The sequence below is a fragment of the Arthrobacter sp. AL12 genome, assembly GCF_029960645.1.
GTDB lineage: Bacteria > Actinomycetota > Actinomycetes > Actinomycetales > Micrococcaceae > Arthrobacter.
The window spans coordinates 245,597-359,648 of the sequence record NZ_JASBQY010000001.1 but is presented as its reverse complement, the minus strand read 5'-3'; the positions used below and the strand labels follow the sequence as shown (position 1 = coordinate 359,648).

At 68.9% G+C, this 114,052-nt stretch carries 104 protein-coding genes, 1 tRNA gene and 1 pseudogene (2 of these 106 cut by a window edge); 61 read left to right on the top strand and 45 right to left on the bottom strand.

Translation table 11 applies throughout. From position 1 onward, the window contains the following. The 3 genes in view from pstC to pstB are tightly spaced (at most 56 nt apart) and all read left to right on the top strand, a layout consistent with a single transcriptional unit that may run on beyond the window. Window positions 1-545, top strand: partial view of a phosphate ABC transporter permease subunit PstC gene (gene pstC / locus QK291_RS01710; protein ID WP_282378506.1) — the 3' portion only. Its footprint begins 388 nt before the window's first position; only the last 545 of its 933 coding nucleotides appear in the window; the start codon falls outside the window, past its left edge; the stop codon is at window positions 543-545. Continuing rightward, window positions 546-1,655, top strand: a complete 1,110-nt coding sequence (gene pstA / locus QK291_RS01705; RefSeq protein ID WP_282378504.1) for a phosphate ABC transporter permease PstA — start codon at window positions 546-548, stop codon at window positions 1,653-1,655. A gap of 56 nt (window positions 1,656-1,711) precedes the next feature. Then, window positions 1,712-2,491 (top strand): phosphate ABC transporter ATP-binding protein PstB, encoded by a 780-nt coding sequence (pstB, locus tag QK291_RS01700; protein WP_282378503.1) that lies wholly within the window; start codon window positions 1,712-1,714, stop codon window positions 2,489-2,491. A 71-nt stretch (window positions 2,492-2,562) separates the two neighbouring features. Here the strand turns inward: pstB and QK291_RS01695 are convergent, their stop codons facing one another. The 3 genes from QK291_RS01695 to QK291_RS01685 all read right to left on the bottom strand — a co-directional run bounded on the left by QK291_RS01695 (window position 2,563) and on the right by QK291_RS01685 (window position 5,041). Beyond that, on the bottom strand, window positions 2,563-3,579 hold the full coding sequence (locus QK291_RS01695) for an inorganic phosphate transporter (RefSeq protein ID WP_282378502.1): 1,017 nt from the start codon (window positions 3,577-3,579) through the stop codon (window positions 2,563-2,565). A gap of 1 nt (window position 3,580) precedes the next feature. Then, window positions 3,581-4,198: a nuclease PIN gene (locus QK291_RS01690; protein WP_282378501.1), complete on the bottom strand. Its 618-nt coding sequence runs from the start codon at window positions 4,196-4,198 to the stop codon at window positions 3,581-3,583. A gap of 102 nt (window positions 4,199-4,300) precedes the next feature. Then, a complete protein-coding gene (locus QK291_RS01685; protein ID WP_282378499.1) occupies window positions 4,301-5,041 on the bottom strand; it encodes an MIP/aquaporin family protein in 741 nt (246 codons plus the stop codon). Window positions 5,042-5,086: 45 nt separating this feature from the next. Between QK291_RS01685 and QK291_RS01680 the strand changes: the two genes are divergently transcribed. The 3 genes from QK291_RS01680 to QK291_RS01670 are packed head-to-tail and all read left to right on the top strand — an operon-like array spanning window position 5,087 to window position 6,648. Further along, entirely contained in the window at window positions 5,087-5,761 is a 675-nt protein-coding gene (locus QK291_RS01680) for a helix-turn-helix domain-containing protein (protein ID WP_282378497.1), read from the top strand. 54 nt (window positions 5,762-5,815) lie between these two features. Beyond that, a complete protein-coding gene (locus QK291_RS01675) occupies window positions 5,816-6,235 on the top strand; it encodes an arsenate reductase ArsC (RefSeq protein ID WP_282378495.1) in 420 nt (139 codons plus the stop codon). Beyond that, window positions 6,232-6,648, top strand: a complete 417-nt coding sequence (locus QK291_RS01670) for a low molecular weight phosphatase family protein (protein WP_282378493.1) — start codon at window positions 6,232-6,234, stop codon at window positions 6,646-6,648. The genes QK291_RS01675 and QK291_RS01670 overlap by 4 nt, the downstream gene beginning before the upstream one ends. A 190-nt stretch (window positions 6,649-6,838) precedes the next feature. Here the strand turns inward: QK291_RS01670 and QK291_RS01665 are convergent, their stop codons facing one another. Next, entirely contained in the window at window positions 6,839-7,495 is a 657-nt protein-coding gene (locus QK291_RS01665) for a hypothetical protein (protein ID WP_282378491.1), read from the bottom strand. Between the two features lie 228 nt (window positions 7,496-7,723). Between QK291_RS01665 and QK291_RS01660 the strand changes: the two genes are divergently transcribed. Further along, a tRNA-Lys gene (locus QK291_RS01660) sits at window positions 7,724-7,796 on the top strand. 64 nt (window positions 7,797-7,860) lie between these two features. Here QK291_RS01660 and QK291_RS01655 read toward each other — a convergent pair. The 3 genes from QK291_RS01655 to QK291_RS01645 are packed head-to-tail and all read right to left on the bottom strand — an operon-like array spanning window position 7,861 to window position 14,637. Beyond that, window positions 7,861-10,998 carry an efflux RND transporter permease subunit gene (locus QK291_RS01655; protein WP_282378490.1) on the bottom strand — a complete coding sequence of 1,046 codons (3,138 nt, stop codon included), beginning with the start codon at window positions 10,996-10,998 and terminating at the stop codon, window positions 7,861-7,863. 1 nt (window position 10,999) lies between these two features. Beyond that, window positions 11,000-11,455: a hypothetical protein gene (locus tag QK291_RS01650; protein WP_282378488.1), complete on the bottom strand. Its 456-nt coding sequence runs from the start codon at window positions 11,453-11,455 to the stop codon at window positions 11,000-11,002. Beyond that, the gene (locus QK291_RS01645; RefSeq protein WP_282378486.1) at window positions 11,452-14,637 is read right to left on the bottom strand and encodes an efflux RND transporter permease subunit; all 3,186 of its coding nucleotides are present in this window, start codon (window positions 14,635-14,637) and stop codon (window positions 11,452-11,454) included. The genes QK291_RS01650 and QK291_RS01645 overlap by 4 nt, the downstream gene beginning before the upstream one ends. Window positions 14,638-15,008: 371 nt before the next feature. On the opposite strand from QK291_RS01645, the gene QK291_RS01640 reads away from it, so the two are divergent. Next, the gene (locus QK291_RS01640) at window positions 15,009-15,515 is read left to right on the top strand and encodes a MarR family transcriptional regulator (protein ID WP_282378484.1); all 507 of its coding nucleotides are present in this window, start codon (window positions 15,009-15,011) and stop codon (window positions 15,513-15,515) included. A 362-nt stretch (window positions 15,516-15,877) separates the two neighbouring features. Next, on the top strand, window positions 15,878-16,900 hold the full coding sequence (locus QK291_RS01635) for a PHP domain-containing protein (protein WP_282378483.1): 1,023 nt from the start codon (window positions 15,878-15,880) through the stop codon (window positions 16,898-16,900). Between the two features lie 166 nt (window positions 16,901-17,066). Here the strand turns inward: QK291_RS01635 and QK291_RS01630 are convergent, their stop codons facing one another. Together QK291_RS01630 and QK291_RS01625 are read right to left on the bottom strand one after the other, a co-directional pair. Next, complete coding sequence (locus QK291_RS01630) at window positions 17,067-20,084, bottom strand: alpha-amylase family glycosyl hydrolase (RefSeq protein ID WP_282378936.1); 3,018 nt, start codon at window positions 20,082-20,084, stop codon at window positions 17,067-17,069. A gap of 394 nt (window positions 20,085-20,478) precedes the next feature. After that, window positions 20,479-21,582 (bottom strand): beta-propeller fold lactonase family protein, encoded by a 1,104-nt coding sequence (locus QK291_RS01625; protein ID WP_282378482.1) that lies wholly within the window; start codon window positions 21,580-21,582, stop codon window positions 20,479-20,481. Window positions 21,583-21,642: 60 nt separating this feature from the next. Here QK291_RS01625 and QK291_RS01620 point away from each other — a divergent pair, with 60 nt between their 5' ends. Further along, window positions 21,643-22,503: a putative protein N(5)-glutamine methyltransferase gene (locus QK291_RS01620; RefSeq protein WP_282378480.1), complete on the top strand. Its 861-nt coding sequence runs from the start codon at window positions 21,643-21,645 to the stop codon at window positions 22,501-22,503. Here the strand turns inward: QK291_RS01620 and QK291_RS01615 are convergent, their stop codons facing one another. The 5 genes from QK291_RS01615 to QK291_RS01595 all read right to left on the bottom strand — a co-directional run bounded on the left by QK291_RS01615 (window position 22,504) and on the right by QK291_RS01595 (window position 25,169). Continuing rightward, on the bottom strand, window positions 22,504-23,007 hold the full coding sequence (locus QK291_RS01615; RefSeq protein WP_282378478.1) for a hypothetical protein: 504 nt from the start codon (window positions 23,005-23,007) through the stop codon (window positions 22,504-22,506). Window positions 23,008-23,129: 122 nt separating this feature from the next. Continuing rightward, on the bottom strand, window positions 23,130-23,393 hold the full coding sequence (locus QK291_RS01610; RefSeq protein WP_282378475.1) for a GlsB/YeaQ/YmgE family stress response membrane protein: 264 nt from the start codon (window positions 23,391-23,393) through the stop codon (window positions 23,130-23,132). A 184-nt stretch (window positions 23,394-23,577) separates the two neighbouring features. After that, window positions 23,578-23,928: an aldo/keto reductase gene (locus QK291_RS01605; RefSeq protein WP_282378473.1), complete on the bottom strand. Its 351-nt coding sequence runs from the start codon at window positions 23,926-23,928 to the stop codon at window positions 23,578-23,580. Window positions 23,929-24,119: 191 nt separating this feature from the next. Then, window positions 24,120-24,329 (bottom strand): dodecin, encoded by a 210-nt coding sequence (locus tag QK291_RS01600; protein ID WP_056428140.1) that lies wholly within the window; start codon window positions 24,327-24,329, stop codon window positions 24,120-24,122. 96 nt (window positions 24,330-24,425) lie between these two features. After that, complete coding sequence (locus tag QK291_RS01595; RefSeq protein WP_282378933.1) at window positions 24,426-25,169, bottom strand: SGNH/GDSL hydrolase family protein; 744 nt, start codon at window positions 25,167-25,169, stop codon at window positions 24,426-24,428. Window positions 25,170-25,450: 281 nt separating this feature from the next. Between QK291_RS01595 and QK291_RS01590 the strand changes: the two genes are divergently transcribed. After that, window positions 25,451-25,708, top strand: coding sequence for a metal-sensitive transcriptional regulator (locus tag QK291_RS01590; RefSeq protein WP_018774886.1), 258 nt, complete (start codon window positions 25,451-25,453; stop codon window positions 25,706-25,708). Between the two features lie 77 nt (window positions 25,709-25,785). Here QK291_RS01590 and QK291_RS01585 read toward each other — a convergent pair whose 3' ends face one another. Further along, entirely contained in the window at window positions 25,786-26,496 is a 711-nt protein-coding gene (locus QK291_RS01585) for a FadR/GntR family transcriptional regulator (RefSeq protein WP_282378458.1), read from the bottom strand. 150 nt (window positions 26,497-26,646) lie between these two features. Here QK291_RS01585 and QK291_RS01580 point away from each other — a divergent pair, with 150 nt between their 5' ends. From QK291_RS01580 to QK291_RS01545, 8 genes are all read left to right on the top strand, one after another. Further along, entirely contained in the window at window positions 26,647-28,185 is a 1,539-nt protein-coding gene (locus tag QK291_RS01580) for a four-carbon acid sugar kinase family protein (RefSeq protein ID WP_282378455.1), read from the top strand. 30 nt (window positions 28,186-28,215) lie between these two features. Further along, entirely contained in the window at window positions 28,216-29,109 is an 894-nt protein-coding gene (locus QK291_RS01575) for an NAD(P)-dependent oxidoreductase (RefSeq protein ID WP_282378452.1), read from the top strand. Window positions 29,110-29,222: 113 nt separating this feature from the next. Next, window positions 29,223-30,689, top strand: coding sequence for a GntP family transporter (locus QK291_RS01570; protein ID WP_282378449.1), 1,467 nt, complete (start codon window positions 29,223-29,225; stop codon window positions 30,687-30,689). Then, window positions 30,689-31,576 (top strand): class II fructose-bisphosphate aldolase, encoded by an 888-nt coding sequence (locus QK291_RS01565; protein WP_282378446.1) that lies wholly within the window; start codon window positions 30,689-30,691, stop codon window positions 31,574-31,576. The genes QK291_RS01570 and QK291_RS01565 overlap by 1 nt, the downstream gene beginning before the upstream one ends. A 209-nt stretch (window positions 31,577-31,785) precedes the next feature. Beyond that, window positions 31,786-33,123 (top strand): acyltransferase, encoded by a 1,338-nt coding sequence (locus tag QK291_RS01560; RefSeq protein ID WP_282378443.1) that lies wholly within the window; start codon window positions 31,786-31,788, stop codon window positions 33,121-33,123. After that, a complete protein-coding gene (locus QK291_RS01555) occupies window positions 33,120-33,464 on the top strand; it encodes a GNAT family N-acetyltransferase (RefSeq protein WP_282378441.1) in 345 nt (114 codons plus the stop codon). Before QK291_RS01560 ends, QK291_RS01555 begins: the two co-directional genes overlap by 4 nt. A 115-nt stretch (window positions 33,465-33,579) precedes the next feature. Continuing rightward, window positions 33,580-34,227, top strand: coding sequence for a hypothetical protein (locus QK291_RS01550; protein WP_282378439.1), 648 nt, complete (start codon window positions 33,580-33,582; stop codon window positions 34,225-34,227). Window positions 34,228-34,256: 29 nt separating this feature from the next. After that, window positions 34,257-35,039 carry an SDR family oxidoreductase gene (locus tag QK291_RS01545; protein WP_282378438.1) on the top strand — a complete coding sequence of 261 codons (783 nt, stop codon included), beginning with the start codon at window positions 34,257-34,259 and terminating at the stop codon, window positions 35,037-35,039. Window positions 35,040-35,062: 23 nt separating this feature from the next. Here the strand turns inward: QK291_RS01545 and QK291_RS01540 are convergent. Together QK291_RS01540 and QK291_RS01535 are read right to left on the bottom strand one after the other, a co-directional pair. Next, window positions 35,063-35,972 (bottom strand): annotated as a pseudogene (locus QK291_RS01540) (FUSC family protein); the annotation flags it as partial. Window positions 35,973-36,108: 136 nt separating this feature from the next. After that, complete coding sequence (locus tag QK291_RS01535) at window positions 36,109-37,722, bottom strand: MFS transporter (protein ID WP_282378436.1); 1,614 nt, start codon at window positions 37,720-37,722, stop codon at window positions 36,109-36,111. Between the two features lie 399 nt (window positions 37,723-38,121). Here QK291_RS01535 and QK291_RS01530 point away from each other — a divergent pair, with 399 nt between their 5' ends. Both QK291_RS01530 and QK291_RS01525 read left to right on the top strand, forming a co-directional pair. Beyond that, window positions 38,122-38,349, top strand: coding sequence for a hypothetical protein (locus tag QK291_RS01530; protein ID WP_282378432.1), 228 nt, complete (start codon window positions 38,122-38,124; stop codon window positions 38,347-38,349). 108 nt (window positions 38,350-38,457) lie between these two features. After that, window positions 38,458-38,715 (top strand): hypothetical protein, encoded by a 258-nt coding sequence (locus QK291_RS01525; protein WP_282378430.1) that lies wholly within the window; start codon window positions 38,458-38,460, stop codon window positions 38,713-38,715. A gap of 79 nt (window positions 38,716-38,794) precedes the next feature. On the opposite strand, the gene QK291_RS01520 is transcribed toward QK291_RS01525, so the two are convergent. Further along, window positions 38,795-41,368, bottom strand: coding sequence for an ATP-dependent DNA ligase (locus QK291_RS01520; protein WP_282378429.1), 2,574 nt, complete (start codon window positions 41,366-41,368; stop codon window positions 38,795-38,797). Window positions 41,369-41,408: 40 nt separating this feature from the next. On the opposite strand from QK291_RS01520, the gene QK291_RS01515 reads away from it, so the two are divergent. Continuing rightward, a complete protein-coding gene (locus tag QK291_RS01515) occupies window positions 41,409-42,380 on the top strand; it encodes a Ku protein (protein ID WP_282378427.1) in 972 nt (323 codons plus the stop codon). 32 nt (window positions 42,381-42,412) lie between these two features. Here QK291_RS01515 and QK291_RS01510 read toward each other — a convergent pair whose 3' ends face one another. From QK291_RS01510 to QK291_RS01485, 6 genes are all read right to left on the bottom strand, one after another. Then, window positions 42,413-42,700 (bottom strand): Rho termination factor N-terminal domain-containing protein, encoded by a 288-nt coding sequence (locus QK291_RS01510; protein ID WP_282378425.1) that lies wholly within the window; start codon window positions 42,698-42,700, stop codon window positions 42,413-42,415. Window positions 42,701-42,918: 218 nt separating this feature from the next. Further along, on the bottom strand, window positions 42,919-43,197 hold the full coding sequence (locus tag QK291_RS01505) for an HPr family phosphocarrier protein (RefSeq protein WP_056428072.1): 279 nt from the start codon (window positions 43,195-43,197) through the stop codon (window positions 42,919-42,921). 60 nt (window positions 43,198-43,257) lie between these two features. Continuing rightward, a complete protein-coding gene (locus QK291_RS01500; protein ID WP_282378413.1) occupies window positions 43,258-45,303 on the bottom strand; it encodes a fructose-specific PTS transporter subunit EIIC in 2,046 nt (681 codons plus the stop codon). Beyond that, window positions 45,300-46,292 carry a hexose kinase gene (locus tag QK291_RS01495; protein WP_282378411.1) on the bottom strand — a complete coding sequence of 331 codons (993 nt, stop codon included), beginning with the start codon at window positions 46,290-46,292 and terminating at the stop codon, window positions 45,300-45,302. The genes QK291_RS01500 and QK291_RS01495 overlap by 4 nt, the downstream gene beginning before the upstream one ends. Further along, a complete protein-coding gene (locus QK291_RS01490; protein ID WP_282378407.1) occupies window positions 46,289-47,092 on the bottom strand; it encodes a DeoR/GlpR family DNA-binding transcription regulator in 804 nt (267 codons plus the stop codon). The genes QK291_RS01495 and QK291_RS01490 overlap by 4 nt, the downstream gene beginning before the upstream one ends. A gap of 707 nt (window positions 47,093-47,799) precedes the next feature. Beyond that, complete coding sequence (locus tag QK291_RS01485) at window positions 47,800-48,063, bottom strand: DUF6458 family protein (RefSeq protein ID WP_024366023.1); 264 nt, start codon at window positions 48,061-48,063, stop codon at window positions 47,800-47,802. Window positions 48,064-48,431: 368 nt separating this feature from the next. Here QK291_RS01485 and QK291_RS01480 point away from each other — a divergent pair, with 368 nt between their 5' ends. The 4 genes from QK291_RS01480 to QK291_RS01465 all read left to right on the top strand — a co-directional run bounded on the left by QK291_RS01480 (window position 48,432) and on the right by QK291_RS01465 (window position 54,023). Then, the gene (locus QK291_RS01480; RefSeq protein WP_282378405.1) at window positions 48,432-49,652 is read left to right on the top strand and encodes a beta-ketoacyl-[acyl-carrier-protein] synthase family protein; all 1,221 of its coding nucleotides are present in this window, start codon (window positions 48,432-48,434) and stop codon (window positions 49,650-49,652) included. Window positions 49,653-49,661: 9 nt separating this feature from the next. Further along, window positions 49,662-50,306, top strand: a complete 645-nt coding sequence (locus QK291_RS01475) for a dienelactone hydrolase family protein (RefSeq protein ID WP_282378402.1) — start codon at window positions 49,662-49,664, stop codon at window positions 50,304-50,306. A 541-nt stretch (window positions 50,307-50,847) separates the two neighbouring features. Further along, complete coding sequence (locus tag QK291_RS01470) at window positions 50,848-51,585, top strand: HAD-IA family hydrolase (protein WP_282378400.1); 738 nt, start codon at window positions 50,848-50,850, stop codon at window positions 51,583-51,585. A 107-nt stretch (window positions 51,586-51,692) separates the two neighbouring features. Further along, entirely contained in the window at window positions 51,693-54,023 is a 2,331-nt protein-coding gene (locus tag QK291_RS01465; RefSeq protein ID WP_282378398.1) for a glycosyl hydrolase family 65 protein, read from the top strand. 57 nt (window positions 54,024-54,080) lie between these two features. On the opposite strand, the gene QK291_RS01460 is transcribed toward QK291_RS01465, so the two are convergent. Beyond that, entirely contained in the window at window positions 54,081-55,517 is a 1,437-nt protein-coding gene (locus QK291_RS01460) for an MFS transporter (RefSeq protein ID WP_282378396.1), read from the bottom strand. A 236-nt stretch (window positions 55,518-55,753) separates the two neighbouring features. Between QK291_RS01460 and QK291_RS01455 the strand changes: the two genes are divergently transcribed. The 9 genes from QK291_RS01455 (at window position 55,754) to QK291_RS01415 (ending at window position 68,190) form a co-directional block, all read left to right on the top strand. Beyond that, a complete protein-coding gene (locus QK291_RS01455) occupies window positions 55,754-57,127 on the top strand; it encodes an NAD-dependent succinate-semialdehyde dehydrogenase (protein WP_282378394.1) in 1,374 nt (457 codons plus the stop codon). Window positions 57,128-57,285: 158 nt separating this feature from the next. Further along, a complete protein-coding gene (locus QK291_RS01450) occupies window positions 57,286-58,209 on the top strand; it encodes a hypothetical protein (RefSeq protein WP_282378392.1) in 924 nt (307 codons plus the stop codon). Further along, window positions 58,200-58,949 (top strand): 5-oxoprolinase subunit PxpA, encoded by a 750-nt coding sequence (locus tag QK291_RS01445; protein WP_282378391.1) that lies wholly within the window; start codon window positions 58,200-58,202, stop codon window positions 58,947-58,949. Before QK291_RS01450 ends, QK291_RS01445 begins: the two co-directional genes overlap by 10 nt. A 296-nt stretch (window positions 58,950-59,245) precedes the next feature. After that, on the top strand, window positions 59,246-59,947 hold the full coding sequence (locus tag QK291_RS01440; RefSeq protein WP_282378390.1) for a hypothetical protein: 702 nt from the start codon (window positions 59,246-59,248) through the stop codon (window positions 59,945-59,947). Window positions 59,948-60,016: 69 nt separating this feature from the next. Continuing rightward, window positions 60,017-63,727 carry a nitrate reductase subunit alpha gene (locus tag QK291_RS01435; RefSeq protein WP_282378388.1) on the top strand — a complete coding sequence of 1,237 codons (3,711 nt, stop codon included), beginning with the start codon at window positions 60,017-60,019 and terminating at the stop codon, window positions 63,725-63,727. Further along, the gene (gene narH, locus QK291_RS01430) at window positions 63,727-65,463 is read left to right on the top strand and encodes a nitrate reductase subunit beta (RefSeq protein ID WP_282378386.1); all 1,737 of its coding nucleotides are present in this window, start codon (window positions 63,727-63,729) and stop codon (window positions 65,461-65,463) included. The genes QK291_RS01435 and narH overlap by 1 nt, the downstream gene beginning before the upstream one ends. Continuing rightward, window positions 65,460-66,080 (top strand): nitrate reductase molybdenum cofactor assembly chaperone, encoded by a 621-nt coding sequence (gene narJ / locus QK291_RS01425; RefSeq protein ID WP_282378384.1) that lies wholly within the window; start codon window positions 65,460-65,462, stop codon window positions 66,078-66,080. Before narH ends, narJ begins: the two co-directional genes overlap by 4 nt. Before the next feature lie 2 nt (window positions 66,081-66,082). Further along, window positions 66,083-66,919, top strand: coding sequence for a respiratory nitrate reductase subunit gamma (gene narI / locus QK291_RS01420; protein WP_282378383.1), 837 nt, complete (start codon window positions 66,083-66,085; stop codon window positions 66,917-66,919). Between the two features lie 50 nt (window positions 66,920-66,969). After that, window positions 66,970-68,190 (top strand): MFS transporter, encoded by a 1,221-nt coding sequence (locus QK291_RS01415; RefSeq protein ID WP_282378382.1) that lies wholly within the window; start codon window positions 66,970-66,972, stop codon window positions 68,188-68,190. 17 nt (window positions 68,191-68,207) lie between these two features. Here the strand turns inward: QK291_RS01415 and QK291_RS01410 are convergent, their stop codons facing one another. Further along, window positions 68,208-69,545, bottom strand: a complete 1,338-nt coding sequence (locus QK291_RS01410) for a DUF445 domain-containing protein (RefSeq protein WP_282378380.1) — start codon at window positions 69,543-69,545, stop codon at window positions 68,208-68,210. A 50-nt stretch (window positions 69,546-69,595) separates the two neighbouring features. Here QK291_RS01410 and QK291_RS01405 point away from each other — a divergent pair, with 50 nt between their 5' ends. Then, window positions 69,596-70,495 (top strand): glycerophosphodiester phosphodiesterase family protein, encoded by a 900-nt coding sequence (locus QK291_RS01405; protein ID WP_282378378.1) that lies wholly within the window; start codon window positions 69,596-69,598, stop codon window positions 70,493-70,495. A 32-nt stretch (window positions 70,496-70,527) separates the two neighbouring features. Here the strand turns inward: QK291_RS01405 and QK291_RS01400 are convergent, their stop codons facing one another. Both QK291_RS01400 and QK291_RS01395 read right to left on the bottom strand, forming a co-directional pair. Beyond that, window positions 70,528-72,120, bottom strand: a complete 1,593-nt coding sequence (locus QK291_RS01400) for an ABC transporter permease (RefSeq protein ID WP_282378376.1) — start codon at window positions 72,118-72,120, stop codon at window positions 70,528-70,530. Further along, complete coding sequence (locus tag QK291_RS01395; RefSeq protein WP_282378374.1) at window positions 72,113-73,084, bottom strand: ABC transporter ATP-binding protein; 972 nt, start codon at window positions 73,082-73,084, stop codon at window positions 72,113-72,115. Before QK291_RS01395 ends, QK291_RS01400 begins: the two co-directional genes overlap by 8 nt. A gap of 110 nt (window positions 73,085-73,194) precedes the next feature. Here QK291_RS01395 and QK291_RS01390 point away from each other — a divergent pair, with 110 nt between their 5' ends. From QK291_RS01390 to QK291_RS01370, 5 genes are all read left to right on the top strand, one after another. Continuing rightward, window positions 73,195-73,329 (top strand): hypothetical protein, encoded by a 135-nt coding sequence (locus QK291_RS01390; RefSeq protein WP_282378371.1) that lies wholly within the window; start codon window positions 73,195-73,197, stop codon window positions 73,327-73,329. Beyond that, window positions 73,326-74,072: an AzlC family ABC transporter permease gene (locus QK291_RS01385; protein ID WP_282378369.1), complete on the top strand. Its 747-nt coding sequence runs from the start codon at window positions 73,326-73,328 to the stop codon at window positions 74,070-74,072. The genes QK291_RS01390 and QK291_RS01385 overlap by 4 nt, the downstream gene beginning before the upstream one ends. After that, window positions 74,069-74,380 (top strand): AzlD domain-containing protein, encoded by a 312-nt coding sequence (locus QK291_RS01380; RefSeq protein WP_282378367.1) that lies wholly within the window; start codon window positions 74,069-74,071, stop codon window positions 74,378-74,380. The genes QK291_RS01385 and QK291_RS01380 overlap by 4 nt, the downstream gene beginning before the upstream one ends. An 83-nt stretch (window positions 74,381-74,463) precedes the next feature. Next, window positions 74,464-74,655 (top strand): hypothetical protein, encoded by a 192-nt coding sequence (locus QK291_RS01375; RefSeq protein ID WP_282378365.1) that lies wholly within the window; start codon window positions 74,464-74,466, stop codon window positions 74,653-74,655. Beyond that, window positions 74,655-75,380, top strand: a complete 726-nt coding sequence (locus QK291_RS01370) for a GAF and ANTAR domain-containing protein (RefSeq protein WP_282378363.1) — start codon at window positions 74,655-74,657, stop codon at window positions 75,378-75,380. The genes QK291_RS01375 and QK291_RS01370 overlap by 1 nt, the downstream gene beginning before the upstream one ends. Before the next feature lie 16 nt (window positions 75,381-75,396). Here QK291_RS01370 and QK291_RS01365 read toward each other — a convergent pair whose 3' ends face one another. Next, window positions 75,397-75,813, bottom strand: a complete 417-nt coding sequence (locus QK291_RS01365; RefSeq protein ID WP_282378361.1) for a YkvA family protein — start codon at window positions 75,811-75,813, stop codon at window positions 75,397-75,399. A gap of 5 nt (window positions 75,814-75,818) precedes the next feature. Continuing rightward, a complete protein-coding gene (locus QK291_RS01360; RefSeq protein WP_282378358.1) occupies window positions 75,819-76,451 on the bottom strand; it encodes a TetR/AcrR family transcriptional regulator in 633 nt (210 codons plus the stop codon). Between the two features lie 166 nt (window positions 76,452-76,617). On the opposite strand from QK291_RS01360, the gene QK291_RS01355 reads away from it, so the two are divergent. The 5 genes from QK291_RS01355 (at window position 76,618) to QK291_RS01335 (ending at window position 81,265) form a co-directional block, all read left to right on the top strand. Next, complete coding sequence (locus tag QK291_RS01355; RefSeq protein ID WP_282378356.1) at window positions 76,618-76,977, top strand: thiamine-binding protein; 360 nt, start codon at window positions 76,618-76,620, stop codon at window positions 76,975-76,977. 126 nt (window positions 76,978-77,103) lie between these two features. Then, window positions 77,104-77,781, top strand: coding sequence for an O-methyltransferase (locus QK291_RS01350; RefSeq protein ID WP_282378354.1), 678 nt, complete (start codon window positions 77,104-77,106; stop codon window positions 77,779-77,781). Window positions 77,782-77,943: 162 nt separating this feature from the next. Beyond that, the gene (locus tag QK291_RS01345) at window positions 77,944-79,050 is read left to right on the top strand and encodes an acyl-CoA dehydrogenase family protein (RefSeq protein WP_282378352.1); all 1,107 of its coding nucleotides are present in this window, start codon (window positions 77,944-77,946) and stop codon (window positions 79,048-79,050) included. Continuing rightward, complete coding sequence (locus tag QK291_RS01340) at window positions 79,044-80,465, top strand: bifunctional PIG-L family deacetylase/class I SAM-dependent methyltransferase (RefSeq protein WP_282378350.1); 1,422 nt, start codon at window positions 79,044-79,046, stop codon at window positions 80,463-80,465. The genes QK291_RS01345 and QK291_RS01340 overlap by 7 nt, the downstream gene beginning before the upstream one ends. A gap of 5 nt (window positions 80,466-80,470) precedes the next feature. Continuing rightward, a complete protein-coding gene (locus QK291_RS01335; protein ID WP_282378348.1) occupies window positions 80,471-81,265 on the top strand; it encodes a glycosyltransferase in 795 nt (264 codons plus the stop codon). Window positions 81,266-81,403: 138 nt separating this feature from the next. On the opposite strand, the gene QK291_RS01330 is transcribed toward QK291_RS01335, so the two are convergent. Then, window positions 81,404-81,550, bottom strand: coding sequence for a hypothetical protein (locus QK291_RS01330; RefSeq protein WP_282378345.1), 147 nt, complete (start codon window positions 81,548-81,550; stop codon window positions 81,404-81,406). 1 nt (window position 81,551) lies between these two features. Next, on the bottom strand, window positions 81,552-82,031 hold the full coding sequence (locus QK291_RS01325) for a DUF6325 family protein (RefSeq protein WP_282378343.1): 480 nt from the start codon (window positions 82,029-82,031) through the stop codon (window positions 81,552-81,554). A 242-nt stretch (window positions 82,032-82,273) separates the two neighbouring features. Between QK291_RS01325 and QK291_RS01320 the strand changes: the two genes are divergently transcribed. From QK291_RS01320 to ppsA, 3 genes are all read left to right on the top strand, one after another. After that, window positions 82,274-82,675: a VOC family protein gene (locus tag QK291_RS01320; protein ID WP_282378341.1), complete on the top strand. Its 402-nt coding sequence runs from the start codon at window positions 82,274-82,276 to the stop codon at window positions 82,673-82,675. Between the two features lie 182 nt (window positions 82,676-82,857). Then, window positions 82,858-85,542, top strand: coding sequence for a cation-transporting P-type ATPase (locus tag QK291_RS01315; RefSeq protein WP_282378340.1), 2,685 nt, complete (start codon window positions 82,858-82,860; stop codon window positions 85,540-85,542). Window positions 85,543-85,574: 32 nt separating this feature from the next. Continuing rightward, window positions 85,575-87,965, top strand: a complete 2,391-nt coding sequence (gene ppsA, locus QK291_RS01310; RefSeq protein WP_282378337.1) for a phosphoenolpyruvate synthase — start codon at window positions 85,575-85,577, stop codon at window positions 87,963-87,965. On the opposite strand, the gene QK291_RS01305 is transcribed toward ppsA, so the two are convergent. After that, complete coding sequence (locus tag QK291_RS01305) at window positions 87,913-89,937, bottom strand: heavy metal translocating P-type ATPase (RefSeq protein ID WP_282378335.1); 2,025 nt, start codon at window positions 89,935-89,937, stop codon at window positions 87,913-87,915. The two genes, ppsA and QK291_RS01305, sit on opposite strands and share 53 nt — an antisense overlap. Window positions 89,938-90,183: 246 nt before the next feature. On the opposite strand from QK291_RS01305, the gene QK291_RS01300 reads away from it, so the two are divergent. The 4 genes from QK291_RS01300 to QK291_RS01285 all read left to right on the top strand — a co-directional run bounded on the left by QK291_RS01300 (window position 90,184) and on the right by QK291_RS01285 (window position 95,596). Continuing rightward, window positions 90,184-91,287, top strand: coding sequence for an SDR family oxidoreductase (locus QK291_RS01300; protein ID WP_282378333.1), 1,104 nt, complete (start codon window positions 90,184-90,186; stop codon window positions 91,285-91,287). 138 nt (window positions 91,288-91,425) lie between these two features. Further along, a complete protein-coding gene (locus QK291_RS01295) occupies window positions 91,426-92,427 on the top strand; it encodes a polysaccharide deacetylase family protein (protein ID WP_282378331.1) in 1,002 nt (333 codons plus the stop codon). Then, complete coding sequence (locus QK291_RS01290; protein WP_282378962.1) at window positions 92,424-92,852, top strand: hypothetical protein; 429 nt, start codon at window positions 92,424-92,426, stop codon at window positions 92,850-92,852. The genes QK291_RS01295 and QK291_RS01290 overlap by 4 nt, the downstream gene beginning before the upstream one ends. Next, window positions 92,765-95,596, top strand: coding sequence for a glycosyl hydrolase family 65 protein (locus QK291_RS01285; protein ID WP_282378931.1), 2,832 nt, complete (start codon window positions 92,765-92,767; stop codon window positions 95,594-95,596). The genes QK291_RS01290 and QK291_RS01285 overlap by 88 nt, the downstream gene beginning before the upstream one ends. Window positions 95,597-95,618: 22 nt before the next feature. On the opposite strand, the gene QK291_RS01280 is transcribed toward QK291_RS01285, so the two are convergent. The 6 genes from QK291_RS01280 to QK291_RS01255 form a co-directional block, all read right to left on the bottom strand. Continuing rightward, complete coding sequence (locus QK291_RS01280; protein ID WP_282378329.1) at window positions 95,619-96,626, bottom strand: zinc-dependent alcohol dehydrogenase family protein; 1,008 nt, start codon at window positions 96,624-96,626, stop codon at window positions 95,619-95,621. A 63-nt stretch (window positions 96,627-96,689) separates the two neighbouring features. Continuing rightward, the gene (locus QK291_RS01275) at window positions 96,690-97,646 is read right to left on the bottom strand and encodes a universal stress protein (RefSeq protein WP_282378326.1); all 957 of its coding nucleotides are present in this window, start codon (window positions 97,644-97,646) and stop codon (window positions 96,690-96,692) included. A gap of 76 nt (window positions 97,647-97,722) precedes the next feature. Further along, on the bottom strand, window positions 97,723-98,901 hold the full coding sequence (locus QK291_RS01270; RefSeq protein ID WP_282378324.1) for a YihY/virulence factor BrkB family protein: 1,179 nt from the start codon (window positions 98,899-98,901) through the stop codon (window positions 97,723-97,725). Window positions 98,902-98,985: 84 nt separating this feature from the next. After that, entirely contained in the window at window positions 98,986-99,594 is a 609-nt protein-coding gene (locus QK291_RS01265; RefSeq protein ID WP_282378322.1) for a DUF3618 domain-containing protein, read from the bottom strand. 18 nt (window positions 99,595-99,612) lie between these two features. Further along, window positions 99,613-100,026, bottom strand: coding sequence for a phage holin family protein (locus QK291_RS01260; RefSeq protein ID WP_282378320.1), 414 nt, complete (start codon window positions 100,024-100,026; stop codon window positions 99,613-99,615). Further along, window positions 100,023-100,880, bottom strand: a complete 858-nt coding sequence (locus QK291_RS01255; RefSeq protein ID WP_282378318.1) for a hypothetical protein — start codon at window positions 100,878-100,880, stop codon at window positions 100,023-100,025. The genes QK291_RS01260 and QK291_RS01255 overlap by 4 nt, the downstream gene beginning before the upstream one ends. Window positions 100,881-101,256: 376 nt before the next feature. Between QK291_RS01255 and QK291_RS01250 the strand changes: the two genes are divergently transcribed. Then, window positions 101,257-102,180, top strand: coding sequence for a fused MFS/spermidine synthase (locus QK291_RS01250; protein ID WP_282378316.1), 924 nt, complete (start codon window positions 101,257-101,259; stop codon window positions 102,178-102,180). A 28-nt stretch (window positions 102,181-102,208) separates the two neighbouring features. On the opposite strand, the gene QK291_RS01245 is transcribed toward QK291_RS01250, so the two are convergent. Next, window positions 102,209-103,126, bottom strand: a complete 918-nt coding sequence (locus tag QK291_RS01245; RefSeq protein WP_282378314.1) for a LysR family transcriptional regulator — start codon at window positions 103,124-103,126, stop codon at window positions 102,209-102,211. A 142-nt stretch (window positions 103,127-103,268) separates the two neighbouring features. Here QK291_RS01245 and QK291_RS01240 point away from each other — a divergent pair, with 142 nt between their 5' ends. Next, window positions 103,269-104,018, top strand: a complete 750-nt coding sequence (locus tag QK291_RS01240; protein ID WP_282378313.1) for a 3-hydroxybutyrate dehydrogenase — start codon at window positions 103,269-103,271, stop codon at window positions 104,016-104,018. Window positions 104,019-104,142: 124 nt separating this feature from the next. On the opposite strand, the gene QK291_RS19025 is transcribed toward QK291_RS01240, so the two are convergent. From QK291_RS19025 to QK291_RS01225, 3 genes are all read right to left on the bottom strand, one after another. Beyond that, window positions 104,143-104,418 (bottom strand): helix-turn-helix domain-containing protein, encoded by a 276-nt coding sequence (locus QK291_RS19025; protein WP_348994544.1) that lies wholly within the window; start codon window positions 104,416-104,418, stop codon window positions 104,143-104,145. 17 nt (window positions 104,419-104,435) lie between these two features. After that, the gene (locus QK291_RS01230) at window positions 104,436-104,651 is read right to left on the bottom strand and encodes a hypothetical protein (RefSeq protein WP_282378312.1); all 216 of its coding nucleotides are present in this window, start codon (window positions 104,649-104,651) and stop codon (window positions 104,436-104,438) included. Window positions 104,652-104,901: 250 nt separating this feature from the next. After that, entirely contained in the window at window positions 104,902-105,555 is a 654-nt protein-coding gene (locus QK291_RS01225; RefSeq protein WP_282378310.1) for a LysE family translocator, read from the bottom strand. 194 nt (window positions 105,556-105,749) lie between these two features. Here QK291_RS01225 and QK291_RS01220 point away from each other — a divergent pair, with 194 nt between their 5' ends. Further along, window positions 105,750-106,718 carry an NAD(P)-dependent alcohol dehydrogenase gene (locus QK291_RS01220; protein ID WP_282378308.1) on the top strand — a complete coding sequence of 323 codons (969 nt, stop codon included), beginning with the start codon at window positions 105,750-105,752 and terminating at the stop codon, window positions 106,716-106,718. A gap of 11 nt (window positions 106,719-106,729) precedes the next feature. Here the strand turns inward: QK291_RS01220 and QK291_RS01215 are convergent, their stop codons facing one another. Next, entirely contained in the window at window positions 106,730-107,065 is a 336-nt protein-coding gene (locus QK291_RS01215) for a hypothetical protein (RefSeq protein WP_282378306.1), read from the bottom strand. A gap of 230 nt (window positions 107,066-107,295) precedes the next feature. Between QK291_RS01215 and QK291_RS01210 the strand changes: the two genes are divergently transcribed. The 5 genes from QK291_RS01210 (at window position 107,296) to QK291_RS01190 (ending at window position 113,569) form a co-directional block, all read left to right on the top strand. Next, window positions 107,296-108,138, top strand: a complete 843-nt coding sequence (locus QK291_RS01210; protein ID WP_282378305.1) for an IclR family transcriptional regulator — start codon at window positions 107,296-107,298, stop codon at window positions 108,136-108,138. Between the two features lie 215 nt (window positions 108,139-108,353). After that, entirely contained in the window at window positions 108,354-110,051 is a 1,698-nt protein-coding gene (gene hutU / locus QK291_RS01205; RefSeq protein ID WP_282378304.1) for a urocanate hydratase, read from the top strand. A gap of 99 nt (window positions 110,052-110,150) precedes the next feature. After that, window positions 110,151-111,743, top strand: coding sequence for a histidine ammonia-lyase (hutH, locus tag QK291_RS01200; RefSeq protein ID WP_282378301.1), 1,593 nt, complete (start codon window positions 110,151-110,153; stop codon window positions 111,741-111,743). A gap of 150 nt (window positions 111,744-111,893) precedes the next feature. Further along, window positions 111,894-112,139: a hypothetical protein gene (locus QK291_RS01195; protein ID WP_282378299.1), complete on the top strand. Its 246-nt coding sequence runs from the start codon at window positions 111,894-111,896 to the stop codon at window positions 112,137-112,139. Window positions 112,140-112,264: 125 nt separating this feature from the next. Beyond that, a complete protein-coding gene (locus QK291_RS01190) occupies window positions 112,265-113,569 on the top strand; it encodes a cation:proton antiporter (protein WP_282378298.1) in 1,305 nt (434 codons plus the stop codon). Between the two features lie 55 nt (window positions 113,570-113,624). Here QK291_RS01190 and hutG read toward each other — a convergent pair whose 3' ends face one another. Then, window positions 113,625-114,052 carry the 3' portion of a formimidoylglutamase gene (gene hutG, locus QK291_RS01185; protein WP_282378296.1) on the bottom strand. It continues 523 nt past the right edge of the window, so only the last 428 of its 951 coding nucleotides appear in the window; its start codon lies off the right edge, out of view — the gene reads right to left on this strand; it ends in the stop codon at window positions 113,625-113,627.

Genomic DNA, 114,052 nt, shown 5'->3' with positions numbered 1-114,052 from the left:
TCCTGGCCAAGGAAATCTCGCCGGCCTACAACTGGCTGGCCAGCAACATGGGCTGGCTGCCGATCTTCCAGGGCCCCGCCTCGGCCACGGGCAAGACCATCCTGACCGCGGGAATCGTGCTGTCCGTCATGATCCTGCCCATCATCACCTCACTGAGCCGCGAAATCTTCCTGCAGACCCCCAAGCTGCACGAAGAGGCCGCCCTGGCCCTCGGGGCCACCCGCTGGGAAATGATCCGGATGGCCGTGCTGCCGTTCGGCCGCCCCGGAGTCATCAGCGCCGTGATGCTGGGCCTGGGCCGCGCCCTCGGCGAGACCATGGCCGTCGCGCTTGTGCTCTCCTCCGGCGCGCTGACCGCGAGCCTCATCCAGTCCGGCAACCAGACCATCGCCGCCGAAATCGCGCTGAACTTCCCCGAGGCCAGCGGCCTGAAGGTCAACACGCTGATTGCCGCCGGCCTGGTCCTGTTCGTCATCACCCTCGGCGTGAACATGATCGCGCGCTTGATCATCACCCGGCACAAAGAATTCTCGGGAGCCAACTAAATGACCGCCACCCTGACCCCCGTCAAGAAGCGCTCGGCCCTCACCAAGGGCCAGCTCCCGAAGTCGGCCCCCTATCTGGTTCTCGGCATCGCCCTGGTCCTCGGTGCAGCGATCCTCGCATTGATCGGCTTCAACGCCCTCGGCTGGGGACTCGTCTCGGCAATCATCTTCGCCATCGGCCTCGTCGGCTGGAGCGCCGCCGTGGAAGGCTCCCGCCGCGCCAAGGACAAACTGGCCACCTGCCTGGTGGTCGGTGCGTTCCTCGTCGCGCTGCTGCCCCTGTTCTCCGTGATCTGGACGGTCCTGGTCAACGGCCTCCCGGGGCTCCTGGACCCCGGCTTCCTCACCACCTCGATGAACGGCGTCACCGGCTCCTTTGACAACAAGAGCGTCGAGGAAGGCGCCCCGGTGCTGGGCGGCATTTTCCACGCCCTGATCGGCACGCTGCTGATCACGGTGCTGGCGACCATCATCTCGGTGCCGGTGGGCCTGCTCACCGCCGTCTACCTGGTGGAGTACGGCAACGACCGCCCCCTGGCCCGCGCCATCACCTTCTTCGTGGACGTCATGACCGGCATCCCCTCGATCGTGGCCGGCCTGTTCGCGGCAGCGTTCTTCTTCGCCGTCGTCGGGCCGGGCACCAAAACCGGTGCCGTCGCCGCCGTCGCACTCTCCGTGCTGATGATCCCCGTGGTGGTCCGCTCCAGCGAGGAAATGCTCAAAATCGTCCCGAACGAACTCCGCGAAGCGGCCTACGCGCTGGGCGTCCGCAAGTGGCGGACCATCCTCAAGGTGGTCATCCCGACGGCGATCTCCGGCATCGCCTCAGGCGTCACCCTCGCGATCGCCCGGGTGATCGGCGAAACCGCCCCGATCCTCGTCACCGCGGGCTTCGCCACCTCCATCAACTACAACGTCTTCGGCGGCTGGATGGCCTCGCTGCCCACATTCATCTACACGCAGATCCTCAACCCGACCTCGCCGTCGAACCCGGATCCCTCCTCGCAGCGCGCCTGGGGAGCCGCCCTGGTCCTCATCATCCTGGTGATGGTGCTCAACCTCGGTGCCCGCCTCATTGCGCGCATGTTTGCCCCCAAGACCGGCCGCTAGCCCGGCCCCGGGGACCCCAATCTTCAGCCCGCACCTCCAGCAAGTGAAGGAACAGCATGTCTAAGCGCATCGACGTCAAGGACCTGAACGTCTACTACGGCAAATTCCTGGCCGTCGCAGACGTCAACATCAACATCGAGGCCAAGTCCGTCACGGCCTTCATCGGGCCCTCCGGCTGCGGCAAGTCCACCTTCCTGCGCACCCTGAACCGGATGCACGAGGTGATCCCCGGCGCCCGGGTCGAGGGGGAGGTGCTGCTCGACGGCGACAACCTGTACGGCCCCGGCGTGGACCCGGTCACCGTCCGCTCGCAGATCGGCATGGTCTTCCAGCGGCCCAACCCGTTCCCCACGATGTCCATCCGCGACAACGTGCTGGCCGGCGTGAAGCTCAACAACCAGAAGATGTCCAAGGGTGAGGCCGACGTGCTGGTGGAACGCTCCCTGCAGGGCGCCAACCTCTGGAACGAGGTCAAGGACCGGCTGGCCAAGCCCGGCTCCGGGCTGTCCGGCGGCCAGCAGCAGCGGCTCTGCATCGCCCGGGCCATCGCCGTGGAACCGCAGGTGATCCTGATGGACGAGCCGTGCTCCGCGCTGGACCCGATCTCCACGCTCGCCATTGAGGACCTCATCAACGAGCTCAAGGACCAGTACACCGTGGTGATCGTGACCCACAACATGCAGCAGGCCGCCCGGGTGTCGAACAAGACGGCGTTCTTCAACATCGCCGGCACCGGAAAGCCCGGCCGGCTGATCGAATACGGCGACACCCACACCATGTTCAGCAACCCGACCCAGAAGGCCACCGAAGACTACGTCTCCGGCCGCTTCGGATAACCCCCATCGAGTGCTCCACAGGTGCCGTTTTGACCCCTCTAAAGGGCACCTGTGGAGCAGTCGATGGGTGGCTAGAGCGCCGCGAGCGGTGACAGGGACAGCGCCAGCACAAACGCGGCTGCCGCGGTGACCGCCGGGGTGATCAGCCAGAACATCAGCACACGGATCACCACCTTCCGGTTCGTGGCGGGAAACCCCTGGTTGGCGCCGGCGCCCAGCACGGCTGAGGTGACCGTGTGTGTGGTGGAGATGGGCCAGTGCAGACCGACGGCGCCCACCAAGAGGATGGCCGCGCTGTACAGCTGTGCCACGGAGCCGCGCAGGGGATCCATCCGGATCATCCGGTAGCCGATGGTGTAGGAGATCCGCCAGCCGCCGGCCAGGGTCCCGGCGGTCAGCAGGACAGCGGTGAACAGCGCCACCCAGATGGGCATCTCGCTGCCATCTGACAGCCCGGACGCCAGCAGAGCCAGGAGCAGGACGGCGCTGGTGCGCTGGCCGTCCTGCAGTCCGTGGGCCAGTGCCACGGCGCCCACGGCTATGCTCTGGGCTCTCCGGGAACGGGAGTTGACGACATTCGGCGGCGTGTACCGCGCGGCCCAGGTCGCGGGCCAGACCAGCAGGTAGGCGCCTGCGAACGCCATCAGCGGCGAGAGCAGCAGCGGAAGCACCACCTGGAAGAGCAGGGACGTATCTACGCCCCCGACGCCGTACCCGCCGACAACTGCGCTTGCGATCCCGGCGCCGGCCAGCCCACCCACGAGGGCGTGTGTCGAGGACGACGGGATGCCCCGCCACCACGTGTAGATGCCCCAGAGCACGGCACTGAGCAGTCCCGCCAGCAGGATGGTGAGTCCGTTCTCGCCCGCGGGCAGCTGCACCCAGGCCTGGCTGACCGCGAGGGCCAGGGCGGCGCTCAGCCCGGCGCCGATGAAGTTGAAGAACCCCGCCAGCAGCACTGCGACGGTGGGGGTGAGGGCCCGGGTCCGGACCGCCAGTGCCACCGCCGCCGAGGCGTCCCTGAAGCCGTTCAGGAAAGCGAATGCCCCGGCGAAGACCACCACCAGGGCAAACAGGAAGATGATCACGTCAGGATTCCTTGACGATGATGCTGCCCACCTGAGTCGCGACCTTCCGCATGTCCCTGGTGACGTCGACCAGCTGGTCGGCGATGTCCCGGGTGCGTGCGTACCGCGCCGACTTCATTTCGGTGAGCATGTCCGCCACCCAGACCCGGTGTGACCGTTCTGCGCGCTTGGACAGGCGAAGGACCTCGATCCAGTAGTCCTCAAGATCGTCCAGGTTGTCCAGCCGGCGCATGGCGTCCACGGTGAGCTCAGCCTGCCTGCTGATGATTTCCAGCTGGTCCGCGGCACGTTTGGGCAGCCGGTCCAGTTTATAGAGAGACACCATGTCCGCGGCGGCATCGAGTTTTTCCATCGCCTCGTTGAGGTACCGGGAGAGGGCATACATGTCCTCGCGGGGGAGAGGGTTCACAAAGGAGGTCCGCATGTGGGTCAGCAGCGCGAAGTGCAGCTCCGCGGACTTTGCTTCATGGTTGTGCATGTCCTCCACCAGCCGGGCATTCTCACTGGCCGGGGCGCCGAGGATCTCCGACAGGGTGCCCGTGGCGAGCACAATCTGGCTTGCCAGCTGGGCGAGGAGGTTCAGCCCGGCGGGCTCCTGGGGGAAAAGGCGCAGCTTCACGTGTGATTACCGGTCTTCCGGGGGGAGGTGCACGGGCGGTGGCGGCCGGGCGTGTGAGGTATTGGTGACCCGCGCATGAGGATTACTTTACTGCCAGCGTCGCTACGAGCTGGTCCTTTCGGCACTGTGCGGCAGGACGACGTCGTCTGCGGCGCGGGCCGCGGAGGGGAACAGAATGAGGAGGAGGCCAAGGCCCACGGCCGCGCCGGCCAGCTGAGCGAGGACGAATCCCGGAACGGAGGCCGGTGCGATGCCGGCGAAGGTGTCGCTGAAGATGCGCCCGACCGTCACGGCCGGGTTCGCGAACGACGTCGAGGACGTGAACCAGTACGCGGCCCCGATGTATGCGCCCACGGCCGGTGCGGCGAGGGTGCCACGCTTGGTGGCCGCGAGGGCGAAGATCAGCAGGACCAGCCCGGCGGTCGCGATGACCTCGCCCAGCAGGTGCCCCGTGGTTGCCCGCTCCTTGGTCGAGATGGCAGTACCCACCTCAAACATGGCGTTCGCGACCACGCTGCCACTGACTGCACCCACAGTCTGGGCGGCCGCATAGGTGCCCAGCTCCGGCAGCGTCAGGCCGGTCCCGCTGCGCCGGCCCAGGATCCAGTCTGCAATGGAAACAACGGGGTTGAAATGCGCACCGCTCACGGGCCCGAGCACCAGGATCAGGACTGTCAGGCCCAGCACCGTGGCGGTGCTGTTCTGGAGCAGCTGCAGGCCGACGTCGGTGGGGGAGAGCTGCTGGGCGGCGATCCCGGAGCCCACGACGATGGTCACGAGCAGGCTGGTGCCGAGCAGCTCGGCGACGGCGCGGCGCCATAGGGGCGGCTGGGTGGAAGTCATGGCTACAGCTTGACCGAAAGAATTAACTCAGTCAAAATTGAATCAATGAATACTGAGACAGCGGACGGTTTTCGGGCCCGGCTGGCCAAGCACGCGGCCCTCGCCGACCCTGCCCGGCTGCGCATGGTTGATCTGCTGACCCTGGGGGACTTCTCCCCGAGTGAGCTGCGGGCGGAGCTGGGGATGCCGTCGAACCTGCTGTCGCACCATCTGCGCACGCTGGAGGAGGCCGGACTGGTGGTCCGGCACCGCTCGGAAGCGGACAGGCGCCGCAGCTACATCCGGCTTGCTGCCGGCGCCCTGGGCGGTCTGGTACCGGGAGCCGAACACGGGGCCCGCCGTGTCCTGTTCGTCTGCACGCGGAACAGCGCACGGTCCCAGCTGGCCGCCGCTCTCTGGCAGCAGGTCAGCGGAATCCCCTCGACGTCGGCGGGAACGCATCCCGCGGACCGCATCGCCGAGGGTGCCATCCAGGTAGCCCGCCGCCACGGCGTGGACCTCGCGGACATTCCCCCTCGGAAGCTGGACCGGTTACCGGGAGCGGGGGACCTGGTGGTGACCGTCTGCGACAACGCACATGAGGAACTGGGCGGACTGAGCGGCGTGCACTGGTCGGTGCGGGATCCGCTGCGACTGGGTACCGAAAAAGCCTTCGAGGAGGCCTTTGATGACATTAGCCACCGGGTCCATGACCTCGCGCCCCGCGTGCTTGCTGCCTGACTTGTCCACAATGCCCGCCTTCACCCGTCACCCAACTGTTTCCAGGAGACCCGAATGACCGCCGCAACCGCCAAGAAGCCTTCCGTCCTGTTTGTCTGCGTCCACAACGCGGGCCGCTCCCAGATGGCCGCGGCGTTCCTCACCGCCCTGTCCCAGGGCGCCGTCGAGGTCCGTTCCGCCGGCTCCCAGCCCGCCGAGAAGGTCAACCCGGCCGCCGTCGAGGCTATGGCCGAACTCGGCATCGACATGTCCGCAGAGATCCCCAAGGTCCTGACCACCGAGGCGGTCAGGGAGTCCGACGTCGTCATCACCATGGGGTGCGGCGACACGTGCCCGATTTTCCCCGGCAAGCGCTACGAGGACTGGGAACTCGAGGACCCGGCCGGCCAGGGTGTCGAGTCCGTCCGCCCAATCCGCGACGACATCAAGACCCGCATTGAGGGCCTGATCGCTTCCCTCGGAGAGCTGAAATGACTGAAAAGACGCCCAGCGTCCTGTTCGTCTGCAGCAAGAATGGCGGAAAATCCCAGCTCGCCGCGGGGCTGATGAACCATCTCGCTCACGGAACCGTCACGGTGCACTCCGCCGGGACCAAGCCCGGCAAGTCGCTGAACCCCCAGTCCGTGGATGCGCTGGCCGAACTCGGCATCGACATCACCGGCGAACACCCGAAACCCGTCACCGACGAAGTGCTGGACGCGGTCGACGTCGTGATCGTGCTGGGCAACGAGGCAAAGGTCCAGGCCCCCGAGGGCAAACGGATCGAGGTCTGGGATACTGACGAGCCCTCCGAGCGGGGCATCGAAGGCATCGAACGCATGCGGCTGGTCCGGGACGACATCAGGGCCCGCGTCCGGATTCTCCATGCGGAGCTCACCCGGACCTGACGCTGGGCATAAAAATGGTGCCGAACCGGAGACGCCTCTCGGCGGTAGGCCGCTCTAGGCGGCTAGATGTTGAAGCCCGGGGGTTTCGCGGTTCGGCACCGCCTTTAGTTTTCTACGTGACCGGGGACAAGTCAACATTGACAGTCCGCGGGTGGCGTGCCTGCCGGGGGTTCGGCGGCGCGCGGGGGACTCAGTCCAGCTCGCCCAGGCGCCAGGCGTTGGCGGCATGCTCGAGGTCCTCGGCGGTCTTGACCAGGAGGTGCGAATTGCGCGTGAGCTTGCTCGCGTGGATCTCGTTGCTGTGGTCGGCGCCGTCGGCGAGGGTGGCCTGGCCCAGCGCCACCACCCGGCAGAACGCGGCGGAGCGTTCCAGCGCGACGTCGAACTCGCCGTCGAATGCTCCGGACAGGATGGCGTCCGCCATCGACTTCATCTCGTCGGCCCCGGGCGGCTCGGCGGCGCCGGCCACCACGTGGGACACCTGCGCGGTGTCCTTGCCGGCCTTGAAGTAGACGGAGATCCGCTCCGGGTCCTGGATGGTGGCGGCACGGATGGCGTACAGGCGCCAGAGGGCCCCGGGGAGCGAGCGGGCCGGGCTTTCGGCCCACATCTCGGCGATGGCCTCCAGGCCCTGTTCATCGGCGAGCTTCACGAGCCGTTTGGTCACAACGGGGTCGTCGCTGTCGCGTCCGCGGCGGACGAGGGCCTGGGCGGCGAGATGCGCGGCCTCGGAGATGCGGGCAGGATCGGCCCCGCCCGCGAAGGGCTCAAAGTCAATCGGGGCGAAGGGCTTCGGCTTGTGGTGCCGGTGCGGTCCGGGGGCGCTGGATCCTGCTTGCTCGCTCATGCCACCACGCTACTCCAGTGCTGTCGGGGAATCGAGCGTGGAGACCGGCGGTGCGGGGCGGGGCCGATGCGGTGCCGGCGCAGGAGCCTCGTCGCCGCGCTCGACGGCGGCGTCCCCCCGATGCGCAAAACCCGCCCCGGTCTGGGGTACAGTATTAACGTCCAGAAATGGACTGGGCTGATCAGCCCCTGAACACCGGATTTATCCGTTGTTTTGGGGCCTCGGCTGGGGCCTTTAGCTCAGTTGGTAGAGCATCGGACTTTTAATCCGTGGGTCGTGGGTTCGATCCCCACAGGGCCCACCCGCATCGCAGGCCAGAGGCATATTGCCTCTGGCCTGCTTTTTTGCGGCAACGTTCGGGGCACTCAGGCGGTCGCGGGTTCCGCCGCCAGGGCCGCGGCCCGCTCCTTCTTCGATTTGGCGAAGCGGAGATAGAGCGACGGAACAATAAACAGGTTGAGCAGGGTTGAGGTGACCAGGCCGCCCAGGATGACGACGGCCATCGGGTGTTCGATTTCATGGCCCGGTACAGCCCCCATGACCACCAGGGGCACCAGGGCCAGCCCCGTGGCCAGCGTGGTCATGAGGATCGGCGAGAGCCGCTCCCCGGCTCCGCGCAGCACGAGGGCACGGCCAAAGGTCTGGCCCTCGTTCTTTTCCAGGTGCTGGCAGTGGCTGATGAGCAGGATGCCGTTGCGCGCCGCGATCCCCATGACCGTGAGGAACCCGACCACCGAGCCCAGCGACAGGACCCCGCCGGAGATGTACGCGGCCATGACCCCGCCTACCAGGGCGAAGGGCAGCGTCAACAGCGAGAGCAGCGCCAGCCGCCAACTGCGGAACGTAGTCTGCAGCAGCAGCAGGACCAGGGCAAGGGCCGCCACCGCGAAGATCATGAGGCGGTTCGTCGCAGCCTCGCGCTCGGTGAACTCGCCCAGCAACTGGACGCTGTAGCCGGCCGGCAACTCCAGGGCGGCCAGCCGGTCCTGCAATTGGCCGACAACCACTCCCATGTCGGCGCCCTTGTCGACGAACGATCCCACTTCAACCCGGCGGGACCCGTTGGTGCGGTCGATCTGGTTCGGCGTCGCCACTAGTTTGACGGCCGCGACGTCGGCCAGCCGGACCCGCTGCCCGCTGGGGGTATCGATCGGCAGATCCTCGATGCTGGTCACGCTGGAGCGGGTCGCCGGAGTGCTCCAGACCTGGACGTCATAGGCCCGCCCGTCCCGGAAGACGTCTCCGACCTCTTCGCCGGCCACCAACGTCGCCGCTGCCCGCCGCACGTCCCCGGGTTTGAGCCCGTACTTCTGAGCGGAGGGCAGGTCCACCGTGACGGTAATCTGCGGCACCTCGACCTCGAGGGACACATGGGCTTCATCGGTGCCCGGAATGTCATCCAGGATGGTCTTGACCCGTTGGGCCTGTTCCCGCAGCACGTTGAGATCATCACCGAACACACGGACCACGATGGGCTCGCTGGCCCCGGTCAGGACCTCCTCGATCCGCTCCTTCAGGTAGGTCTGGACGTCGCGGTGAAGTCCCGGGTAGCCGTCCACCACTTCCTGGACGGCCGCCAGTGTCTCTTCATAGTTCGCCTGGCGGTCGATGCTGATCCAGTGCTCGCCGGCGTTGACACCCACGATCTCATCGGCGGCGAACGCCTGCCCGATATGTGTGCCGCAGTTCAGCACCCCGGGAACCTTGAGGAACTCTTCACATCCGCGCTGCGAGATCCGGTACTCCTCCTCGGCCGACGTACCCGGCTGCGAGATCCAGTGCATCAGGAAGTCCCGTTCCTTGAACGTTGGGAACAGCGACGAGCCCATCAGCGGGGTGAGCGCCAGGCCCATCACGGCCAAGGCGGCGAAGCCGGCATAGCCGAAGCGGGGACGGTTCATGATCCGGGCCAGCACGGCGTGGTACCCGCGCTTGAGCATCCGGACCAGGGGCGGGTCCCGCTCCTCCAGTTTTGCGTTGCCCAGCAGTATGAGTGCCAGGGCCGGCGTCACCGTCAGCGCCACCAGCATCGAGGCGAGGACTGCCAGGGTGTAGGTGATGGCCAGCGGCTTGAAGAAGACCCCGGTCAGTCCGTCCAGGAAGAAGATCGGCACGGCGGCGACCACGATGATGAGTGTCGCGTACACGATCGGACTCCGCATCTCAAGGGAGGCCTTCAGGACCACCGAGGCCGCCGATTCGTCGCTGCCCCGGGCGCGGTGCTGCCGCAGCCGGCGCATGATGTTTTCGACGTCGATGATCGCGTCGTCCACCACGACGCCGACGGCGATAACCAGCCCCGCCAGGACCATCGTGTTGATCGAACTGGCCGTGAAATAGAGGACCAGCGCCGCCGTGAGCAGCGAAAGTGGAATGGCAATCAGGCTGATCAGTGCCGTGCGCCATTGGAACAGGAAGGCGCCGAGGATCAGGACCACCAGCAGGCAGCCCAGCAGGAGGGCGGTGCTGAGGTTGGAGATGGACTCCTCGACGAAACTCGCCGGGCGGAAGATGGTGGTGTCAAAGCTGATCCCGCTCATGCCCGGCTGGAGCTCTTTCAGGGCTTCCTCGACGCCCTTGGTCACGTCCAGGGTGTTGCCCCAGGGCAGCTTCTCGACGATCAGCATGAGCCCGTGTCCGTTGTTGATGACGGCGTCGCCAATGAGCGGCTGGTGGTCCTCCACCACCTGGGCGACATCGCCGAGGTGCAGTGCCACGCCGTCCTGTTCGCGGATCGTGACCTGGGCCAGGTCGGCCGGCGTCTGGATGGGCTGGACGTGCCGGACACCCATTCTCTGGGTCGGACTGTCGATGAAGCCACCGGTGCCTATGAACCGACCCGGTGAGTACTTCAGCAGCCCGGCGTCGAGGGCGCCGGCGGTGACCTCCATCACCTGGTTGAGTGACACGTTTTGGGCTTTGAGCTTGTCCGGTTCCACCTGGACCTGCAGCATCTGGAGCCGTTCGCCCCAGATGGCCACATTGGCCACGCCCGGCACGCGGAGCAACCGTGCCCGGATGGTCCAGTAGGACAGCATGGACATCTCGATGAGGGACCGGTTCGCCGAGGTCATGCCGATCTTCATGACCCGGCTCGTGGCGGACAGCGGCTGCAGCATCACGGGCGGGGCCGCCCAGGTGGGCAGCGCCGCCGTCACCGCCGCCATCCGCTCCGACACCAACTGGCGGGCGTTGAGCAGTTCCGTGCCCTGATGGAAAATTAGCACGATCGAGGACAATTGCGGCACGGACTTCGACCGCAGCTCGTCCAGGCCCGGCATCCCGCCCACCGCCGCCTCGATCGGTACGCTGACCAGCTGCTCGACTTCCTCAGCGGTCAAACCCAGGCAGGCGGTCTGGATTTCCACGCGGGGCGGCGCGAACTCGGGGAAAACGTCCACGGACGCGGAGCCCAGCTGCAGTGAACCGAGCAGCATGATGGCGCATGCGATGGCGACGACGATGGTTCTGAACCTCAGGCTGATGCCTATGAGCCAGCGCATGTCAGTGGGCCGTATCGAATTCGGCGCCGTACAGTTCCTCGGCCCCAGTGGTGACTACAGCGGTGCCGGCCGCAGGACCGTCAGTCAGTACCGCGACGGCGCCGTTGATCCGCTCGACGGTGACGGCCTGGCGGACGTAAACGCGGGGCTCGGGGTTCGTGTAGACCCAGGTCTTGCCGGTGCTGTCGTACAGGATGGCCCAGTAGGAGACGTTCAGCTTCTGGGTCTGCGGATCCACGGATGTCACCTCGGTCTTAAGGTCCACCCGCTCGACGGCGCGCTCCGTCAGGGTGATGCGGTGGAGGTCCGTTCCCGGAACCTCCGCAAGGACCGCGGGATCGCCGTTAGCCGACGCCGTCTCCTCGATCTGCGCGCAGCCAATGACACTCGGAGCCAGGAAGGCGGCAATGATCAGGGCGGCGAGCCTGCGGCCCTGAGGCGAAGCTATCGAGTTCATGACGCATCCTGACTCTCGGGCCGGGCAAGGGGGCCGTTCCCGGCCCGGGGGCTCAGTGCTTCCTTCGGCTGGAACCGAAGCAGCACGGCGGGCATAACAAACAGCATGAAGAGGGTAGTGGTCAGCAGCCCGCCCCAGATGATCACGGCGAGCGGCAGGATGATCTCCGTGCCAACCACACCGCCGAAGAACACCAGCGGCAGCAGGATCACCGCGGTCATCACGGCTGTCATGAGGGTGGGGCCCACGCGTTCCCGCGCGCCGCGGAGCACCAGCTCGGACCACGAGGCTGCGCTGTCCCCGGCCCGGAGGCCACGGACCAGTCCCAGCAGCAGGAGGGCGCCGCGGGCGGCGATGCCCAGGATGACTGCGAAGGCCACAAGCGAAATCAGCGAATTGACGGAGCCTGCGGCCTGCGCGGCCAGCACCCCGCCGGACAGGGACAGGACCAGGCCGAGGAAGATCATGCCGGCAAGCTTCCAGCCGCCGGCCGCCGTCTGCAGCAGCACCAGCACGCCGACCGCCGCAATCGCGGCCAGGATCCACAGCCACTGGTAGTTGCCCTGCAGCTGCGCATACTGGGTCAGGACCTCAGCGTGGTAGGCAAGCGGGAACTGCATCTGCTGGAGACTCTTGTTGATGTCCTGCTGCACGTCGCTGACCGAACGGCCCTGAATGTCTGCCTTCACATCGATGCGCCGAGAGGTGTCATCGTGCAGGATCGCGGCTTCGTTTCCCGCCATCGTGACCTGGGCAACGTCGCCAAGGCGGACGTGGCCGCCGTTGGGCGTGTCGATGATCAGGTCGCGGACGCTGTCAAGGCTGTTCCGCGTGGACGCCGCACCCTTCACGATCACCGAGAAGACCTTCTGCTGCTCATAGAGGTTGCCGACTTCGATGCCCTGCAGCAGTGCCGCCGCCGCGCGTCGAACGTCGCCGGGAACGATGCTGGCCTTCTGCGCTGCCGCGAGGTCCACCTTGACTTCTGCGATCGGCTGCTCGACGGGGGCGTCAACATGGGGATTCACGACGCCGGGCGTGTGCTCCAGCATCTGTTGCACCTCCGCCGCTTTCTGCCGGAGGACCGCCGTGTCGAGGCCGTACACCCGCACGCCGAAGCCGCTGTCGCCTGCCTCGCGGATCTGGTCGATGCGCTCCTGCGGATAGGTCGAGACTTTGCTTGTCAGGCCCGGATATCCCGCGACGACCTGCTCGATGCTGGCCGCAGTATCGCCGTAGGACGCGTCATTGGCCACAGTGACCCACAGCTCACCCGAACTGACGTCGCCGACCTGGTCCGAGGTGATGGCGCGGCCAACATGCCCGCCCACGTTGGCGACACCCGGAAGGGCGCGCAGCTCGACGGCGGCGGCCTCCGTGATCCGGCTCATTTCCTGGTCCGAGGTGCCGGCCATCGCGCTCCAGTGCACCACCAGGGTCTTGTCGGCCAGGACAGGCACTACGGGATGGCTGCTGGCCAGTTGGGGTGCCAGCGCAAGGCCGGCCAGCGCCACAACGGCGGCGGCGGCGAAGACCCACCGGGTTTTTGCGGTCACGCGTGACACGAGGCTGCCGTAACCGCCCTCCAGCCGCTTCAGGGCCCGGCGTTCCCGGCGCGGGGCGGAGCCCACCGGCAGGTAGTATGCCAGCGCCGTCGTGACGGTCAGCGCCACGACCATCGCGACCACCAGGGTGAGCAGATAAGTCTGCACCAGGGGTCCGAACAGCGCCCCGTTCTCGCCCGCCACGAACAACGCCGGCATGACGGCCAGCGCCATCACCAGCAGCGAGTAGAGCACCGGCGTCCGGACTGACCGCATGGCCTCCGGAATCAGGGACTCCCTCCAGTCTCTGTCGCTCGGGTCTTTGCCCTGCGGGCCGGTGTTGCCGGGGCCGGCGGCAATCCTGTTGGCCCGGGCGAGGCCGTTGAGGTCTTCGGCGACGTCCCCCACGATGACGGCCAGGGCCAGGACCATTCCGGCCAGGACCATCGTGTTCATTCCGGCGCCACGCAGGTAGAGCAGCAGGGCCGCTGCGGACAGCGTCACTGGAATCGTGATGAGGCTGATGATGGCCGTGCGCCACGAGCGGAAGAACGCGCCGAACATGGCCACGATCAGCACGAGGGTGATCAGGAGGGCGATGCCCAGGGTGCCGACTTCCTCCTGGATGAAGGACGCCTGCCGGTAGACGGTGGTGTCGATCTTGACCCCCGGCAAGCCAGGCTGGAGTGATTTGACAGCCTCATCGACGCCGTTCGTGACGTCCATCGTGTTCGTCTCGGGGAACTTCTCGATGACCAGCAGGAGCTCGGCTTCCTTGCTCATGAGGCCATCGCCAATCAGGGGCTGGTGGTCCGTTTCGACCGTGGCAACGTCCTTCAGGAGGAGGCTGCCGTTGGGCCCTTCGATGGGGATCTGGCCCAGGTCCTGTGGCGTCGTGATCGGCAGGACGTGCTGGACGCCGATCCGCTGGTGCCCCGTCTCGAAGAAGCCGCCCGTGCCCGGGGTGGAGGCCTCGAGGTAGCTCAGGGGTGATACCCAGACGGAGTTGCCGGTGGTCTTGATGACCTCGTCCAGCGTCACGCCTTTGGCTGCCAGCTGAGCCGGGTCAACCAGAACCTGCAGCTGCTGGTCGCGTTGGCCCCAGATGGCAACATTGGCGACGCCGGGGACGGAGAGTAGCCCGGGTTTCATAGTCCACCGGGCCAGGACTGACATGTCGATGGCCGACATATCGGTGGAGGTCAGCCGGATCATCATGACGCGACTGGTCGATGAGAGCGGCTGCATGAGCACTGGCGCTGCGGACACATTCGGCAGCGCGCGGGCCTGGGTCAGCCGCTCCGAGACCAGCTGGCGCGCCCGGAACAGGTCCGTTCCGGGCTCAAAGACCATCTGGATCGAGGACAGGCCTGGCACCGACTTGGAGCGGATTGCCTCGACCCAGGCCACGCCGTTGAGCAGGTCGGCCTCCATCGGTGAAGTGATCAGCTGTTCAACTTCGGCGGCCGACAGGCCCAGGGCTTCCGTCTGAATCTCCACTTGGGGCGGCGCGAATTCGGGGAAGGCGTCCACGGCCATGCCGGGCAGGCTCGTGAGTCCGAATGCGAGGATTCCAGCGGCCACGGCCAGCACCAGCAGCCGGAACTGGAGAACCAGGCGCAGGATCGCGGCCATCATGGCCGGTACCCCGCGGATTCCGGAGTTTCTGCCGGGAGGGAGCCGAAATTGTGGCGGCGTCGGTGTCTTTGGGAGCCCGCTCCGGACTTTCTACATGAATTGCTGGTTGCGGTAGGAGTGATTCTGTTGGGGCCAACATCGGAACTAGCGTCCGGAAAATGCCCGCAAAAATCCCCTGTTATTGAGTTGCGATCCACGGCAGTGCTCCTCGATGCCAAAGCGGTCCCCAAGCCGTCAGGGCCATAATGATCTTCGCGTGGGTCTGCGTCAATGCCCGGTGGGAGGGGCTAATGTTGGGTCATTCCGCAGCAGTCAAATACGCGCAAAAATCCGCAAGTCCGCCTAGCTATCATTTGGGTTAGGATCGCCGCATGACGTCCCACGGCCACGGCCACGCCGGCACCGGGTACTGGTACGGGCCCGATGAGCGGCTCGATCCGTCCGGGGCGGTGCTGAGCGCCCTGCGTGCGTTCCGGATCGCCGAGCTGGCTACCCGCCGTTCCGCGAGCGATTCCATGGGGATGGGGGAGACGGATTTCTTGGCCCTCCGCTACCTCCTGCGTGCCCAGGCCGACGGAATGCAGGTGGGTCCCAAGGACCTGAGCCGGGTCCTAACCATCACCACCGCCTCCACTACTTCGCTGATCGACCGCCTCGTGGCCAGCGGAAACGCGCGCCGTGAGCCGCACCCCACGGACAGGCGTTCCCTCGTGATCGTTCCGACGGTGGCAGCGGATTCTGAGGTCCTTACGGCCTTCCACGGAATGCACCACCGGATGACGGCGGTTGTGGAGTCGCTCAGCGCGGAGGAGGCGCACACCGTCATCAAGTTCCTCCGCGGGATGGCCGAGGCCCTCGTGGAGCCGCTGCAGCCCTGAACGCCAGCGCTTTCCAGCGCGGCCCTCTGCCCTCTCACCGAGCCGCTCACGAAGCCCCTCACCGGGATGGTTGCCCCAGACAACTAGTTAGCCGGGCTACTAATATGCATGCTTACTTGTTGTGTCAGAAATTTTCCTGACCGTGCCCGGCGTCGTGACCGAAGCGGTTATTGCTGGCCTTGAAGCGGTTCAAGTCCGCCATGACGATTGCGGACCAGATGCCTGGACTGGGTCCCGCTCACGCCAGAGTTCCACCGAGGCCAGCCCCCCGCCGGATCGGGCCCCGGCCGGATACAATTTTCCGGAAAATCCGTTGCCGCTCGGGCAGCGACACTGCCCGGCGCCCGGGGGAGGATGGTGGCATGGATGCAGTCAACGCACTCAACGAGATTGCCTTCTGGCTTGAACGCGAGCTGGCCCCCACATTCAAAGTCCAGGCCTTCCGAAAAGCGGCAAAGATTATTGAAGGGCTCGACCCGGAGGAACTCGCGGCCCAGACTCGGGACGGCCGGCTGAAGAGGACCAAGGGGATCGGGGACCGCACGTTCCAGGTCATCAGGGAGGCGAGCGACGGCGGCGTGCCGGAGTACCTGGGTGGCCTGCGAAACCGGGGCGCCAAGCCCCTGGTGCCGGGAGGGCATGAGCTGCTCGCCTCGCTGCGCGGCGACCTGCACAGCCACAGCGACTGGTCCGACGGCGGGTCCCCGATCGAGGCCATGGTCGACGCCGCGAGGCTGCTGGGCCGCGAGTACCTCGCCCTGACCGATCACTCGCCCAACCTCAAGATCGCCAACGGGCTAAGTGCTGAGCGGCTGGCCGAACAACTCGACATCGTCGCCGAGATCAATGACCGCGCAGACGGCAGTTTCCGCCTCCTGCGGGGCATTGAGGCCGACATCCTCGAGGACGGCACCCTGGACCAGGCCCCCCAGATGCTGGACCAGTTGGATATCGTGGTCGGGAGCGTGCATTCGAAGCTCCGCGCGGACAAGCGCACCATGACCCGGCGGATGCTCGGCGCGATCGCGGACCCGCATCTGAACGTGCTCGGCCACTGCACAGGCCGCCTCCTCCAAGGGGGCCGGGGGACGCGCCCGGCGTCGGAGTTCGATGCCCGCGAGGTCTTCGCCGCCTGCGCGGAGCACAACGTCGCCGTCGAGATCAACGCCCGGCCCGAACGCCAGGACCCGCCTGGCGCCCTCATCGAGCTCGCCCTTGACGCAGGCTGCCTCTTCAGCATCGACAGCGATGCGCATGCCCCGGGGCAGCTCGATTTCCTGCAGTACGGTGCCGAGCGCGCGGAACGCAATGGCGTCCCTGCGGAGCGGATCATCACCAGCTGGCCCGTGGACCGCCTGCTGGACTGGGCGGCGTCGAAGCGCTGACCCTACCCGGGGGACATGCCCTCCGGGTGCGGGGAAGGTTGGACATGGTGCCGCTATGTCCAGTGGCCGGCGCAGGGGCTGGGCATGTCCGCGGTCCTGCCCGGTGCACAGGTAAACAGCGGGCCGGAACGCACCGAGGGTGCGTCCCGGCCGCGGAGGCCGTGACTTAGTCGGCGCGGATGAGGTGGCTGGCGTGGTCGTAACGGAAGGTGATCTGCCCGCCGTCGTGCGTGATGTTGACGTTCCCGCCGCCGGCGGCGCCCCCGGCCCCGTAGTTCTCCGTCCACGAGCGGTTGAGGGCCGCCTTGAACCCGTAGCTGCCGGCCGGCAGGGTGGTGGTCAGCTTCCAGACCAGGTCCGTGGGATCCAGCGTCAGCTGCGCCAGGTCACAGTCCGGCATCCAGTCACCCGCGCAGCCGAGTTCCGAGTTCATGTCCCCGGCTGCCGCGATGGCCCCCGGTTGCTGCGAGGCGTACACGGCGCTGAGCAGGTGCGTGCTGTTGTCATAGCGGAAGGTGACCGGGCCGCCGGGGTGGCTCAGGGTGATGTTGTTGCCGTTCAGCGCTCCGCCGGCACCGTAGTTCTCGGTCCACGATCCGTTGAGGGCGGCCTTGAACTCGTAGCTGCCGGCGGGCAGGTCCGCGGTCAGCCGCCAGATCTTGTCTGCCGGATCCAAAGTCATGAACGCGCTCCCACAATCGGGCAGCCAGTCACCCGCACAGCGCATTTCCGAGTTCAGGCTGCCGGCGACGGTGACCGACGCGGGCTGCGGGAGCTCCCCGGCCACGACGGTGCGGGTCCCGCTGACCACCTCGCCGGCACCCGGGACGCTCATCAGCGCCCGGTAGCGGAGCTGGGTGCCGTCCGGGACGGCCAGTGCGCCCAGATCATCGACCACGGTGTACGCGGGGGAGGAGCTGTCCTCGCCGATGTTCGACCAGTCGCCGCCGCTGATGCTGCGCTCGAAGCGGACGACGTAGTCGGCCTTTTCCGGGGTGGCGACAGCGCTGACCTCGACCTTGCCGTTGACGTTGCTGCCCTCACTGGGGGCCACCAGGCTCAGGACCGGGGCGGGGACCGCGGCCGTGCCAGGCTGGCTCACCGAGGTGTGCCCGCCGTTGTCCAGCAGCACTGCGCGGTACTCCAGGGCGCTTCCGGCGTCCAGTCCGGCGACGTCGTGGAAGACCTGGTACGGCGCCGTGTCATCGGTGCCGATCGGGGCCCAGGCGCCGCCGGCGGTGCGTGCCTGGAACGTCACCTCGTAGAACGAACTGCCGCCGACGTCGGCCCCGATCCGTAGGCGGCCGTTGTCCCCGGCCGCTGGGGCCGGCTCCTGGAGCGCGACGGCGGGGGCGGCCTTGGAGCGCGGGATGCGGCCGGAGGATTCATACACGACGGCGGAGAGCGGCGGCACCGTGACAGTGAGGTTGCCGGCCGCGTCGGTCCTGGATTCCGCTGCTGCATCCCCGTAGATCCGGCTGAATGTCCGCTTGCCCACGTAGGTCGGCACGGCCGCCGTCTGGGGCTGTTCGCTGTTGTTGACCGACACCACGTACTCGCGCTGGTCCCGGGCATCGATCCTGGAGAAGGCGTAGATGCCCGACTCCTGCGAGGCGTAGCGGTTCTGGTGGGCACCGTTCCGCAGCGCCGGGTGTTCGGCCGTGAGCTCGGCGAGGGCGCTGATGCCGGTGTAGAGCGGGTGGGCCGGGTCGAAGTTGTCCGCCGCGTGGGTGGCGTCGGTGCCGAGCAGGTCGTCGTCGAGATAGTCCGCCACCTGGCTCGCGAAGAGCGTCTGGCGCGCGTCCTGGTCCCCGCCGGGTCCGGTGAACCCCTGTTCGTCACCGTAGTAGACGACGGGGTTGCCGCGGGAGAGGTACATCAGCTCATGGGCGAGCCGGTCGCGGGCGACGCGTTCGGCGTCGTCCGCCTGGGGGTTGTCCGCGGTGATGAAGCTGCCGATCCGGCCCATGTCGTGGTTGCCCAGGAAGGTGGGCAGCTGGTAGACGTTGGAGTCCGCGTCGGTGTACCAGTCGTCCCCGGCGAAGAAGGTCTCCAGGCCCGCCGCGGCCTGGCCCCGGGAGGCGAAGTTGCGGGCGGCGTCCTGGAACGGGAAGTCCAGCACGGCCTGCATCTTGTTGCGGGTCGTGAACTGCGAGGTGAAGCTCTTCGACGTGTCAAAGACCTCACCGAACATAAAGAACTCGTCCTTGCCGTGGGCTTTGGCGTAGTCGAGGACTTCCGGGCCGAACTTCTGCCAGAACTCGTCGTTGACGTGCTTCATGGTGTCGATCCGGAAGCCGTCCACGCTGAAGTCGCTGATCCACTTCTCGTAAATATCGATCATTCCGTCGACCACCCGGGGGTGCTCCGTGAACAGGTCGTCGAGGCCGAAAAAGTCCCCGTAGAAGGAGTTCTCGCCTTCAAAGGTGGTGTCGCCCCGGTTGTGATAGAGCGTCGGGTCGTTGAGCCAAGCGGGAACCTTGAGGTTCTCTTCCCCGGCCGTCAATAACGGCTTGTAGGGGAAGGAAGTCGCCGCATCGAGGGCCGGGAAGCCCTCCGTTCCGGCGTAGTCGCGGTCGTCGAAGGGGACCCCGGCGGCAGTCCGGTAAGGGACAGCGTCCTTGGAGATGTAGGCGGCGCGGTCCTTGGCTTCGCCCCCATCCTCGTAGCCGATGACGTCCGCGGTGTGGTTGGTGATGATGTCAAAGTAGACCTTCATGCCGCGGGAATGGGCCTCGTCGATGAGCAGCTTCAGCTCCTCGTTCGTGCCCAGGTGCGGATCGATCTGGGTGAAGTCGGTGATCCAGTAGCCGTGGTAGCCGGCCGACTTGTCCTCCGGCTGGACCGCCTTGTTCTTGAAGCTGGGGGTCAGCCAAATGGAGGTGGTACCAAGGCCCTGGATATAGTCGATCTTCTCCCGCAGTCCCTGGAGGTCCCCGCCGTTGTAGAAGCCCTTCCGGGTCGGGTCAAAGCCCGAGACCATCGGGTCCGGGCCGAGGCCGCCGTCGTCGTTGGCGGTGCTGCCGTTGTTGAAGCGGTCCGCCATCACGAAATAGAAGCGCTCGTCCGTCACCGGGCCGCGGAGCGAGTGGGCGGCCGAAGCGCGGTCCGGGTCGGGTGCCGCCTGGGCTGCCGGCATCGGGGCGACGACGGCGGCGGCCGCGGTCACGAGCGCCGCGGTCATGGCGGCCCCGCTGCGCAGGAATATGGCCTGCCACGCCCGGTGGCTGGGCTCGGGCGTTTTGCCCGTGCTGGTTCTGCGGATGTACACGATGGAGACCTTCCGGTAAGCGACGTTGCCTCTGCGAAGGGCGATGCGGAGAGAGACTCCTGAGAGCCAAGTCACAACTGTAAGCGCTTGCACCGATGTTATTCCAGCGAATGGTTAGAAAATTTTCGGGCCTGGACCGCAGGACATGCCCTCCGGGTGCGGGCAGGGGTGGACATGGTGCCGTTATGTCCACCGGTCGCTTCGGGGACGGGGCATGTCCCGCGGAGGGCGCTGTTCCGCGGGCCCGTCCGGGTGCGCCCAAGGTGGACATGCCCTCCGGGTGCGGGCAGGGGTGGACATGGTGCCGTTATGTCCACTGGTCGCTGTGGGAACTGGGCATGTCCCGTGCCGGGACCAGCGCTGTGGGCGAAGCCAGGTCCACCCTGCCCGCGGCTTCGCCGGGCAGCCCGCTCTCCGGATCCAGCCGGTACGTCACCACGTCCCCGGAACGTTCGTGTGCCACGTGCAGCCAGCCGTTGCGGACCAGATGATGCCGCGGCCAGTCGCCGCCGCTGGGAATGTCGGCCACCGGCCGGACGGTGCCGCCGACCGCGTCCACCGCCAGCACGCCGATCCGGTTGGAGCCGCGCACCCCGATGTAGGCGTGCCTGCCGTCCGCGGCGAGGGCAATCTCGGCCGCGGAGTCACCGGGAAGGGCGCCCGCCGCGGTCGCCGGGACCATGCCGGCCAGTCTGAAGGTCCCGGACTCGGGGGACCGCTGCACCACGGCGACCTCAACCGAGTACTCGGTCACCACCAGCACACTGCCGCCGGGATGCTGGACCAGGTGCCGGGGGCCGCTGTCCCGGGGGAGGGCCAGTTCATGGTCCAGCCGCAGCCCCTGGCCGGGCACGTAGTTCCAGACCCGCAGGAGGTCGTGCCCGAGGTCGGTGGTCACCACTCTGCCGTCGTCGAGCATCAGGCTGGCGTGGGCGCGGCTGGGACGCCCGGCCAGCGTTGAGGCGGCGGCCGCGAACCGTGCCGAGATCCCGCCGTCGTCGTCCAGCTCGTACAGCAGTACCTGCCCGTCGCCCCAGCAGGCCACCACGAGGAAACGGCCCTGCGGGTCGACGGCGACATGGCAGGCGGCGTCTCCGGCAGGCCAGTGACGGCCGGCCGGTTCCAGGCCGAAATCGCCGGACCGGCGGTACGCCGTAACGGTCCGGGCCGCCTCGCCGACGGCGTAGACGGTGTCACGGGTGGGGTGCGCTGCGAGGAACGACGGCGAGTCCGCCGCCGCGGCGAGCCCCAGCCAGCGCAGCGTTCCGTCCGCGCCGGCCCACAGCGCCCCGATTCCGGTCCCGCGGCCGCCGCCGTCGTTGGTGTAGCAGCCGGTCCAGATCAGTTCATGCGCGGGGATGTCCTCCGGCGCGGGAAAGGAGGACGCGTCGGCGATTCGTGCGGTGGCCATTGTGCCATCCTGCCACCTCGGTAGCATGGGATTCCGGCACCATCAGCGGACGGGGGGCGCATGAAAGCTTGTCCTGCGCCCCTCCCCGTGCCCCGGCCCTCGGTCATCACGCGGCTGCGGGCGGCCGGCTGCGTCTTCGCCGAGGACGAAGCCCGGCTGCTGGCCGCCGCCGCCGAGACACCGGACCAGCTCGAGGCCCTCGTGGCGCGGCGGGTCTCCGGACTGCCGCTTGAGCACGTCCTGGGCTGGGCGGAGTTCTGCGGGCTTCGGATCGAAGTGGACGCGGGTGTCTTTGTGCCCCGCCGCCGCACCGGGTACCTGGTCCAGCAGGCAGCGCGGCTCCTGGCCGGCACCGGCGGTCCGCGGCGCGTGCCCGTCGTCGTCGACTTGTGCTGCGGCTCAGGGGCTGTTGGTGCCGCACTGGCGGCGCTGGCCGGCCCGCTGGAGCTCCACGCCGCAGACATCGACGCCGCCGCGGTGCGCTGCGCGGTGCGCAACATCGGTCCGCTCGGCGGCGCCGTGCATGAAGGGGACCTCTACGAGGCTCTCCCGGCGCGGCTGCGCGGGCGGGTCGGCATCCTCGCAGTCAACGCCCCGTACGTTCCCTCCGCGGAAATCGGCACCCTGCCGCAGGAAGCCCGCCTGCACGAGCCGCGGCGTTCCCTCGACGGCGGCACAGACGGGCTGCAGGTCCAGCAGCGGGTGGCCGCCGCGGCGCCGCAATGGCTGGCGCCGGGCGGCCACCTGCTGATCGAGACGAGCCGGCGGCAGGCGCCGCGGACGGTCGAGCTGTTCATCCGCAGCGGACTCACTGCCCGGGTGTCCAGCTCCGGGGACCTGGACGCCACGGTGGTGATCGGAACGCCCGTGCCCGGAACTGCGCTGGGTGGCGCAACTGCCTGGTTGGCGGACCGGGTCTAGCTAGGAGACCTTGTCGGGATCGACGTTGGTCGCGGCTCCGGCCGGGGTGGCGCCGCCTTCGTCGGACCAGTCCTGCCCGTGCTGGTCGTTCAGCGCCGGGTCGGACTCGACGTCGGCAGCCGCTGAAGTAGCAGCAGGGGCGGACGCGGACGAGGTCCCCAGGTTTGCGGTCTCCGGGTGCGTACTGTGCGCGGGGATGCCCCCACCTGCCGCGCCGTCGTTCGGCTTCCCGCCGCCCGGTGTCCCGGTTGGGGAGTCGTCACGGCGGACGGCTGAACCGATGACTGTCCCGGCGCGCCGGGCAGCCTCGCCGAGCTGTTCAGAGACCTCGGGGGCCTTTTCCTTCACAGCAGCAGTCGCCGCGGTCACCTTGTCCTGGACCGGCTGGCTTTCCCAAAGTGCCCCCGCGCGGGCCTTGAGCTTCTCGTAGGCCGCCCGCCCGGACCGTGATCCAAGAACGTAGCCTGCGGCGATTCCGGCTCCAAAAAGAACTTTGCCTTTCATGCTGTACTCCTGCTCCTCGGTGGTGCTCAAAAAAGATGATGGTCGTTAAGACGTCGTGGGGCCGTGTGCCAAAAAACCGGCCCCGGGAAGAATCCCGGGACCGGTTTTCGGTCGCGTCAGCTTTAGCGGACTGAGCGCTTGGTGATCATGCCGTAAACGAGCAGGACGATGACCGCACCGCCGATGGCCAGGAGCCAGGTCGACAGCGAGAAGAACTCGTTGATGCCGGTGCCGAACAGCAGTCCGCCAATCCAGCCGCCCAGGAGGGCGCCGACGACGCCGAGCAGCAGCGTGATGAAAATGCCACCGCCCTGCTTGCCGGGGAGGATTGCCTTAGCGATTGCACCGGCGATAAGGCCAAGAATCAGAAATGCGATAAAACCCATTTTTGTCGTTCCTTCTTCTTCATTAAGGAGACACCCGGGTTGCCGAGTGCGCTTCATCCTTCTGCCCTAATACTAATCATGCTTAGCATAAAATGGCCACTCCGGGCCGGGAGGTATTCGGCGGCGCGAGTTATTTTGGCCCGTCATGACCCGTCAGGGCAGGTATTTCGGGCCCGGCGGACCATCACCACGCATAATCCTCCCGTGCGGTCCGGTGCCCCGGGAAGATGCCGTCCAGCCGCTGGAGCGCACCGGCGTCGAGCACCAGATCCAGGGCACGCAGGGCCGCCTCCAGCTGCTCCCGGGTGCGGGGGCCCACAATCGGTGCGGTCACGGCGGGCTGGTGCAGCAGCCAGGCCAGCGCGACGTCCCCGGTTCCCGGGCCAGCTCGCCCGAGAAATCCTCGAACCGGCGGATCTGTTCCCGGTGCTTCTCGAGGGTCGCAAAGGAACGGCCCTCGGTGCGGCGGGCGCCGTCGTGCCCTTTCTTCAGCACCCCCGCCGAGCAGTCCACCCTGCAGGGGTGACCACGGCATGAGCCCCAGCCCGTACTGCTGTGCGGCCGGAATGACCTCCAGTTCCGCGTTGCGAGGGCTGAGTCCATGATGGAGCGGGCGTCGGCTTCCTCGGTCTGCGGTCCGAAGTTCATGGTTCCCAGGCAGAGCCGGGAGACTTTAAGGCCGGAGCGGCCCAGTTGCGTGTTCTGCACGCGGCGGCCCTTCCCGGCTTAGCGCTCCAGCCGGAACCCGAGTTTGATGGTTACCTGCCAGTCGGCTACCGCGCCGTTTTCGAGGTGTCCGCGGATTTCCTTGACCTCAAACCAGTCGAGGTTCCGCAGGGTCTTGGCCGCCTCGGCGATGCCGTTGCGAACGGCGGCGTCAACGCCTTCGTTCGACGTTCCGACAATTTCAGAAATGCTGTAAGTGTGATTAGACAACTTCGCTCCTCGTGATCGCCATCGGTACCCGGCGGTGGGCCGTTCCTGCAGGTTAGCCGACAGATCGCAGCGGGACTAGGGGCCGGAGGCCGTGCCTCAGGATCCGGCGACCGGCCCGGGCTCGGGGCGCTTGGGCGTCAGCGGCGGGCCGTCGGCGCGCTTCCGGACCCGGCTGACCATCCAGGGAAGCAGGTAGTTGGTGAACCAGGCGAGGTCTCCGGCCTTGCTTTCGCGCCAGCTTTCGGAAGGCATGGGCTTGGGCTCCAGCGGGCTCAGGCTGTGCGGGACGCTGAGGGATTCAAGCACCATCGCCGCGATGGTGTGGTGGCCCATGGGCGAGAAGTGCAGGCGGTCCGGGGACCACATCCGCGGGTCCGAGAGCTGCCGCAGGGCCCAGAGGTCAGCGATCACCCCGTGATGGCGCATGGCGATGGTCCGGATGTTCTCGTTGTAGACGGCGACCCTCCCGCGGTTGTGTCCCAACAGCGGTGTGTCGCCCCAGTCGGGGCCGGTGAACAGCACGATGGTGGCGCCGGTGGCACTGAGCTTGCCCACCGCGGCGTCGAGTGTGGCAGCGAGCCGGTCGGGATCGCTCCGGCGGAAGACAATGTCGTTTCCGCCGGCCGACAGCGTGACCAGGTCCGGCTGCAGCGCAATTGCGGGCCCGAGCTGCCGGTCCAGGATCTCGCGCAGGAGCAGGCCGCTGACGGCGAGGTTCGCGTACCGAAAATCCGGCCTTCCCCCGCTGAGCTCCTCGGCGATCCGGTCGGCCCAGCCCCGCATGCCGCCTGGACTCAGGGGTTCCGGGTCCCCGATCCCCGAGGTAAACGAATCGCCCATCGCGACGTAGCGGCTCCACAGCCCCGCATTCCAGGACCCGGCGGCCGGGCCCAACTTCCGGTCCGGGCCCCGCCGCGGGGCAGGGCCCCCGGCGCCGGCCAGGCCGGCGCCGGAATCCAGGAAACCGGCGGCGTTCACACTCCCAGAAATACGCCGAAATTGCAGGCTTCACTAGGTACTTAGGTCCCTAGCGGAGCGAGGGAGATCATACCCTGCCGGGCATCCCTGATACGCAGGGGGGTATATCATGGAAAGTAGCCCTGTTGATCCCGGAGGAACAAATGGAACTCGATCCCACCGACATGAAGCCCGTCATCAATCGACTTCGCCGTGCCCAGGGGCAGCTTGCCGCCGTCACGCGAATGATCGAGGAGGGCCGTGACTGCAAGAGCGTTGTCACGCAGCTGGCCGCGGTTTCCAGCGCGCTGGACAAGGCCGGATTCTCGATCATTGCCACCGGCCTGCAGCAGTGCATGCAGCAGGAGGATCCCAGCCTGGACCGGGCCGAACTCGAGAAGCTTTTCCTCTCGCTCGCCTGAGCCCCTCCCGCGCGTTCGGCCGCCTGCACGTTCTGCGTGCGCGTTCTGCCTGCATGTTCCGCAGGCCGGCCGCATACTCAGGCCGTGGTGTCCGCCAGGACGTAGGTCTTGAGGTCATCCAGCGTCTGTTGCATGTGCGCATCCATGGCGTCCCGGGCCTGGTGCGGATCCCGCGTGGCCAGCGCATCCGCGATCTTCTGGTGATGGCCGATCGCATGCGCCTGGATCTCGCGTACTTTGGAGGTCTGGGTCCGCCGCCGTTCCAGCACCCGGTGCAGCGGCGCGAACAGCACGGCCACAAATACATTCTCCGAAGCGCGCAGGATGAGGTCGTGGAAGGCAAGGTCCGCCGCCACGAACGCGGCGACATCGTGCTTCTCGTGCGCCTCGCGCATCGATTCCAGCTCCCCGTATAGCGACTTAAGGTCCGCGTCGCTGATCCGGCCCGCGGCGAGCTCGCAGGCGCCCGACTCCAGCATCCGGCGAAGCTCGATCAGCTGGACGGCGGCCGCCGCGTCGTTCTTCCCCTCTGAGGCTGCCCGGAGGACGGCCTCCAGGGAGGCCCAGCGGCTCAACGGGTTCACAAAGGTCCCGCGGCCGCGCTCGACGCTGAGGATCTGCTGGGCTTCCAGGGTCTTCATCGCCTCGCGGACCGTCATGCGGCTCACCTCATGGCGCGCGCTCAGCTCCAGCTCGCCGGGGACGGATGCCCCGGGCGGGAATTCGCCGGCAATGATGCGGTCCAGCAGTTCGTCTGCCACGACGCCGACCAGCGATTTCCTAGCCAATTTTCCCCATCCGCTGTCTCCGACCTGCCTGATGGACCAGTCTACTTGCGCGTCTCTGTGCCGTATGCCACACTAGCATTCAAATGTTAGATGTCAGACATCTGACAAATCGATTGTTCCCGCAGTAGAGTTCCCCACAATGGAGTGCACGTGCCTTTTGACTCAGAGCTTTTCGAAACCGAAGTGCTGGCCGCCTTCCCGGCGGAGGTCACGATCCCCGCCCGGACCGTCGCCGACGCCCTCGCGGCCTCGTCCGTGCCGTCCCCCCGGATCCTGGTGGTGCTCGACGACGACCCGACGGGCACGCAATCCGTCGCGGACCTGCCGGTTCTCACCCGCTGGGACGTCGCCGACTTCACCTGGGCCTTCAACCACCGCATCAACGGCCGCCGCCAGGACGCCGTCTACGTCCTGACCAACACCCGGAGCCTGGACCCCGCCGAGGCTGCCGCCCGCAACGAAGAGGTGGTCCGGAACGCCCTCGCCGCCGCCGCCCTCGAGACCGACGGTGCCGGTTCCGGCGGGGCCGGTACAAGCCTGCGGCTGGGGTTCGTGAGCCGCAGCGACTCCACCCTCCGCGGCCACTACCCGCTGGAACCGGACACGATCGCGGCCACCATCGCTGCTGTCAGCGGCGAGCCAACGGACGGCGTCGTGATCGTCCCGGCGTTCCCCGACGCCGGCCGCGTGACGATCGGCGGGGTGCACTACATGCGCGGCACCGGCGACGACGCCGGCAAACTCACCCCGGTGGCTGAGACCGAATTCGCCCGGGACGCGAGCTTCGGATTCGCGAACTCCGAACTGGCCAAGTACGTCGAAGAGAAGTCCCAGGGCCGCTTCCGGGCAGACTCCGTGATCGTGCTGACCCTGGACGTCATCCGCGCCGCGGGCCCGGACGGCGACCCCCAGATCTCGGCGAAGGCCATCGCGGACGCCATCGACTCCGCCACGGGCTCCACCCCGATCGTGGCCGACATCGTGACCGAAAACGATTTACGTGCCCTCGCCCTGGGCCTCGAGGAAGCCGAACGCCGCGGCAAAAAGCTCCTCTACCGCGTGGGCCCGCCGTTCGTCCGGGGCCGCATCGGCCAGGAAATCCGCGCCGAACTCAGCGGCGAGGAGGCCTACGCGGGCAACACCCCCTCAGACGCCGGCGGCCTCATCGTGGTCGGCTCGCACGTCGGTGTCACGACCCGCCAGCTCAAGGCCCTCGTCGAACAGCACAGCGCGGCGCGCATCGTGGAAATCGACGTCGAAAAGCTGCTCGGCGGCAGTTCCGCAAGCTACCTGGACGAGCTCGTCCGGGAGGTCGTGGAGTCCCTGCACAGCGCCGACGTCATCCTCCACACCAGCCGGCTGCTCATCAAGGCCGACGACGCCGCCGAGAGCCTGCGGATCGCCCGCACCGTCTCGGCCGCCGTCGTCGCAGTGGTGAACCGGACCCTGAAGACCTTCCCGCCGCGCTTCGTCATCGCCAAGGGAGGCATCACCTCCTCGGACGTGGCCGCCCACGGCCTGGAAATCCGGCACGCGATCGTCCGCGGCCCCATGCTGCCGGGCATTGTCAGCCTGTGGGAGCCGGTGGACGGGCCCGCGAAGGGCATCCCGTACATCGTGTTCGCCGGCAACGTGGGCGACGACGAGTCACTGGCCCAGGTCACCCGCAAGCTCAGCAACACCTTCTGATCCCCACCCCACATTTCAATGGAGAAAACCATGAACTACAAAGTCACCGTCCTCGGCCTGGGCGCCATGGGACTGCCCATGGCCACCCGGCTGGCAACCCAGCTGACCGTCCACGGCTTCGACATCGCCGAGCCCCGCCTCGCCCTCGCCGAGGCCGCCGGGGTGCGCACTTTCGCCTCCGCCCCAGAAGCTGCCCAGGGCGCCGACGCGCTGCTGCTGGCCGTGCGCAACGGCGAGCAGCTGGACGACGTCCTCTTTGGCGCGAACGGCGTCGCCTCCGTGCTGAAGCCGGGCGCCGTCGTGATCCTCGGCAGCACCGTGGGCACCGAAGCCATTCCCGCCACCGTGGCCCGGCTCGCGGAATACGGCGTCGCCCTCGTCGACGCCCCGCTCTCCGGCGGACCGAAGCGGGCCGGCGAAGGAGACCTGCTGATCGTCGTCGGCGCCGAACCGCAGGCGCTGGAAGCGGCCCGCCCGGTCCTGGAACTGCTGGCCTCCACCCTGACCGTCGTGGGGGACAAGCCCGGCGACGGACAGGCCCTCAAGACGGTCAACCAGCTGCTCTGCGGGATCCACATCGCCGCGGCAGCCGAGGCCATGGCCCTCGCGGACGCCCTCGGCCTGGACCCGGCCAAGACCCTCGCGGCCCTGGAAGCCGGCGCCGCCGGATCCTTCATGCTGTCCAACCGCGGCCCCCGCATCCTCGAGGCCTACACGGAAAACGGCGCCGAGGTACTCAGCCGCCTGGACATCTTCGTCAAGGACATGGGCATCGTCGGCAAAGCCACCCGCGCCGCCGGCCTTGCCGCTCCGGTGGCCGCCGCCGCCGAGCAGCTCTACCTCCTCGGCCAGGCCCAGGGCCTCGCCGCCGCCGACGATTCCGCCGTCATCAAGGTCGTCGCGCCCACCAGGCGCACCGCCTAGTTCCCGCCGCACCACCAGACTCGCCAAGCCCGACGACGGCGGATCCCCCCTTTCCGCCGTCGTCGTCGAACCACCTGGTCACTGCCTGCAGTGACGTCAAAGGAGACACCCGCATGAATGCCCTGCTCAATTCCCTGGCGGTGCGCGCGGCCGACGCGCCCGTCATTAAGCCGGCCGTGGAACTGGGAACTCCGCTGCTGCTGACAATCGCGGCTGCCGGCGTGGCCCTGCTGCTGCTCATGATCATCCGCTTCAAGATCCAGGCCTTCGTCGCCCTGCTGACCGTCAGCATCCTCGTGGCCGTGGCCGCGCAGATCCCGCTCAAGGACGTCTTCACCGTGGTGGCCGCCGGGGTGGGAAGCACCATGGGCAAGGTTGCCCTCCTGATCGCGCTCGGCGCGGTCCTGGGCCGCATGATCGAGGTCTCCGGCGGCGTGCAGTCCCTGGCGGACCACTTCACCGCCAGGCTCGGCGCCAAGCGCGTCGCCGTAGCCCTCACCGCAGTCGGCTTCCTCGTCGCAATTCCGGTGTTCTTCGAAGTCGGCATCATCGTCCTGGTGCCTGTGGTCTACGCCTTCTCCAAGATCGCCAATGTCCACCCGGTGAAGTTCGGTCTGCCGATGGCCGGCATCATGCTGGCCATCCACGTGGCCGTGCCGCCGCACCCGGGCATTGTGGCCGGCGCAGGCGTGCTCGGCGCCGACATCGGGCTGATCGCCCTGATCTCGCTGGCCATCTGTGTTCCGCTGGGCTTCCTGTCCTACTGGGTCGCAGCCATCATGAACCGCAAGGATTACGAGCTTCTGCCCTCCGTCAAACAGCAGGTGGACGAGTTCGGCTCCGGAACCGTGGTGCACACCGGGCACGCAGGCGCAGACCACCACACGGTGGCCCCGCCCCGTCCCGGCCTGATCATCTTCCTCATCGCCACCCCCATCGCGCTGATCCTCCTGGGCACCGTCGGCACCCTGGTGATCGACAAGAACGACTTCTGGTACGGCGTCGCTGCCTTCGTTGGCAACCCCGTCTTCGCCCTCCTGGTGGCCGTTGCGCTCTCCTTCTTCCTCCTGGCCGTCCGCCGCCAGTGGTCGCTGACGGAAACCGGCGAAATCTTCGAAGGCGCCCTGCCGCCGATCGCCTCCATCCTCCTGGTGGTTGCGGCTGGCGGCGTCTTTGGCAGCGTCCTGCAGGTGAGCGGAATCGGCAAGGCGCTTTCCGAATCCCTCGACACCCTGGGTGTGCCGTTGCTGCTGCTTGGCTTCATCATCTCGCTCGCCCTCCGCGCCGCCCAGGGCTCGGCGACGGTCGCAATCGTCACCACCGCCGGCCTACTTTCCTCCGCCGTCGCCGGCGGCGGCTACACGCCGGCCCAGATTGCCGTGATCGTGATCGCCATCGGCTTCGGCGCGCTCGGACTTTCCCACGTGACCGACGCCGGCTTCTGGGTGGTCGTTCGGTACTACGGCCTGACCGTCGCGGACGGCCTCAAGACCTGGACCGTGCTCACCACCGTGCTGGGACTGGCGGGATTCGCCCTGACCTTCGTGGCCTGGATCCTGGTGGGAGGCCTGAGCGCCTGATGCGTACCCGACTCGACACCCTGGTCAGCGCCGCCCTCCAGCAGGGATCGGCCGTCCCGGCCTTCACCTGCTACGACTTCACCACGGCGCTCGCCGTCGTGGCGGCGGCGGAGGAAACCGGCCGCGGCGCCATCCTGCTCGTCTCGCCCAGCACCGCGGCCACACCGAACGGCCTCCGGCTGATCGCGGCGCTGCGCGGCCTGGCCGACGGCGCCGGCGTTCCGGTCGCCGTGCAGCTCGACCACGCCTCGGACCTCCGCGTGATTGCCGACGCCGTGGCCGCCGGGGTGGACTCCGTCCTGGTGGACGGATCCTCGCTGGACTACGAGGACAACATTGCCCTGGTCCGGGCCGCACGCGGCTCCCTGGACGTGCTGGCCGCGGACTGCGCGGGCACGGAGGTCGTGATCGAGGCCGAACTCGGCGGCCTGGCCGGCAACGAGGACCGGGCTTTCGGATCCGACGCCGCAGGCAACGCCCCGGCGGCCGGCACGGCCGGGCTCACCGACTCCGCCCAGGTGGAGGACTTCGTGGCACGGACCGGCGCCCAGCTGCTGGCCGTGGCCGTGGGCAACGTCCACGGCAAGTACAAGGGCGTGCCGGAGCTGCGCTGGGACGTGCTGCAGGACATTGCGGTGCGGACCCGCGTTCCCCTGGTGCTGCACGGGGCCTCCGGGATCCCTGCCGCCGAGCTTGTGAAGGCGGCCGCCATGAACGTGGGCAAGGTCAATTTCAACACCGAGCTGCGTACCGGCGTCCTTGAAACCCTCGAGGCCCGCACGGCGGCGCACCGGACCGACGGCGAGAACCTCCAGGGGCTGCTGGCCGACTGGGACGCCGCGGCCCGGACTTTTGCGGCCACGGCGTTGGTGACGCTCGCGCGCTGACCGCGGACAACCCGGACAACGGGGGAGTCCAGGATCCGGCGATGATCCTGGCCTTCCCTCTGCACTTGCAGGTCCATGTCCGGGGCCCCGACCGGGACCGAGGGCACTGGCCGCAGGCCCGGACAAGGCCGACAATGGGGGGCAAACACACAGCATCGTTGACGCTCAACAGCCTTGGCGGGTGCGTCGGCAGGTCCCGAGGGGGCTCCATGGTTCCGCGGCAGCATGAAGGGGTCGGCCCAACCCCGAGTCCGGACCGCGACCTGGTGATTGATCTCGCCAGATTCTTCTGCCTTGCGCTCGTGGTCGTGGCGCACACAATGATGGTCAGCCCGGTGCTGCACCCGGACGGCACCGTGACCTACTACAACACGCTCGGCAACGAGAAGTGGTTCGAACCGGTGGTCTGGGTCCTGCAGGTCATGCCGCTCTTTTTCGTCGCCGGGGGCATGACCGGGCTGCAGTCCTGGCGCCGCCTGCGCGCCCGGGGCGGCAATACTTTCGACTTCATGCAGGCGCGGATGCTGCGGCTCCTTCGCCCTGCCGCCGTCCTGCTCGCGATGATGTTCACCGGTCTCTGGGCGGCGCGGCTGGGCGGGGTGGACCCCCAGGTCGTCGAGCTGCTGGTGTCCGGGGCGGGCATGCCGCTGTGGTTCCTGGCCGCCTATCTCGCGGCGCAGCTGAATCTTCCGCCGCTGGCACGCCTGCACGCTTGGGCGCCCTGGCTGACCCTGGCAGGCCTAACCTCGCTGGTGGTGGCGGTGGACTGCCTGCGCGGGACGATCCCGGCGCTCGCGTACCTGAACATGGTCTTCCTCTGGTGCGCCGTGCAGCAGCTGGGATTCTTCCTCGCCGACGGCGGACCGCTGGCACTCGGGCGCCCCGCGCTGGCGGCCATCATCGTGGGCAGCAACCTGGTCCTGGGCCTGCTCGTGTGGCTGGGACTGTACTCCGGGAACATGCTGGTGAACCTCAACCCGCCCAACCTGACCCTGCTGCTGCTGGGGGTCTCGCAGGCCGCCGCCCTGCAGCTGTTGCGGCCCGTGCTCTCAAGACTCGCGTCCCGGCGGCGGGTGCGGCAGTTCATTGGGGTCGCCGGACGGCGGTCGATGACCGTCTATCTCTGGCATTTGCCCCTGCTCGCCGCGATGTCCGGGCTCCTGCTGCTGACCGACTTTCCGCAGCCTGCGGGGGGAACGGCCGCCTGGTGGTGGGGGCGTCCGCTCGTGCTGCTGGCGTTGATCGGCCTGCTGCTGCCCGTGCTGGTGCTCTTCGGCCGGCTCGAAGAACACCCGACGGCGCCCGCCACTTCCCGGGCCCGCCCGGCCGCCGCCGTGCTGATGGCCGCCGTCGTCGTCTACGTTCCGGTAGCCGACGCCGCACTGAACGGACTGACGCTGGGACTGCTCGGCGGCGGCGCGGCCTGCTTCGCGCTCGCCGTCCTGCTGCTGGGGCGGATCCCGGCCCGGTTCCTGGCAGATCCGGGCTCCGGCGGATCGGGCCCGCCATTGCCACGCCCGCCTTTAAGTGCCAATGTCGAACCATGACGGAGAACTCGGCAGCCACTGAAGACACGTTCAGCCCGAACGTAGCCACCACCCGGAATGATGAGCTGCACCGCTACGAGCTCCACGTCGGCGACAAACTGGCCGTCCAGATCCGCTTCATCGACGAGCCCGGCCATATCGACTTTATCCACACCGACACGGCGGAGCAGTTCCAGGGCCAGGGACTCGCCAAGGTGCTGGCCCACTTCGCGCTCGACGACGTGGTCGCGTCCGGCAAGAGGATTATCCCGAACTGCCCGTTCATGTACCGTTACCTGCGCCGGCACGACTCCTACACCCAGTACATCGACTGGCCGGAGCAGCCCCCGGCCGGAGCCTGAAAACGGACGGGCAGCGGCCTGGTCGGCGGAACCGCTTGTGACCGGGGCCGCAACCTCGTAAAGTTTCAGCAGAGTTATGCAGCTGGCTCTTGGACGTGTCCCTTTGGAGTACCCCGTGAACCATAAACTGCGTGTGCTTGTCCGTGTGGATGCCGATCCCGGACTCGTGACCCTCGAAGTCACCGGCTGCCTGACCCAATCAGACTTTCCCTCCCTGCTGCACATCATGCGGCGGGCCGGACGTCTCGGCGCAGGGACCGGTGTCATCGTCGACCTTCACGGTTCCTCCCATCTGGACCCGGAAACCCTCCTGCAGCTGCGGTCCATCGCGGATGGCAGCGCGTCCGCCGGGCCCGGCGGGGCGGCCCGGGCCGGGACTGCTGCCGAAAAACAGCCCATCCGGGTGGCGCTGGCGGAACCGGCGGACCTGCCGATCTGCCTGCTGCACGTGGGCTCGGAGGGCGGAGTCCCCGCCGGACTGGACGATGCCTGCAGCCCGCTTCCCGCCGAGCTCAACGCCGTCAACGGCCAGGAGCTCGCCGAATACTTCGAGGGAGCCCTGGACCCTGCCGCCACCGTCCGGGCACTGTCCGACGCGGCCCTGTGCCAGCTGGCCGATGCCCTGTACCGGCACCTCGACACCAGCAGCCCGTCCTTCGGCGCGCACACCTGGTACGAGCTCGCCGCCGAAGAGCTGCAGAACCGCCACCTGGGCGGCGCAGGCGATCCCGCGGAAGGTGAACTGGCCGCGGGCCTGGCCTGACGCGGGGCGTGCGGGGCTAAGCTGGCGCCATGACTGAACAAGCCGCGACCCCGGCCGGCACCACCGCCCTGATCACCGGAGCAAGCGCAGGCATCGGTGCGGAATTCGCCCGGCAGCTTGCCGGGCAGGGCCACAACGTGGTCCTCGTGGCCCGCGACACCGCCCGGCTTCAGGCCACGGCGCAGCAACTGAAGAACCGGTACGGCGTTCGCGCCGAGGTTCTCTCCGCGGATCTCGCCGACGACGCCGGGGTGGCGGTCGTCGTCGCCCGGCTGACGGACCCGGCCCGCCCGGTGGACATCCTGGTCAACAACGCCGGGATGGGCCTGCTGCGACCCTTCGAGGAGAACGACATAGCGGAGGAGGCCAGGCACCTCAGGCTGCACGTCGAAACGGCCATGCGGTTGACGCATGCCGCCCTGCAGGGCATGCTCAGCCGGCGCTCCGGCAGGATTATCAACGTCGCCAGCGTGGCCGCGTTCCTGCCCCGGGGAAGCTACTCGGCGGCGAAGGCGTGGCTGGTCAGCTTCTCCCGCTCGTCCAACCTCGCCTATTCCCGGCGGGGTGTGAACGTGACGGCGGTCTGCCCAGGGTTCACCCACACCGAGTTCCACGACCGGATGGGCATGGACAAGTCGGTGACCCCGCGCTGGCTATGGCTGCAGGCGGAGCGCGTGGTGCGTGAAGGGCTCGCTGACAACGCAAATGGCAAGGCCGTGTCCATCCCGACCAAGCGCTACAAGCTGCTGACCGCGGCCGCCCGCATCTTGCCGCCCCGGCTCGTGGCCGGGCCGCCCCGCCGCGGCAAATAAACCGTCAGTGCGGGCGGCCCAAATCAGTGCGGGCGGGCCGGTGGCCGGCGTCGGCGGATCAGGACCACGACAAGGATGCCCAGTCCGGCTCCCATGATGGTCTCGACGGCGCGCTCGGTCACCAACACGTGCGGGTCGGCAGGGGCAGCGAGCTGCGTCATCAGCAGGATCACGGGAGTGAAGGACACCATGGCCAGCCCGTAGTGCCTGGTCATGAACAGCTCCGTTGTGAACTGCAGGACAATCACCGGCAGTGCCAGGGCGGCTGCCGTGTGGCGGGGAAACAGCCGGAGAGGCGAGAAAGCCCAGGGAAACAGCACCACGGCAACCACCACAAGGCCCACCAGGGTGCCAACAATCCGGTGCAGGCCGCGGTGCACGCTGCTGGGCATATCCGCCCCCGCCAGGGGCACCGCGGCGGCTGCCATGGCCCAGTGCGGGTGCCCGCTTCCGCTGAGCACCCGCTAGGAGCCCGCTGCCCCGACGGCGGTTAGGTACCGGGCGGCATGGATCCAGGCGGCCCGGCCTCGGCCCCGCGCAGCGGCGGGGTATCCCGTCCCGCGCCGCGTTCCCAGGCCCGGCCCCGCACCCAGCGCCAAAGCCCACCAGCATGGAAAAGGCGGCGGACAGCGCACCGATCAGGACCGCCGTGTGCCAGTGCAGACTGGTAGGGATGGAGGCGCACGCGCCCAGGGCCAGGATGCCGAAGAACGGGCCGTTGGGCTTCAGCGCCACCTTGTCCGCGAACAGTGACCCCGCTGCCGCAAGAAGCGTTTCGGTGATGACGAGAAACCAGGAATGGAGCTGGTTTACCGAGAGGAACACACCGACGGCCAGCCCGCCGACCAGCAGGAGGGCCGCCTGGCCCTGATGCCGGAGCCGCAGCTGATGCGGCTCGTTCCGGCCGTACATGCCGGTCAGTGCGCCGGACACGCCTAAGGCCTGCCCTGCGTGTTTCCCCCAACGGGTAATCACGCACGGCAGGCCTCAATGGGCGGGGCTTTGCTACATAATCCGGATTAGCCGGCTGGACTCAGGATGAACCCGGCCGGGCTGCCAGAGGGCAAGCTCAGGCTCCGGCGGGAACCTTTTCGGTGTCTCGGGCCGCCGTCGAACCGGCAACTGAATCTGCCGGCCCCGTGGTAAACGGCATGTCCATTTCCACCAGGTCAATCAGCGGGTTCTCGTCCTGGTTCGCGACGATTTCCCTGGCCTCGGCCTGGGTGTCCACGCTGGGCATGGAGCCCGGCAGGGGCCGGTTGGCCGATTCCTTGAGGAAGTAGATCGCAACGGCACCGATCGCCGAGGTGGCCATCAGGTAGTAGGCCGGCATCATGTCATCCCCGGTGGCGCCGATGAGGGCGGCAACGATGAAGGGAGTGGTGCCGCCGAAAATGGCCACGGAGAAGTTGTACGCGATGCCCATGGCGCCGTAACGGCTCGCCGTCGGGAACTGTGCCGGCAGGGCCGAGGCCAGGTTGGCCACGTAGAACGTGACCGGGAAGGCGACGAGGGCGAGACCCAAGAGGGTGGACCAGATTTCTCCGACGCCGATCAGCATAAAGGCGGGCACGACCAGCACAATGGTGCTGCCGGCGCCGATCCACAGCACGGGGCGGCGGCCGATCCGGTCGGAGAGCTTGCCGGTCAGCGGGATGCACAGGCTCATGATGACCAGCACGGGGATGGTCAGCAGGGTGCCGTGCACGGGATCGTAACCCTTGGACTCGGTGAGGTACGTCGGCATGTAGGACGTCAGGGCGTAGCCTGCGGTGTTCGCGGCAGCGACCAGGATCATGGCGACGATGAGTGAACGCCAGTAGGCCTTGACGATGCCGACGGGGCCCTTGGAGGCGGTGACGTCGGCAGACGTGGCGTCCTTCGCGTTCGCCTCCTGGGCGTCCAGGGTGGCCTGGAACTGCGGGGATTCCTCGATTTTGTTTCGGAAGTAGACCGCGATCAGGCCCAGCGGGCCGGCAATGAGGAACGGGATCCGCCAGCCCCACTCCTCCATGGCGCTCTGGCCGAGGGTCAGCTGCAGAACCGAGACGAGGGCGGCACCGAGGGCGAAGCCGAGGTAGCTGCCCATGTCCAGGAAGCTGGCGAAGAAGCCGCGGCGCTTGTCCGGGGAGTATTCGCTCACGAAGGTCGTGGCACCGGCGTACTCGCCGCCGGTGGAGAAGCCCTGGACTACCTTGAGCAGCACCAGCAGGGCAGCAGCCCACATGCCGATCTGCGCGTAGCCGGGCAGCAGGCCGACGGCGAACGTGCTCGCGGCCATCAGCATCAGGGTCCAGGCGAGGACCTTCTGGCGGCCCACCTTGTCGCCGAGCCAGCCGAAGATGACTCCGCCCAGCGGGCGGGCAATGAAGGTGGCGGCGAAGGTACCCAGCAGGAACAGGGTCTGCACGGACTTGTCCGCATCAGGCAGGAATACCGGCCCCATGGTGGTGATCAGGTAGCCGAACACGCCGACGTCGTACCATTCCATGGTGTTACCCACGATGGTGCCGCCGAGGGCCTTTTTAAGCATCGGCTTGTTGACGACGTTGACGTCGGACTCTTTGAGTCGACGGCGCGTCCGTAGCCTTGGTTTCTTCGCACCGGTGGGTGCGACTGGGTAGGTTCCGCTGGCGTTCATAACGCCTGCTGAAGAGTCGGTCGTGCTTCGGTCTTTGGGCATTTGGGCCGCTCCTAGGGAGGTCATTTGCTTGCGACTTGTAGCTGCCCCGCTCTGGGCAGACCTTCAATTTTACGCGATTTCCATGGTGTTTCCGAGTTTGGTGCCGTATGATCCGGGGTTTCGGCCCGGATCGGGGTCCTGTTGGCGGTTTTCTTTTCCGCGGTTTCACCGCGCCGTTGCAGGGAAACCCCGGTCCGCGCCGGGTGCTGCGGAAACTTTTTCGCCGCGGGACCGCCGGAGACCGGAAATCCGGGTCAAATGGCACTGTTGCGGCCCGCATGATCCGCGCTTTGGGAAGCCGGCCGCCCCTTAGAAAAGGGGGTACCCCAGGGCTCGGGAATGCGCTTAGGGTTGACATCAGCGCAGTGCTGACCACGAGCCACCCAAGGAGAACAGTCCATGACGGGCAAAGAGACCAAAAAGAGCGGCAACAGCGGGGCCGAGGCGGGCGGGAAGTCCCAGGCCAATCAGGGGAAAGGCATCAAATCGCGCCTCACTGACGCCCAGCGGGAGATGCTGGAGAGCAAGTCCCGGGGCGGTGCCGCCTCACAGAGCGTCGGCCACAGCCACAAGCCCACCCACGTCAGCGGCAAGCAGGGCCCGGCCGAGAAGAAGGTCCGCTGGTAGCCCTGCAGACATCGCACCCCGGCCGACCTACGATGGTTGGACACTTCGTTTCACAGCTTATTTCGACGATGAAAGTCGACCAGTAAATCGAGAGCGGAAGGAAGAGCAATGGCGGAACACCAGTTCGGAGACGAGATCAAGCCTGAGGTTGCCAGTCATATGGCGGAGTCCATGGACGAGGCGCCCGGTCCGGAAACGAAACGCCCAGCCCCGCCCACCGCAGCCGACGGGAAGCAGTGGCCGGACGGCAGCGGAAAACACCGCCATCCCAAGGAGCACGACGTCCAGCATGGCCGGGCGGGACACGAGGCCGCGGTGAACGCAGTCCACCGGATCACTCCGCCGGACACACCACACTCCTCCTGAACCTCCGTCGGGGCGCCCCGGGCGCCGCCGTCAAGGAGCCCGGAACGGCCTGCAGGCGGTCCCGGGCTTTCTACTGCGGTCACTCCGACTCCACCACCACGTCCGCCGGGCTCTTGTCCAGCCGCCAGCCGCGCCAGACCGGGTGCCGGAGCTTGCCGCTGCCGGTCCATTCCCCGAAGGTGACTTCCCCAACAAGCTTGGCGCTGACCCAGTGCGCGTCCGAGGCGTCGGCCGCCGGCACCTCCTCGAACGGTGAGGTCTTCCGGGGCAGGGCATCGAGCTGCTGGCGCAGTTCCTTGAGCTCCCGGGCGCTGAAGCCACTGCCGACGCGCCCGACGTAACGCAGCTTCGAACCGGCCGGGATCCCCAGCAGGAGTGAGCCGACGGATTCCCCGCGCTCGCCTTTGCCCGGCCGCCAGCCGCCGACCACCACCTCCTGGGTGCGTTCGAACTTGAGCTTGAGCCAGGACCTGCTGCGCTGTCCGACGTAGCGGCCGTCTGTGCGCTTGGCCATCACGCCCTCGAGCCCCAGCTCCTCGGCGCTTTCCAGGATGTGCCGGACATCGCCGTCGACCAGCGGGGACAGTTCCACCGGGCAGCCTGACGTGGTGAAGAACGCCTCAAGCCGGGTCCGCCGCCTGCTGAGCGGCAGGCGGCGCAGGTCGGTGCCGTCCTCGGACAGGAGGTCGAAAAGCATCAGCCGCACGGGCGTCGATGACTGCGCTTTCGCGACGTCGGCAGCCTTGGTGAGCTTCATCCGCCCCTGCAGCAGCCCGAAGTCGGGCCGCCCCGATGGGCCGACGGCGATGATCTCACCGTCGGCGACGAAAGCCTGCTTCGGCCAGCACAAACGGTCCGTCAGCTCCGGATACACCGCGGACATGTCGTTGCCGTTGCGGCTGATCAGGCGGACCGTCGTCGCGTCCCCGACGATCAGGGCCCGCACCCCGTCCCATTTAATTTCAAACTGCCAGTCCTTGTCCGGCAGGTCGGCGGAGGTTCCGGCACTGGCGAGCATCGGCGTGAAAGCTGAGTTGTCCGGGGCCGCCGCGTGTTCACGTTCCGGCGCTGCGGCACCGGATTCCTGCGCCGCCGCCGGTTCCGGCACCTCCGACGCAGGCTCCTCCGACGCGGGCCGGGGAGGCTGGCCCTTCTTCGAGCCCGGCGGGTCCATCAGGTGGATGAGCCATTGGTCGTCACCCCGGCCGGTGTGGATCAGCGCGAACCGCCGCGCGCCGCCCAGACCGCCGTCGTCCTGGCCGGTGAGGGTGGCGATGACCTCTTTGCCGGCAATCCACTTCTCGCACTCGTAATAGCCGCGGTCCCAGATGCTGATGGTCCCGGCGCCGTACTGGCCTGCGGGAATGGTGCCTTCGAAGTCCGCGTAGTCCATCGGGTGGTCCTCGGTCTGGACCGCCAGGCGGTTCTGCGCCTTGCTGGTCGGGACACCCTTGGGCAGCGCCCAGGACACCAGCACTCCGTCGCGCTCCAGCCGGAAGTCATGGTGCAGCCGGCTGGCGTGGTGTTCCTGGATGACGAACTTCTCCCGGAGGGTGCCGTCTGCCGTCCCCGCGCTTTCTGTCCCCGCACTTTCACTCCCCGCGCGGTGGCGTTCCGCCGTGAACGGCTCCGGGGTCGAGGCCGCGTCCCGCTTGGCACGGTACTTCTCCAGCCGCGGGTCGGTGTCGCCGCCGGGCGCCTCTCCGGCTGGGCCGTGCGGATGGCCGTCCGGCGCTGCCCCCGGCCGCCCCCTGCCGGAGATGACGGCGAAGGGATCCTTGCCGGACTTCACCCGTTTCAGGACCTCCTGGTAGTGGAGCTGGTGAAGCGAGGGGGAGCTGAGTTCACGCCAGGTCCGGGGCGCCGCGACGGTGGGCCGGAGCCGGCCGCGCAGGGAATAGGGGACGATGGTGGTTTTTGCGGCGCTGTTCTGGCTCCAGTCCACCAGGACCTTGCCGGTGCGCAGTGTCTTCTTCATGTCACTCACGGCCAGCACCGGGTGATCGGCTTCCAGCGAGCGTGCAAGTTCGTGGGCGAACTCGGAGATCTGCTCGGAGCTCTGCGTGCCGTCGAGTGCGGCGTACAGGTGGAGGCCCTTGCTGCCGCTGGTCACGGGCACAGGGTCAAGGCCCACGTCCTGCAGGATGGCGCGGGCGAGCTTGGCGACCTCCACGCACTCGGCCAGCCCTGCCCCCTCGCCGGGATCCAGGTCGAGCACCAGCCGGTCCGGCGGCAGGGCGTTGCCGTGTGAGTCGACGCGCCACTGCGGCACATGGATCTCCAGGGCCGCGATCTGCGCGAGCCAGGCGAGCGTGGCCGGGTCGTTGACCAGCGGGTACTGGATGGTCCGTTCCTTGTGCGTGATGGAGGCCCGCGGCACCCACCCCGGCGTCGAATGGTCCAGGTTTTTCTGGAAGAACATCTCGCCGGGGGCATCGGCCGTCCCGACGCCGTGCACCCACCGTTTCCGGGTCGCCGGGCGGTTCGCGGCGGCCGGGATCAGGACGGGCGCCACCGCAGCATAGTACGCCAGCACATCGGCCTTGGTGGTGCCGGTCTCCGGATACATCACCTTCTCCAGGTTGGTGACGACCAGCTCGCGGCCCCCCACCCGGACCCGCTCCCTGCTGTTGCCGGAGGTCCGTTCAGCCAAGGGGCTTCACCTCCACGCAACTGTGATGTTCACTTGTTCCATGAGAGCCATCTGGAAAGGCGCGATAGCGTTCGGGCTGGTCAACGTGCCCGTCAAGGTCTACAGCGCGACCGAGGACCACGACATCAGCCTGCACCAGGTCCACAACGCCGACGGCGGACGGATCCGCTACCAGCGCCGCTGTGAGGTCTGCAGCAAGATCGTGGACTACGAGGACATCGACAAGGCCTACGAGGACGACGGCCGCACGGTGGTCCTCAGCCGGGAGGAGCTGAAGTCCATTCCGGCCGAGAACAGCCACGAGATCGATGTGGTGCAGTTTGTGCCGGCCGAGCAGCTGGACCCCATGATGTTCGAGAAGAGCTACTACCTCGAGCCGGACTCCAAGTCGCCCAAGGCCTATGTCCTGCTGCGCCGGGCGCTCGAGGACACCGACCGGGTGGCCGTCGTCCAGTTCGCCCTGCGGGACAAGACCCGGCTGGGAGCCCTGCGGATCCGCGGCGACGTGCTGGTGCTGCAGGCCCTGCTGTGGGCCGACGAGGTGCGGGAGGCCAGCTTCCCCTCGCTCGAAACAACGATCCGGATCTCCGCCCAGGAGCGTGAGATGTCCGCCGCGCTCGTCGAGTCGATGGCGGCGGACTTCGAACCGGACCAATTCACCGACGATTACCAGCTGCAGCTGCGCCAGCTCATCGAGGCGAAGCTGGAGAAGGGCGAGTCCTTCGACACCGAGGAGACCTTCGGCGTTCCGGCGGCCGAGGCCGGCAGCGGCGAGGTGATCGATCTGATGGAGGCACTCAAGCGGAGTCTGGAGAAGAAGCGCGGCGGCGGGGCAGCCTCGGCGGACGAACCCGGCAAGTCCGCCGCCAAGTCCACGGCGGCCAAGACTGCGGCGGCGAAGACTGCGCCGAAGACGGCTGCCCGAACGGGCGTCAAGGCGGCGCCCAAGACCGCCGCCTCGAAGAGCGCCGCCCCGAAGACGGCCGCCCGGAGCGCGCGGAAGGAAGCCTGAGCGGTCGGCTGTCCGGCCCGCGGCCACCGGGATCAGGAGTTCCGGAGCGAGGAAATGAGCTCGCTTTTCTTCTTGGCCGAGTAGCCCTTGAGTCCGATCTCCTTGGCGCGTTTCTTGAGCTGGGGGACCGTCCAGTCCGCGTAATCGCCGGCCCTCCCGCCCTTGCGGCCCACGGCGGACCGGCCGTTTCTGGCTGCGGCATTGGAGATGCGGGCGGCCTTCTGCCTCGACGCGCCGTCTTCCAGCAGCTCCTCGTAGAGTTCCGGATCCTTGATGCTGGGGCTCTCGGCGCCCCGCGGGGCATTCTTCTTCGTCGGCATGGCTACCTCGGCTCCTGGTACGAAATCGTCCTGCGGCGGTCCGCCCGTGAGTGGTGCCGCGGATTCCAAACTAACGGCGCCGCCGGGCCGTGACAAGCGCTTACTAAGTCTGCTGAGGGATCTTCCGGGAGCCCAGGAAACGCAGAGGCCCGGACGCACCCCCTGTTCGGGGTGCGTCCGGGCCTCTGACGCGGCGGCGGTCCCGCCGGACGGTGACGCTATTCGGCGTCGTGGTCCGTTTCGAGGATCTGGACCAGGCGTTCGAGGGCGGCGTCGGCGCCGTCGCCCTCGGCGCGCAGGACCACAACTTCGCCGTGCGACGCACCCAGGCTCATCAGGGACAGGATGCTGGCGGCATCCATGGCCTCGTCGACGGGTTCGCCCAGGCGGGCAATGGTGATTTCGAGATCGAACTCGCCTGCAGCCTCGGCAAAGATGGCGGCCGGGCGGGCGTGCAGCCCGACACGGCTGGCAATGGTGGCGTTACGTTCGGTCATTTTTTGCTCCTTGGGTTCAGCTTGGGGAATATCAGCCGGGTGGTGGTCTTCGTGGACGGCTCAGGCGGCTACGGGAACCTTTTCCACCGTATCAACCGGCTTCTTTACTGCGTAGCGCTTGAGCCCGATGATGGCGAAGGCCGTGACGACGGTACCGGCCGCGATGGCGACCACGAACATCAGGAAGTTGTCGATGGCGAAGAAGACGAAGATGCCGCCGTGCGGGGCCTTCGATCCCACCCCGGCTGCCATCGAGATGGCACCGGTCACGGCGCCCCCGAGCATGCTGGCGGGGATGACGCGGAGCGGGTCGGCGGCGGCGAACGGGATGGCGCCCTCGGTGATGAACGAGGCTCCCAGCAGCCAGGCGGCCTTGCCGTTTTCCTGTTCCGCGAGGCTGAAGAGTCTCTTGTTCAGCAGGGTGGAGGCGAGTGCCATGCCCAGCGGCGGGACCATGCCGGCGGCCATTACTGCCGCCATGATCTGCCACGGGGCCTGGTTGGTGACGGAGGCGGCGCCCAGGCCGGCGACGGCGAAGGAGTACGCAACCTTGTTGACCGGACCGCCGAGGTCGAAGCACATCATCAGGCCGAGGATGACGCCCAGGGCGACGGCGCTGGCGCCGGTCAGACCGGACAGGAAGTTGTTGAGTCCAACGGTGATCTGCGCGATGTAGGCGCCCAGGAATACGAACAGCAGCCCCGATGCCACGAGCGATGCGACGAGCGGGATAATGACCACGGGCATCAGGCCGCGCAGCCAGCGGGCCACGTTGAGCTTGCCGATCGCATGGGCAACGTAGCCGGCGATCAGGCCGCCGACGATGCCGCCGAGGAAGCCTGCACCCATGAAGACGGCAACGGCACCGGCAACGAAGCCCGGGGCGATGCCGGGCCGGTCAGCGATGGCGTAGGCGATGTAGCCGGCCAGTGCGGGCACGAGGAAGCCCAGGGACAGGGCGCCGATCTTGAACATCACAGCACCCAGGTACGCGCCCAGCGGGCCCCAGGCGATTTCCGGATATTCGGTGGGCAGGTTGAAGAGGCTGTTCTCCGCCAGGATCTTGTCAGCGAAGGAAGTGATGTCGTAGCCGCCCAACAGGAAGCCGAGGGCGATCAGCAGACCCCCGCCTGCCACGAACGGGATCATGTAGCTGACGCCCGTGAGGAGGGCCTTTTTCAGCTTCGTGCCGAAGTGCTCGCCCTTTTCCTCGGCCTCCTGCTCGGCCTGGTCCTCACCAAAGTGCGGGACGCGGCGGGCGTTCGGGTTGTCCGCGGCGGCGAGGGCTTCCTGGACCATCTTGCCGGGCTCGTCGATGCCGCGCTTGACCGGGGCGTTGACGACAGGCATGCCGGCGAAGCGCTCCTTGCCGCGCACGTCCACGTCCACGGCGAAGATCACGGCGTCGGCGGCCGCGATCACCGCCGGGTCAAGGGCCTTGGCACCGGAGGAGCCCTGCGTCTCCACCTGAAGGTCGACGCCAACCTCCTTGGCCGCGGCCACGAGCGAATCGGCGGCCATGTAGGTGTGGGCGATGCCGGTGGGGCAGGCGGTCACAGCGACGAGTCGCTTGGGGCGGGGTGCGCCGGCCGGTGCAGGCGCGGCGGACGAGACGGCCGCGGCCGAGCCGGCAGCGGTGGCTGCGGCGGCGGGCTTGTCCGCGAGGGCGCCCTCGACGAGCTCGACGACCTCGGCCTCCGAGCCGGCGGCGCGCAGGGACGCGGTGAAGTCCTTCTTGATCAGGGAACGGGCCAGCCGGGAGAGCAGCTTGAGGTGCTCCTGGTCAGCGCCTTCGGGGGCGGCGATGAAGAAGATCAGGTCCGCGGGTCCGTCTTTGGCGCCGAAGTCGACCGGCTGGGAGAGCCGGGCCATGACCAGCGTCGGTTCGGTGACCGCCGTCGAACGGCAGTGCGGGATGGCGATGCCGCCGGGGACGCCGGTGGCGGTCTTGGATTCCCGGGCGAAGGCGTCGGCAAAGAGGCCCTCAACTTCGGTGGCGCGTCCGTTGGCTGCAACTTTGCCTGCTAGGTGCCGGATAACGTCCTCGGGCGTGCTGCCCAAGTTCTGGTCGAGCTCGACCAGTTCGGTCGTAATGAGCTGAGTCACTGACAATCCTTCTTCAAGGCCGTGATGGTTACGGCATCAGGGGTGGTTTGGTGGACTGCCGGGACTGTGGAGCCCGGCAGCGAAGCGGCGGCGGCACCATGGGCCACGGCCTGACGGAGACAATCGGCCGGGGCGGCGCCCTGGCTGGAGGCGAGCAGGTAGCCGGCCAGCGAGGAATCACCGGCACCCACCGTGCTCACCGCAGTGACCGGCGGGTGCGTGGCCAACCACGCGCCGTCGGCCGTCACAAGTACCGCACCCTTGGAACCGAGTGTTGCGAGCACGGCGCCCACCCCGGAACGCACGACGGCGGCGGCGGCCACTGCGGCGGCCTCCGGATCCGCTTCGAGTTCCTCGGCGGACTTGTGCGTGGCGAACCCGGCTGCGGCAGCCAGTTCCACCAGTTCCTCGGCGTTGGGTTTCAGGAGATCCGGTTTCCCCAGCGCGTCGCCGGAGATCGCGGCGGCGAGCGGTTCGCCGGAGGAGTCAACGGCGATGAGGGGGGCCTCGTTGCCGTGATCCATGGAGCGCAGCCGCCGGGTGACGGTGGCGTAGAAGTCGGCCGGCACCCCGGGTGGGAGTGATCCGGCCAGGACGACCCAGCTGGCTCCGCGGGCGCGGTCCAGGAGGAGCCCGATCAGGGCCTCCTGCTGGTCCGCACTCAGCACCGGGCCGGGTTCGTTGATCTTGGTAGTGACGCCGCCCGGTTCGGTGAGCGTCACATTGCTGCGCAGCGGCTCGCCGATCGGGAGCGCGGCGAACGGGACGTCGCCATCCCGGAGGCCGGCGAGGACGGGGTCCGACTCGGCGCCGGGCAGCACCGCGACCGTCGTCAGGCCGGAGGCGACGAGGGCGCGGGAGACATTGACGCCCTTGCCGCCGGATTCCTGCCGGACGGAGACGGCCCGCTGGACTTCGCCGCGGAGCAGGGGGCCCGGCAGCGCCACGGTACGGTCCAGGCTCGGGTTGGCGGTCAGGGTGACAATCACGCGACCACCACCTCCACTCCGGCGTCCGCGAGTGCGTCAGCCAGGTCCAGGCTGGGTTTCGTGTCAGTGATCAAGGTGTCCAGATCTTTCAACGAGGCGAACTGGACCAGGGTTTCGGCATCCAGCTTGGAGGCATCAGCCAGCACCACAATGCGGCGCGCCGATTGGACGAACGCGGCCTTGACAGCGGCTTCTTCAGGATCGGGAGTGCTCAGCCCGAAGGCTGCATGGATGCCGTTGGTGCCGATGAAGGCGATGTCCGGGCGGAGCCGGCGGGCGGCTTCCACGGTGGAATGGCCAACGGCGGCCTGCGTGATTCCGCGGACCTTCCCGCCCAGCAGGTGCAGGGCGATGCCGGGTTGCCCGGACAACTTTGCCGCGACGGGCAGCGAGTGGGTAATGACCACGAGTTCCGTAGCGGGCCCCGAGACGGCGGTGGTGGCTGCCGTCCGGGCGGCCAGGAGTTCCGCGAGGGCCTCCGTGGTGGATCCGGCGTCGATCAGGATGCTGCCGGTGCGGTCCTGCGGGATGAGCGCCAGGGCGGCCTCGGCAATCCGGGTCTTTTCCGGCTGCCGCTGGTCGGTGCGGACCAGGATGCTCTCCTCGTTGGTGCTGAAGCGGTCCGGGGACACCGCGCCGCCGTGGACCCGGCGAACACTGCCGGCGGCTTCTAGGGCGGCAAGGTCCCGGCGGACCGTCTCGGTGGTGATGCTGAAACGCTCGGCAAGGTCCGTGACGCTGGCGCGGCCGCTGGCAGTAATGAGCCCAACGATCAGCTGTTGGCGTTCCTCGGCGAACACTGGCTCTCCCTTGCGTCAGTGCAGCGGACCTTCCCGCCACTTCCGTGATGACCATCACAGCTGGTGGGTTTGATTGACTTTATCTTTGAATCTGTGGCTTTGTCAATGGAAAACAACATGAACGCAGAATGCTCACCCCGCCTCCCGGGGGGACATGCCCAGTCTTTGTGCCGAAGAGTGGGCATATTGGGATCATGTCCATTGGTGGCCCCGCAGGCTGGGCATGTCCCAACTGGGAGTTGGCGAACCGGGGGAGCATGCGCATTCTGGGGGACCCCGGACGGGGACATGTCCAGTCTTCGCGGTGGGGAGTGGGCATATTGGGATCATGTCCATTGGTGGCCCCGCACGCTGGGCATGCGGGGTCTGCGGACCGGTGAGCCGCGGGACATGTCCAGTCTTCGCGGTGGGGAGTGGGCATATTGGGATCATGTCCATTGGTGGCCCCGCAGGCTGGGCATGTCCCAACTGGGAGTTGGCGAACCGGGGGAGCATGCGCATTCTGGGGGACCCCGGACGGGGACATGTCCAGTCTTCGCGGTGGGAGTGGGCATATTGGGATCATGTCCATTGGTGGCCCCGCACGCTGGGCATGACCCGCGGGGCGGCGGGGCGGCGGGCGGCCCGGAAACGCCGGACGCCGGGCCAGACCTTGGGTCCGGCCCGGCGTGCGGGTCGTTCATGCGGCGCGCCGTGGCGCCCTGGGGCTAGATGCCGGCGTCGCGGCTCTCGTTGCGGGTGATGGTCTCGCCGGTGTTGGGGTCGACGACGGAGCGGGTTTCGCTGACCCGGCGGGTGCGGCTGCGGCCCGGGGACGCCAGCACCAGGGACGCGATCAGCCCGATGACACCCACCGCCATCAGGATGTAGCCGATCATGGTCTGGTCAACGTTGGGGATCAGCCCGGGGGTGATGGCCCAGGCCAGGATGGCGCCGAGGGCAATGAGGAAGATGGAGGAACCGATTCTCATGACTTGCTCCTTGTGTCCGGTGGGACGGATAGGTACTGCTAAGCATGCTGTCCAGCGTCAGGCTACAGCCCGGTAAGTGATGTTTCAACGAACCGCGCGGCGCCGCTCCGGCCAGTTTTCGCCCGGCGCCGTGCCAGGCCCGCGGGCTCCGGACAGCGGCGGCGCGGCCGGTGCACGGTTGTCCTATTCCGTAACAGACCGGCAGCAGGGAAAACCGGGGCGGCCCGGGGCAGGGGATCGCACGTACTCTTAAAGGGTGCATCGCGGCAGCCCCCATGCGTGCCGCCCCCGCTTGACCCCGCTACGCCCGCCCACCTGCCCCGCACCGCCGCGGGTCCCACGGCGGCTCCACAGAAATGCCGGTACCCATGCCTGAAGCTTTCCCCAGAGTCGTTGTCACCGGACTGGGCGCCGTGACCCCCGTAGGCGGAACCGCCGCCGAGACCCGGGCGGCGCTGCTGGCCGGGCGCTCCGGAATCGGAGTGCTTGAGGAGGACTGGGCGCAGGCGCTGCCCGTCCGCATGGCCGGCCAGGTGAAGATTGACGTCGCATCGCTGCTCACTACCCCCGAATACAAGAGAATGGACCGGTGCGGACACCTGGCGATAATCGCCGCCCGGGAAGCGTGGGAGCAGGCCGGCCGCCCGGTGGCCGATCCTGAGCGCCTCGCCGTGGTGATCGGTTCCGGTTACGGCGGCCTGGACACCACGCTGGAGCAGACCCGGACGCTGGATTCCAGTGGCCCGCGCAGGGTTTCCCCCCATACCCTCACCCGGATCATGACCAACGCCCCCGCGGCCTGGGTCTCCATCGATGTCGGTGCCAGGGGAGGGGCGCGCACCCCGGTGAGCGCATGCGCCTCCGGGGCGGAAGCCATCTCCCAGGCCGCCGACATGATCCGGGCCGGCGCGGCGGACGTGGTCGTCGCGGGCGGCGTGGATGCCTGCATTAACGGCCTGATCATCAGCGGCTTCGCGCAGATCCGCGCCCTGTCCACCCGCAACGGTGACCCGCAGTCCGCCTCGCGGCCCTTCGACCGGGACCGGGACGGATTCGTGATGGCCGAAGGCGCCGCGATTTTGGTCTTGGAACGTGAGGACCACGCCCGGGCCCGCGGGGCGGAAATCCTGGGCGTCGTGGCCGGAACCGCCGTCACGTCCGACGCCGTCGACATCGTTGCGGCCGATCCGGCCATGCAGCGCCGGGTGATGGAAAAGGCAATCGCGGCCGCCGGCCTCGGCGCCGGGGACATCGGCCTGGTCCACGCTCACGCGACGTCCACCCCGGTCGGCGACCGCCTGGAAGCCGGAGCGATCAGGGCCGTGCTCGGAAACCAGGTTCCCGTCACGTCCACGAAATCCCTCACCGGTCACCTCCTCGGCGGGGCCGGCGCGCTCGGAGCCATCGTGCTGGTCCAGTCCTTAAAGACCGGGGAATTCCCCGGCACCGGCAACCTGGACCAGCCCGACGACGGGATCGACCTGAACCTCCTCCGCGACTCCGTTTCAGGCCAGCCGGCCAGGGCGGGCATCGCGAACGCGTTCGGATTCGGCGGGCACAGCACCGCGCTGGTGATCACCGAAAGCTAGGCTGTTCCGATGGAGACAGTCGTCTGGTCCAAACCGGAACCCGAACGGGCCGGCACGCCGCTGCTGGTGATGCTGCACGGCTACGGCCGGGACGAAACCCGGATGGCGAAGCTCTTTGAGAGCCTGCCGTCCGAGTTCACCTGCGCCGCGCTGCGCGGTCCCAAGGAGATCGGGGACGGCTACGGCTGGTTCCTGCTGGACTACTTCCTGACCCATGACTTCGCCGACGTCATCTCCTCCACCAATGCCGTCTTCAGCTGGATCGAATCCGTCAAAGCCCGGCACAGCAGCATCAGCCTGTTCGGCTACTCGCAGGGCATGGCCATGGCCACCACCCTGCTGCGGCTGCGGCCCGCGCAGTTCCGGGCCGTCGTCGGGCTGTCCGGTTTTGTCCTGGAAAACGAACTCCTGGCGATGAGCGAATCGTTCGAGTCCCGCCCGCCTTTCTTCTGGGGCCGGGACCGGGACGACGTGGTGATCAACGACGACGCCACGGAGCTCACCGAGGCATGGCTCCACGAGCACACGCAGCTAACGGCGCGGACGTACCCCGGAATGGGCCACTCGATCTCGGCGGCGGAACTCGTGGACGTCAGTGCGTTCCTCCGCCACTACGTGCTGCGCCCGGACGGCGGGGCGCAGAGCGCCAGCTAGCCCGCGCGCCGCCGGGATAAACGACCCATATTCATTTATCCAGTTGCGCGCCAATTTTGTAAGCGTTTACACTCGACATCGGCCATGTTTACGGCCCACTAACTTCAGGGGGAAGAAAGGGCTGAGCCCCGTGCTGCAGGTTAGGACGCCGCGCGTCACCAACCAGGACGACGCCGACCTTTCCATCTGCACCATCTCCCAGCCGGTAGCGGACACTGGCGCGTTTGCGTCCAACCTGCTGATTGACAGACTCCACCGCTCCGGACTACCGAACCCCCCGACCAGCCACGCGCTGGCGATCATAGTGATTGCGGGCAGGAGCAGCCGCCACCGGCGCTGAGCCCGGCGGCCTGACTCCTCCAGCGTTTGCTCCCGGGCGTTCACCGTCCGGCGTTTACCCACCCACGGGGGTTCCCGCCGACGGCGCCCGCCGATGGCGTTGTCCACTGCCGGCCCGTCGAATGGCCTCCGCCCGAAGGGCCTAGCGCTCGAATGGCCCGCGCACCAAGTTTGTTACCGCCGTCTGAAAGGACAACGATCCATGACTGAGCTTTCCAACAGCACCCCTTCGAGCTGGACCGGGGCCTCCGCCATCCTCTTTGACCTCGACGGCGTCCTGACCCCCACCGCGATCGTGCACGAACGCGCCTGGCAGGAACTCTTCGACGGCTTCCTCGAGACCGTGCCCGAGGCGCCCGGCTACCGTGAAAGCGACTACTTCGACCACATCGACGGCAAGCCGCGCTTCGACGGCGTCCGCGACTTCCTGGCCTCCCGCAATATCGTCCTGCCCGAGGGCCCGCTGGATGACGACCCGGCGCACAACACCGTCCACGGGCTGGGCAACCGCAAGAACAAGGTCTTCAACGACATCGTCGAGGCCGGCGGCGTCAAGCCCTACGAAGGCTCCGTGCGCTTCATCGACGCCGCGTTGGCCCGCGGGCTCAAGGTCGCCGTCGTCTCCTCCTCCCGCAACGCCCCGGCAGTGCTGAAGGCCGCCGGCCTCTCCGACTACTTCCCGGTGGTGGTCGACGGCGTCGTCGCCGTCGCCGAAGGCCTGCCCGGCAAGCCCAGCCCGGCGACCTACGAGTACGCCGCCCGGCTGCTTGGCCTGCCCAGCGAGGAGTGCGTCGTCGTCGAGGACGCCGTCTCCGGGGTCCAGGCCGGGCACGCGGGAAACTTCCACTCGGTGATCGGCGTGGACCGCGGCGCCGGCCGGCAGACCCTGCTGGCCGCCGGCGCCACCCTCGTGGTCAACGACCTCGAAGAGCTCCTCTAGCCTCCGCTTCCGCCTCCGCTTCCGCCTCCGCTTCCGCCCCCGTTTCCGCGCGGCAGGGCCCGCGCCGACTTTCATCACCTGACTCTTTACCGCCTGAAGGAAAATCCATGGCCCTCATCACTTCGGACCGCGCACGGTTCCCCAACGACCCCTGGCAGCTGGTCGAGACCGTCCACCTGCCCGGCAACGCCGGCACGCTCGAGACTCTCTTCAGCCTGGGCAACGGCCACCTCGGCATCCGCGGCGCCCACTGGTCAGCCCCCGACGCCGATCTGCCGGGCAGCTTCATCAACGGCTTCCACGAGACCTGGGACATCAAGCACGCGGAGAACGCCTACGGTTTCGCCCGCACCGGCCAGCGGATCCTGTACATCCCGGACGCCAACAACTTCACCGTGGTCATCGACGGCGAAACCCTGAGCCTGGACGAATCCACCGTGCTGGACTACCGGCGGAGCGTCGACTTCGCCACCGGTGTGTACGACTGCCGGATCACCTGGCAGTGCCGCTCCGGCGCCACCGTGACCACCACCGAACGCCGCGCCGTCGGCTACGAGTCCCGCGGCACCCTCGGCATCTCGCTGGAACTGGCCGCGGACCGGGACATCTCCGCGGACGTGACCTCCTCGGTGATCAACCGCCAGGACCAGCCGGTCGAGGACCACTCCTCCCATGACCCGCGCCGCGCCGGCCGGCACGCCGGGCGGGTGCTGCTTCCCGTGCGGCTCGACGGCGGCGACGGCTCGCTGCGGCTGTCCTGGGAGACCGCCGAATCCAAGCAGCGCATCGGACTGGCCGTGGACCACTGGACGAACGCCGGGGTGCAGCCCTTCGACACCCAGGTGCACGAGGACGACAGCAGCGTGCGCTACGTCCTGGCCGTCGGCGCCGATGCGCCATTCGTGCTGGAAAAGAGCGTCAGCTACGCCGTCGGGCAGACCTCCGCGGACCTGGCCGACGACGCGGAGGCAGGCCTCAGGCCGCTCGCGGAGATCTTCGCCGAGAGCGCCGCGCACTACCGGGAGTACTGGACCACAAGCGACATCGTCCTCGCCGGCCAGACAGAACTCCAGCAGGCCGTCCGCTGGAACCTCTTCCAGCTGGCCCAGGCCACGGCCTGCGCGGACGTCGCCGGGATCCCGGCCAAGGGCGTCAGCGGGTCCGGCTACGACGGCCACTACTTCTGGGACCAGGAGGTGTACCTGATGCCGTACCTGACGTACACCAGCCCGGGCAACGCCCGCCAGGTCCTCGAGTTCCGCCACGACATGCTCCCCGAGGCCAAGATCCGCGCTAAGGAGCTCAGCGTGGACGGCGCCCTCTTCCCGTGGCGCACCATCAACGGGCTCGAGGCGAGCGCCTACTACGCCGCCGGCACGGCCCAGTTCCACATCGCAGCCGCCATCGCCTTCGCCACCAACCGCTACATCTGGGCCAGCGGCGACCAGGCGTTCCAGGAGACCCTCGGCTCCGAACTGCTGATCGAGACCGCCCGGATGTGGGTTTCGCTGGGCTTCTTCGGCAAGGACGGGCTCTTCCACATCCACGGCGTCACCGGCCCGGACGAGTACACCGCCGTCGTCAATGACAACCTGTACACCAACGTCATGGCCCGGTTTAACCTGCGCGCCGCGGCGGCGCTGGACCATGCGGAGATCGGCGACGCCGAACGCCAGCTCTGGGAACAGGCCGCCACCCGGATGCTGCTGCCCTACGACGAGGACCTCCAGGTCCACTCACAGGACAACGACTTCATGACCCTGGAGCCGTGGGACTGGTCCACGCCCCGGGCCAAGTACCCGTTGCTGCTGCACTTCCACCCCTTGGTGATCTACCGCCACCAGGTCCTCAAGCAGGCCGACAGCGTGCTGGCCATGTTCCTGCAGTGGCAGGACTTCACCGCCGAGGAGAAGCGCCGCGCCTTCGACTTCTACGACCCGATCACCACCGGCGACTCCACCCTGTCCGCCTGCGTGCAGGGCATCATGGCGGCCGAGGTCGGCTACGCCGACGCGGCGCTGGAGCACTTCACGCACGCGCTGTTCATCGACCTCGACGACACCCACGGCAACACCATCGACGGTGTGCACATCGCCTCCACCGGCGGTGTGTGGAGTTCGCTGGTCAGCGGCTTCGCGGGCCTGCGCGACCAGGGTGCGGTGCCGTACTTCGACCCGCGGCTGCCCGCCGGATGGGACGGGCTGTCCTTCCACCTGAAGATCCAGGGCCGGCTGCTGCGGCTCGAACTGGGACAGGGGTCCATCAGCCTGACCGTGCGCGAGGGCGCACCGCTGGAGGTCGACGTGCGCGGCGAGCGGTTCACGGTCGACGGCGACACGGTGCGGGTTCCGCTGGCCCCGGTCGCGGCTCCGGAGCCCACGATCTTCCCGAGCGGACTGCCGACGGCGTCGATCCCGATCGTGCGCGCGGCGGTCTAAGCCCCGCCAAAGCAACGCGGGGTCATGGCTCGCCGATGTTCCCCACCGGAATAGGCGCTAGCTGACCCCGCGTTGCTTCGGGACGGGCTGCCCGGGTCCGGAGGCTTCGGCGAGGGCCGCGGCGTCGGCGAGGCCTTCCAGCTCGAGGCCTTTTACTTCGACGCCGTTCTCCCGTCGGCCGTCCAGATCGCGGCCGTCCAGGTCGTGTAGGTCGCGGTCGTCCAGCGGGTGGGCGAGTTCGTCGGCCGGCATCCGGGCCGCGGCCATCGCGACGGCGGCCATCACCGGGCACACCGTCCCGGCGACCAGGAAGATGAGCCAGGTGGGCAGCACCTCCGCGACAGGTCCGGCGAGGGCCATGGAGACCGGCATCAGGGCCAGCGAGACGAAGAAATCCAGGCTGGACACGCGGCCCAGCAGGTGCGGCGGCACCCGGCGCTGTAGCAGCGTCCCCCAGATGACCATGCCCATGCCGCCGGTGGCACCGAAGATGAACAGCGCGGCAGCCAGCGCCCAGAAGCTTTCCATGATGCCAACGGCTGCCAGCGGCAGGCTGCCCGCGCCCCAGCCCACCATCATGACGCTGAGGTAGCGGCGCGGCAGCGGGAACGAGGCCGTGGCCAGCGACGCGGCCGCGCCGCCGACGCCTGCGATCGCGAGCAGGAAGCCGAACATGCGCGAGTCGCCGCCGAGCTGGTCGCGGACCACGAACGGCAGAAGCACTTCAATCGGTCCGATCAGGAACAACACGGAGATGCAGGCCCACAGCAGGGTCCACAGCAGCCAGGGCGTGCGGACCGTATAGCTGACCCCCTCGCGGAGGTCGTGCAGCACGGACGTCCTGGCGGGTCCGCCGGACCCGGCGGCGGGCTCCGGCCCCGCCCCGCGCTCCGCCCCCGGCCGGGGCTGGCGGTGGAGTAGGTTGAGGACGGAAAAAGCCAGCAGGTGGCACACGGCCACGCCCGTCACGGCGTGCGCGGGGGACAGCGCGGCGACCAGGATGCCAGCGACGGCAGGACCGGCGGCCTGCTGCAGCATCGGACGCATGGTCCCCTCCATGCCATTGGCCGCGAGCAGGTCCTCGGGCGGCAGGATCCGGGGAAGGATGGCGGAGTAGGCCGGGAAGAAGAACGCGGCCCCGACGCCCAGGACAAATCCGCCGAGCGCAAGATGCCAGAGCTGCAGCCAGCCCAGCAGGGCCAGCCCGCTGATGACGGCGATGACGGCAAGGTTGGCACCCTCCACCGCGATGATCAGGAGCCGCTGCGGGAACCGGTCCGCCGCGATGCCGCCCGCGAGCACAAACGCGACGAGGCCCACGCTGCCCGCTGCTGCCACGAGTGAGAGTTCCAGCGGTCCGCCGCCCAGGTGGATCACCTCATAGACCATTGCCACGGCCCACATTCCGGAGCCGAAAATGGAGATGGCCAGGGCCGCAATCAGCACACGGTATTCCCGGTGCGCGAACGGGCGGAGGGCCCTCAGTGAGCGCATGGCTCCAGTCTAGAGGGCGGGTCCGGGCCCGTCCCAGCCCGTCGGACGGGTGCCTCCCCCGGAGACCGGATGGAATAGCTGGACGGGTGCCCGGGTTGCCGCCTAATGGGACGGGCGACCTTATCGGGTCATCCCGTTCCGACGTACTGGACCCGGACGGCCGCCCTGCCTCAACAACGCGGCGGCGGCACGGGCCCGGTTGAACTGGACTACTCAGAAACGGAGATGGTGGATTAATGACTGCCTACAAGACAGTGAACCCCGCGACCGGAGAAACGTTGAAGGAATTCCCGCTCGCCACCGCGGCCGAGGTGGAGCACGCGCTGGCGGACTCGAAGGCTGCCTTCCGGGACTGGCAATCGGCGCCGGTGGAGGCCCGCGCGAAGGTGATTGCCCGGGTGGCCGAGCTGTACCGGGAGCGCCGGGACGAGCTGGCCCGGCTCATTGCCACGGAGATGGGCAAGCCCCTGGCCCAGTCCCGCGGCGAAGTAGGCCTCGTGGCTGACATCTACGCCTACTACGCGGACGAGGGCCCGTCCTTCCTTCAGGACGAAATCCTTGACGTCAAGGGCGGCGGCGAGGCCATCGTCCGCTCCGCGCCGGTCGGGCCGCTGCTGGGGATCATGCCCTGGAACTACCCCTACTACCAAGTGGCGCGGTTCGCCGCCCCCAACCTGGTCCTCGGCAACACCATCCTCCTCAAGCACGCCGGCAGCTGCCCCCAGTCGGCCCTCGCCATCGAGCAGATCTTCAAGGACGCAGGGCTCCCCGAAGGGGCCTACATCAACCTGTTTCTGAGTAACGACCAGGTTGCGGAGGTCATCGCCGATGACCGCGTCCAGGGTGTCTCGCTGACCGGCAGCGAGCGGGCAGGCTCGGCCGTTGCCGAAGTGGCCGGCCGGAACCTGAAGAAGTACGTCCTGGAACTCGGCGGCAGCGACCCCTTCATCGTCCTCGACTCCGGGGACCTCGACGCCACCGTCAAAGCCGCGGTCAGCGGACGGATGGGGAACGCCGGGCAGGCCTGCACCGCCTCAAAGCGCTTCATCATCCTCGAGGACCTATACGAGGCGTTCGTGGAGAAATTCACCGCCAGAATGTCCGCGATTAAGCCGGGCGACCCTCTGCTGGCCGACACCCGGTTCGGCCCGCTCTCCTCGCAGGGTGCCGCGGACAGCCTCATAGAGCAGATCCAGGACGCCGTGGACAAGGGCGCCACCCTGCAGACCGGCGGACACCACGTCGAGGGCCCCGGCGCCTACGTCGAGCCCACCGTGCTGACCGGCGTGACCCCCGGGATGCGGGCATTCTCCGAAGAGCTCTTCGGCCCGGCCGCGGTCATCTACAAGGTCGCCACGGTGGAGGAGGCCATCGAGCTGGCGAACGGTTCCCCGTACGGCCTCGGCGGCGCGGTCTTCAGCGCCGACGCCGAGAAGGCCAAGGACGTGGCAGACCAGCTGGACACCGGCATGGTGTTCATCAATTCCGTGGCTGAAACCCAGGCGGACCTGCCCTTCGGCGGGGTGAAGCGCTCCGGCGTCGGGCGCGAGCTGGCACGGTTCGGCATGAATGAGTTCGTCAACAAGAAGCTCATCCGCACCCCGCGCTAGACCCGCCGGCCCTGCGGGCAGTTGAGGGCGAATGCGCGCCGCCCATCCGCCCCCAACTGCCCGCGCCGCGGCCCGGATACCCCGACGCTGTGTCAGCTGTGGCCTAGTGTTAACACCAGACGAAACTCAGCACCCTTACAGTTCACGGAGAGGCGACGATGGCCAAGCGCAGGAACCCGGCAGTAACAATTGCCCAGAAGTCAGCACACAGCGCGATGTTCGACGCCGAGGGCAAACCCAAGCCGGGTGTCCACAACGTGCTCCTGCGGGCTGTGGAAGTCCAGCGCCCGCTCGTCCTGGCGAACCTCCGCCGGCTCCAGCGGAGGAATCCGCAGGCCACGGCGGCGCAGCTCGCCGCGACCCTGGAACGGGACTACCTTATCGCCGTCACCGGCGGCGGCGCGCTGGTGGGCGGCGCAGCGGTGATTCCCGGCGTCGGGACGGCCGCCGCCCTGGGCCTCTCGGCCGCCGCGACCATCGGTTTCCTCGAAGCCACCGCACTTTTCTCCACCTCCCTCGCCGAACTCCACGGCGTGAGGCTGCTGGACCCGGAGAAGGCCAGCACCCTGGTCATGGCCATCATGCTGGGCGAGGAGGGCACCGCCCTGTTGAGCTCGCTCAGCGGGCAGGCCGCGGGACAGGGCAAGGGCCCCACCCAGGCTTGGGGATCCCTCTTCTCCCGCCGGGTTCCGCTCTCCGGCTTCGGCACGGTGCGGGCACGGATTCAGACAATGTTCCTCCGGACCCTGCTCAAACAGCAGGGCACGGCCCTGCTGGGACGGGCGTTGCCGTTCGGCATCGGCGCCGTCGTCGGCGGCGTGGGCAACCGGATGATGGGGCGCGCGGTCGTCGCGACCGCCAAGGAAGCGTTCGGCCCGATGCCGCTCGTCATCCCCGGCGAACTGAGCGGCCCCTCGGCACCCGCAGCTGCAGGCCCGGCACCCGCAGGTGCCGCAGCTGCAGGCCCGGCACCCGCAGGCCCGGCAGCACCCACAGGCCCGGCGGCAGTAGCCGCCAGCCCGGCAGCAGTGCCTGGCGGCCAGGGCAAAGCCGCGCAGAACGGCGGCACGTTTTGGATCTGAACGCTGACCTGGGGGAGTCCTACGGGACCTGGACCATGGGCGATGACGCCGCGATGTTCCCGCTGGTCACCAGCGCCAGCGTGGCCTGCGGGCTGCACGCCGGGGATCCGGTGACCATGCTGGACACCTGCCGGGCCGCCTACGAGCTCGACGTCCGGGTCGGCGCGCACCTGGGCTACCCGGACCTCGCCGGCTTCGGCCTCCGGACCATGGACATCACCTTCGATGACCTCTTCGGCGCCGTGCTGTACCAGCTCGGCGCGCTGGACGGGGTGGCGCACGCCGTCGGCGCCTCGGTGGACTACGTCAAACTGCACGGGGCGCTGTACGACCGGACAGTCCGCGACGCCGAGCAGGCCTCCGCCGTGGTCGCCGCCATCCAGGCCTACGATCCGGGACTTCCTATCTTGGGCCTGGAGGGTTCAGCCCTGCTGGGGATCGCCCGGGACGCGGGCAACCCGGTGTTCCATGAAGCCTTCGCCGACCGCGCCTACCTCCCGGACGGCACGCTGGTGCCGCGCATGGAGGAGGAATCCGTGATTGAAGACCCCGAGCAGATCGTCGGGCGGGCGCTCCGTCTGGCGCTCAAGGGTGAAGTCCTGGCGGTCGATGGCACGGTGGTCACGCTCACGCCGCATTCCCTGTGCCTGCACGGCGACACCCCGGGCTCAGTGTCGGTGGCCGCCGCCGTCCGCGCCGCGCTGGAGAAGGCAGGCGTCGAACTGGAGTCCTTCGCCTAGAAGCTGCCGTGTCACCCCCCCGGGGCCGGTCGGCCCTGTTCGTACAACCCACTAGACCCTAGCGTTGGTCTCATCGGAGCCGCCCTCGAATAGGAGGGGGCGGTTTCCCGGGACTGGGGAAAACCATGCGCGTTCATCGGATCCGTGCTTTTCGACTGTGCCTGGCGCTCCCCGCGGCGCTTGTGCTTCTCCTCGGGGCATGCGCACAAGGGGGTACGCCGCCGTCCACCGGGCCGCCGGCGTCAGGTTCAGGCAATCCGGCCTGCGATCTCATCACACCGGGGATTGCAGCCAAGATGGACCCGGGTTTCGCCGGCGTGGGCCAGAACCAGGCCGCCAAACCTCCGGGGAGTCCCGCCTACCTGTGTAGCTACATGAGCAAATCGGACCAGGGCATGAACGCACTGTCCGTGGCATTGACCTCGCCCGCGTCGGCGGCAGAGATCGCCGAGGCGAAGAAGACGCCGGACTGCTCGCCCGCAGCGGGCATTGGCGACTTCGCGTGCTTCCAATGGACGGGGTGGTTCCGCGGCGAGGCCGGCGGGGCGTCGGCCAACACGATCCTCAAGGCGGTCCGCGGCAACGAATCACTCGACCTGCGATTCGTGGCGGCGCCACCGATGGCTTCCGGGATCCCCGTCCCGGACGGCGACTGCCGGTACACCTTCGGCGCCTTGGGCGCGCCCGGACCGGACTCGCTCCTGTTTTCCATCGAATTCCATCAGGGCGGTGCTTCATTGTTGTCCCGTCCGGTGCCGGACGGCCAGGAGATCGAGGGGGTCGGAGACAGGGCGATCCTGATCGTCCGGACGGACCCCGGCGGACCGAAGGCCCTCCGACCGCCGAGCGACGTACCTCTCACGTACATGTCCCTCATGGTCGCACGCGGCCAGAACATGGCCATTTTCACCGTGCAGATCCTGATCTCCCCGGACGGTCCTCCGGCCGAGCAGATCAAGGACAAGCTCATCACCTTCGTCAAAGGGATCAATTTCTGACCCCGGCCGGGGTCTGCCCAGTGCCGTAAGGCCCTATCCGGGCCGGAAACGGCACCCTAGCTTGGGGTCATGACTGCCGGAGGCTCCGCGGGGTTGGACGGACCCGCCTCGGATGCAATGTTGAAGCTGGGCCGATTCTTCACGAAATGGGACCAGACCGACGACGGCAGGGCCGTGTTCCGGGAAGGCGGCCGCAAGGGCGACATCTTCTACCGGGACCGGTGGAGCCACGACAAGGTGGTCCGCTCCACCCACGGGGTGAACTGCACCGGCTCGTGCTCCTGGAAGGTGTACGTCAAGGACGGCATCATCACCTGGGAATCCCAGCAGACGGACTACCCCTCAGTGGGTCCGGACAGTCCGGAATACGAACCGAGAGGCTGCCCCCGCGGGGCGGCCTTTTCCTGGTACACCTACTCGCCCACCCGCGTCCGGTTCCCCTACGCCCGGGGCGTCCTGGTCGAGATGTACCGCGAGTCCAAGGCCCGGCTGGGCGACCCGGTGCTGGCCTTCGCCGACATCGTGGGGGACCCGGAGCGGCGCCGCCGATACCAGCTGGCCCGCGGCAAGGGCGGCCTGGTCCGGGTCTCCTGGCAGGAAGCGGTTGAAATCGCCGCCGCCGCCCACGTGAACACGATCAAGAACTACGGGCCGGACCGGTGCGCCGGCTTCTCGCCGATCCCCGCGATGTCGATGGTCTCGCACGCGGTCGGCACCCGCTTCATCCAGCTGATCGGCGGGGTGATGACGTCCTTCTACGACTGGTACGCGGACCTGCCCGTGGCCAGCCCGCAGGTCTTCGGGGACCAGACCGACGTCCCGGAATCCGGCGACTGGTGGGACGCCGGTTACCTCATGATGTGGGGCTCGAATGTCCCCGTCACCCGGACGCCGGACGCGCACTGGATGGCCGAGGTGCGCTACCGCGGCACCAAGGTGGTCACGGTCAGCCCCGACTATGCGGACAACACCAAATTCGCCGACGAATGGCTCCCCGCCCAGGCCGGAACCGACGCTGCCCTGGCGATGGCGATGGGCCACGTCATGCTCAAGGAATTCTTCGTCGAGCGTGAGGTCCCGTTCTTCTCCGACTACGTCCGCCAGTACACGGACCTGCCGTTCCTGGTCCGGCTCGAACGGCGCGACGACGGCACCCTCACCCCGTCGAAGTTCCTCACCGCCAGGGACATCCCGGCGGAGTCCCTGGCCGAGGACGCGGCGTTCCGCACCGTGCTGTTCGACAGGAAGTCCGGACGCCCCGCCGTCCCCAACGGCTCCCTGGGGTTCCGCTACTCCGGCAGCGGCGAGGGCAAATGGAACCTGGACCTGGAGGGCATCGAACCGGCGCTGTCGCTGCGCGAAGTCTCCGCCGAGAGCGCCGAGATCCTGCTGCCCTGCTTCGAGGCAGCCGACGGCACCGGCAGTGTGCTCCGCCGCGGGGTGCCCGTCATCGAGGTGGAGGGCCAGCTGGTCACCACCGTGTTCGACCTGATGCTGGCCCAGTACGGCGTGGGCCGCGAGGGCCTGCCGGGGGAATGGGCCTCAGGCCACGACGACGCCGCAACGCCCTACACCCCGGCCTGGCAGGAGGAGATCACGTCCGTCCCCGCGCAGGCCTGCATCCGGGTGGCGCGCGAATTCGCCCGGAACGCCGAACAGTCCAAGGGCCGGTCCATGATCATCATGGGCGCCGGGATCTGCCAGTGGTTCCACGGCGACACCACCTACCGGGCGGTGCTGGCACTGGTGATGCTGACCGGCTGCATGGGCCGCAACGGCGGCGGCTGGGCGCACTACGTGGGACAGGAAAAGACCCGGCCGGTCACCGGCTGGCTCTCACTGGCCAACGCCCTGGACTGGTCACGACCGCCCCGGACCATGATCGGCACCGGCTACTGGTACATGCACACGGACCAGTGGCGGCAGGACGGCTACTCCGCGGACGCGCTGAAGTCCCCGCTGTCCACCGGGGCCATGGACGGCATGCACACCGCGGACGCGCTGGCGCAGTCCGCCCGGCTCGGCTGGATGCCCTTCTACCCGCAGTTTGACCGCAACCCGCTGGACCTCGCGGACGAGGCGGAGGCCGCCGTCGCCGCCGGCACGGCGACGGACACGCCCAGCTACATCGCGGACGCGCTGAAGAACCGCACCCTGAACCCGGCGATCGAGGACATCGACGCCCCGGAGAACTGGCCGCGGACGCTCGTGCTGTGGCGCTCCAACCTGTTCGGCTCCTCCGCCAAGGGCAACGAATACTTCCTGCGGAACCTGCTGGGAACCCACAACAATGTCCTTGGCAAGGACCACGCCGAAGGCCTCAAACCCCGGGACGTGAAATGGCACGACCAGGCGCCCGAAGGGAAACTGGACCTGCTGGTCTCCGCGGACTTCCGGATGACCTCCACCACCCTGCTGTCCGACGTCGTGTTCCCGGCCGCCACCTGGTACGAGAAGCATGATCTGTCCTCCACCGACATGCACCCCTTCGTGCACGCCTTCACCCCGGCGATCGACCCGCCGTGGGAGACCAAAACGGACTTCGACATGTTCCACCTGCTGGCCCAGGAGTTCTCCCGGCAGGCCAGGACCCACCTGGGCATGCGCCGGGACCTGGTCAGCGTGCCGCTGCAGCACGACACCCCGGGCCAGCTCGCCCAGCCCGGCGGGATCGTCCGGGACTGGCGGGACACCTCCATCCCCGCGGTCCCCGGGCAGAACATGCCCGTCTTTTCCGTCGTGGAGCGGGACTACACCGCCATCGCGGACAAGCTGGCCGCCGTCGGGCCGCTGGCCGACAAACTGGGATTCACGGTCAAGAACGTCACCTACAAACTCGCCGGACCCCTGGACCGGCTCAGCCGCTCCAACGGCGTCATGCTCGGCGGCGCCGCGGACGGCCGCCCCGCGATCGACACCGACGCGAAAATGGCCGAGGCCATCCTGGCGTTCTCCGGGACCACCAACGGCGCGCTGTCCGTGCAGGGCTTCAAGGACCTGGAACTGCGCACCGGTCAGAAACTGGCGGACCTGTCAGAGGGGTCCGAGGAAAAATTCATCACCTTCGCCCAGACCCAGGCCGGCCCGGTCCCGGTGATCACCTCCCCGGAATGGTCCGGCTCCGAAACCGGCGGGCGCCGCTACGCCCCGTTCACCATCAATATCGAACGGCTCAAGCCCTTCCACACCCTGACCGGCCGGATGCACTTCTTCCTCGACCACGACTGGATGATCGACATCGGCGAGGCCCTGCCGATCTACCGGCCGCCGCTGGACATGCACAAGCTCTTCGGTGAACCCAAACTCGGCCAGGACGGGGCGATGGAGGTCGTGGTCCGCTACCTGACGCCGCACTCCAAGTGGTCCATCCACTCCGAATACCAGGACAACCTGCTGATGCTCTCGCTCTCCCGCGGCGGGCCGACGGTCTGGATGAGCCCCGCCGACGCGGACGCCATCCAGGTCAAGGACAACGACTGGGTGGAGTGCCTGAACATCAACGGCGTCCTGGTGGCCCGGGCAATCGTCAGCCACCGGATGCCGGCCGGGGTGGTCTACGTCCACCACGCGCAGGAACGCACCATCGACGTGCCGAAGTCCGAGGCCACCGGGCGCCGCGGCGGCATCCACAATTCCGTAACCCGGCTGCTGGTCAAACCCTCGCACCTGATCGGCGGGTACGCCCAGCAGGCCTACGCGTTCAACTACCTCGGCCCCACCGGGAACCAGCGCGACATGGTCGCCACCGTCCGCCGTCGTTCCCAGGAGGTGCAGTACTGATGCGTGTTATGGCTCAAATGGGCATGGTCATGAACCTGGACAAATGCATCGGCTGCCACACCTGCTCCGTGACCTGCAAGCAGGCCTGGACCAACCGTGCGGGCACCGAGTACGTCTGGTTCAACAACGTCGAAACCCGCCCCGGGCAGGGGTATCCGCGCCGCTACGAGGACCAGGACAAGTGGCAGGGCGGCTGGGTGCTGAACAAACGCGGCAAGCTGGTCCTCAAGGCCGGCGGCCGGGTCAAGAAGCTCTTCGGGATCTTCGCCAGCCCGGTCCAGCCCGAGCTCAAGGACTACTACGAGCCCTGGACCTACGACTACAAGACCCTCGTGGACGCGCCCCTGGGCGACGATTTCCCGGTGGCCCGGCCCAAGTCACTGATCACCGGGAAGGACACCAAGATCACCTGGTCGGCGAACTGGGACGATGACCTGGGCGGTTCCACCGAGCACGGGCACCTGGATCCGATCGTGGAAAAGGTCCGGCGGGAATCCGAGGACAAGATCAAGTTCGCCTACGAGCAGACCTTCATGTTCTACCTCCCGCGGATCTGCGAACACTGCCTGAACCCCTCCTGTATGGCCTCCTGCCCCTCCGGCGCGATCTACAAGCGCGTGGAGGACGGGATCGTCCTGGTGGACCAGGACAAATGCCGCGGCTGGCGGCAGTGCGTTACCGGCTGCCCGTACAAGAAGATCTACTTCAACCACAAGACCGGCAAGGCCGAGAAGTGCACCTTCTGCTACCCGCGGGTGGAGGTGGGACTGCCAACGGTCTGCTCGGAGACCTGCGTGGGCCGGCTGCGGTACCTGGGGCTGTTCCTGTACGACGCCGACGCCGTCACGGCCGCGGCGTCCGTCACAGACCCCCGGGAACTCTATGACGCCCAGATGGACGTGCTGCTGGACCCGAACGACCCCGCCGTCCAGGCCGAAGCCCGCGCCCAGGGCATCCCGGCGGACTGGATTGACGCCGCGCGGCGCTCGCCGGTGTACGCCCTGGCCAAGGTCTACAAGGTGGCCCTGCCGCTGCACCCCGAATACCGGACCATGCCGATGGTCTGGTATGTGCCGCCGCTCTCGCCCGTGGTGGACCTGCTGCGCGACCAGGGGCACGACGGCGAGGACTCCGGCAACCTCTTCGGCGCCATCGACGCGCTGCGCATCCCGGTGGAATACCTCGCGGAACTCTTCACCGCCGGTGACGCGGACCGGGTCACCGCGGTGCTGAAGAAACTCGCCGCCATGCGCTCCTTCATGCGCGGCATCAGCCTCGGCAACGACCCCGACGACTCCATCCCCGAGTCCGTGGGCATGGACAGCCAGACGATGTACGAGATGTACCGGCTGATGGCGATCGCGAAATACGAGGAACGGTACGTCATCCCCAAGGCCCACGTGGAACAGGCCCATGACCTGGAGGAGATGGGCTGCTCGCTGGACTTCGAGGGCGGACCGGGCATGCAGGATTCCGCACCGTTCGGCGAGGCCAGCGGCCGGCCCGTCCCGGTGGCGGTGGAGACCTTCAACGCACTGCGCGACCGGCAGACCTCCGACGCGGCGCCCGGCGAAACCACCCTGCGCGGCCGGGTGAACCTGCTGAACTGGGACGGGACGGGGGCCCCCGCCGGGCTGTTCCCGGAGAAGGCGGCGTTCCCGGAAAAGGCGCTGTTGCCGGAAAAGCGACCCGCGCCGTCCGGTCGGGGCACCCCGGCCGAGGGGGAGCGGTTGTGAGCCGCCGCGAGCAGGTGGTCTACCTCGCGGCGTCCTGGTGCCTGTCCTACCCGGACGAGGACCTGATCGGCAAGGTCCCGCTCATGCGGGCCGCGCTGGCCGAGTTCCGCGGCGCCGCCGCGGACTTCCAGGAGGTGCTGGATGCACTGGAATCAACACCGCCGATGGAGAGCCAGGCCCAGTACGTGCGCGAGTTCGACCTCGGCAAGCGCCACGCCCTGCACCTGTCCTACTGGACGGACGGGGACACCCGGCGCCGCGGCGAAGTCCTGGGCAACTTCAAGAAAACCTACCGGCAAAGTGACATCCTGGTGGACACCCACGGGGAACTGCCCGACTACCTGCCGATGGTGCTGGAATACGCCGCACTCGTGGACCTCGCCGCCGGCCGCGAGTTGCTGACCCGCTTCCGGGCGAGCCTGGAGATGCTCCGGTTCGGGCTGCTCCGGGACAAGCTCCCGCACGCCCGGATCGTGCAGGCCATCTGCGCCACGCTGCCCGGCAAATCGCCGGCCGACGAGCAGGCCGTGATGCGGATGGCCGGCTACGGTCCGCCCACCGAAGCGGTCGGCCTGGACCCGTACGATCCGCGGCTGCTGCCCGTGAAGGGGGCCTGAGAATGCTGGTGTCCGAAACCGAGCCCGGAGCCGCCGTCGAACTCTCCGCCCTGGACATCGTGCTCTGGGGCGTCCTGCCATACGTCATGGTCGTTGTGCTGATCGGCGGCCTTATCTGGCGCTACAGGTATGACCAGTTCGGTTGGACCACCCGGTCCTCCCAGCTCTACGAGTCGCGGCTGCTGCGGATCGCCTCACCCTTGTTCCACTTCGGCCTGCTCGCCGTGATCGCCGGTCACTTCTTTGGCCTGGTCATCCCGATGGCCTGGACCCAGGCGGTGGGCATGAGCCAGGACTTCTACCACTTCAACGCTCTGTTCGTGGGCGGCATTGCGGGGGTGGGGACCCTGGGCGGGATTCTGCTGCTGATCTACCGCCGCCGCACCACCGGGCCGGTCTTTATGGCCACCACCAGGAACGACAAGACCATGTACGTGGTGCTGACCGCCGCCATCGTGTTCGGCCTGTGGACCACCCTGGCCAGTGTCTTCGAGGGCGGGCACGGGCACAACTACCGCGAGACGGTGGCCCCGTGGTTCCGCTCCCTGTTCGTCTTCCAGCCGGACCTGGCGGCCATGGCGGCCGCGCCGTTCTCCTTCCACCTGCACACCCTCGTGGGCATGGCGCTGTTCATGATCTGGCCCTTCACCAGGCTGGTCCACGCCTTTACCGCCCCGTTCCACTACCTGTTCCGTCCCTACATCGTCTACCGCTCCCGGGACCGGGACCGGGGCGGCAGCAAGGCAGGAGCCCCGGCACCGCGACGGGCCGCCAATGTCGCGGCCCGCCGCGGCTGGTCCGCCGTCGGAACCCGCGACCGGGACACCCGCAACCGGTGAGCCGGGCCGCAGCCCGGCGCACCACCGATGTCGAACTGAGAGGACCACCAGTGGCCGGATCCGAGCCCCTTCCGTCGGGCGCCCCCGCCGGGCGGACCCTGAACCTCGTGCTCGCCACCTCGGCGTCGGTGGTCGGGTTCTGGGCCTGGAACTCGGTGGCCACCCTCGGCGCCTTCTACACACAGACCCTCCAACTCACCCCGGCCGCCACCGGCGTGCTCGTGGCGATGCCCGTGTTCGTCGGCGCGCTTGGCCGGATCGTCGTCGGCACCCTGACGGACCGGTACGGCGGCCGGGCCATGTTCACCTTCGTGCTGCTGGCCTCCATCCTCCCGATCCTGCTTGTGGCGGTCGGCGGGCTCCTCGGTTCCTTTGCCCTGGTGCTGGGGGCCGGGCTGCTGCTGGGCGTCGCCGGAACGGTCTTCGCCGTCGGGATCCCCTTCGTCAGCGCCTGGTACGAACCCTCCCGGCGCGGCTTCGCCACCGGCGTCTTTGGCGCCGGGATGGGCGGCACGGCGCTGGCCGCGTTCCTGAACCCGCGGCTGGTCGCCGGGATCGGCTACTTCCCCACGCACCTGCTGATCGCCGGGATCCTCGCGGTCATGGCGGCCCTGGTTTGGTTCCTGATGAAGGAAGCCCCGGGCTGGACGCGCAACAACCTCCCCGTCCTGCCCAAGCTGCTCGACGCCGTGAAGACCCCGATCACCTGGAAGATGTGCTTCCTCTACGCCGTGGTCTTCGGCGGCTTCGTCTCCTTCGCCACGTACCTGCCCACCTACCTCCGCGACGTCTACAGCTTCGACCCGAGCGGCGCCGGGGCCCGCACCGCCGGCTTCGCGCTGGCAGCCGTGCTGGCACGGCCGGTGGGCGGCGTGCTTGCGGACAGGTTCGGCCCCAAGTCCGTGGTGATCACCTCACTGGCCGGTGTCGCCGTCCTCGGGTGGGTGGTGAACCTGCAGCCCGACGGCGAGGTCCCCGCCGGCCTGACCTTCGTCGCCATGGCGGCGGCGCTGGGACTCGGGACGGGCGGGGTGTTCGCCTGGGTGGGCGTGCTCGCCCCGCCGGGGAAAGTCGGCAGCATCAGCGGCGTGGTCAGCGCCGCCGGCGGCCTCGGCGGCTACTTCCCGCCGCTGATCATGGGAGCGACCTATGACCCCGCGACGCACAGCTACTCGATCGGGTTGCTGCTGCTGGTTTTCACTGCCCTCGCCGCGCTGGCCTTCACGATCTTCGCCGTCCCGGGCCGGACCAAGGCGAAGGTCGCCGCCTAGACGGGAGCACCGGAGGGTCAGCCGAAGGCCAGATGCGCCACCGCAAAGATCGCGAGCCCGGCGAGCGCGCCCACGACGGTGCCGTTGATCCGGATGAACTGCAGGTCCTTGCCGATCTGGAGTTCGATCTTCTGCGAGGTCTCCTCGGCATCCCAGCGGGCCACGGTATCGGTGATCACGCCCGCGATGTCCGAGCGGTACGTCTTCACGAGGTACCCTGCGGCGTCCCCGATCCACTTGTTCACCTTGCCGGCCAGCTCGGGGTCAACCACCAGCCGGGTGCCGAAGTCATGCACTGCGGCTTTGAACCGCACGGTCAGCTCGCTGTGCGGATCGTCGACGGCGGAGAGCAGCGCGGCCTTGATGGTCCCCCAGGTGCGGGAGGCGAGCTCCCGGATCTCGGGATCGCCCAGGACCTGGGCCTTGATGCCTTCGGCCCGGGCGATCATCACCGGATCATGCTGAAGGTCCTGGGCGAGGTCCTTGAGGTACTTATCGATCGACAGGCGGACCTGGTGCTGGGGGTCGGACTGCACGGCGCGGGTGAACTTCAGGATCTCCACGTAGACCTTGTCGCCCACGAGCCCGTCCACGAAGGAGGGCACCCACGTCGGGGAACGGTCGGTGACCAGCCGGTTGACGGTGTCCTGGTTGTCCCGCACCCAGTCCACGGTGCGGTCCACGAGCACGTCCACCAGGGCGTGGTGGTGCCCGTCCTCGAAGATCCGCTGGGCGACCCGGCCCACCGGCGGACCCCACGGCGGAGCGAGCAGATGCCGGCGGACCATTCCCTCGATCACGGCCTGGACGTCGTCGTCGTTGAGGACGGTAAAGGCGCCGCGGAGGACGGCGGCGCCTTCCTTGGCGACGCGCTCGGCGCCGCCGGACCCGGAGAGCCAGGCCCCGGCCTTCCGGGCGATGTCGACCGAGGCCAGTTTTTCCTGGACCACCTGCTCGGAGAGGAAGTTGGTCTCCACGAATTCGCCCAGCGACGCGCCGATCTGGTCCTTGCGCTGCGGGATGATGGCGGTGTGCGGGATTTTGAGGCCCATCGGGTACTTGAACAGCGCCGTCACCGCGAACCAGTCCGCGAGGGCACCGACCATGCCGCCCTCGGCCGCGGCCCGGACGTATTCGAGCCAGGGGTACTGCTTCTGCAGGGCGAAAGCGACCACAAAGATGATCGCCATCAGGACCAGCAGCGAGAGCGCCAGCAGCTTCATTTTCCGCAGCGCGGAGGCCTTCTCGGCGTCGCCGGCGGACACGGTGTGGCGGCGGGCGGCACCGCCGGCCACGGCGGCTCCGGCGCCGCTGTGGCCTTCCGGACGGGTACTTGGCTCAGTATTCACCTGCATGTGCCCAGCCTAGCCCCGCTTGGGCAGCGGCTGTCGGCTAACGTGGCAGCATGACGACTGACGAGTCCGCCGCAACCCGTCCGCTGGTCTACGCCCACCGCGGTTCAAGCGAGGCGTTCGCCGAGCACACCCGGGCCGCCTACCTGCAGGCCATCGCCGACGGCGCCGATGGCGTGGAGTGCGACATCCATCTCACCCGGGACCAGCACGCGGTGCTCCTGCACGACGCCAACCTGGACCGCACCTCCGACGGGACCGGCCCGGTCGCGGACCGGACCCTCAACGAGCTCCGGCAGCTGGACTTTTCCTCCTGGAAGGGCGCCAGGATCCCGGACGAATACGGCGCCAGGTCCACCCAGCTGCTGACGCTTCCGGAACTGCTGGTCCTGCTGCAGTCCGCGGGCCGGCAGATCGGCCTGGCGATTGAACTCAAGCACCCCAGTCCCTTCCAGCTCAAGCTGGAGGACCGGGTCCTGGAAGTCCTCCGGTACCAGGGCTGGGACCCGGCGACGTCACGGCTCGGCAACATCACGGTGTCCTTCATGAGCTTCAGCCCGGATTCGGTGAAGCACCTGCTGAAAACAGTCCCGTCCGCCGCTGTGTGCCAGCTCGTGGACGACGTCAACGTCCTGGAGCTCCGCGAGGAGCTAGGCCTCGGGGCGATTACCGGCGGGGCGCTCGCGAACCTCATGAAGGCGGCCCAAACCGAGGCCGAGCGGATCCTGGACGACTGCGAGACCGGGCTGGCCGGTCCGGGCATCGACTACGTCCGCGGCCATTCCCGGACCATCCGGCGCTGGCTGAACTCGGGCCGCCGGTTCCGGGTGTGGACCGTGGATTCGGAAGACGACGTCGCGCTCTGCCAGGAGCTGGGGATCCACGAGATCACCACGAACCGGCCCGCGCAGGTCCTCGCCCAGCTGTCGGCCCGCACCCGGAGCCGCCGCTGAGCCGGCCCCCGCCCTGCCAGGGGAAATTACGCCTAGGCTGCGAGATCGCGGCGGCGCCAGCCGGAATAGCCCAGCGCTGCCAGGCCCGCCGCGGCCATGGTGAGGGCCACCAGCGCCGGCATGTCAGCGGCGCCCACCGGGAGCAGCGGGGAGTGCCGGAACGGGGAGAGGTCCATCAGCCACTCGGGGGCGTTCCACAGCACCCCGAATTCGCCCAGCGCGACGAGGGCCAGCAGGAGACCCCAGACCGCTCCGGCCAGCCGCGGCGCCCAGCCAAACACCGCCAGCGCCACGCTGGTCACGACCCAGGCGGCGGGGACCTGCGCGAGGGCGGCCACGGTGCTGCGGCCCACCACGGCGGGGTCGCTGACGGCGGCAGCGGCCCCGGCCCCGATCGATACCCCCGCCAGCAGCAGCAGCGAAGCGACCCCCGCCAGGGCAAAGACGAAGTGGCTGCTCGCCCAGCGGACCCGGGTGGCCGCCGTTCCCAGCACGGCTTCGGTGTGGCCCGCGGCCTCCTCGCTGCGCAGGTGGTTGGCGGAGGACACCCCATAGGCGGCCGCGAGCACCCCCATGATGCTGATCTCCGCGGCCAGGAAGGCGTCCGTCAGGGCCTGCTGGCCGCCCATCAGCTTGATCAGGTCCTGCGCGTTCGGCGAGGCCAGCAGCTCAGCTACGTTGCTGGCGAGGGTTCCGATCACGACGCCGAACACCACGAACGCCACCACCCAGGCCAGCAGCACCCGGTACTGCAGCCGCACGGCCAGGTCCCAGACGCCGGCGAGGGAGCCGGCCGCCGGGCCGGGGCGCTCAGGGCGGAGCCCGGCGCCAAGGTCGCGCCGGGCACGGAGCACAAACGCCGCCGGGACCAGCACGAGGCACAGGGCCGTGGGCAGTACCAGCACCCACCAGCGGTCCCCGGCGAACGCCCGGATCTGCTGGTTCCACCCGATGGGGGACAGCCAGGAGAGCACCGAGGGGCCCGGTTCGGCCAGGTCGCCGACAGCGCGTAGCGCATAGGTGACGGCCACGAAGCTGATGCTGAACCCGGTCGCGGCCCGGGAACTGGCGGTCAGCTGGGCCGCCAGTCCCGCCGCGGCGCTGAAAGCCATCCCCGTGGCAGCCCAGCCCAACCCGAAGGCGAGAGAGCCGACGGCCGGCAACCCGCCGGCCGCCAGCGCGGCCGCCGAAAGCAGGCCGAGGACCACATTGGCGCCGAGGCTGATGATGAGCGCGGCCGCCAGCGGGGCGTCACGGCCCAGCCGGCCGCCGCCGAGCAGTTCCAAGCGTCCGGTCTCCTCGTCGCTGCGGGTGTGCCGGATGGCGAGGATGACCATGAGGATGGCGAGGATGGCGGTCATAAATGCGGTGTATTTGATCAGCGAGAGCGCACCGATGGAGGCCGGATCGTAGATCCGCCCGAACAGGGCCACCATCGAGGCTGTCGCGTTCAGCACGGTGGAGGCCTCGACCCGGCTCGCCGTGTCCGGATACAGCTCGGCCCCGGCCAGCGCTGTCGAATAGGCGATCAGGGCAAAGCCGAGGATCCAGACCGGAAGCAGCCAGCGGTCCCGCCGCAGTCCGAGCCGAATCAGGACGCCCGTCCCGGCCAGGGTCTCAGGCATCGCCGGCCTGCCGTCCGCCCCGCCCCGGGGAGCCGGGCCCGCCGGGCGCGGTGCCGATGGCCGCGGCCGGAACCCCGGCGGCGATGTCGCCGTAGTGGCGCAGGAACAGGTCCTCCAGCGTCGGCGGCTGGCTGGTGAGGGACGTCAGTCCCGCCGTCATCAGCGCCTGCATCAGGTGGGTCAGCCCGGCAGGCTCGACCTGCGCGCTGACCCGGTGGTCCGTCACGACGACGTCGTGGACGCCGGGCAGGAGCTCGAGACCTGGGGGCACCGCGGCGACGTCGGCGGTGACCGAGGTGCGGGTGAGGTGCCGCAGCTGCTCCAGCGGGCCGGTTTCCACCACCTTGCCGGCGCGGATAATGCTGACCCGGTCCGAGAGCGCCTCGGCCTCGCTGAGGATGTGGCTGCTCAGCACCACGGTGCGCCCCTGCGCGCGCAGTTCCCGGACGCAGCCGCGGAACGCGTCCTCCATCAACGGGTCCAGGCCGCTCGTCGGCTCGTCCAGCAGGAACAGCTCGGCGTCCGTGGCCAGGGCAGCCACGAGGGCCACTTTCTGCCGGTTTCCCTTGGAGTAGGTGCGTGACTTCTTTGTGGGGTCCAGCTCGAACAGTTCCAGGAGCCGGCCGCGGCGCGCCCGGTCCTGGCCGCCCTGCAGCCGGCCGAGCAGGTCGATCACTTCGCCGCCGGTCAGGTTCGGCCAGAGGGCCACGTCCCCGGGGACATACGCCAGCCGCCGGTGCAGGGTCGCCACCTCGCGCCAGGGGTCCAGTCCCAGCACCCGGATGGACCCCGCGCTCGCCCTCAACAGCCCCAGCAGGAGCCGTAAGGTCGTGGACTTGCCGGATCCGTTGGGGCCGAGGAAGCCGTGCACCTCGCCGGCCGCCACCTCGAAATCCAGTCCGTCCAGGGCCGTTACGGCCCCGAAACGCTTTACGACGCCGGTCATTTCCACGACACTGCCCATAGTCACCAAGGTACGCCGGAGGGACGGACCGGCACCCCTGCGGAAAGTCCCGTCTTTTCGCGCGGCAGCCGCGGTTAGCGGGCGCCCCGGGGCTGTGATTGAGTTGTTCCATGCCTTCTCGCTGGTCCGGCCGGGACACCCAGATTCCCTCCACCGCGGCGATGGGCGGCCTGCTGGCCTCGGATGCCGCCGTCGGGCTCCTGATCCCGGCGACCCGCCGTCCGCGGAACCCGGTCCGCGGGTGAGGCTCCTGCAGTCCCCGGCCGTCCGGGTCGGGCTGTCCATCAGCATCGCAACCGGCCTTTATGGCGTGTCTTTCGGCGCGCTCTCCGTCACCTCCGGGCTCGACTTCTGGCAGACCATGGCTTTGAGCCTGCTGCTGTTCAGCGGCGGCTCGCAGTTCGCCTTCATCGGGGTGGTGGCCGGGGGCGGCTCCGGCGTCGCCGCGATGGGTGCGGCCACCCTGCTGGGCATGCGCAACGGGATCTACGGCATGCAGGTCAACGCCCTGCTGCGGCCGCGCGGCTTGCTGCGGTTCGCCGCCGCCCACGTCACCATCGACGAATCCACCGCCACCAGCACGGGACAGACCGACCCGCTTGAGCAGAAGCGCGGCTTCTGGACCGCGGGGCTGGGCATCTTCGTCCTCTGGAACCTGTTCACCGCCGTGGGCGCGCTGGCCGGAGCGTCGCTGGGGGATCCCAAGCAGTGGGGCCTGGACGGAGCCGCCGTCGCGGCGTTCCTGGGCCTGCTCTGGCCACGGCTCAAGGGCCGGGAACCGGTGGCGATCGCCGTCGTCTGCGCCCTGGCCACCGTGCTGGCCGTACCGTTTGTGCCCGCCGGGGTGCCGATCCTGGTCGCCGCGGTGGTGGCCGCAGCGATCGGCTGGTTCAGCCATGGCCGCAGTGACGAAGGCCTGGAACCGGACATGGACCCCTACGCCGAGCGCCCGCATCCGCACGGGCGTCCTTCCGGGGATGCCGCATGAGCCTGTGGATGTGGCTGCTGTTCTCCTGCCTGCTGGCCTACGCCTGGAAACTGCTGGGCTACCTCGTCCCGGCCAGCGTGCTGCGCGACCCCCGGATGTCCCGGGTCGCCGGGACCATGACCATCGGGCTGCTGGCATCCCTGACGATCGTGAACACCGTGGCGTCCGGCCAGACGCTGGCGCTGGACGCACGCCTGGGGGCACTGGCCGCGGCCGGCACCGCACTGCTGCTCCGGGCGCCGTTCCTGGTGGTCGTCCTCGCCGGGGCCGGCGCGGCAGCCGGACTCAGGCTGCTGGGCTGGGGCTAGCAGCTCCGCTACCTCCTGCCGTACCGCTCCGTAACGGTCTTTAGTCCCTACTTGCCGCTAAGGCCCCGTGGGAGCATTCGGATATGAGCGACAACGAGGATCCGGATACCCCTGCGCCCGGCAAGGGCCAGCATTCCAAACCGCATGAGCCATTCGTTCCGCCGGGTGCCGAGTCCACCCGGGAACTGCGGGAAATGGCCCGGCGCCGGCGGGAGGCTGAGGAGAAGCTGCAGCACCACCTGCAGGAGGCCAAAGAGAAGCCGGCGGAGGATTGATGCTCCGAGCCCGGCTCTCGGAGCGACTGCAGGACCTCCTGCTCGACAACGAGGCGCTGGAGGAATTCCTCCGGCAGTTGTCGGCCCTGGCCGCGGAGTTCGCCGCAGCCGAAACGGGCCGCCCGGTGCTGTGCTCGGTGCGGCTGGCCCGTTTCCGCCAGCCGACCGTCCTGGTCGGCAGCAGCCGGGAGGCGCTGGCGCTGGACAGTCTGCAAGACAGTGTGGCGGAAGGCCCGGGACTGGAGGCCCGGGAGACCGGGCTGGCGGTGCTGGTCCCGGACACCACGATGGATCCCCGGTGGAGGCGCTACCAGCGGGCCGCCGCCCAGCGCGGGAACCGCAGCATTCTCGCGGTAACGCTGCTGGCGGACCGGGACGCAACGGCCGTCCTGACCTTCTCCGCGACGGCCCCCGAGGCGTTCGACGACGGCGCCGTGGCAGCCTGCGGGGCGCTCGCCGTCCGCGCCGCCAAGGTGATGCGGCTGGCTGTCCGGTTGGACGCCGCCAAAGGCCTGAACCGCGACCTCATGCAGGCCATGCGGTCGCGGACCGTGATAAACCTGGCCACCGGAATCCTGATGGCGCAGAGCCGCTGCTCGCAGAACGAAGCGTTCGAGCTACTGGCCAAGGTCTCCAACACCAGGAACGTCAAGCTCCGGGTCGTTGCCGAGGAGATCCTCCGCAGGTTCGACGGCGGACCGGCCGGAACGGCGTTCAACGCCTAAGCTCTCACCTAAGCTCCTACCGCGGGGCGCCGAGGCCGGCGAGCCTGAGGATGAGCTGCAGCCCCTCGGGGGTTCCGGGCCAGTGCCGGCGCACCGCGTCCTCGCCCGCCCGCGCGATCACCGAGCGCAGCACGAGGGCCACAATGATCACGTCGTCCGCGTAGCCGATCACGGGCACGAAGTCCGGCACAAGGTCAATCGGCGAGAGCAGGTAGGCCAGGAGCAGGGCCAGCCGAATCCGCACCCCGGCGCCAAGGGTCCTGTCAGCGAGCAGCCGCCGCAGGAGCCGCAGCAGGTCCGGCAGCAGCCGCAACGCGTCCTTCATCGCGGCTGTTTCCGGGTGCCGGCGCGCATAACCCCACAGGAGGAGCAGCAGGACGGCGTAAACCAGCAGCACGCCGCCCACAGCGCCCGCCGCGGTTTCCCATGACACCGGTATTAGCCGAGGACAGAATCGAACGCCGTGCCCGGCAGCGGCGCCTGCGGCGGCAGCGGCCGGTTCGGGCGTTCCGTGCGGATGGCGTCCTCGACCAGGGCAACAGGACGGCGCCAGGCATCCGAACCGGCTTCCATGGTGTCCACGACACCGATCAGCATGGCCAGGAGGCGGATCAGGTCCGTCATCGAAATGTCGCTGCGCAGGGTTCCCTGGCCTTGCCCCCGGCCCAGGAGCGCGGCCACGGATTCGATCAGGTCGCCCGTGATGCCGGTGAGGAGTCCGCGCCGCCCGGCGACGGCTCCCAGCAGGTTGGCTTCTTCGCTGGCAACGCCCATCAGCGCGTCAATGACGCGGAAGAGCCCGTCCGCGGCGTCCGGCCCGGCGAGGGCCTCCTCGATGACCGGGTCGACGAGCAGGCCGAGCTGGCGGTGCAGGGCCGCGAGGACCAGTTCTTCCTTGTCGGCGAAGTTCCTGAAAAGCGTGGCCGGACCGACGCCGGCCGTCACGGCGATTGTCTGCAGCGGTACCTCGGGGCCGTGCTCCCGGAAGCACTGGCGGGCGGCGGTGATGATCTTGTCCACGTTCCGCGCGGCATCGGCGCGGAGCGGCCTGCGGTCTGCTACCCGGTTCATTTGCCTAGGGTAGCAACGCAGAGCCCGGGCGGGGAGGTTACTTCCGGGTATTGATATATGTGACGGGGCGGCCGCAGGCTCCGGGCCGGGCCCCCGCCCCGGAGCGGGGCATCTCCGGGCTCCGTTCGGGCCGTCACGGCTTTTGGGCACGTGAAAGACTGGTGCCATGTTGCTAGCATTCTCTGTCGCACCCTCAGGCCGTCCAGCACGCACGGCCGATGACCCGCCCGCCGGTTCCGCGGGCGGTTCCGCTGCCGTTCCGGTAGACGAGGCGTCAGTCCACGACGCCGTCGCCGAAGCGGTGCGGATCGTCCGGGAGTCCGGCCTGCCGAACCACACCGACTCGATGTTCACCACGATCGAGGGCGAGTGGGATGAAGTCTTCGACGTCGTGAAGCGGGCCACCGAGGCCGTGGGCCGCTACGGCAGCAGGGTCTCCCTCGTCATTAAGGCGGACATCCGGCCGGGCTTCACCGGCGAACTCACCGGAAAACTGGACCGCCTGGAACAGGCCCTCGGCGACTAGCCAGGCATTGCTGCGGGACATTCGGCGCTCGCAGGGAGCCAGCGCGGCTGGAAACGCTCGGCCCGGGCCGGATCCGGTCCGTCCGGAGCCTACCGCCGGGACGGGCCAGCTGGAAGACTGAGGGGCATGTTCGAGCATCAGCCCACCGCCCGCTGGGTCGCAGTCGAGGACTTCCTGTCCGAGCTGGTGGTCCGTCCGGATAGCGCCCTGAAGCGCGCCGTCATCACCGCGCTTGAGGCGGGCCTGCCGCCCATCGAAGTCGCCCCCAACGCCGGCAAATTGCTCAAACTGCTGGTCCAGCTCTCCGGCGCCCGCAGGGTCCTGGAGATCGGGACGCTGGCCGGGTTCAGCACCATTTGGATGGCCCAGGGGCTGCCCGACGGCGGCCGGCTGCTCACGTGCGAATACCTCCCCAAACACGCCGCGGTGGCCCGCGCCAACGTGGACGCCGCCGGGCTGGGCCAGCTCGTGGAGATCCGGGTCGGGGCTGCACTTCAGACGCTGCAGGCCCTCGCCGACGAGGGCGCCGAGCCCTTCGACTTCGTCTTCATCGACGCGGACAAGGAAAACAACCCGCGCTACCTCGACTGGGCCATCCGCCTCGGCCGGCCAGGCACCGCCGTCGTGATGGACAACGTGGTCTGGGAAGGCGCCGTGCTGGAACCCGCGATGGACGCCGTCAACGCCCCGGGCATTATCAGCGCCCTGCACATGCTGGGCGAAGACCCGCGGCTGGACGGCACTGTCATCCAGACGGTGGGCTCCAAAGGCTGGGACGGCTTCGCCCTGGCGCGGGTGCTGTAGCGGCGGCGGAACCGCGCACCGGCGCCGAAGCCACCGGAATTCCCAAAGTGCTAAGTGTGCTTAGATTTACTGAGCAGCCCGCATTTACTGAGCAGTAGCCCGGCCGACAGGCGTGGACGCCGGGAGCACCAGACGCACTTCGAAAGGGACCAGGCCACCGACATGAACCGGACTCCCGATTCCCCGCGGCCCGCCGCCGTGAGGATCAGTTCCGCGCCGGAGCAGCTGGCCGGCCTCACGCCCCTGCTGGAGGCGGCCCGGGCGGCCGCCGGCGACGTCCCGGCGCTGCTGGAACTGGCCAAAGCCGCGGCAGCAGCTGCCCCGCTGCCCGGCGGGGGCCGGACGGCCTACCTCTGGGAGATCCTGGCCTCCGTCACGGCCGTGGACGTCGCCGCCGGACGGGCCCTAGAACCCCACCTGGACGCCTCGGCGATCCTCGCCCAGGCCGCAGGCCAGCCGGCGCCGGACGGCGGGGACGGCCAGGACCGGGCCGGCGGTGACCCTGACGGAGCCTGGGGTGTGTTTGCCGCCGAAGCCCCCGGGCTGCGGCTGGAGGCGAAGCCGGCGGACGGCTGCTTCCTGCTGCACGGGGCCAAACCCTGGTGCTCCCTGGCCGCCCAGCTGGACCACGCCGTCGTGACCGCCCATCTGGAGGACGGCGGCCGGGCTGCCTTCGCCGTCGACCTCCACGCCCACGGCGTCAGCTTCGAGGATCCGCAGTGGACCAGCCGGGGACTCCGGGAAATCCCCAGCGGCACCGTGCACTTCGACGCCGTCCCGGCCGCACCGCTGGGCGATGCCGGCTGGTATTACCGCCGGCCCGGCTTCGCCTGGGGCGGCATGGGCGTGGCGGCCTGCTGGCTGGGCGGCGCCGTCGCGGTGGCCCGCGGCTTCACGGCGTCCCTGCTCAAAGCGGCCGACGGCGGCCGCGCCCCGGACCAGCTCGCGCTCGCCCACCTCGGCGAGATCGACCGCACACTCACCGCCCTGACCGGCTATCTCGCCCGGACCGCCGGGCGGATCGATGCCGGGGAACTCTCGGACACCGGCGCGTGGAGCGAGGCCCTGCGCGTCCGCGGTGCCGTCGCCACCGCCGTCGAACGCATCCAGACGCTGGTCAGCCAGAACCTCGGGCCCGGACCGCTCGCCTTTGACGACGCCTACGGAAAGCGCATGGCCGACCTCTCGCTCTACCTCCGCCAGCACCACGCCATGCGCGACGACGCCCAGCTTGGTGCCCTTACGCTCAAGGGGGACCACCCATGGTGACCTTCACCCATCAGGACGCCGGAACCGGCGAGGACGCCTGGGCGGCCAGCGGACTCGCCGCCCTCCCGGAGCTGCCGCTGGACGCCGGCGAGCTCGCCGGGCAGGCGTTCATCGTCCTGGCCGCGCACCCGGACGACGAATCCCTGGGCGCCGGCGGGCTGATGGCCCGGCTCCGGGGGCTCGGCGCGCGCGTCACGGTGCTGTTGTGCACGGCGGGGGAGGCCTCCCACCCGGACTCACCCACGGCGACGCCGGAACAGCTCGCGGCCGTGCGGCTCGAGGAATTCGGCGGCGCCCTCGCGCACCTGCTGGGAGACCCGGACTGGCGGTTCCTCGCCCTGCCGGACGGGAAGCTCGCCGGTCACCGGCCGGAGGTGCACGCGGCGCTGCAGCACGCCGTCGCCGACGCTGCCGCAGCGGGGCTGCCCGCGGAGCGCATCACCCTCGTGGCCCCGTACCGGCACGACGGCCACACCGACCACGAGGCGCTGGGCTCCGCCGCCGCCGATGCCGCCGGCGCCGGGGGCCACGGGCTGCTGGAATACCCCATCTGGTACTGGCTCTGGGCGGACGCCACGGACCACACCTGGCAGTCCTGGCTGCGCCTGCCGCTGGATCCCGCCGAACGGCAGGCCAAGGCGGCCGCGATGGCCGCCCACACCTCGCAGGTCCGTCCCCTGTCCGGCCAGCCTGGGGACGAGGTGCTCCTCCCGCCGGCGTTCCTGGCGCATTTTGAGCGTCCGTTCGAGACGTTCGCGTGGCAGCGTCCGGCCGGCAGCGGTGGCCCCTACGCCGCCGCCGACGCGGAAGGCGTCTTCGATGCCGTCCACACCGGAACCGACGACCCCTGGCAGTACACCACCAGCTGGTACGAACACCGCAAACGCACCCTCACCCTCGCGGCCCTGCCCGGCCTGAACTACGCGGCAGGGCTTGAAATCGGCTGCTCGATCGGGACGCTCAGCGTGGAACTTGCGCAGCGCTGCGCCAGCTTCACCGCCGTCGACGCGAGCAGCGCCGCGCTGGCCCACGCCTCCCGGCGCCTGGCGCACCTGCCCGCGGCCCGGACCCGCCACCTCACCGTCCCGCAGGACTGGCCGGACGGCCGTTTCGACCTGATCGTGGTCTCCGAGGTCGGCTACTACCTCGCTCCCGGCGAGCTGGCCGAGCTGTTTGCACGGGTCGAGGCTGCCCTGCTCCCCGGCGGCACCCTGGCCCTGTGCCACTGGCGCCACCCGATCTCCGGCTGGGAGCTCGACGGCGACTCCGTCCACGCCGCCGCCCGCCGCCGCCTCGGCTGGCCCGACGCCGGACTCTACCGGGAACGCGACTTCATCCTCGAGGTCCTGATCGCACCCGGGCCCGGCGCGGAACCGCGGACGGCAGCGGTCCCCGTGCCGGGCCAGGAAGGCTAGTCGGCATGGCAGCCCATGCCCTGCCGCTGCCCCGCGGCCACAGCATCGACCGGATCGCCGTCGTGGTGCCCGCCCACAATGAGGACGAGCACCTTGGGGCGGCCCTGCTGGCGGTGCAGCGCGCCGCCGACGCCCTGCACCGGGTCCGGCCCGACGTGGACGTCCGGGTGACCGTGGTGCTGGACAGCTGCACCGACGGCTCCGCGGGCATCGCCGCCCGGTACGCCGCGGCGGACCGCCGCTTCAGCGCCGTAGAAGTAGCTTTCCGCAACGCCGGAGCCAGCCGGGGGGCCGGTGTCCGGGCCGCCGGGATCGGCACAGCCCGGCGCCGGGCGCCCGGCAAGCGGTGGACGCCGCCGCCGTGGGCTGGCCGGACCTGGCTTGCCAATACGGACGCGGACTCGCGGGTGCCGGAATGCTGGCTCGTCCGGCAGCTGGAGTTCGCCGACGCGGGAGCCGACGCCGTGCTCGGCTCGGTGGAGCCGGACCCGGCCGGGATGGACCCGGAGCTGCTCCGGCGCTGGCTGGAACGCCATCCCTTCGAGGAGGACCACCCGCACATCTACGGGGCCAACTTCGGTGTCAGGGCCTCGGCCTACCTGGCCGCCGGGGGCTTCCCGAAGCTCTCCACGCACGAGGACCGGATCCTGGTGCAGAGCCTGCGCAGCCGCGCCTTCACCGTGACGGCGACGGACAGCATGCGCGTGCTGACCTCGGGCCGGGTCCACGCCCGGGCGCCGCACGGCTTCGGCGCCTACCTCCGGACGCTGGGCCGGCACCGGCCGCCGGCGGTTGGCTGAGGCGGACCGGACCCGGGCCGTGCCGTCATCGCGGTCCTGAATCACGTTGACATAGTCAGGGGGTGCGCACGGCCCGGAAGGGTCATGCGCACCCCCTGAGGGAACCGGGAGCCGGCTCCGTGGTGTCAGTCGAGGGTGTCAGTCGCGGCGGTCTTCGCGGCGGTCACCGCGGTCGTCCCTCCGGTCCTCGCGGCGGTCGCCGCGACGGTTAATCCCGTGGGCGACGACAATGGCCCCGCCGACGGCGGCGGCGGTCCTGCGCCTGCGTCGTGCTGCCAGTGGCATGTCAGGCTCCTTCCTTCATTCCTTCGGGCGATTGGGCTTCGGCCTCGGCGTCGGCCTGGAAGGCGGCGATGACTGCCTGGGTCGGGATCCGGCCGCTGGCCACGAGCTGGCCGCCGGCCTTGCGGACGGCCGCGCCGAACGGGGCCGCCCACTGGTTCTCCCAGACGAGCACCGCGGCGGAGTGGCCGGGCTCGATCGTCTCGGCCAGGTCCATGACGTCCTGCTCGGAGAGCACCATGGCCAGGTCGGCCTCGGCCATGCGCACCTCGCCGAGTTCGCTCGCGTCGAGGTCGGAGATCTCCGCCGTCTCGAGCGTGCCGTCTGCGGTCTTCCTCAGGAACACCATGTCGAGCACCCTGATGAGGTCACGCTGGACCAGGTCCTCCAGGAACGGCGCGATCTGGCCTTTACCGAAGTCGGGCCCGGGGAACTCCACGACGAGCCAGTCCACCGGCCCCAGTTCATCCAATGTCTCAGCCATGCTGATGACCTCCGCTTCTGATTGGGTTCTGGCGATCCGACGGACCGCCGCAGTCTTATCCTGTGCCCCCGGTGCGGCGTGGCGCCTCATCCGTGCCGGGTGACCTCACGGCACCGGACGCAGGAGTGGCGTGTCCCAAATCTTGCGGTTGGCGGCGCTGCAGGGACGGCGTTGTCCCGGGCCGCCAGTGGCCGATGTGGTGTTGTGGACCTGGGCGTGGGCGGTGTCTGTATGCTGTGCACATGACGGCCCCACAGCTATATGTCAGTTTCCCCGGCACGGCGCGTGAAGCACTCGGCTTTTACGCAGGCGTTTTCGGCGGAGAGCTTTCCTTATACACCTACGAGGACTTCAGCCGCAGCGACGGCCCCCCGGACGCCATCGCTCACGGAGTGCTCGACGGCGTGGTCGCCATGGCGGGATCGGATACTGCAGCAGGCCAGAAAAGTGTCCGGCTCGAAGGTGTCATGCTCTCCCTGCTGGGGACCGCCGAACCGTCAGTTCTCCATGAGTGGTTCGACAAACTCGCTGTCGGCGGTCGGGTTGTGGACCCTCTCGCTTCGAAACCCTGGGGCGCTTCGGACGGGCAAGTCATAGACCGGCACGGACTTCACTGGCTCATCGGATACGAACCCGCGCCCTGAGCGCCGCACAGCTGCCGATCCATGCCGGATCACCTGTCGCCCCTGCGGCGCAGGGCAGGTGTCCGGCGTCCCGCCGTGACCTTTGGCCCTAACGGGCCGCACCTCCGCGGCGCACTCTCAGTCCATGAGCTACCTGACCCGGGCCGGTCTGCGGTGTTGCGCCTAAGCGGCCCCGGCCGTTCGTGACCCCGGAGGCTCCCTCCGGGGGCCCACGTGCCGGGGCGTTGCCGGGCATTTCCGGCCTGAGCTCCGCCGAGGCGGCCCAGCGGCTCACCCAATTCGGGGCGAACAAGCTGCCGGAGGCCGGCACTGTCCCCGGCTGGCGGCGGCTGCTTGCCGAGATGACCCACTTCTTCGCCATCCTGCTGTGGTGCGCCTCTGTGCTGGCCTATCTGGCGGGCATGCCGCAGCTGGCCATCGCGATCGTCGTCGTGATCCTGGTCAATGGAATCTTCGCCTACATTCAGCAGGAGCGCGCCCAGCATGCCGCTGCCAGGCTCCGCGAGCTGCTCCCGGCGATGGTCTGGGTCCGCCGGGACAACCGCCTGATCAAGGTCCACACCACGGAGCTGGTGCCGGACGACGCCGTCGTGCTGGTGGCCGGCGACCGGGTCCCGGCGGATCTGAGCCTGGTGCTGGCTGAAGGCTGCTCGGTGGACGAGTCGATGCTCACCGGTGAAAGCGAGGCGCTCGCCAAAGTCCCCGGCGACACCGTCTTTGGCGGGACCTTCCTGGTCAACGGCCGGGCCGAAGGTGTGGTCGCGGGAACGGGCGGGAAGACCCGGCTCGCCGAAATCGCGGCTCTGACGGGCAAGGTGGAGGCGCCGCCGAGCCCGCTGGCGCGGGAACTGCAGCGCATCGTCCGCATCACCGCCGCGATGGCCCTGGGCATCGGTGCGCTGTTCTTCGTGCTCTCCCTGCTGGTCGGCATCTCCTGGCGGGACGCCTTTCTGTTTGCCATCGGCGTGATGGTGGCGCTGGTGCCCGAGGGCCTGCTGCCCACGGTGACGCTGTCCCTGGCCGTCGGGGCGCAGCGGATGGCGCAGCGAAACGCTCTGGTCCGCAACCTCGAAGCGGTGGAAACCCTCGGCTCCACCACCTTCATCTGCACGGACAAGACCGGCACGCTGACCCAGAACCGGATGAACGCCGTCGAGGTCTGGACCCCGGCGGGGGTGCTCAGTATCATCGGCGCGGGGTACGGGCCGGAGGCTGAGGTCACGGGGGCGGGAACCGGGGAGGCGCAGCACCTCAGCACCGCCGCACTGGCCGCGTCCGAGGGCCGTGCGGCGCTCCATGAGGGCAAGTGGATTGCCGAGGGCGACCCGATGGAGGCCGCCATCGCCGCGCTGGCCGCCCGGCTTGAACGTCTCGGGCCGGATCCCGGGTCGGCTCCCGGGTCGGGTCCCGCGGAACCGGCGGTGTCGCACCGCTTCGCCTTCGATCCCCGGCGGTTGCGGGAGTCCGCGATCGTCGGCACCACGCTGTACGTCAAAGGCGCCCCGGAATCCGTGATTCCGCTGTGCGTACACGGCGGCGGCGACGCCGGCGAGGCCGCAGGCGCCGCCCGGGCGCGGGAGATCGTTGACCGGATGGCCTCCCACGGGCTGCGGGTGCTGGCCGTGGCCGAACGGACCCTGCCCGGCCAGCCCGGCGCCGGCCTCAAACTGGAGGAAGTGGAAAGCAACCTGACGCTGCTGGGGCTGATCGGCCTGCACGACCCGCCCCGGGCCGAGGTCCGCGTGGCACTCGAGGCGGCCCGCGAGGCTGGCATCAAAGTGGCCATGGTGACCGGCGACCACGCCTTCACTGCGGCCGCCATCGCCCGGGAAACCGGACTGATCGGATCACCCGAGCTGGTGCTGGAGGGCCACAACCTGCCCGAGGACGACGCCGTCCTGGCCGCGCTGCTGGACCGCGACGGCGTGGTGGTCAGCCGGGTCACCCCGGAACAGAAACTCCGGGTGGCCCGCCTGCTGCAGCACCGCGGCCACGTCGTGGCGATGACCGGCGACGGCGTCAACGACGGCCCGGCCCTGCAACAGGCGGACATCGGTGTGGCCATGGGGCTCAGCGGAACCGACGTGGCCCGCGATGCGGCAGACCTCGTCCTCCTGGATGACGACTTCGCCACCATCATCGCCGCGGTGGAGCAGGGCCGCGCCACGTACGCGAACATCCGGCGCTTCCTGACCTACCACCTGACGGACAACGTCGCCGAGCTCACGCCCTTCGTGATCTGGGCGCTCTCCGGGGGGCGGTTCCCGCTGGCGCTAAGCGTGCTGCAGATCCTCGCCCTCGATATCGGCACCGACCTGCTCCCCGCACTGGCGCTGGGCAGCGAGGCCCCGAGTAAGGGAACACTGAAACGCCCGCCCGAGCGCAGGCACCTGATGGACCGGGCACTGATGTTCCGGGTGTTCGGGCTGCTGGGCCCGGTCGAGGCGCTCTTCGAAATGACGGCGTACACGGCGGTCCTGCTCGGCGCCGGATGGACCCTGGGGGCGGAACTGCCGGCGTCGGACGTGCTGATGGCCGCCTCCGGCGCCGCGTTCACCACCGTGGTCCTGGCCCAGCTCGCCAACGCCTTCGCCTGCCGCAGCGCCTCGGTGCCGCCCTGGCGGCTCGGCTGGTTCACCAACCGGCTGCTGGTTTGGGCCGTGCTGGCAGAACTGGGGCTGCTGGCGGTGTTCCTGTTCCTCGGGCCGCTGGCCGCCCTGCTGGGCCACGCGCCGCCGTCGCCCGGCGGCCTGGCCGTGGCGCTCGCCGCCATTCCCGGGGTGCTGCTCGCGGACTGGCTCTACAAGATCGCCCGCAACCGCCGGGCCGGGAAGGCCGCACCGGATACCAAGGTCCAAAGACTCTGACACCGGACGGTCCGCCGCCACAGGATGGGTCCATGACTGACTCCCCGGTGCTGTGGTTTGACGAGATCGGCATGGGCGATGTCCCGCAGGTGGGCGGCAAGAACGCCTCCCTCGGCGAACTCATCCAGTCCCTCAAAGCCAAGGGCGTGCGGGTGCCGGACGGCTTCGCCACCACCGCCGACGCCTACCGCCGGTTCCTCGAGGCCAACGGGATCGAGGGCGCGATGCGCTCGCGGATCTCGTCCTACCGCTCCGGCGACACCTCCCTGCGCGCCACCGGGGAAGCCATCCGGGAACTGTTCCTGGACAGTGAGTTCCCGGCGGACATCAGCGAATCCATCCGCTCCCACTACCGCGAACTGGGCGAGCGAGCCGGTCGGGACCGGCTCTCGGTCGCGGTCCGCAGCAGCGCCACCGCCGAGGACCTGCCCGACGCTAGCTTCGCCGGGCAGCAGGAGACGTTCCTGAACATCGCCGGGGAACGCGAACTCCTGGACGCCTGCCGCCGGTGCTACGCCTCGCTCTTCACCGACCGGGCCATCAGCTACCGCGAGGTCAAGGGCTTCGACCACCTCGACGTCGCGCTCTCAATCGGGGTGCAGCGGATGGTGCGCTCCGACGTCGGCGCCTCCGGCGTGATGTTCTCCATCGACACGGATTCCGGCTTCCCCCGCGTGGCCGTGGTCAGCGCCGCCTGGGGCCTCGGCGAAACCGTGGTCCAGGGCACCATCAACCCGGACAAATACCTTGTGTTCAAACCGCTCCTGGCTGAGCCGGAGTTCGCGCCAATCATCGAAAAGACCCTCGGCTCCAAGGCCCGGAAAATGGTCTACAGCCGCGGCGGCCACGCGCGCACCAAAATGGTCGACACCTCGGACGCCGAACGCCGCGCCTTCGTCCTGGCCGACGCCGAAATCCTCGCCCTCGCGCGCTGGGCCGTGAGTGTGGAGGAGCACTACGCCCGGCCGATGGACATGGAATGGGCCCGGGACGGCGTCACCGGGGAGCTGTTCATGGTCCAGGCCCGGCCCGAGACGGTCCAGTCGCAGAAGACCGGCTCCCGGTTCACCCTCCACCACCTGCTGGAAACCGGCACCGTGCTGGCCCGCGGAGCCGCGATCGGCGATTCCATCGCGCAGGGCACCGCGTGCGTGATCAGGAGCGCGGCGGACATCGAAAACTTCCGTGACGGCGCCATCCTCGTCACCGAGATGACCGACCCGGACTGGGTTCCGATCATGAAACGGGCGGCCGGCATCGTGACCGACCACGGCGGCCCCACCAGCCACGCGGCGATCGTGAGCCGTGAACTCGGGGTCCCCGCCGTCGTCGGCACCGGCAACGCCACCACCGTCCTGGCGGAGGGCCTCGCCGTGACGATCTCCTGCGCCGAGGGCGATGAGGGCCGCGTCTACCGGGGCAGCCTGGCGTTCAACACCGAGGACGTGGACCTCGGGGAGCTGCCGGAGACGCGCACCAAGGTCATGGTCAACATCGCCAGCCCCGCGGCCGCGTTCCAGTGGTGGCGGCTGCCGGCCGACGGCGTCGGGCTGGCCCGGATGGAATTCATCATCAGCGCCCTGATCCGGGTCCACCCGATGGCACTGGTCCATCCCGAGCGGGTCACCGACCCCGGCGACGCCGAGCAGATCCGCGCCCTGACCGGCAGTTACGCGGACCCGAAGGACTACTTCGTGGACGCCCTGGCCCTCGGCATCGCCAAGATCGCCGCGCCCTACCATCCCCGGCCGGTGATCGTCCGGCTCAGCGATTTCAAGACCAACGAATACGCGCACCTGATCGGCGGGTCGGCCTTCGAGGAACCGGAGGAGAACCCCATGCTGGGCTTCCGCGGCGCCTCCCGCTACTACGACGAGCGTTACCGCGAGGGGTTCGCCCTCGAGTGCGCGGCCCTCAAACGGGTCCGGGAGCAGCTCGGGTTCGGGAACATCATCGTGATGATCCCGTTCTGCCGGACCCCGCAGGAAGCGGACCGGGTGCTGGCCGTGATGGCGGAGAACGGCCTGGTCCGGGGCGGGAACGGCCTGCAGGTCTACATGATGTGCGAGATCCCGTCCAACGTGGTCCTCGCCGAAAAGTTCGCCACCCGGTTCGACGGCTTCTCGATCGGCTCCAATGACCTCACCCAGCTGGTCCTGGGCGTGGACCGGGATTCGGCGCAGCTGGCCTCACTCTTCGATGAGCGGGACGAGGCCGTCATGGCGATGATCAGCGAGGCCATCCGCAAGGCCCACGCCGCCGGGATCAAGATCGGCATCTGCGGCCAGGGTCCCAGCAACCACCCCGAGTTCGCGGCGTTCCTGGTCAGCGAGGGCATCGATTCGATCTCACTAAACCCGGACAGCTACCTCAGGACCGTTCCGCGGATCGCGGCTGCCGAGAAGCAGGCAGCGGCCCGGTAGCGCCGGCTTTCTGCCCCGGAGGCTTCGCTCCGGTTGCCTTCCTGCCGGGGCTGAGGGCGCGCAGCGCATTGAGGATCGTGGCCAGGTCCACGAGTTCCTGGGACAGGGCGCCGGCGATCGCCGGGATGTACCCGGCTGCCGCCGCAACCATCAGGGCCACGCTCAGCGCGATCCCGATCCAGATGCTCTGCAGCGCCACCTTCACGGTGCGCTGCCCGATCCGCACGGCGGAGGCCGCCTTGGACAGGTCATCGAGGATGATCACGACGTCGGCGGACTCGCCGGCCGCCGTCGAGCCGCGGGCACCCATCGCGATCCCAACGTCGGCGACGGCCAGGACGGGGGCGTCGTTGACGCCGTCGCCGACCATCATGACCGGGCGGAGCGGCAGGGCCCGGACTGCCTCTACCTTGTCCGGCGGCAGGCACTCGGCCCGGACATCGGTGAGCCCGGCCTCGGCCGCGATGTGCTCGGCGGTGGCGAGCGCATCGCCGGTCAGCATGACCGTCCGGGTGACGCCGAGTTCCCTGAGCTCGGCCAGGGTGCGGCGGGTTTCCTGGCGGATCGGGTCGCTCATCACCAGGGACCCGGCGAATTCCCCGGCCACACCCACGTAGATGGCGAGTTCGCCGCTGGCGAGCTCGGTCTCCACGACGCCGGGGGCCGCTTCGGCCACGAAGTTGGGCTTGCCGACCACCACGTCGCGGCCGTCGAAGCGGGCCCGGACGCCGTGCGTGGCGAATTCGGTGGCCTCCGTGGCGGACTCGAACACGAGCCCGCGGGTGCGCGCGGCGTCCATCACCGAGGCGGCCAGCACATGGGAGGAATACTGTTCGGCGGACGCCGCCAGCCCCAGGACCTCATCCTCGGTGAAAGACCCCGCGGCCCGGACCCCGACCAGGGACGGGCGTCCATAGGTCAGGGTCCCTGTCTTGTCGAAGGCGACCGTCCTGATCCGGCTCAGTTGTTCCAGAACACCGGCGTATTTGACGATGATGCCGCCGCGCGCGGCGCGGCTCATGCCGCCCAGGAAGGCGACCGGCGCGGCGATCAGCAGCGGGCACGGGGTGGCCACCACCAGCACCTCGGCGAAACGGGCCGGGCTGCCGCTGACGATCCAGCCGATCGCGCCAAGGGCGTAGGCCAGGGCGGTGAAAGGCACGGCATACCGGTCCGCGAGCCGCACCATGGGAGCCTTGCTGTCCGCGGCTTCCTTAACCAGGGCCACGATGCGGCTGTACTGCGAATCCTCCATCCGGGCCGTGACCTGCATCCGGACCGCGGCTTCGCCGTTGAGGGAGCCGCTCATCAGCCCGTCGCCGGCAACCCGCTCCACCGGCAGGCTTTCCCCGGTGAGCGAGGACTCGTCGAAGCTGCCGGATTCGGAGAGCAGGATGCCGTCCAGCGGCACCACCTCACCTGGCCGCACCAGCAGGATGTCACCGACCTCGACCTCTGTGGCGGCGACATCCTCCTGTTGGCCGTTGGTGTGGGTGCCGTCGGCGGAGCTGCCGTCTGTTGGGGTTCCGGCTGTGTTGGTGCCGGTGCTGGTGCCGGCTGAGTGGGTGCCGTCGGTGTTGGTTCCGGCTGCGGAGGTGCTGCCGCCGCGTTCCCGGTGGGCCGTCTGCGGGACGCGCTCCAGCAGGGAGGTCAGTTCCTTCTTGGCCCGGCCGGCGGCATAGTCCTCCAGGGCGGTCCCGCCGGCCATCATGAGGACAATGATCATGGAGGCGATGAACTCGCCGACGAGCACCGTGCTGGCGATCGCGGTGACGGCCAGGATGTCGATGCCCCACTGGCCGCCGATCAGCCGGCGGACCATGCCGACGGCCAGGTAGGCCGCCACGGCCAGGGCGTAGATGCTGGCTGAGATCTGCGCAATCAGCGGCTGCCCGGACAGGAGCAGTATGAGCACCGCGAGCAGGGCAGTTATGGTGCCCGCCACCAGCGGATACCGGAGCAACAGTTTCACGGATATCCTGCCTTCGCTTTCGCGTTAATTTCCCGCGTCTTCCACTATTTGCATCCTACTGCGGACCCCTTCCGTGGAGGTCTGTGCGGGCACAGGTTACGAAGCGCCGGCGGGCGGTCCCTCACGGGCATGAGACGCTGGAGCGGGGCGGGGGAGGATCCGTCTCGACCGAACCGGCCCATTGATTGGGGCCCGGTGGCGGCGTCAGCAGGACAGTAACAGTGGGACAGTATCAGGGGGAATGGCGTGCGAAGCAGTTCCGACACCGTTGAGACCAAGACAGCCCTGGTGGTGGGTGCCAGCGGGATTGCCGGGTCCGCCCTGGTCGACCGGCTCGCGGACGGGGGCTGGGACGTCGTGGCACTCTCCCGCCGCCCGATCCGGCGCAGTGATGTCCGCCATGTGAGTGCGGACCTGAACTCGGTGGAGAGCCTGCGGGAAGCCCTGGCCGGCGAAGAGGCGAGCCACGTGTTCTACACCGCTTGGTCACGGATGAACACGGAACAGGAAAACATCGAGACCAATGCGACCATGCTGCGGAACCTGCTGGCAAGCCTCAGCGGCCATCCGGTGAAGCATGTGGCCCTCATGACCGGGCTGAAGCACTATCTGGGTCCGTTTGAAGCGTATGCGGCGGGGGAGATGCCGGACACTCCCTTCCGCGAGAGTGAGCCGAGGCTGCCGACACCCAACTTCTACTACGCCCAGGAAGACGAGTTGTGGGCCGCCGCCGGGAAGCACGGCTTTGGCTGGTCCGTGCACCGGGCGCATACGGTGATCGGGCATGCGATCGGCAATGCCATGAACATGGGTCTCACCCTCGCCGTCCAGGCATCCATCTGCCGGGAGCTCGGGCAGCCGTTCATTTTCCCGGGCTCCGAGACGCAGTGGAACAGCCTCACGGACATGACGGACAGCGGGCTGCTGGCCGACCACTTGATCTGGGCGGCCACCGCCGACGGGGTGGGCGATGAGGCCTACAACATCGTCAACGGCGACAGCTTCCGCTGGCGGCGCATGTGGCCTGCGCTCGCCGCCTATTTCGGGGTCGAACCCGTCGGGTACGCCGGCCACCCCCGCCCGCTGGAACAACAGATGCTCGGCAGGGAGGGCCTCTGGGCAGACATTGCCGCCCGCCACGGGCTCGCCGAACCCGACCTCGCACGGCTCGCCTCCTGGTGGCATACGGACGGTGATCTGGGCCGGAACCTCGAGGTCGTCACCGATATGAGCAAGAGCCGCCTGGCCGGCTTCACCGGGTACCGCCGCACGGAGGACTCCTTCACCCGCCTGTTCGACCGCCTCCGGGCCGACCGCCTGATTCCGGCAGCCGCCTCCGCCCCCGCCTGACAACCTAACTACGCGGGTCAGATCGAGCCCATCCGTCGGTCAACATAGGCGCAGGGTGACCCCGCGTTGCTTGAGGTATGTGGGGTACGGGGCCTTTCAGCCCTAGTTCCGCTGTGGCCGGTGGTGCCACCGTGAAGCATGTGGTCGTTCCTGTCCGACCGGCGCCGGTGGCTGGTGGCCGTGGCAGCGGTGCTTCTGCTGTCCGCCGCCGTGGTGCTGGCCGCCGCCCTGACGACGGTCCCGCTGTCGGCTGGCCCGTCCCCGTCCGAGCCGTCACCGTCGCCCACGGCGCCGCTGTCCCCGTCGATCCCGGTCACGGCTGTCCCCGAGGCCAGCGCGACGCCGGGACCGTTGTCTTCGGACGCTCCGGTCCCCACCCCCAGCGATACGGCTCCCGCTGGGCCCGCGCCGCTGCCCACTATCCCGGCCCCGCCCGCCCCGCCCGTACCCCCGCCGGCGCCTGAACCGCCGGCCCCGTCACCGCCCGCCCCGGCGGCACCGTTTCCCGCGGCGCTCGCCGGCCGCGACCTTGAGGTGATTCCGGGCGCCGGGGCTGTGGTGGCGCTGACGTTCGACGCCGGCGCCAACTCGGCCGGGCTGCCCGGCATCCTGCAGACCCTTGCCGCCACCGGGGTGCGCGGCACCTTCTTCCTCACCGGAAACTGGGCCGCCGCGAACCCGGCGGGAGTCGCGGCGATCGTGGCGGGCGGCCACCGGCTGGGCAACCATTCGATGACCCATCCGGGCTTCACCGGGCTCCCCGACGCCGCGATCGGGGACCAGCTCTCCGGAGCCGAGCAGGCCATCCGGGCCGGCGGTGGGGACCCGCGGCCGCTGTTCCGGTTCCCGTTCGGCGAACGCGACGCCCGCACCATCGCCAGGGTCAACGCCTACGGCTACCTGCCCGTCCGCTGGACCGTGGACACACTGGGCTGGAAGGGCAGCAGCGGGGGAATTACGGCGCAGATTGTGGCGGACCGGGTGCTGGCCGGGCTCCGGCCCGGGGAGATCGTGCTGATGCACATCGGTTCAAACCCCAACGACGGGACCACCCTCGATGCCGACGCCCTGCCGGGGATGATCGAGCGGATCCGCGCGGCCGGCTACGGCTTCACCACCCTCGATGCGCTGCTGGCATGACGGAGTCGCCCACCCTCGCTGCCGCACTGGCGCCCGTCGACGCTGTGATTTTTGACCTCGACGGGGTGGTCACGGACACGGCGGAGCTCCGCGCGGCGGCGTGGAAGCAGCTCTTCGACGACGTCCTCCAGGACCCGAGGCTGCCCGCGGGGACGCGCCGGAACCCGTTCAGCACCGAGGACTACCTCGACCTGGTGGCGGGCCGGACCTGGGAGGACGCTGTCAGCACCTTTTTGCACGCCCGCGGCGTTGCCATCCGGACGGCTCACCCCTGGATGGCCCCGGGGAATGGACCGCCTTCGGCGTCGCGGCACGCCACAACGAACTCTTCGACAAACTGCTCAGCACCAGCCCGGTCCGGGCCTTCCCCGGCACCGCGGACCTGCTCGGCAGGCTCAAGGCAGGCCGGATCCCCGTGGTGCTAGCCACCTCCGCCAGGAACGCCGGCGCGCTGCTGGCCTCCGCGGGGCTTGGGGATGTCTTCGACCATGTCATCGACGGGCAGACGGCCCTGGACCGCGATGTCGCCGGAAAACCGGCCCCGGCGCTGCCGCTGGAGGCGGTTCGCCGGCTGGAGATCCCACCGGCCCGGGCGATGGTGATCGAGGAATCCGTCACCGGGGTGGAGGCCTGCCGGCGCGGCGGCTTCGGTCTGGTGGTCGGCATCGACCGGGACGGGCGCCGGGATCGGCTGGAAGCGGCGGGCGCCGACGTCGTCGTCGAGGACGTCAGCCAGCTGGACATCGGCCTCGTCATCACGCACCCGTGGCTGCTGGTCTATGAGGGCTTCGACCCGGCGCACGAGGGCCACCGCGAGGCCCTCACCACTGTGGGCAACGGCTACCTGGCCACCCGGGGAGCCGCACCGGAGCACCGGGCCGGGGCCGTGCACTATCCCGGAAGCTATCTCGCCGGGGTCTACAACAGCCTGCACAGTGTGGTCCTGGATCAGGAATCCGACGACGAGCACATGGTTAACATCCCCGACTGGCTGCCCCTGGATCTCCGGATCGGCGACGGCGGCTGGTGGTCCGCGGGCGGGCTCTCGCTGCGCAGCGAGCGGCGCACCCTGGACCTGAAGCGGGCGGTGCTGAGCCGGGAGGCGCTCCTGGAGGACGACGCCGGCCGGCAGCTGAGGCTGCTGCAGCGCCGCCTCGTGTCCATGGCCAGGCCGAACCTCGCCGCGCTGGAAACCGTCATTACGCCGGTCGGCTGGAGCGGGGGGATCAGCATCCGCAGCGGCTGCGACACGGACGTGACCAACTCCAATGTCCCCGAGGACGCGTCGCTGTCCAGCCGGCATCTGGGGTCCGTCACGGCGGCCGCCTCCGTGGACGGCCCGGGCATCGCCTGCCTCACAGTGGAAGCCCGGACCGTCACCAGCGGGATCGGGATCGCCCTGGCGCTCCGGACCGCAGTGTCCGGGGCCGACGGGCCGGCCGGGTCCGGGATTCCCGAACAGCTGGGCGGGCTGCATACGCACCGCTTCGAGCTTTCCGTGAATGCGGGGGAGCCGCTGACCGTGCTGAAGACGGTGGCCGTGGCGTCCTCCCGCGACCACGCCATCGCCTCGCCGCTGACGGCCGCCCGGGCCGCCCTGGCCCGCGCCCCGGGCGGTTTCGCTGCCCTGCTGGCCGAGCACGAGGCCGCCTGGGAGATCCTGCTCGAGCCGTTCATCATTGAGCTCGATGCGAGCTCCCAGGCGCAGCTCATCCTGAACCTGCACGTTTTCCACCTGCTGCAGACGCTCACCACCCACACCGCCGAACTCGACGCCGGTGTCCCGGCCCGCGGACTGCACGGCGAGGGCTACCGGGGGCACATTTTCTGGGATGAACTCTTCGTCCTGCCGGTGCTGAACTCGCGGCTGCCCTCCCTCGCGCGGGAGCTGGTGGACTACCGGTGGCGGCGGCTCGGCGCCGCCCGGGACGCGGCGCGGGCGGCGGGGCTGAAGGGGGCGCTGTTCCCGTGGCAGAGCGGCAGCGACGGCACGGAACAGACGCCGAAACTGCTGTTCAACCGGCGGTCCGGGCACTGGATGCCGGACTACTCCCGGCTCCAGCGCCATGTCGGCCTAGCCGTCGCCTACAACGCCTGGCAGTACTTCGAGGCGACCCAGGACCGTGGCTGGCTGACCGAGCACGGGGCGGAAATCATCGTCGACGTCGCCCGGCTGTTCGCGTCGATGGCGGAGTTCGACCCGGCGGACGACCGCTTCCACCTCCGGGGCGTCATGGGCCCGGATGAGTACCACACCGGGAATCCGGGCGACCCGGGCGGCGGACTGAACGACAACGCGTACACCAACGTCATGGCGGCCTGGGTGTTCGACCAGGCCGTCTGGATCATGCATTCGGTCCGGGGTTTCGATATGCAGGAACTGCGCGCCCGGCTGCTGGTCACCGCCGCCGAGATCGAGGCGTGGGAACACCTCAGCCGGCGCATGTTCGTCCCGTTCCACGGCGACGGCATCATCAGCCAGTTCGACGGATACGCTGCGCTGCGGGAACTGGACTGGGAGCACTACCGCCGCAGCTACGGGCTCATCGAGCGGCTGGACCTGATCCTGGAGGCGGAAGGGGACAGCACCAACCACTACCGGCTGGCCAAACAGGCCGACGTGCTGATGCTGCTGTACGTCCTGGGTGAGGATCAACTCATCCGGTTCCTGGCCCGGATGGGCTACGCCGTCACCTCCGCGCAGATGGCCGCCACGGTGGACTTCTACCTGGCAAGGACGGCGCACGGATCCACGCTCAGCCGGGTGGCCCACGCCTCGGTGCTGGCGCAGCGGGACCCCGAGCGGGCATGGGCGGTGTTCCGCGAGGCCCTGGACGCGGACCTGGACGACACCCAGGGCGGAACCACCAGCTCCGGCATCCATCTGGGTGCCATGGCCGGGACGATCGACGTCGTCCAGCGCAGCTTCGCCGGGTTGCGGATCACCCGCGACGCCCTTGACTTCGCGCCCCGGCTGCCCGTCGAGCTCAGCCGCCTGGATTTCCAGGTCCGCTACCGGGACCAGCTGCTCGCCGTCCAGCTGGAACGCGACAGGCTGACGGTGTCGGCGGCCCCTGGGGACGCCGCCCCGGTGCTGGTCCGCGTGGGAACCCAGCGGGTGCTCCTCAAGGCCGGGCAGGAACACGAATTCCTGCGCAAGGACCGCTGAACCGGCAGGCGCGCCCGGCCAGCTACGGGTCATCCATCCGGAGCACCGCCGCGCCCGTGACCCGGTCCTCCGACAGGTCCAACAGGGCCTTGTCCGCAGCCGAGAACGGGTAGGGCACCGTGGTGGGGCGCAGCGGGATCTCCGCCGCGACGCGGAAGAACTCCTCGCCGTCGGCCCGGGTGTTGGCCGTGACGCTGCGCAGCTGGCGTTCCTGGAACAGCTCCGCGGCGTAGTGCAGCGGCGGAATGTCGCTCAGGTGGATGCCTGCGACGGCGAGCGTGCCGCCCCGGTCCAGGGCACGCAGGGCCACCGGAACCAGGCCGCCGGCCGGGGCGAAGAGGATGGCGGAATCCAGCGGATCCGGCGGCTGCTCGTCGGCGCCGCCGGCAAAGGTCGCACCCAGCTCGAGGGCGAGCGCGCGTGCTTCCTCGGACCGTGTCATCACGTATACGCGGGCGCCCTGGAAGAGGGCGATCTGGGCCGCCAGGTGCGCGGAGCCGCCGAAGCCGTAGATCCCCAGCCGTCCGCCGATGGGCAGGTCGGCGCGGCAGAGGGCGCGGTAGCCAATGATTCCCGCGCACAGCAGGGGTGCGGCCTCCTCGTCCGAGAACCTTGGCGGGAGCCGGTAGGCGAAGTTTTCGGCCACAGTGATGAGTTCGGCGTAGCCGCCGTCGCGGTCCCAGCCGGTAAACACGGGGGAGAGGCAGAGGTTCTCAGCGCCGCGCAGGCAAAAGCGGCACGTGCCGCAGGTCCTGCCGAGCCAGGCCACGCCCACGCGTTCCCCGCGGGAGAAGCGCGTGGCGCGGGCCCCGCACGTGAGGACTTCGCCGACGACTTCGTGTCCCGGAATGACGCCGGGGCGCCGCGGCGTGAGGTCGCCCTCGGCCAGGTGCAGGTCGGTGCGGCAGACTCCGCACACCCGGACCCGCAGCAGCACCTCCCCGGGGCCCGGTCGGGGGTCGGGGCACTCGTCCGCAACCAGCGGGCCGCTGCTCATCGGCCCGGGCTGTCCTACCCGCCACGCTCGCACGGGCGTCCTCCTCTGCTAGAACCTCCAGCTCCCCTCTGAAGGCGGTGGTCCGGTGGAGCGGGGTCAGCGCGTAATCAGGACATTGCAGCGCGCTTTGTTCAGGATCCTGGTAACGGTGTTGCCCGGGGCGCCCTCGCGGTTGTGGGTGCCAATGACCAGCACCTCGGCGTCACCGGCGGCGGCCAGCAGTTCCTTGGACGCCGTGTGCCCTTCCCGCAGGACCCCGGATACCGACAGCTCCGGGGCGAGTTTGCGGACCTCCTCAAGAGTGTGATCCAGGAGTTCCTGGCCGCGCAGCGGGCCGTGCCGTCCGTGCCCGTCCCGGGCTCCGCCGGACTGGTCGATGTGGACGATCTGGAGGGTGCTGCCCAGCATTCCCGCCAGCCGGGCGGCCCCGGCCAGCGCCGCGGAACTCCGGTCGGTCCCGTCGATGCCAACGACGATGGGGCCGGCGGCCTGGCCGGGGCTGCGCGGCCGGCGGATGACCATCAAAGGGCAGGGGGAGGAGCCGGCCAGGTCGAGACAGACTGATCCGGCAACGTGCCCCAGCACGCCGCCGATTCCGCGGCTGCTGACCACCAGGAGCCGGGCATTGCGGGCGGCGTCGCGCAGCACGGCGGCCGGGAGCCCGGCTTCCATGAAACCCTCGACGCCGGAATCGGGTTCCGCGGCGCCCGGTGCTGCGGCGGTTGCCTCACGGGGGCCGGATGCCGGGGCGGTGGTTGCGGCCGGGCCCGGGGCCGACGGGCCGGGCGCGGCGGCGACGGCGGCGCGGGCCAGCTCCAGACCTTCCGCCAGAACCACCTCGGCCGCGTGCCGCAGCCCGCTGCCTTCAACGCCCTTGACCGGTCCGAGCTTCCTGGTAAAGACCGGCCAGATCCAGGCATGTACCACGCGGATCCGGTACCCTCCGGCGGCCGCGTACTCCGCGGCCCACCGGACGGCCGCCTGCGCCGGCTCGGACCCGTCGTAGCCCACTGCCACGGTGGTTCGTCCGTCCCCTGCGGCGGGTGCCGTCATGCGTCCTCCCGGTCAGCCACGTCCACCCCCCGGGCGGCACTTTGCCCCCCAGTAGAACGCGGGGTCACGGAAAGGGCTAGGGGCTTTGGTCCCGCGGGGTGCGGGGATCCTGGTCCCGGGCGGACCGGGAATCCGCCGTTGCCCCGGCCGCGACCCCGGTGGCCGTGCCGCCGCTCCGTTCACGCAGTTCGCGGCCGCGTTGGATGTCCTCCTCTTCACGGGCCTGCAGCTTGTCGCTCTGCTTGGTGTCCCGGGGCGGCAACTGGATGGTTTCTTCGGCTTCGATCCCGGCCTGGAGCTGGCGGCCGCGTTCCATTTCGGCATCGAATTCGGCTCCGAACAGCAGCGACATGTTGAGGATCCAGAGCCAGAGCAGCGAAATGATGACGCCGCCGATCGTGCCGTAGGTCTCGTTGTAGCTGCTGAAGTTGGCGACGTAGAAGCCGAAGGCCAGGGAGGCCAGCAGGAAGATCACCAGGGCGATCAAGGACCCGAGGCTCATCCAGCGGAACTTGGGCTGCTTCACGTTCGGCGTGGCGTAGTAGAGGATCGCGATCGCGGCCACGACCAGGAGCACGATGAGGGGCCATTTGATGATGTTCCAGGCGGTCAGGACCGCCCCGCCCAGGCCCAGAGCGTTGCCGACGGACTCCGCGACCGGGCCGGAAAGTACCAGCATGGCGGCCAGCAGCACAACGATCAGCACGGTGACGATCGTGACGGCGAGCATGGTGCCCCGGAGCTTGACGAAGGGCCGGCCTTCATCGATTTCGTAGATCCGGTTCATGGCACGGCCGAACGCCCCGACGTAGCCGGAAGCGGACCACAGGGCGGTGAGGATACCGAGCACCAGCGTGAGTCCGGCGGCGGAGTTACTGCTGAGCTGCTGGACCGGTTCGCGGATGGCCTCCACCGTGTCGGCCGGGGCGAAGCCCTGGACGATCTCCAGCAGGGCCCCGGTGGTTTTCTCGGGCTGTCCAAAGATGCCCAGCAGGGACACCAGGGCCAGCAACGCCGGGAAAATGGAGAGCACCGAGTAGTAGGTCAGGGCGGCGGCGAGGTCGGGGCACTGGTCCTTGGTGAATTCGCGCAACGTTTTCTTGGCGACGTATTTCCACGAGGGCTTGGAGACGTCGGTGGGGCTGTCGGGTTTGCGTGCGTCGTCCGGTGCGGGCGCGGTGCGGGCCTTGGCGGTGCTGCTCTCCGGCGTTTCGGCGTCGGCCGGGGTCTCTGCCGCGGCGGGGTTCTTGGACATGGGAGTTCTTCCTTCAGGATGTTAAGTGCGTCAGCCGGCCGCCCGGCGCGCGAGCGCAGGGCGGCCGGCCGGGTGCCAGCGGGATCAGGCCTGCTTGACGTTGTCCTTGGCCTCGGCGGTGCGGTCCTTGACGTCGGCGACGGCGCCCTGGCCTTCGGCTTTGACGTGCTCGGTCGCTTCAGCGGCGGTGGTCTTGACGTTGTCCATCGCGGCCTGGGCGGGTTCCTTGAGCCCCTCGGCCACGTGCTTCGCGGCCTCGGTGAGTTCCGTGGTGAGCGGTTCCGCCGCGGTCTTCAGCGCGTCCGCGGCTTCGCGTTCCTTCTGGCTGGCCGGGATCAGGGAGGAGACCAACAGGCCGGCCCCGAAGGCGATCAGGCCTGCCGCCAGCGGGTTGCCCTGGGTCTTGGTCTTGACCTGCGTGGGGGCGTCCCCGATTGCTGCGCCGGCGTCGCTGAGGTGTGCCCCGCCGCTTCCGGTGGCGGAGTGGACATTGCCGGCGGTGTGGTCGGCTGCTCCCATGACTTTCTCCTTCACTCCAAAGACGGCGTCTTTGACGTTTTCTTTAACTTTGTCCGTCTGGCGCTGGACGATGTGGGACGGGGTGACCTTGTCCGCTACGGCATCGACATTCGTGCCCAGCCGCGCGCGGGTTGCTTCAATATCTGCTCGGATGACATCCGGGTTCTCACTCATCGTGTTTCCTCGCTGTATTTAGGTGGTGGGCTTGAGCGTGGGCGGGATTTCCTGAAGCGTCTCGGCGGTCTGGGGCATGCCCTTGATCGCGTTGAGTTCCTTGCGGCCCCTGGCTGCCAGGATGGCGGTGACGACTCCCCAAATGAGGGCGACGACGACGCCGGACCAGCCCAGCCCCATGACGGTCCCGAGCGCCCACCAGAGCGCCAGGGACAGGAACAGGAGGACGAAGTGCCCGGCGACGCCGGCGCCGGCCAGCATCCCGGCGCCCTTGCCGGCCCGGGTCGCTGACTGCTTGGCCTCGACCTTCGCCAGCTCGACTTCCTGCCGCATCAGGGTGGACATGTCCCGCGTAACCTCGCCCAGCAGATCGCCCAGGGACGTCGTGTCAGCCTTGGCGGCCGCGCCGGTGTGGGGCATTTCGCTGGTCATCGACGGCCGCCGTCAAAGGGATCATCACGGAACGGATCCTGCCGGGCCGGGTCCGTCACGACAGGTTCGGAGGCCCAGCGGTCCTGCCGGCTGCCGTTGCCGAGCGGATCGGCGTCGAGCGGATTCGGCGGGTAGGTCTCCACGAAGCCCGCCGACGTGGTGCCCTCGGCCGGCAGCTGCACGGGCGGCGGCGGAACCGCCATGCCGGTGTCCGGGACCCTGGTGACGGGGGTCGTGGCCGTGGCGGGGGCCGCTTCCGGCGCTCCGGCGCTCAGGCTGCGGCTGAGCCGCCCGGCCAGGACGCCGGCGCCGGCCGCGAGCAGCAGGAACGTGCCGGGGCGCTGGCGGGCGAAGGACTTCACCTCGGTCAGCAGCGAGCCCGGGTCCCGGCCATCGAGCCAGCCGGCGACGGCGGAAGACCGCTCGGCCGCCTGGCGCACGAGGTCGGTGGCGACACCGGGCTGCTCGGAGGCCGAGGCCATGGTCTGCAGTTCGGTGGAAATGGAGCGCAGGCCCTCGGCGACCTTCTGCTGCTGCACGCCGGCCTGGTCGGTGAGGTCGGACTTGGCCTGGTACATAAGATCCCGCGCGTTCGTCTTCACTTCGGCCGCGACATTGACGGCTTCGGTTTTGGCCGTCTCGGCCACGGTCTGGGCGGAATCCGCGGCCTGGCGCTTCACCTCGGCTGCCTCGTCGCGGGCGGCGTCCGTCTTGGAGGCACCGTTCTCGGTGGAGGTGCCGTGGGCGCTGCCGTCCGGCGTCGGCGGAAAAGTGGTTGCCGGCCGCATGGGAGTCTGCTGGGTGGCCGTGGGAGTGCGGTAGTTACCGTCCTGGGGCCATTGGTTCTCTGTCATCTTCGCTCTCTTTTCAAGGTCAGCTGCTGATCACAACCAGCAATAACTGGAGAGATAATAGTAAGCATGATTACTAAAGAATAGTAAGTACCCTTTGCTTAATTCTTCCGTTGATCTCTTAGCGGGGGGACGTTCAGGCGCCTTTCCCCGCGGTCTTCATCGGTAGGCAGATCTGGGCGGATGTGCGACGCCGGGCCGCCCTAACCTGCCCGCGCGGAGCAACGACGCCGACGCAGGCGCAGACGAACGAGGCCGCCGCGAACCGCGCCGACGCGGGCGCCGCTCGAGCCGGCCCGGCCCCGGGCTTCCGCTGCGGGTGAAGCCTGCCCCTGCCGGTGAACTAGGCTTGAAACATGAGCAAAACGGTGCACGGCTGATGGCCAATCGGGGCAGGGCTGCTGGCCGGGGCAACACCGAAAAGACCGCCGGGGTGGTGGAGTTCCCGAAGGGCAGCCGCCCCGAGGGACCCTTGGAGGGCATCTATTACATCGATACCGGCGACTGCGAACTGATCGCCGACCAGGACAACTCCAACGGCTGGCTGCTGCGGATCAACGGGGTGATGAGTTCGCACATCGACCTGGCTGATCCGTTGTTCCTCGACTTCGAATACATGCGCTGGATCTCGGCCCTGGTGGAATCGCGCTGGCCGCGGGACTCCCGGGCGAAGCTGCGCGCCCTTCACCTGGGTGGCGGGGCATGCTCCCTGGCGCGCTACTTCCACGCCGCCTACCCGGAGGCACGCCAGGTGGTGGTGGAACTCGACGGCAAGCTGGCCGAATATGTCCGGGGCTGGTTCGACCTGCCGAAGGCGCCGCTGATGCGCCTGCGGGTGGGGGAGGCCCGCGAGGTCACCGAAAGCCTCACGCCGCAGACCCGGGACCTGATTATCCGCGATGTGTTTGCCGGCTCGCTGACGCCGCGGCCGCTCACCACGCGGGAGTTCAACGAGCACGCCAAGCGAGTCCTGGCCCCCGGCGGGATCTATCTGGTGAACTCCGGAGACGCGCCGGACCTGAGAAACGCGCGCGAGGACGCCGCGACCATAGCGGACACCTTCAAGCACACCGTGATCATCGCGGACCCCGCCATGCTCAAGGGCAGGCGCTACGGGAACATGATCATGGCAGGCAGCGACCTGCCGTTCGACGGCGACCCGGGACTGGCCCGCCGGCTGCTCGGCGGCGCCGTGCCCGCCCACATCTGGAACGACGCCAAGGTCCGGGCCTTCGCCGCCGGTGCCCCGGTCCGCCGCGACCCGGAAACGGTGGTGGAGCCGGCGCCGCCGGCTGCTCCGTAACGGCCCTTTAGCGCCCCGAAAACGGCGGCTACGGAGCAGTCGCTGCGTACCCTCCGCGCCCCAAGAGCGCCTTGCGGTGGGCCTTCGTCTGTTCACGCAGCGCCTGCACCACCGCGGCGACGGCCGGTCGGCGCATGGAATCTGGCCGCAGCACCATCCAGTACGGCAGCAGCTCGGCGAACTGCTCCGGCAGCAGCCGGACCAGGTCCGGATGCAGGTCCGCCGCGAAGCAGGGCAGGAAGCCGATCCCGGCGCCGGCGCGGGTAGCCTCCACATGGACGAAGACGTTGGTGGAGCTCAGGCCGTCCCGCATGGTGGGCACGAGGCGCCGCGGGGCATCCAGATCGTCCACCTGAAGCATGGAATCCACGAAGTAGACCAGCGAATGGGTGGTGAGTTCCTCGATCGTCGTGGGGGTGCCGTACTCGGCCAGGTAATCGCGGGAGGCGTACATGCCGAGCATGTACTCGCCGAGCCGGGCGGCCTCCGCCCGGTGCACCTGCGGTTCGCCCACCACGACCTCGATGTCCAGCCCGGAACGCTGCTGGAGCGCCCGCCGCGTCACCGTGATGATCTCGACGCTGAGACCGGGGTGGTCGCGGCGCAGCCTGGCCACCGCGGGGGCCGCGATGTAGGCGCTGAAGCCGTCCGTCGCGGTCATCCGGACGACGCCGGTGATCGGGTCCGGTACCCGGCCGGGCTGTTCGAGGGTCCGGATCGCCGCTTCCACCCGTTCGGCCACCAGTACGGCTTCGGCGCCCAGTTCCGTAAGCTCCCAGCCGCCGGAGGCACGGGAAAGCACCCGGCCGCCCAGGGCCTTCTCCAGCGAGGCGATCCGGCGCGACACGGTGGTGTGGTTCAGCCCCAGGGACTGCGCCGCCGTCGTGAACTTCGCGGAGCGCGAGACGGCCAGAAGAACAAGCAGATCATCCGGGTTCGCATTCATATCTGCAATTCTGCACACTAGCGGTGCTGGTTTGACCATTGAATCGCACACTTTCTGCGGCAATACTCAGTACGGCTGCTCGGCGCTGTGCATCGCACCTCCTCTGGGCTGTTGACGACCGCAACCTTGAGGAGTGCAGGACATGGAGAGCAGCTTGAACGGGCGAAAGGCCCTGGTGACCGGCGGAGCCGGCGGAATCGGCGCTGCGAGCGTCCGCGCCCTGGCGGCGCGCGGTGCCAAGGTGGTGATCGCGGATATGGACGAGGCTGCGGCCACGGCCCTCGCCGACGAGGTCGGCGGCACCTCCTGGGTGGTCAACCTGCTCGACGTCGAGGCGCTGCAGTCCGTCAGCCTGGACTGCGACATCCTCGTCAACAACGCCGGCATCCAGCGCATCAGCCCGATCGAGGACTTCGACCCGGCGGACTTCCGCCGCCTCATCACTCTCATGCTGGAAGCGCCGTTCCTGCTCATCCGGGCCGCGCTGCCGCACATGTACGCCAACAACTTCGGCCGGATCATCAACCTGTCCTCCGTGCACGGGCTCCGCGCCTCGCCGTTCAAGAGTGCCTATGTCTCGGCGAAGCACGGCTTGGAAGGCCTGAGCAAGGTCACTGCGCTGGAGGGCGGCGCGCACGGCGTCACCTCCAACTGCATCAACCCCGGCTATGTCCGGACGCCGCTGGTCGAGTCGCAGATCGCCGACCAGGCCAAGGTGCACGGGATCCCGGAGTCCGAGGTGCTCACGAAGATCATGCTGACCGAGGCCGCCGTGAAGCGTCTCGTCGAGCCGGAGGAAGTCGCCTCCCTCGTGGCCTGGCTGGCCTCGGACGACGCCGGCATGGTCACCGGCGCGAGCTACACGATGGACGGCGGCTGGTCCGCCCGGTAGCGGGCTGGCGGTCAGCACACACAGCAACGCGGGGTCAGATCGCGCCCATTCCGGGCCCCGGGATGGGCGGTAGGTGACCCCGAGTTGTTCCTGGTGGCTGGTCCGCCTGGTGGCGGGCCGGCGATCAGTCAGTCTTCTTGTCGTCCTTCTTATTGTCACCTTGGGCTGGCTCTTCGTCTTTCTTGTCGTCACCCGGGGCTGGGGCCGGGGTCGCGGGCTCGGTGGCGCGGCGGATGTAGTCGTTGACGGCCTCCTCGGGAACCCGGAACGACCGGCCCACGCGCACGGCCGCGATGGCGTGTGACTTCACCAGCCGGTAGACCGTCATTTTGGACACCCGCATGGCCGCAGCGACCTCCGCGATTGTCAGGAAGTGGGAGGAAAAATTCGCTGAGCTCATATCTTCTGGACCGTCCACTAGTCGGGGTACCGGAGTTGCCGGTAGTCGTAGAAGGTGACGTCCCCCGCAGCACTGCCGGCTGTCCGGAGACCCACATAGGGGGCATCGATCACGGCCACAGTGCCGAGGTGCCGGCCGTTGAACGGATCGTCGCCAATCAGCACCTGTCCCATCCGGAACGGAATGCGCGTTGCCCTGGCGCGGCTCACGGTTCCCCACAGGAAATTAGCCACCCGGCTTCGGTGGTGTTGTGCTCGTTGGTCTTGTGCCTGCGGAGATGCTGGGGACTCCATCGGAACCACTCCTTCGAAAGCGCGCCACTCGGACTATCGGCGGCATCCGGCCCAGCTTTGGGGAGGGCCCCCGGCCCGCGTCCCCGGCCGGTTCGTCCCGCCGTGAAGCTACTGTAGCCCTCAGTCCCATTCGTCACACGAGTAACTTCTCGCTCTATCAGACCGCGTACCACTTGGGACGCAGCGCCGACTACTTGCCGGGCTGCGGTTCCACCGCGTTCCCGGCCAGGGCAAGGGTTCCGCCCAGTCCGATCATCATCGCCCCGCCGGTGGTGCCCAGCGCGGCGATCCGCCGTGGCGAACTGGCGAACCAGCGGCGGGCCGTACCGGCGACCAGCGCCCAGCCGCTGTCCGAAACCAGGGCGATCGCGAGGAACAGCGCCCCCAGCGTCGCCAGCTGCAGGGGGATGGCACCGGCCGAGTAGTCCACAAACTGGGGCAGCACGGCAACGAAGAAGACAACCGACTTGGGGTTGGTGACACCGACGATGAATCCCTCCCGGAGGATCCGCAGAGTCGACGCCGGACGTGAGGGCTCCGCCGCCGTCGGGCCTCTGCCGCGGTGCCGGATGGCCTGGATGCCGAGGTAGATGAGGTACGCCGCGCCGGCGAACTTGACCACGCTGAAAAGCAGCACGGACTGGGCCAGCACCACACCCACACCCAGGGCCACCGCGGCGATCTGCAGCAGTTCCCCGACGGCGTTGCCCAGCACGCTCAGGAGCCCGCCCCGGCGGCCCAGCGCCAGTGTCCGTCCGATCACGAACAGCACGCTGGGTCCAGGCACGGCGATCAACAGGAGGGCGGCGAGGGCAAAGGCCAGCAGGTTGGTGGCGGGGACCATGACTGATTTTAGCCCCGCGGCCCCCGCCCGTGGCGGGCCGTGCCCTACCGGAGGGGCTGCCGGCCGTGGTAGAACCGATCCGGGTCGCGAATACCTTCGTTTCCTGCACTTGAGCAGGGCCGTCACGCGCCCGCGCGCTCAGGGTGCCGCCGGGCGCTGCGTTCCAGCACCCCCGACCGTGAAGAAGAGGCGCCATGAAAGCCATCGTCCAGGACGTGTACGGCTCTGCGGATGTGCTGGTGCTGCGCGACGTTGAGACCCCGGCGCCGGGCGGCGACGATGTGCTGATCCGGGTCCGCGCCGCCGGCGTCGAACAGGGCGTCTGGCACCTCATGACCGGACTGCCGTTCCTGACCCGGGCCTTCTTTGGTTTCAAGGCGCCAAAGAACCCGATCCGGGGCAGGGAAGTCGCGGGCCGGGTCGAAGCGGTGGGGCAGAATGTCGTCGGATTCCGTCCGGGGGATGAGGTCTTCGGGACCGCAGAGGGAACCTTCGCTGAATTCGTCTGCGCCAAGGAGGGCAAGATTGCCCTGAAGCCGGTGAATGCCAGCTTCGAGCGGGCAGCGATCGTGCCCGTTTCGGCCACCACGGCGCTGCAGGGCCTGCGCGACAGCGGGCAACTCCGGCCGGGGCAGGACGTCCTGATCATTGGCGCCGGCGGCGGGGTGGGCTCCTTTGCCGTCCAGCTCGCCAAGGTGCTCGGAGCGCAGGTCACCGGCGTATGCAGCACTGCGAAGCTGGACCTCGTCCGCTCGATCGGCGCCGACCACGTCATTGACTACCAGCACGACGACTTCGCGGACGGCGCGCGGCAGTTCGACCTCATCCTCGACACGGCCGGCAACCGCCCGCTGTCAGTCCTCCGCCGGGCGCTGAAACCCCGGGGAACCCTCGTGATTGTCGGCGGCGAAGGCGGCGGCCGCTGGACCGGAGGATTTGAACGCTCCCTCCGGGCAGCCCTGATCTCGCCCTTCGTCGGGCAGAAACTGACGGGCGTGATGGCAACCGAGCGCCAGGAGGACCTCCGCTACCTCGCCCAACTCATCGACGCCGGCGCCGTCACCCCCGTCATCGACAAGAGCTATCCGCTCGCCGACGCAGCGGGAGCAATCCGGCACATGCGCGACGGCCACGCCCGCGGCAAGGTGGTCATCACGGTCTGAGGAGGCCCCGCTCAGGGCTGCTGCAAGGTGAGCACGATGATCGCCGCGTTGATCCCGAGCCCGATCAGCCACCAGCGGTTGAAGGTCAGGAGGAGGAGTGCAGCCGAGACCGCGGCGCCCGCAACCGTGACCGGACTCCACCAGGGCGCGCCGCCGATCAGCCCCAGGCCGCCCAGTGCGAGGACGACGGCGGCCGCGATGGCCAGTGCGGAGGCCAGCTGCCGGACGTTGCCGGCAAACGGCGAATGCCCGACGTCGAACGGTGCCTTCCCGTCCGGCTTCGGCAGCCAGATGGCCAGATGGACCAGGCCGTGCGCGATCAGGAACAGACCCGCAATCCAGCGCATGGCGGACCTCCTGTTTCCCGGCTGAAGCATCCATGGAAGCACCGCCGCCGGGGTGCGGCAAGGGGCGCAGGCCCCTCCCGCCGTGGCCCGGTTCGTCAGCGCCGCGGCTGGACATCCCCATTTTTGTCCGGGATTCCAGACTCCGAGGTCGCGGGGGACTGTCCGGGGGCCGGGTCCGGGGCGCATGCTTAAGTACGGGATACCGGACACCGCACGATTGAAGAGGATCCATGCCAGCCACCAACACCACGCCGCCTGCCGACGAGGCGGCACCCCGCGCCGCCTCGGCCAAGGTGACTTCCAAAGTTCCGGCGGCGGAAAACACCCTGCGCATTCTCAAACTGCTGGCCTCCAAGCGGGGGCCGATGGCGGCGTCGAACATTGCCACCGCGCTGGGGCTGCCGCGCTCCAGCGTCTACCACCTGTTGGGTGTCATGGAGGCCAACGGCTTTGTGCTGCACCTGCACGAGGAGCAGCGCTACGGGCTGGGGATAAGTGCCTTTGAGCTCAGTTCGGCGTATTCGCGGCAGGAGCCGCTCTCCCGCCTGGGCCGGCCGCTGCTCGCCTCGCTGGTGGACGTGATCGGTGAAAGCGCCCACCTCGCCGTCCTGCACGGCCGGGATGTGCTCTACATCGTCGAGGAGCGGGCCAAGAACCGCCCCTCGCTGGTGACCGACGTCGGGGTGCGGCTGCCGAGCCACCTGACCGCGAGCGGGCGCGCCATCCTCGCCGCGCTGCCCAAGTCGCAGGTCCGGGCGCTGTACCCCAACGCGGCCGCCTTCACCGCCCGGCACGAGACGGATTCGCCGATCATGAAGTACTCGGCGCTCTCCTCGCATCTGGACCAGGTCCGGCAGCGCGGCTACGCCACCGAACACGGGGAGGTCACGCCCGGCTTCGGCTCGATCGCGGCCGCCGTCACGGACCATGTGGGCTGGCCGACCGCCGCCGTCGCCGTGACTTTCCTCGAGGACAAACTCCCGCCCGAGGAGTGGCCTGCCCTGGCCGCCCGGGTGCGGAAAGCCGCGGACGATCTCTCCCTCCGGATCCACGGCCGCCCGCAGCCCGGCTGACCGGCCCGCCCCTGCCGATGCGCTATCACTTTTGGCTCCCATGCGGGCATTTTGGGGCCCAAAAGTGATAGCGCAACACGAAGAGGGGGAGGCGGCGGGCGGGTCTGGAATCCCGGACAGCACCCCCTCGTGGGCCCTGTTTCCGCGGCCGCGGACAGGCTTTAGTTGTTACAGGACCTCATTTCCTGAACCACCAAGACACAAAGGAGCCCCTCATGGCACCCGCCGATTTCACCACCGGTGCCCGCCCGGTCAGAGCCGCCCGCGGCACCGAGCTCACCGCCAAGAGCTGGCAGACCGAAGCCCCGCTGCGCATGCTCATGAACAACCTGGACCCCGAGGTCGCCGAACGCCCCGATGACCTGGTGGTCTACGGCGGCACCGGCCGGGCCGTCCGGTCCTGGGCCGCGTTCGACGCGATCACCCGCACCCTGGAAACCATGGAAAAGGACGAGACCCTGCTGGTCCAGTCCGGCAAGCCGGTCGGGGTCTTCCGCACCCACGAATGGGCGCCGCGGGTGCTGCTGGCCAACTCCAACCTCGTCGGCGACTGGGCGAACTGGCCCGAATTCCGCCGGCTCGAGGCCGAGGGGCTGATGATGTACGGCCAGATGACCGCCGGATCCTGGATCTACATCGGCACCCAGGGCATCCTGCAGGGCACCTTTGAAACCTTCGCCGCGATCGCCCGCAAACTCACCGGAGACGAAAACGGCACCCTCGCCGGGACCCTGACCCTCACCGGCGGCTGCGGCGGGATGGGCGGCGCGCAGCCGCTCGCCGTCACCCTGAACGAGGGCGCCTGCCTGATCGTCGACGTCGACGAAAGCCACCTGCGCCGCCGCCTCGGCAAGCGCTACCTCGACGAGGTGGAGACCGACCTCGACGCCGCGATCGCCAAGGTGCTGGCGGCCAAGGAAGAGCGCCGCGGCTGGTCCGTCGGCTACGTCGGCAACGCCGCGGAGGTCTTCCCGGAGATCCTGCGCCGCCACCATGCCGGGGAGCTCACCGTGGACATCGTCACGGACCAGACTTCCGCGCACGACCCGCTGAGCTACCTGCCCGAGGGCATCACGGTCGGGGAATGGCACCGCGAGGCCGCGGCCGACCCGGAGGGCTTCACCAAAAGGGCCCAGGCCTCCATGGCCAAGCACGTCCAGGCCATGGTCGAATTCCAGGACGCCGGCGCCGAGGTGTTCGATTACGGCAATTCAATCCGCGACGAGGCCCGCAAGGGCGGCTACAACCGGGCCTTCGAGTTCCCCGGCTTCGTCCCGGCCTACATCCGGCCGCTGTTCTGCGAGGGCATGGGCCCGTTCCGCTGGGTCGCGCTCTCCGGTGACCCGGAGGACATAGCGGTCACGGACAGGGCCATCAAGGAACTCTTCCCGGAGAACAAGCACCTGCACCGCTGGATCGACGCCGCCGCCGAGCGCGTCGAGTTCGAGGGCCTCCCGGCCCGCATCTGCTGGCTCGGCTACGGCGACCGCGCCAAGGCGGGACTGCTGTTCAACCAGCTGGTCAAGGAGGGCAAGGTCAAGGCGCCCATCGTGATCGGCCGCGACCACCTCGACTCCGGCTCCGTCGCATCCCCGTACCGCGAAACCGAAGCCATGGCTGACGGCTCGGATGCCGTGGCCGACTGGCCGCTGCTCAACGCACTGCTCAACACCGCCTCCGGCGCCACCTGGGTCTCCATCCACCACGGCGGCGGCGTCGGCATCGGCCGCTCCATCCACGCCGGCCAGGTTTCGGTCGCGGACGGCACCGACCTCGCCGCGCAGAAGCTCGAGCGCCTGCTCACCAACGACCCCGGCATGGGCGTCATTCGCCACGTCGACGCCGGTTACGACCGCGCCGTCGAAGTCGCCGCCGAACGCGGCGTCCGCATCCCCATGTCAGAATCCCGCTAACCCAGTCCCCAACCCACATCGACTGCTCCGCAACTGCCGTTATGAGCTCCCAAAAGGGCCGTTGCGGAGCAATCGATGAGAAATAAGTAGGAACATCCCATGACTGTCACCACCCACGAACCGCTCACCGTCACCCTCGGCTCCAGCGGCGTCACCGCCGAGGACGTCGTCGCCGTCGCCCGCCACGACGCGAAGGTGACGATCGCCCAGGACGCCCTCGACGCCGTCGCCAAGGTCCGCGCCCACATCGACGGCCTGGCCCACAGCGAGGTCCCCGCCTACGGCATCTCCACCGGCTTCGGGGCGCTGGCCAACCGGCACATTCCCGCAGAGCTGCGCACCCAGCTGCAGAAGTCGCTGATCCGCAGCCACGCCGCCGGCATGGGCCCGGCCGTGGAACGCGAGGTGGTCCGCGGCATCATGTTCCTGCGCGCCAAGACCCTCGCGTCCGGCCGTACCGGCGTCCGCCCCGTGGTCCTGCGGACCATGGTGGACGTCCTGAACGCCGGCATCACCCCGGTGGTCCGCGAATTCGGCTCGCTCGGTTGCTCCGGCGATCTCGCCCCGCTGTCCCACTGCGCCCTCGTCCTGATGGGCGAAGGCGAAGCCACCGGCCCGGACGGCGAACTGTACGGCAGCAGGGACGGCCGCCCGGTCGCCGAGCTCCTCGCCGCGCACGGGATCGAGCCGGTCACCCTGGCCGAAAAGGAAGGCCTGGCGCTCGTCAACGGCACGGAGGGCATGCTGGGGATGCTGCTGATGGCCATCGCGGACATCCGCCAGCTGCTCACGACGGCGGACATCACCGCCGCGCTCAGCGTCGAGGCGCTGCTCGGCACCGATCAGGTGTTCCTCCCCGAATTGCACGCGGCCCTGCGCCCGCACCCGGGCCAGGCCGCCTCCGCGGACAACATGCTCCGGGTCCTCTCCGGCTCCCCGATCGTGGCCTCGCACCGGATCAACGACACCAAGGTCCAGGATGCCTACTCGCTGCGCTGTGCCCCCCAGGTGGCCGGGGCCGTCCGCGACACCGTGGACCACGCCGCCATGGTCGCCTCCCGCGAACTGGCCGCCGCGATCGACAACCCGGTGGTCCTGCCCGATGGCCGGGTCAGCTCCAACGGCAACTTCCACGGTGCCCCGGTCGGGTACGTGCTGGACTTCCTGGCGATCGCCGTCGCGGACCTGAGCTCCATCGCCGAGCGCCGGACCGACCGCATGCTGGACCCGGCCCGCTCGCACGGGCTGCCGGCGTTCCTGGCGGCGGACCCCGGCGTCGATTCCGGCCTGATGATCGCCCAGTACACCCAGGCCGGGCTGGTCTCGGACAACAAGCGGCTGGCCGTCCCGGCGTCGGTGGACTCCATCCCGAGCTCCGCGATGCAGGAGGACCATGTGTCGATGGGCTGGCACGCGGCCCGCAAGCTCCGCCGTGCCGTGGAGAACCTGCGCCGCGTCCTGGCGATCGAACTCGTGACCTCGGCGCGGGCCCTCGACATCCGCACCCAGCTCTCGGACGGGGAGCTCACCCCGGGTCCTGCGGGCACCGCCGTGATCGCCGCGCTGCGCGAGGTCGTCGACGGTCCGGGGACCGACCGGTTCCTGTCCCCGGAGCTGGAGGCGGCGGACCTGCTCGTCGCCTCCGGCAAGATCCGGGCCGCCGCCGAATCCGCCGTCGGGAATCTGGCCTGAGGGAAAACAAAATTCAGTCTGGGCGAACATTTTCCGGGGCTCCCGAAATAGTGGGCAATACGCCCGGCGGGGCCCCGGGAACTGTAGTACAAATGGAAGGTCACACCAACGAAGTTGTGACCAGGAACATATACAAAGGGGTAAAAGTTCATGAAAGCACGCGGGACGGTTATGTCCAGGCGCCTGGCCTCGGTCAGTGCGGTTTCCGACTGGCGGAGCCTCAATGCGGGGGACCGGGTCGAAATCCTCAAGCACGCCCAGGTTCTGGCGGCCGGTGAGGTCGAAGAAGTCTCACTGAGCGGCAACGTTCTCTGGCTGGTCCCGGGCGTACCGCCGGCCCCCGCCGAGACCCAGCTTTTCTTGAAATCCGACGGCGTGGAGGTGCGGCGCAGCTAGCCGAAGCCGGTTTTCGCGCCGCTCGCGCGTAACTTGGTCGCGTATCTTGGTGAGGGGGCGCCGTTCCGTAGGGACGGCGCCTCACCCATCCCCGGGCATCCGGGTCCCGTCAGGAGGAATACGCAGTGTTTGAGGCTCCCAGTATCATTTTCGCGGCCGCAGGCCTGGCCGTCTTCGCCGCCGCCCTGCTGCCCAAGCTGCTGCGCAGGGCGCCGCTGTCCATGCCGATGGTCTTCCTGGCCGCCGGTCTCCTGGCCTTCACGTTCATCCCCTCGCTGCCGGACCCGGACCCCCTGCAATACGGGGAGTTCACCACCCACCTGACCGAAATCTGCGTCATCATCTCGCTGATGGGCGCCGGCCTCGCACTCGACCGCCCGGTGGGCCGGCGCGAATGGTCCACGACCTGGCGGATGCTGGGCGTGGCTATGCCGATCTGCATCGTTGCCCTCACCCTGCTGGGCCTGGGGGTGCTGGGGCTGGGGCTAGGAGCCGCGCTGCTGGTCGCGGCCGCGCTCGCGCCGACTGACCCCGTGCTGGCCTCGGAAGTCCAGGTGGGCGAGCCCGCCGACGACGAGGACGAAACCGAGCGCGGCGAGGACGAGATCCGCTTCGGCCTCACGTCCGAGGCAGGCCTGAATGACGGACTGGCTTTCCCGTTTGTCTATCTGGCCATCGCCATCAGCCTGGTGGGCCCCTCGCCGTCGGAGTGGTTCGTGTCCTGGTTCGCCACCGACGTCGTCTGGCGGATCGGCATGGGCGTGCTCCTTGGCTGGCTGGCCGGGAAGGCGTTGAGCCTGCTGTTCTTCTCCGCCCGGGACAGCCTCCGGCTGTCCGGCCACTCCGAAGGCTTCGTGGCGCTGGCGGCGACGTTACTGGCCTACGGGGTCACGGAAATGCTGGAAGGCTACGGGTTCATCGCCGTCTTTGTGTGCGCGGTGACCATCCGGGCCGCGGAACGCACGCACGGGTTCCACCGCGTGATGCACTCCTACGTGGAGCAGCTCGAACGGCTCATGACGGTGGTCATCCTGGTGCTTCTGGGCGGCGCTATCGCACGGGGCCTGCTGGCCGGCATCGGCTGGGCGGAGATCCTGGTGGCCCTGGCGTTCCTGCTGGTCGTCCGTCCGCTGGCTGGCTGGATCGGCTTGGCCCGGGGCAAGACCGGCCCGCGGGAGAGGATCGCCATCGCCTTCTTCGGCATCCGCGGCATCGGCTCCCTCTATTACCTCGCCTACGCGCTGAGCAAGGGCGACTTCGACGCCCAGGCCGAGCAGCTGTGGGCCTTCATCGGCCTGGTGGTGGCGATGTCCATCGTGCTGCACGGGGCGACCACGGCACCGGTGATGAACCGGCTGGACCGGCTTCGCGAACGCAAGGCCGTGCGGCAGTACGGCGACGAGGGCAAGGCGCCGAAAACGGCGATCTGACGGGGGGCTGCCGGCGGTCTGCCGGTGCCGCGCGCTGTGACCGCCGGCCGCCCGGCTACCCCAGCAGCGTGTTGATCAGCCGCGCGGCCACCCTCGCGGTGCGGGCGTCGACGTCGAACTCCGGGTTCAGCTCGGCGACATCGAGGTGCAGCAGTTTTCCGCTCGCGGCCACCTGCCGGCACACCGCGCTGATCACCGGCAGCGGCACGCCGTACGCGGCCGGTGCGCTCACGCCCGGCGCCACCGAGGCCGGCAGCACGTCCAGGTCAATGGTCAGATACAGGGCGTCGACCTGCGCCAGGAACGCGGCCACAAACACGCGCGCGGCCGCGGCGGAGCAGTCCTCGTCCAGCAGGTAGTCCACTCCCAGCTCCTCGGCGGTCCGGAACAGCGCCCGGGTGTTGTTCGGCTCGGAGATCCCGACGACGGCGTACCTCAGTTCGCGGCCCGCGGCGGCTTCCGCGCGGGCCATCTGCAGGAACG

Bases quoted from the DNA above. Each gene is read 5' to 3' on its own strand.
- QK291_RS01645 (WP_282378486.1), bottom strand. From the start codon at position 14,637: ATGATGGCCGCGATCCTGCGCCTGGTTCTCCAGTTCCGGCTGCTGGTG.
- QK291_RS01665 (WP_282378491.1), bottom strand. From the start codon at position 7,495: ATGAGCGAGCAAGCAGGATCCAGCGCCCCCGGACCGCACCGGCACCAC.
- QK291_RS01475 (WP_282378402.1), top strand. From the start codon at position 49,662: ATGGAGACAGTCGTCTGGTCCAAACCGGAACCCGAACGGGCCGGCACG.
- hutU (WP_282378304.1), top strand. From the start codon at position 108,354: ATGGCACCCGCCGATTTCACCACCGGTGCCCGCCCGGTCAGAGCCGCC.
- QK291_RS01260 (WP_282378320.1), bottom strand. From the start codon at position 100,026: ATGACCAGCGAAATGCCCCACACCGGCGCGGCCGCCAAGGCTGACACG.
- QK291_RS01615 (WP_282378478.1), bottom strand. From the start codon at position 23,007: ATGAAAGGCAAAGTTCTTTTTGGAGCCGGAATCGCCGCAGGCTACGTT.
- QK291_RS01685 (WP_282378499.1), bottom strand. From the start codon at position 5,041: ATGACTTCCACCCAGCCGCCCCTATGGCGCCGCGCCGTCGCCGAGCTG.
- QK291_RS01675 (WP_282378495.1), top strand. From the start codon at position 5,816: ATGACCGCCGCAACCGCCAAGAAGCCTTCCGTCCTGTTTGTCTGCGTC.
- QK291_RS01630 (WP_282378936.1), bottom strand. From the start codon at position 20,084: ATGACCGCGGCGCTCGTGACCGCGGCCGCCGCCGTCGTCGCCCCGATG.
- QK291_RS01655 (WP_282378490.1), bottom strand. From the start codon at position 10,998: ATGCGCTGGCTCATAGGCATCAGCCTGAGGTTCAGAACCATCGTCGTC.
- QK291_RS01225 (WP_282378310.1), bottom strand. From the start codon at position 105,555: ATGGTCCCCGCCACCAACCTGCTGGCCTTTGCCCTCGCCGCCCTCCTG.
- QK291_RS01340 (WP_282378350.1), top strand. From the start codon at position 79,044: ATGGTGACCTTCACCCATCAGGACGCCGGAACCGGCGAGGACGCCTGG.
- QK291_RS01535 (WP_282378436.1), bottom strand. From the start codon at position 37,722: ATGCCCAAAGACCGAAGCACGACCGACTCTTCAGCAGGCGTTATGAAC.
- QK291_RS01525 (WP_282378430.1), top strand. From the start codon at position 38,458: ATGGCGGAACACCAGTTCGGAGACGAGATCAAGCCTGAGGTTGCCAGT.
- QK291_RS01485 (WP_024366023.1), bottom strand. From the start codon at position 48,063: ATGAGAATCGGTTCCTCCATCTTCCTCATTGCCCTCGGCGCCATCCTG.
- QK291_RS01335 (WP_282378348.1), top strand. From the start codon at position 80,471: ATGGCAGCCCATGCCCTGCCGCTGCCCCGCGGCCACAGCATCGACCGG.
- QK291_RS01575 (WP_282378452.1), top strand. From the start codon at position 28,216: ATGAACTACAAAGTCACCGTCCTCGGCCTGGGCGCCATGGGACTGCCC.
- QK291_RS01465 (WP_282378398.1), top strand. From the start codon at position 51,693: ATGGCCCTCATCACTTCGGACCGCGCACGGTTCCCCAACGACCCCTGG.
- QK291_RS01440 (WP_282378390.1), top strand. From the start codon at position 59,246: ATGGACCCGGGTTTCGCCGGCGTGGGCCAGAACCAGGCCGCCAAACCT.
- QK291_RS01605 (WP_282378473.1), bottom strand. From the start codon at position 23,928: ATGCCGTGGTCACCCCTGCAGGGTGGACTGCTCGGCGGGGGTGCTGAA.
- QK291_RS01255 (WP_282378318.1), bottom strand. From the start codon at position 100,880: ATGACAGAGAACCAATGGCCCCAGGACGGTAACTACCGCACTCCCACG.
- QK291_RS01350 (WP_282378354.1), top strand. From the start codon at position 77,104: ATGTTCGAGCATCAGCCCACCGCCCGCTGGGTCGCAGTCGAGGACTTC.
- QK291_RS01375 (WP_282378365.1), top strand. From the start codon at position 74,464: ATGAGCGACAACGAGGATCCGGATACCCCTGCGCCCGGCAAGGGCCAG.
- QK291_RS01250 (WP_282378316.1), top strand. From the start codon at position 101,257: ATGGCCAATCGGGGCAGGGCTGCTGGCCGGGGCAACACCGAAAAGACC.
- QK291_RS01650 (WP_282378488.1), bottom strand. From the start codon at position 11,455: ATGAACTCGATAGCTTCGCCTCAGGGCCGCAGGCTCGCCGCCCTGATC.
- QK291_RS01505 (WP_056428072.1), bottom strand. From the start codon at position 43,197: ATGACCGAACGTAACGCCACCATTGCCAGCCGTGTCGGGCTGCACGCC.
- QK291_RS01245 (WP_282378314.1), bottom strand. From the start codon at position 103,126: ATGAATGCGAACCCGGATGATCTGCTTGTTCTTCTGGCCGTCTCGCGC.
- QK291_RS01640 (WP_282378484.1), top strand. From the start codon at position 15,009: ATGACGTCCCACGGCCACGGCCACGCCGGCACCGGGTACTGGTACGGG.
- QK291_RS01370 (WP_282378363.1), top strand. From the start codon at position 74,655: ATGCTCCGAGCCCGGCTCTCGGAGCGACTGCAGGACCTCCTGCTCGAC.
- QK291_RS01635 (WP_282378483.1), top strand. From the start codon at position 15,878: ATGGATGCAGTCAACGCACTCAACGAGATTGCCTTCTGGCTTGAACGC.
- QK291_RS01275 (WP_282378326.1), bottom strand. From the start codon at position 97,646: ATGACGGCACCCGCCGCAGGGGACGGACGAACCACCGTGGCAGTGGGC.
- pstA (WP_282378504.1), top strand. From the start codon at position 546: ATGACCGCCACCCTGACCCCCGTCAAGAAGCGCTCGGCCCTCACCAAG.
- QK291_RS01325 (WP_282378343.1), bottom strand. From the start codon at position 82,031: ATGGCTGAGACATTGGATGAACTGGGGCCGGTGGACTGGCTCGTCGTG.
- QK291_RS01265 (WP_282378322.1), bottom strand. From the start codon at position 99,594: ATGAGTGAGAACCCGGATGTCATCCGAGCAGATATTGAAGCAACCCGC.
- QK291_RS01610 (WP_282378475.1), bottom strand. From the start codon at position 23,393: ATGGGTTTTATCGCATTTCTGATTCTTGGCCTTATCGCCGGTGCAATC.
- QK291_RS01295 (WP_282378331.1), top strand. From the start codon at position 91,426: ATGTGGTCGTTCCTGTCCGACCGGCGCCGGTGGCTGGTGGCCGTGGCA.
- QK291_RS01320 (WP_282378341.1), top strand. From the start codon at position 82,274: ATGACGGCCCCACAGCTATATGTCAGTTTCCCCGGCACGGCGCGTGAA.
- QK291_RS01545 (WP_282378438.1), top strand. From the start codon at position 34,257: ATGACTGAACAAGCCGCGACCCCGGCCGGCACCACCGCCCTGATCACC.
- QK291_RS01390 (WP_282378371.1), top strand. From the start codon at position 73,195: ATGCCTTCTCGCTGGTCCGGCCGGGACACCCAGATTCCCTCCACCGCG.
- pstB (WP_282378503.1), top strand. From the start codon at position 1,712: ATGTCTAAGCGCATCGACGTCAAGGACCTGAACGTCTACTACGGCAAA.
- QK291_RS01410 (WP_282378380.1), bottom strand. From the start codon at position 69,545: ATGCAGGTGAATACTGAGCCAAGTACCCGTCCGGAAGGCCACAGCGGC.
- narI (WP_282378383.1), top strand. From the start codon at position 66,083: ATGCTGGTGTCCGAAACCGAGCCCGGAGCCGCCGTCGAACTCTCCGCC.
- QK291_RS01670 (WP_282378493.1), top strand. From the start codon at position 6,232: ATGACTGAAAAGACGCCCAGCGTCCTGTTCGTCTGCAGCAAGAATGGC.
- QK291_RS01400 (WP_282378376.1), bottom strand. From the start codon at position 72,120: ATGCCTGAGACCCTGGCCGGGACGGGCGTCCTGATTCGGCTCGGACTG.
- QK291_RS01680 (WP_282378497.1), top strand. From the start codon at position 5,087: ATGAATACTGAGACAGCGGACGGTTTTCGGGCCCGGCTGGCCAAGCAC.
- QK291_RS01530 (WP_282378432.1), top strand. From the start codon at position 38,122: ATGACGGGCAAAGAGACCAAAAAGAGCGGCAACAGCGGGGCCGAGGCG.
- QK291_RS01620 (WP_282378480.1), top strand. From the start codon at position 21,643: ATGAAAGCTTGTCCTGCGCCCCTCCCCGTGCCCCGGCCCTCGGTCATC.
- QK291_RS01510 (WP_282378425.1), bottom strand. From the start codon at position 42,700: ATGCCGACGAAGAAGAATGCCCCGCGGGGCGCCGAGAGCCCCAGCATC.
- QK291_RS01450 (WP_282378392.1), top strand. From the start codon at position 57,286: ATGGCCAAGCGCAGGAACCCGGCAGTAACAATTGCCCAGAAGTCAGCA.
- QK291_RS01330 (WP_282378345.1), bottom strand. From the start codon at position 81,550: ATGCCACTGGCAGCACGACGCAGGCGCAGGACCGCCGCCGCCGTCGGC.
- QK291_RS01360 (WP_282378358.1), bottom strand. From the start codon at position 76,451: ATGAACCGGGTAGCAGACCGCAGGCCGCTCCGCGCCGATGCCGCGCGG.
- QK291_RS01345 (WP_282378352.1), top strand. From the start codon at position 77,944: ATGAACCGGACTCCCGATTCCCCGCGGCCCGCCGCCGTGAGGATCAGT.
- QK291_RS01460 (WP_282378396.1), bottom strand. From the start codon at position 55,517: ATGCGCTCACTGAGGGCCCTCCGCCCGTTCGCGCACCGGGAATACCGT.
- QK291_RS01625 (WP_282378482.1), bottom strand. From the start codon at position 21,582: ATGGCCACCGCACGAATCGCCGACGCGTCCTCCTTTCCCGCGCCGGAG.
- QK291_RS01220 (WP_282378308.1), top strand. From the start codon at position 105,750: ATGAAAGCCATCGTCCAGGACGTGTACGGCTCTGCGGATGTGCTGGTG.
- QK291_RS01380 (WP_282378367.1), top strand. From the start codon at position 74,069: ATGAGCCTGTGGATGTGGCTGCTGTTCTCCTGCCTGCTGGCCTACGCC.
- QK291_RS01590 (WP_018774886.1), top strand. From the start codon at position 25,451: ATGGAACTCGATCCCACCGACATGAAGCCCGTCATCAATCGACTTCGC.
- QK291_RS01565 (WP_282378446.1), top strand. From the start codon at position 30,689: ATGCGTACCCGACTCGACACCCTGGTCAGCGCCGCCCTCCAGCAGGGA.
- QK291_RS01560 (WP_282378443.1), top strand. From the start codon at position 31,786: ATGGTTCCGCGGCAGCATGAAGGGGTCGGCCCAACCCCGAGTCCGGAC.
- QK291_RS01395 (WP_282378374.1), bottom strand. From the start codon at position 73,084: ATGGGCAGTGTCGTGGAAATGACCGGCGTCGTAAAGCGTTTCGGGGCC.
- QK291_RS01480 (WP_282378405.1), top strand. From the start codon at position 48,432: ATGCCTGAAGCTTTCCCCAGAGTCGTTGTCACCGGACTGGGCGCCGTG.
- QK291_RS01290 (WP_282378962.1), top strand. From the start codon at position 92,424: ATGACGGAGTCGCCCACCCTCGCTGCCGCACTGGCGCCCGTCGACGCT.
- QK291_RS01515 (WP_282378427.1), top strand. From the start codon at position 41,409: ATGAGAGCCATCTGGAAAGGCGCGATAGCGTTCGGGCTGGTCAACGTG.
- QK291_RS01270 (WP_282378324.1), bottom strand. From the start codon at position 98,901: ATGTCCAAGAACCCCGCCGCGGCAGAGACCCCGGCCGACGCCGAAACG.
- QK291_RS01195 (WP_282378299.1), top strand. From the start codon at position 111,894: ATGAAAGCACGCGGGACGGTTATGTCCAGGCGCCTGGCCTCGGTCAGT.
- QK291_RS01595 (WP_282378933.1), bottom strand. From the start codon at position 25,169: ATGGGCGATTCGTTTACCTCGGGGATCGGGGACCCGGAACCCCTGAGT.
- ppsA (WP_282378337.1), top strand. From the start codon at position 85,575: ATGACTGACTCCCCGGTGCTGTGGTTTGACGAGATCGGCATGGGCGAT.
- QK291_RS01555 (WP_282378441.1), top strand. From the start codon at position 33,120: ATGACGGAGAACTCGGCAGCCACTGAAGACACGTTCAGCCCGAACGTA.
- QK291_RS01240 (WP_282378313.1), top strand. From the start codon at position 103,269: ATGGAGAGCAGCTTGAACGGGCGAAAGGCCCTGGTGACCGGCGGAGCC.
- QK291_RS01470 (WP_282378400.1), top strand. From the start codon at position 50,848: ATGACTGAGCTTTCCAACAGCACCCCTTCGAGCTGGACCGGGGCCTCC.
- QK291_RS01405 (WP_282378378.1), top strand. From the start codon at position 69,596: ATGACGACTGACGAGTCCGCCGCAACCCGTCCGCTGGTCTACGCCCAC.
- QK291_RS01570 (WP_282378449.1), top strand. From the start codon at position 29,223: ATGAATGCCCTGCTCAATTCCCTGGCGGTGCGCGCGGCCGACGCGCCC.
- QK291_RS01210 (WP_282378305.1), top strand. From the start codon at position 107,296: ATGCCAGCCACCAACACCACGCCGCCTGCCGACGAGGCGGCACCCCGC.
- QK291_RS01455 (WP_282378394.1), top strand. From the start codon at position 55,754: ATGACTGCCTACAAGACAGTGAACCCCGCGACCGGAGAAACGTTGAAG.
- QK291_RS19025 (WP_348994544.1), bottom strand. From the start codon at position 104,418: ATGAGCTCAGCGAATTTTTCCTCCCACTTCCTGACAATCGCGGAGGTC.
- QK291_RS01215 (WP_282378306.1), bottom strand. From the start codon at position 107,065: ATGCGCTGGATTGCGGGTCTGTTCCTGATCGCGCACGGCCTGGTCCAT.
- hutH (WP_282378301.1), top strand. From the start codon at position 110,151: ATGACTGTCACCACCCACGAACCGCTCACCGTCACCCTCGGCTCCAGC.
- QK291_RS01355 (WP_282378356.1), top strand. From the start codon at position 76,618: ATGTTGCTAGCATTCTCTGTCGCACCCTCAGGCCGTCCAGCACGCACG.
- QK291_RS01435 (WP_282378388.1), top strand. From the start codon at position 60,017: ATGACTGCCGGAGGCTCCGCGGGGTTGGACGGACCCGCCTCGGATGCA.
- narH (WP_282378386.1), top strand. From the start codon at position 63,727: ATGCGTGTTATGGCTCAAATGGGCATGGTCATGAACCTGGACAAATGC.